This is a genomic window from Hymenobacter sp. FMD4, from assembly GCF_058932745.1.
The window spans coordinates 1-112,929 of sequence record NZ_JBZYWH010000011.1; the positions used below are offsets into that span (position 1 = coordinate 1).

The 112,929-nt window shown below is 58.2% G+C and carries 106 protein-coding genes, 1 tRNA gene and 1 pseudogene; 54 read left to right on the forward strand and 54 right to left on the reverse strand.

What is annotated here, in order from left to right; translation table 11 throughout:
- A pseudogene (locus AC5FXY_RS11800) lies at positions 1–716 on the reverse strand (hypothetical protein); the annotation flags it as partial.
- Positions 717–951: 235 nt separating this feature from the next.
- On the opposite strand from AC5FXY_RS11800, the gene AC5FXY_RS11805 reads away from it, so the two are divergent.
- The 3 genes from AC5FXY_RS11805 (at position 952) to AC5FXY_RS11815 (ending at position 4,721) form a co-directional block, all read left to right on the forward strand.
- Positions 952–1,752, forward strand: coding sequence for a universal stress protein (locus AC5FXY_RS11805; protein WP_493556880.1), 801 nt, complete (start codon positions 952–954; stop codon positions 1,750–1,752).
- A gap of 360 nt (positions 1,753–2,112) precedes the next feature.
- Entirely contained in the window at positions 2,113–2,994 is an 882-nt protein-coding gene (locus AC5FXY_RS11810; protein ID WP_493556881.1) for an aldo/keto reductase, read from the forward strand.
- The gene (locus AC5FXY_RS11815; RefSeq protein ID WP_493556882.1) at positions 2,991–4,721 is read left to right on the forward strand and encodes a GMC oxidoreductase; all 1,731 of its coding nucleotides are present in this window, start codon (positions 2,991–2,993) and stop codon (positions 4,719–4,721) included. Before AC5FXY_RS11810 ends, AC5FXY_RS11815 begins: the two co-directional genes overlap by 4 nt.
- 202 nt (positions 4,722–4,923) lie before the next feature.
- Here AC5FXY_RS11815 and AC5FXY_RS11820 read toward each other — a convergent pair whose 3' ends face one another.
- Positions 4,924–6,996, reverse strand: a complete 2,073-nt coding sequence (locus AC5FXY_RS11820) for a T9SS type B sorting domain-containing protein (RefSeq protein ID WP_493556883.1) — start codon at positions 6,994–6,996, stop codon at positions 4,924–4,926.
- Positions 6,997–7,728: 732 nt separating this feature from the next.
- Complete coding sequence (locus AC5FXY_RS11825) at positions 7,729–8,289, reverse strand: hypothetical protein (RefSeq protein ID WP_493556884.1); 561 nt, start codon at positions 8,287–8,289, stop codon at positions 7,729–7,731.
- A 696-nt stretch (positions 8,290–8,985) separates the two neighbouring features.
- Between AC5FXY_RS11825 and AC5FXY_RS11830 the strand changes: the two genes are divergently transcribed.
- A complete protein-coding gene (locus tag AC5FXY_RS11830; RefSeq protein ID WP_493556885.1) occupies positions 8,986–10,224 on the forward strand; it encodes a site-specific integrase in 1,239 nt (412 codons plus the stop codon).
- A 6-nt stretch (positions 10,225–10,230) separates the two neighbouring features.
- Here AC5FXY_RS11830 and AC5FXY_RS11835 read toward each other — a convergent pair whose 3' ends face one another.
- The 3 genes from AC5FXY_RS11835 to AC5FXY_RS11845 form a co-directional block, all read right to left on the reverse strand.
- On the reverse strand, positions 10,231–10,719 hold the full coding sequence (locus tag AC5FXY_RS11835; RefSeq protein WP_493556886.1) for a DUF4411 family protein: 489 nt from the start codon (positions 10,717–10,719) through the stop codon (positions 10,231–10,233).
- Positions 10,720–10,722: 3 nt separating this feature from the next.
- Complete coding sequence (locus AC5FXY_RS11840) at positions 10,723–11,901, reverse strand: ImmA/IrrE family metallo-endopeptidase (protein ID WP_493556887.1); 1,179 nt, start codon at positions 11,899–11,901, stop codon at positions 10,723–10,725.
- Positions 11,902–12,095: 194 nt separating this feature from the next.
- Positions 12,096–12,452 (reverse strand): helix-turn-helix domain-containing protein, encoded by a 357-nt coding sequence (locus AC5FXY_RS11845; RefSeq protein ID WP_493556888.1) that lies wholly within the window; start codon positions 12,450–12,452, stop codon positions 12,096–12,098.
- A gap of 399 nt (positions 12,453–12,851) precedes the next feature.
- On the opposite strand from AC5FXY_RS11845, the gene AC5FXY_RS11850 reads away from it, so the two are divergent.
- The 9 genes from AC5FXY_RS11850 to AC5FXY_RS11890 all read left to right on the forward strand — a co-directional run bounded on the left by AC5FXY_RS11850 (position 12,852) and on the right by AC5FXY_RS11890 (position 21,800).
- The gene (locus AC5FXY_RS11850) at positions 12,852–13,214 is read left to right on the forward strand and encodes a hypothetical protein (protein ID WP_493556889.1); all 363 of its coding nucleotides are present in this window, start codon (positions 12,852–12,854) and stop codon (positions 13,212–13,214) included.
- A 12-nt stretch (positions 13,215–13,226) separates the two neighbouring features.
- A complete protein-coding gene (locus tag AC5FXY_RS11855; protein ID WP_493556890.1) occupies positions 13,227–13,568 on the forward strand; it encodes a hypothetical protein in 342 nt (113 codons plus the stop codon).
- 231 nt (positions 13,569–13,799) lie between these two features.
- The gene (locus AC5FXY_RS11860) at positions 13,800–14,414 is read left to right on the forward strand and encodes a hypothetical protein (protein WP_493556891.1); all 615 of its coding nucleotides are present in this window, start codon (positions 13,800–13,802) and stop codon (positions 14,412–14,414) included.
- A gap of 113 nt (positions 14,415–14,527) precedes the next feature.
- Entirely contained in the window at positions 14,528–14,824 is a 297-nt protein-coding gene (locus AC5FXY_RS11865) for a helix-turn-helix domain-containing protein (protein WP_493557016.1), read from the forward strand.
- Positions 14,817–15,266 (forward strand): hypothetical protein, encoded by a 450-nt coding sequence (locus AC5FXY_RS11870; RefSeq protein ID WP_493556892.1) that lies wholly within the window; start codon positions 14,817–14,819, stop codon positions 15,264–15,266. Before AC5FXY_RS11865 ends, AC5FXY_RS11870 begins: the two co-directional genes overlap by 8 nt.
- Before the next feature lie 184 nt (positions 15,267–15,450).
- Positions 15,451–17,817 (forward strand): BT4734/BF3469 family protein, encoded by a 2,367-nt coding sequence (locus tag AC5FXY_RS11875; RefSeq protein WP_493556893.1) that lies wholly within the window; start codon positions 15,451–15,453, stop codon positions 17,815–17,817.
- A 397-nt stretch (positions 17,818–18,214) separates the two neighbouring features.
- Positions 18,215–18,910, forward strand: coding sequence for a hypothetical protein (locus AC5FXY_RS11880; RefSeq protein WP_493556894.1), 696 nt, complete (start codon positions 18,215–18,217; stop codon positions 18,908–18,910).
- Positions 18,911–18,912: 2 nt separating this feature from the next.
- Complete coding sequence (locus AC5FXY_RS11885; protein ID WP_493556895.1) at positions 18,913–21,264, forward strand: phage tail family protein; 2,352 nt, start codon at positions 18,913–18,915, stop codon at positions 21,262–21,264.
- Between the two features lie 11 nt (positions 21,265–21,275).
- On the forward strand, positions 21,276–21,800 hold the full coding sequence (locus AC5FXY_RS11890; protein ID WP_493556896.1) for a hypothetical protein: 525 nt from the start codon (positions 21,276–21,278) through the stop codon (positions 21,798–21,800).
- Positions 21,801–21,861: 61 nt separating this feature from the next.
- On the opposite strand, the gene AC5FXY_RS11895 is transcribed toward AC5FXY_RS11890, so the two are convergent.
- On the reverse strand, positions 21,862–22,422 hold the full coding sequence (locus AC5FXY_RS11895; RefSeq protein ID WP_493556897.1) for a hypothetical protein: 561 nt from the start codon (positions 22,420–22,422) through the stop codon (positions 21,862–21,864).
- Positions 22,423–22,677: 255 nt separating this feature from the next.
- Positions 22,678–23,415, reverse strand: coding sequence for a hypothetical protein (locus AC5FXY_RS11900; RefSeq protein ID WP_493556898.1), 738 nt, complete (start codon positions 23,413–23,415; stop codon positions 22,678–22,680).
- 136 nt (positions 23,416–23,551) lie between these two features.
- On the opposite strand from AC5FXY_RS11900, the gene AC5FXY_RS11905 reads away from it, so the two are divergent.
- Together AC5FXY_RS11905 and AC5FXY_RS11910 are read left to right on the forward strand one after the other, a co-directional pair.
- Positions 23,552–23,746, forward strand: coding sequence for a hypothetical protein (locus AC5FXY_RS11905; RefSeq protein WP_493556899.1), 195 nt, complete (start codon positions 23,552–23,554; stop codon positions 23,744–23,746).
- Positions 23,747–23,748: 2 nt separating this feature from the next.
- Entirely contained in the window at positions 23,749–24,003 is a 255-nt protein-coding gene (locus tag AC5FXY_RS11910; protein ID WP_493556900.1) for a hypothetical protein, read from the forward strand.
- A 6-nt stretch (positions 24,004–24,009) separates the two neighbouring features.
- Here the strand turns inward: AC5FXY_RS11910 and AC5FXY_RS11915 are convergent, their stop codons facing one another.
- Entirely contained in the window at positions 24,010–24,726 is a 717-nt protein-coding gene (locus AC5FXY_RS11915) for a phage tail-like protein (RefSeq protein ID WP_493556901.1), read from the reverse strand.
- 213 nt (positions 24,727–24,939) lie between these two features.
- The gene (locus AC5FXY_RS11920) at positions 24,940–25,164 is read right to left on the reverse strand and encodes a hypothetical protein (protein ID WP_493556902.1); all 225 of its coding nucleotides are present in this window, start codon (positions 25,162–25,164) and stop codon (positions 24,940–24,942) included.
- Between the two features lie 51 nt (positions 25,165–25,215).
- Here AC5FXY_RS11920 and AC5FXY_RS11925 point away from each other — a divergent pair, with 51 nt between their 5' ends.
- Positions 25,216–25,626, forward strand: a complete 411-nt coding sequence (locus tag AC5FXY_RS11925) for a hypothetical protein (protein WP_493556903.1) — start codon at positions 25,216–25,218, stop codon at positions 25,624–25,626.
- A 289-nt stretch (positions 25,627–25,915) separates the two neighbouring features.
- Here AC5FXY_RS11925 and AC5FXY_RS11930 read toward each other — a convergent pair.
- The 8 genes from AC5FXY_RS11930 to AC5FXY_RS11965 form a co-directional block, all read right to left on the reverse strand.
- Positions 25,916–26,003 (reverse strand) — tRNA-Ser (locus AC5FXY_RS11930).
- A gap of 36 nt (positions 26,004–26,039) precedes the next feature.
- Positions 26,040–27,161 carry an asparaginase gene (locus AC5FXY_RS11935; RefSeq protein ID WP_493556904.1) on the reverse strand — a complete coding sequence of 374 codons (1,122 nt, stop codon included), beginning with the start codon at positions 27,159–27,161 and terminating at the stop codon, positions 26,040–26,042.
- A gap of 4 nt (positions 27,162–27,165) precedes the next feature.
- A complete protein-coding gene (locus AC5FXY_RS11940; RefSeq protein ID WP_493556905.1) occupies positions 27,166–27,933 on the reverse strand; it encodes a TatD family hydrolase in 768 nt (255 codons plus the stop codon).
- 225 nt (positions 27,934–28,158) lie between these two features.
- Positions 28,159–29,265, reverse strand: coding sequence for a glycosyltransferase (locus tag AC5FXY_RS11945; RefSeq protein WP_493556906.1), 1,107 nt, complete (start codon positions 29,263–29,265; stop codon positions 28,159–28,161).
- Between the two features lie 33 nt (positions 29,266–29,298).
- Entirely contained in the window at positions 29,299–29,904 is a 606-nt protein-coding gene (locus tag AC5FXY_RS11950) for a polysaccharide deacetylase family protein (protein WP_493556907.1), read from the reverse strand.
- Positions 29,905–30,090: 186 nt separating this feature from the next.
- The gene (locus tag AC5FXY_RS11955) at positions 30,091–31,221 is read right to left on the reverse strand and encodes a glycosyltransferase family 4 protein (protein ID WP_493556908.1); all 1,131 of its coding nucleotides are present in this window, start codon (positions 31,219–31,221) and stop codon (positions 30,091–30,093) included.
- Positions 31,222–31,234: 13 nt separating this feature from the next.
- The gene (locus tag AC5FXY_RS11960) at positions 31,235–32,140 is read right to left on the reverse strand and encodes an FkbM family methyltransferase (protein WP_493556909.1); all 906 of its coding nucleotides are present in this window, start codon (positions 32,138–32,140) and stop codon (positions 31,235–31,237) included.
- 53 nt (positions 32,141–32,193) lie between these two features.
- Entirely contained in the window at positions 32,194–33,714 is a 1,521-nt protein-coding gene (locus AC5FXY_RS11965; RefSeq protein WP_493556910.1) for an oligosaccharide flippase family protein, read from the reverse strand.
- Positions 33,715–33,753: 39 nt separating this feature from the next.
- Here AC5FXY_RS11965 and AC5FXY_RS11970 point away from each other — a divergent pair, with 39 nt between their 5' ends.
- Positions 33,754–34,821, forward strand: a complete 1,068-nt coding sequence (locus AC5FXY_RS11970) for a GumC domain-containing protein (RefSeq protein WP_493556911.1) — start codon at positions 33,754–33,756, stop codon at positions 34,819–34,821.
- 11 nt (positions 34,822–34,832) lie between these two features.
- Positions 34,833–36,326 (forward strand): O-antigen ligase family protein, encoded by a 1,494-nt coding sequence (locus AC5FXY_RS11975; protein WP_493556912.1) that lies wholly within the window; start codon positions 34,833–34,835, stop codon positions 36,324–36,326.
- Between the two features lie 3 nt (positions 36,327–36,329).
- On the opposite strand, the gene AC5FXY_RS11980 is transcribed toward AC5FXY_RS11975, so the two are convergent.
- From AC5FXY_RS11980 to AC5FXY_RS12010, 7 genes are all read right to left on the reverse strand, one after another.
- Positions 36,330–36,908, reverse strand: a complete 579-nt coding sequence (locus AC5FXY_RS11980) for a DinB family protein (protein ID WP_493556913.1) — start codon at positions 36,906–36,908, stop codon at positions 36,330–36,332.
- Between the two features lie 5 nt (positions 36,909–36,913).
- Positions 36,914–38,182 carry a PP2C family protein-serine/threonine phosphatase gene (locus AC5FXY_RS11985; RefSeq protein ID WP_493556914.1) on the reverse strand — a complete coding sequence of 423 codons (1,269 nt, stop codon included), beginning with the start codon at positions 38,180–38,182 and terminating at the stop codon, positions 36,914–36,916.
- A gap of 97 nt (positions 38,183–38,279) precedes the next feature.
- A complete protein-coding gene (locus AC5FXY_RS11990; protein ID WP_493556915.1) occupies positions 38,280–39,449 on the reverse strand; it encodes an ABC transporter permease in 1,170 nt (389 codons plus the stop codon).
- On the reverse strand, positions 39,449–39,739 hold the full coding sequence (locus AC5FXY_RS11995) for a hypothetical protein (RefSeq protein WP_493556916.1): 291 nt from the start codon (positions 39,737–39,739) through the stop codon (positions 39,449–39,451). The genes AC5FXY_RS11990 and AC5FXY_RS11995 overlap by 1 nt, the downstream gene beginning before the upstream one ends.
- A gap of 52 nt (positions 39,740–39,791) precedes the next feature.
- On the reverse strand, positions 39,792–40,316 hold the full coding sequence (locus tag AC5FXY_RS12000; RefSeq protein ID WP_493556917.1) for a c-type cytochrome: 525 nt from the start codon (positions 40,314–40,316) through the stop codon (positions 39,792–39,794).
- Between the two features lie 57 nt (positions 40,317–40,373).
- Positions 40,374–41,585, reverse strand: coding sequence for a glycosyltransferase (locus AC5FXY_RS12005; protein WP_493556918.1), 1,212 nt, complete (start codon positions 41,583–41,585; stop codon positions 40,374–40,376).
- The gene (locus AC5FXY_RS12010) at positions 41,582–42,718 is read right to left on the reverse strand and encodes a lysylphosphatidylglycerol synthase transmembrane domain-containing protein (protein WP_493557017.1); all 1,137 of its coding nucleotides are present in this window, start codon (positions 42,716–42,718) and stop codon (positions 41,582–41,584) included. The genes AC5FXY_RS12005 and AC5FXY_RS12010 overlap by 4 nt, the downstream gene beginning before the upstream one ends.
- Between AC5FXY_RS12010 and ruvC the strand changes: the two genes are divergently transcribed.
- The gene (gene ruvC / locus AC5FXY_RS12015; RefSeq protein ID WP_493556919.1) at positions 42,611–43,240 is read left to right on the forward strand and encodes a crossover junction endodeoxyribonuclease RuvC; all 630 of its coding nucleotides are present in this window, start codon (positions 42,611–42,613) and stop codon (positions 43,238–43,240) included. The two genes, AC5FXY_RS12010 and ruvC, sit on opposite strands and share 108 nt — an antisense overlap.
- Before the next feature lie 55 nt (positions 43,241–43,295).
- Here ruvC and AC5FXY_RS12020 read toward each other — a convergent pair whose 3' ends face one another.
- A complete protein-coding gene (locus tag AC5FXY_RS12020; RefSeq protein WP_493556920.1) occupies positions 43,296–44,024 on the reverse strand; it encodes a LytR/AlgR family response regulator transcription factor in 729 nt (242 codons plus the stop codon).
- Positions 43,993–44,724, reverse strand: coding sequence for a sensor histidine kinase (locus tag AC5FXY_RS12025; RefSeq protein WP_493556921.1), 732 nt, complete (start codon positions 44,722–44,724; stop codon positions 43,993–43,995). Before AC5FXY_RS12025 ends, AC5FXY_RS12020 begins: the two co-directional genes overlap by 32 nt.
- Positions 44,725–45,281: 557 nt before the next feature.
- Here AC5FXY_RS12025 and AC5FXY_RS12030 point away from each other — a divergent pair.
- A complete protein-coding gene (locus AC5FXY_RS12030; protein ID WP_493556922.1) occupies positions 45,282–46,211 on the forward strand; it encodes an ABC transporter ATP-binding protein in 930 nt (309 codons plus the stop codon).
- Positions 46,208–49,825: an ABC transporter permease/M1 family aminopeptidase gene (locus AC5FXY_RS12035; protein ID WP_493556923.1), complete on the forward strand. Its 3,618-nt coding sequence runs from the start codon at positions 46,208–46,210 to the stop codon at positions 49,823–49,825. The genes AC5FXY_RS12030 and AC5FXY_RS12035 overlap by 4 nt, the downstream gene beginning before the upstream one ends.
- Before the next feature lie 77 nt (positions 49,826–49,902).
- Here the strand turns inward: AC5FXY_RS12035 and AC5FXY_RS12040 are convergent, their stop codons facing one another.
- Complete coding sequence (locus AC5FXY_RS12040) at positions 49,903–50,700, reverse strand: PhzF family phenazine biosynthesis protein (RefSeq protein ID WP_493556924.1); 798 nt, start codon at positions 50,698–50,700, stop codon at positions 49,903–49,905.
- A gap of 294 nt (positions 50,701–50,994) precedes the next feature.
- On the opposite strand from AC5FXY_RS12040, the gene AC5FXY_RS12045 reads away from it, so the two are divergent.
- The 4 genes from AC5FXY_RS12045 to AC5FXY_RS12060 all read left to right on the forward strand — a co-directional run bounded on the left by AC5FXY_RS12045 (position 50,995) and on the right by AC5FXY_RS12060 (position 56,139).
- The gene (locus tag AC5FXY_RS12045; RefSeq protein ID WP_493556925.1) at positions 50,995–52,617 is read left to right on the forward strand and encodes a T9SS type A sorting domain-containing protein; all 1,623 of its coding nucleotides are present in this window, start codon (positions 50,995–50,997) and stop codon (positions 52,615–52,617) included.
- Between the two features lie 159 nt (positions 52,618–52,776).
- A complete protein-coding gene (locus tag AC5FXY_RS12050) occupies positions 52,777–53,460 on the forward strand; it encodes an RNA polymerase sigma factor (protein WP_493556926.1) in 684 nt (227 codons plus the stop codon).
- A 971-nt stretch (positions 53,461–54,431) separates the two neighbouring features.
- Positions 54,432–55,181 carry an outer membrane beta-barrel protein gene (locus AC5FXY_RS12055; protein WP_493556927.1) on the forward strand — a complete coding sequence of 250 codons (750 nt, stop codon included), beginning with the start codon at positions 54,432–54,434 and terminating at the stop codon, positions 55,179–55,181.
- Positions 55,182–55,209: 28 nt separating this feature from the next.
- The gene (locus AC5FXY_RS12060) at positions 55,210–56,139 is read left to right on the forward strand and encodes a hypothetical protein (protein WP_493556928.1); all 930 of its coding nucleotides are present in this window, start codon (positions 55,210–55,212) and stop codon (positions 56,137–56,139) included.
- Positions 56,140–56,277: 138 nt separating this feature from the next.
- Here the strand turns inward: AC5FXY_RS12060 and hutI are convergent, their stop codons facing one another.
- Together hutI and AC5FXY_RS12070 are read right to left on the reverse strand one after the other, a co-directional pair.
- On the reverse strand, positions 56,278–57,540 hold the full coding sequence (hutI, locus tag AC5FXY_RS12065) for an imidazolonepropionase (RefSeq protein WP_493556929.1): 1,263 nt from the start codon (positions 57,538–57,540) through the stop codon (positions 56,278–56,280).
- A gap of 209 nt (positions 57,541–57,749) precedes the next feature.
- Entirely contained in the window at positions 57,750–58,199 is a 450-nt protein-coding gene (locus AC5FXY_RS12070; RefSeq protein ID WP_493556930.1) for an AAA family ATPase, read from the reverse strand.
- 134 nt (positions 58,200–58,333) lie between these two features.
- On the opposite strand from AC5FXY_RS12070, the gene AC5FXY_RS12075 reads away from it, so the two are divergent.
- Complete coding sequence (locus AC5FXY_RS12075; protein WP_493556931.1) at positions 58,334–58,612, forward strand: hypothetical protein; 279 nt, start codon at positions 58,334–58,336, stop codon at positions 58,610–58,612.
- 74 nt (positions 58,613–58,686) lie between these two features.
- Here the strand turns inward: AC5FXY_RS12075 and AC5FXY_RS12080 are convergent, their stop codons facing one another.
- Complete coding sequence (locus AC5FXY_RS12080) at positions 58,687–59,709, reverse strand: spore photoproduct lyase family protein (protein WP_493557018.1); 1,023 nt, start codon at positions 59,707–59,709, stop codon at positions 58,687–58,689.
- 407 nt (positions 59,710–60,116) lie between these two features.
- Between AC5FXY_RS12080 and AC5FXY_RS12085 the strand changes: the two genes are divergently transcribed.
- Both AC5FXY_RS12085 and pncA read left to right on the forward strand, forming a co-directional pair.
- Positions 60,117–60,638, forward strand: a complete 522-nt coding sequence (locus AC5FXY_RS12085) for a 2'-5' RNA ligase family protein (RefSeq protein WP_493556932.1) — start codon at positions 60,117–60,119, stop codon at positions 60,636–60,638.
- An 87-nt stretch (positions 60,639–60,725) separates the two neighbouring features.
- Positions 60,726–61,337: a bifunctional nicotinamidase/pyrazinamidase gene (pncA, locus tag AC5FXY_RS12090; protein ID WP_493556933.1), complete on the forward strand. Its 612-nt coding sequence runs from the start codon at positions 60,726–60,728 to the stop codon at positions 61,335–61,337.
- A gap of 26 nt (positions 61,338–61,363) precedes the next feature.
- On the opposite strand, the gene AC5FXY_RS12095 is transcribed toward pncA, so the two are convergent.
- Positions 61,364–61,939, reverse strand: coding sequence for a cupin domain-containing protein (locus AC5FXY_RS12095; protein ID WP_493556934.1), 576 nt, complete (start codon positions 61,937–61,939; stop codon positions 61,364–61,366).
- 317 nt (positions 61,940–62,256) lie between these two features.
- Between AC5FXY_RS12095 and AC5FXY_RS12100 the strand changes: the two genes are divergently transcribed.
- Entirely contained in the window at positions 62,257–63,360 is a 1,104-nt protein-coding gene (locus AC5FXY_RS12100) for a mechanosensitive ion channel family protein (RefSeq protein ID WP_493556935.1), read from the forward strand.
- Positions 63,361–63,397: 37 nt separating this feature from the next.
- On the opposite strand, the gene AC5FXY_RS12105 is transcribed toward AC5FXY_RS12100, so the two are convergent.
- Complete coding sequence (locus AC5FXY_RS12105; RefSeq protein ID WP_493556936.1) at positions 63,398–64,141, reverse strand: SDR family oxidoreductase; 744 nt, start codon at positions 64,139–64,141, stop codon at positions 63,398–63,400.
- 178 nt (positions 64,142–64,319) lie between these two features.
- On the opposite strand from AC5FXY_RS12105, the gene AC5FXY_RS12110 reads away from it, so the two are divergent.
- On the forward strand, positions 64,320–64,907 hold the full coding sequence (locus tag AC5FXY_RS12110) for a hypothetical protein (RefSeq protein WP_493556937.1): 588 nt from the start codon (positions 64,320–64,322) through the stop codon (positions 64,905–64,907).
- A gap of 201 nt (positions 64,908–65,108) precedes the next feature.
- On the forward strand, positions 65,109–66,626 hold the full coding sequence (locus tag AC5FXY_RS12115) for a malate:quinone oxidoreductase (protein ID WP_493556938.1): 1,518 nt from the start codon (positions 65,109–65,111) through the stop codon (positions 66,624–66,626).
- A 170-nt stretch (positions 66,627–66,796) separates the two neighbouring features.
- On the opposite strand, the gene AC5FXY_RS12120 is transcribed toward AC5FXY_RS12115, so the two are convergent.
- The 4 genes from AC5FXY_RS12120 to AC5FXY_RS12135 all read right to left on the reverse strand — a co-directional run bounded on the left by AC5FXY_RS12120 (position 66,797) and on the right by AC5FXY_RS12135 (position 69,915).
- The gene (locus AC5FXY_RS12120) at positions 66,797–67,225 is read right to left on the reverse strand and encodes a BLUF domain-containing protein (RefSeq protein WP_493556939.1); all 429 of its coding nucleotides are present in this window, start codon (positions 67,223–67,225) and stop codon (positions 66,797–66,799) included.
- Positions 67,226–67,370: 145 nt separating this feature from the next.
- Positions 67,371–68,291: a citrulline utilization hydrolase CtlX gene (gene ctlX / locus AC5FXY_RS12125; RefSeq protein WP_493556940.1), complete on the reverse strand. Its 921-nt coding sequence runs from the start codon at positions 68,289–68,291 to the stop codon at positions 67,371–67,373.
- 17 nt (positions 68,292–68,308) lie between these two features.
- Complete coding sequence (locus tag AC5FXY_RS12130) at positions 68,309–69,112, reverse strand: class I SAM-dependent methyltransferase (RefSeq protein ID WP_493556941.1); 804 nt, start codon at positions 69,110–69,112, stop codon at positions 68,309–68,311.
- A gap of 161 nt (positions 69,113–69,273) precedes the next feature.
- Positions 69,274–69,915, reverse strand: a complete 642-nt coding sequence (locus AC5FXY_RS12135; RefSeq protein WP_493556942.1) for a methyltransferase domain-containing protein — start codon at positions 69,913–69,915, stop codon at positions 69,274–69,276.
- A 245-nt stretch (positions 69,916–70,160) separates the two neighbouring features.
- On the opposite strand from AC5FXY_RS12135, the gene AC5FXY_RS12140 reads away from it, so the two are divergent.
- On the forward strand, positions 70,161–70,700 hold the full coding sequence (locus tag AC5FXY_RS12140) for a GNAT family N-acetyltransferase (RefSeq protein WP_493556943.1): 540 nt from the start codon (positions 70,161–70,163) through the stop codon (positions 70,698–70,700).
- A gap of 71 nt (positions 70,701–70,771) precedes the next feature.
- On the opposite strand, the gene AC5FXY_RS12145 is transcribed toward AC5FXY_RS12140, so the two are convergent.
- The 5 genes from AC5FXY_RS12145 to AC5FXY_RS12165 form a co-directional block, all read right to left on the reverse strand.
- Positions 70,772–71,293, reverse strand: a complete 522-nt coding sequence (locus AC5FXY_RS12145) for a GNAT family N-acetyltransferase (protein WP_493556944.1) — start codon at positions 71,291–71,293, stop codon at positions 70,772–70,774.
- Between the two features lie 234 nt (positions 71,294–71,527).
- A complete protein-coding gene (locus AC5FXY_RS12150; protein WP_493556945.1) occupies positions 71,528–72,181 on the reverse strand; it encodes an alpha/beta hydrolase in 654 nt (217 codons plus the stop codon).
- Between the two features lie 184 nt (positions 72,182–72,365).
- A complete protein-coding gene (locus AC5FXY_RS12155) occupies positions 72,366–74,918 on the reverse strand; it encodes an outer membrane protein assembly factor BamB family protein (RefSeq protein ID WP_493556946.1) in 2,553 nt (850 codons plus the stop codon).
- 440 nt (positions 74,919–75,358) lie between these two features.
- Positions 75,359–75,550: a cold-shock protein gene (locus tag AC5FXY_RS12160; RefSeq protein ID WP_493556947.1), complete on the reverse strand. Its 192-nt coding sequence runs from the start codon at positions 75,548–75,550 to the stop codon at positions 75,359–75,361.
- A gap of 300 nt (positions 75,551–75,850) precedes the next feature.
- Entirely contained in the window at positions 75,851–76,282 is a 432-nt protein-coding gene (locus AC5FXY_RS12165; protein ID WP_493556948.1) for a hypothetical protein, read from the reverse strand.
- 439 nt (positions 76,283–76,721) lie between these two features.
- Between AC5FXY_RS12165 and AC5FXY_RS12170 the strand changes: the two genes are divergently transcribed.
- Entirely contained in the window at positions 76,722–77,672 is a 951-nt protein-coding gene (locus AC5FXY_RS12170) for an NmrA family NAD(P)-binding protein (protein WP_493556949.1), read from the forward strand.
- A 288-nt stretch (positions 77,673–77,960) separates the two neighbouring features.
- Here the strand turns inward: AC5FXY_RS12170 and AC5FXY_RS12175 are convergent, their stop codons facing one another.
- Positions 77,961–78,734: an oxygen-binding di-iron domain-containing protein gene (locus AC5FXY_RS12175; protein ID WP_493556950.1), complete on the reverse strand. Its 774-nt coding sequence runs from the start codon at positions 78,732–78,734 to the stop codon at positions 77,961–77,963.
- Positions 78,735–79,138: 404 nt separating this feature from the next.
- Between AC5FXY_RS12175 and AC5FXY_RS12180 the strand changes: the two genes are divergently transcribed.
- The gene (locus AC5FXY_RS12180) at positions 79,139–79,711 is read left to right on the forward strand and encodes a hypothetical protein (RefSeq protein WP_493556951.1); all 573 of its coding nucleotides are present in this window, start codon (positions 79,139–79,141) and stop codon (positions 79,709–79,711) included.
- Between the two features lie 363 nt (positions 79,712–80,074).
- Here AC5FXY_RS12180 and AC5FXY_RS12185 read toward each other — a convergent pair whose 3' ends face one another.
- Together AC5FXY_RS12185 and AC5FXY_RS12190 are read right to left on the reverse strand one after the other, a co-directional pair.
- Positions 80,075–80,515, reverse strand: a complete 441-nt coding sequence (locus AC5FXY_RS12185) for a GNAT family N-acetyltransferase (RefSeq protein ID WP_493556952.1) — start codon at positions 80,513–80,515, stop codon at positions 80,075–80,077.
- Between the two features lie 444 nt (positions 80,516–80,959).
- Positions 80,960–81,586: a hypothetical protein gene (locus tag AC5FXY_RS12190; RefSeq protein ID WP_493556953.1), complete on the reverse strand. Its 627-nt coding sequence runs from the start codon at positions 81,584–81,586 to the stop codon at positions 80,960–80,962.
- A gap of 319 nt (positions 81,587–81,905) precedes the next feature.
- On the opposite strand from AC5FXY_RS12190, the gene AC5FXY_RS12195 reads away from it, so the two are divergent.
- On the forward strand, positions 81,906–83,354 hold the full coding sequence (locus AC5FXY_RS12195; RefSeq protein WP_493556954.1) for a pectate lyase: 1,449 nt from the start codon (positions 81,906–81,908) through the stop codon (positions 83,352–83,354).
- 163 nt (positions 83,355–83,517) lie between these two features.
- Here AC5FXY_RS12195 and AC5FXY_RS12200 read toward each other — a convergent pair whose 3' ends face one another.
- From AC5FXY_RS12200 to hutU, 3 genes are all read right to left on the reverse strand, one after another.
- Positions 83,518–84,267, reverse strand: a complete 750-nt coding sequence (locus AC5FXY_RS12200) for an NADPH-dependent F420 reductase (protein WP_493557019.1) — start codon at positions 84,265–84,267, stop codon at positions 83,518–83,520.
- A gap of 249 nt (positions 84,268–84,516) precedes the next feature.
- Complete coding sequence (locus AC5FXY_RS12205; protein ID WP_493556955.1) at positions 84,517–85,491, reverse strand: hypothetical protein; 975 nt, start codon at positions 85,489–85,491, stop codon at positions 84,517–84,519.
- Between the two features lie 57 nt (positions 85,492–85,548).
- A complete protein-coding gene (gene hutU / locus AC5FXY_RS12210; protein ID WP_493556956.1) occupies positions 85,549–87,312 on the reverse strand; it encodes a urocanate hydratase in 1,764 nt (587 codons plus the stop codon).
- 357 nt (positions 87,313–87,669) lie between these two features.
- Between hutU and AC5FXY_RS12215 the strand changes: the two genes are divergently transcribed.
- The 4 genes from AC5FXY_RS12215 to AC5FXY_RS12230 all read left to right on the forward strand — a co-directional run bounded on the left by AC5FXY_RS12215 (position 87,670) and on the right by AC5FXY_RS12230 (position 90,613).
- Positions 87,670–88,176, forward strand: coding sequence for a hypothetical protein (locus AC5FXY_RS12215; protein ID WP_493556957.1), 507 nt, complete (start codon positions 87,670–87,672; stop codon positions 88,174–88,176).
- Positions 88,177–88,484: 308 nt separating this feature from the next.
- Positions 88,485–88,820, forward strand: a complete 336-nt coding sequence (locus AC5FXY_RS12220) for a hypothetical protein (protein ID WP_493556958.1) — start codon at positions 88,485–88,487, stop codon at positions 88,818–88,820.
- Between the two features lie 305 nt (positions 88,821–89,125).
- Positions 89,126–89,389: a hypothetical protein gene (locus tag AC5FXY_RS12225; protein ID WP_493556959.1), complete on the forward strand. Its 264-nt coding sequence runs from the start codon at positions 89,126–89,128 to the stop codon at positions 89,387–89,389.
- A gap of 204 nt (positions 89,390–89,593) precedes the next feature.
- Entirely contained in the window at positions 89,594–90,613 is a 1,020-nt protein-coding gene (locus tag AC5FXY_RS12230; protein ID WP_493556960.1) for an MBL fold metallo-hydrolase, read from the forward strand.
- Positions 90,614–90,797: 184 nt separating this feature from the next.
- On the opposite strand, the gene AC5FXY_RS12235 is transcribed toward AC5FXY_RS12230, so the two are convergent.
- The 4 genes from AC5FXY_RS12235 to AC5FXY_RS12250 all read right to left on the reverse strand — a co-directional run bounded on the left by AC5FXY_RS12235 (position 90,798) and on the right by AC5FXY_RS12250 (position 95,218).
- Positions 90,798–91,631 (reverse strand): DUF4097 family beta strand repeat-containing protein, encoded by an 834-nt coding sequence (locus tag AC5FXY_RS12235; protein WP_493556961.1) that lies wholly within the window; start codon positions 91,629–91,631, stop codon positions 90,798–90,800.
- A 101-nt stretch (positions 91,632–91,732) separates the two neighbouring features.
- Positions 91,733–92,485, reverse strand: coding sequence for a LytR/AlgR family response regulator transcription factor (locus AC5FXY_RS12240; protein WP_493556962.1), 753 nt, complete (start codon positions 92,483–92,485; stop codon positions 91,733–91,735).
- Between the two features lie 229 nt (positions 92,486–92,714).
- Positions 92,715–93,899, reverse strand: coding sequence for a sensor histidine kinase (locus tag AC5FXY_RS12245; RefSeq protein WP_493556963.1), 1,185 nt, complete (start codon positions 93,897–93,899; stop codon positions 92,715–92,717).
- 410 nt (positions 93,900–94,309) lie between these two features.
- Complete coding sequence (locus AC5FXY_RS12250) at positions 94,310–95,218, reverse strand: arginase family protein (RefSeq protein ID WP_493556964.1); 909 nt, start codon at positions 95,216–95,218, stop codon at positions 94,310–94,312.
- Positions 95,219–95,339: 121 nt separating this feature from the next.
- Between AC5FXY_RS12250 and AC5FXY_RS12255 the strand changes: the two genes are divergently transcribed.
- From AC5FXY_RS12255 to AC5FXY_RS12320, 14 genes are all read left to right on the forward strand, one after another.
- The gene (locus tag AC5FXY_RS12255) at positions 95,340–95,834 is read left to right on the forward strand and encodes a hypothetical protein (protein ID WP_493556965.1); all 495 of its coding nucleotides are present in this window, start codon (positions 95,340–95,342) and stop codon (positions 95,832–95,834) included.
- Between the two features lie 218 nt (positions 95,835–96,052).
- Complete coding sequence (locus tag AC5FXY_RS12260; protein ID WP_493556966.1) at positions 96,053–96,934, forward strand: SDR family NAD(P)-dependent oxidoreductase; 882 nt, start codon at positions 96,053–96,055, stop codon at positions 96,932–96,934.
- A 158-nt stretch (positions 96,935–97,092) separates the two neighbouring features.
- Positions 97,093–97,827 (forward strand): YebC/PmpR family DNA-binding transcriptional regulator, encoded by a 735-nt coding sequence (locus AC5FXY_RS12265; RefSeq protein WP_493556967.1) that lies wholly within the window; start codon positions 97,093–97,095, stop codon positions 97,825–97,827.
- A gap of 128 nt (positions 97,828–97,955) precedes the next feature.
- Entirely contained in the window at positions 97,956–98,627 is a 672-nt protein-coding gene (locus tag AC5FXY_RS12270; protein ID WP_493556968.1) for a hypothetical protein, read from the forward strand.
- A gap of 48 nt (positions 98,628–98,675) precedes the next feature.
- Positions 98,676–99,740, forward strand: coding sequence for a serine hydrolase domain-containing protein (locus AC5FXY_RS12275; RefSeq protein ID WP_493556969.1), 1,065 nt, complete (start codon positions 98,676–98,678; stop codon positions 99,738–99,740).
- A 117-nt stretch (positions 99,741–99,857) separates the two neighbouring features.
- A complete protein-coding gene (locus tag AC5FXY_RS12280) occupies positions 99,858–100,922 on the forward strand; it encodes a proline iminopeptidase-family hydrolase (protein ID WP_493556970.1) in 1,065 nt (354 codons plus the stop codon).
- A 22-nt stretch (positions 100,923–100,944) separates the two neighbouring features.
- The gene (locus tag AC5FXY_RS12285; RefSeq protein WP_493556971.1) at positions 100,945–101,769 is read left to right on the forward strand and encodes a hypothetical protein; all 825 of its coding nucleotides are present in this window, start codon (positions 100,945–100,947) and stop codon (positions 101,767–101,769) included.
- A gap of 120 nt (positions 101,770–101,889) precedes the next feature.
- Complete coding sequence (rluF, locus tag AC5FXY_RS12290; RefSeq protein WP_493556972.1) at positions 101,890–102,864, forward strand: 23S rRNA pseudouridine(2604) synthase RluF; 975 nt, start codon at positions 101,890–101,892, stop codon at positions 102,862–102,864.
- 393 nt (positions 102,865–103,257) lie between these two features.
- Positions 103,258–104,259: a biotin synthase BioB gene (gene bioB, locus AC5FXY_RS12295; RefSeq protein ID WP_493556973.1), complete on the forward strand. Its 1,002-nt coding sequence runs from the start codon at positions 103,258–103,260 to the stop codon at positions 104,257–104,259.
- 77 nt (positions 104,260–104,336) lie between these two features.
- Positions 104,337–104,600, forward strand: coding sequence for a hypothetical protein (locus tag AC5FXY_RS12300; RefSeq protein ID WP_493556974.1), 264 nt, complete (start codon positions 104,337–104,339; stop codon positions 104,598–104,600).
- 17 nt (positions 104,601–104,617) lie between these two features.
- Positions 104,618–105,781 (forward strand): aminotransferase class I/II-fold pyridoxal phosphate-dependent enzyme, encoded by a 1,164-nt coding sequence (locus AC5FXY_RS12305; RefSeq protein ID WP_493556975.1) that lies wholly within the window; start codon positions 104,618–104,620, stop codon positions 105,779–105,781.
- Positions 105,750–106,400, forward strand: coding sequence for a dethiobiotin synthase (gene bioD, locus AC5FXY_RS12310; protein WP_493556976.1), 651 nt, complete (start codon positions 105,750–105,752; stop codon positions 106,398–106,400). The genes AC5FXY_RS12305 and bioD overlap by 32 nt, the downstream gene beginning before the upstream one ends.
- Positions 106,401–106,444: 44 nt before the next feature.
- Complete coding sequence (bioA, locus tag AC5FXY_RS12315; RefSeq protein ID WP_493556977.1) at positions 106,445–107,776, forward strand: adenosylmethionine--8-amino-7-oxononanoate transaminase; 1,332 nt, start codon at positions 106,445–106,447, stop codon at positions 107,774–107,776.
- Positions 107,769–108,986 carry a beta-ketoacyl synthase N-terminal-like domain-containing protein gene (locus tag AC5FXY_RS12320; RefSeq protein ID WP_493556978.1) on the forward strand — a complete coding sequence of 406 codons (1,218 nt, stop codon included), beginning with the start codon at positions 107,769–107,771 and terminating at the stop codon, positions 108,984–108,986. Before bioA ends, AC5FXY_RS12320 begins: the two co-directional genes overlap by 8 nt.
- Before the next feature lie 25 nt (positions 108,987–109,011).
- Here AC5FXY_RS12320 and AC5FXY_RS12325 read toward each other — a convergent pair whose 3' ends face one another.
- Positions 109,012–109,977 (reverse strand): phosphate/phosphite/phosphonate ABC transporter substrate-binding protein, encoded by a 966-nt coding sequence (locus tag AC5FXY_RS12325; protein ID WP_493556979.1) that lies wholly within the window; start codon positions 109,975–109,977, stop codon positions 109,012–109,014.
- An 86-nt stretch (positions 109,978–110,063) separates the two neighbouring features.
- Positions 110,064–110,933, reverse strand: a complete 870-nt coding sequence (locus tag AC5FXY_RS12330; protein ID WP_493556980.1) for a helix-turn-helix domain-containing protein — start codon at positions 110,931–110,933, stop codon at positions 110,064–110,066.
- Positions 110,934–111,022: 89 nt separating this feature from the next.
- Here AC5FXY_RS12330 and AC5FXY_RS12335 point away from each other — a divergent pair, with 89 nt between their 5' ends.
- Positions 111,023–112,405, forward strand: a complete 1,383-nt coding sequence (locus AC5FXY_RS12335; RefSeq protein ID WP_493556981.1) for a M28 family peptidase — start codon at positions 111,023–111,025, stop codon at positions 112,403–112,405.
- Positions 112,406–112,929: the final 524 nt, after the last annotated feature.

The following is a 112,929-nucleotide window of genomic DNA, read 5'->3' on the forward strand; positions in this document are numbered from 1 at the left end:
CAACGCCCTCGGTCTGACTGGTCGTCGGGACGGCGCCGGTCGCGACGGGGCTGCTCAAAGGGGTTGCGGCTATTCATCCCGATGTTCATACTGGAGCCATCCATGCGGTTTCGGCCGCCTTGGTCGGAATCGCCGCCGCCGTAGCCACCGCGGAAAGGGTTGCGGTCTACATCAAAGTTGCGGTCAGAGAAGTCTTCTCGCCCGCCACTGTTGCCCAAGCCGCCGCGGTAGCCGCTCTGGTCATAGCCCCGGTCTTCGTCGCCATTGTAGCCAGCGAAGCCCATGCCGTAGCCTTGCCCACCGCGACTGTAGTTTTCGCCACCATAAGGCGAGCCGCCCATGGCCGCGCCGCGGCCGTAATTGTCGTTGTATCCGCCTCGGTTGCGAGGTTCCTCATTCCGTTGCGGACCCCGGCGAAAGTCCTCGCGCTCGGGACGGCGGTTGGGCTGCGAGCGGTACCGGTCGTCGCGGTCGTAACCAGGCCCAAGGCCGCTGTACCGGCCCGAGGAGGCGCCCGAAGAAGTATCGGAACTACCGCCGCGCCGGCTCAGGCCACGGTCATAATAATCATCCTGATCAGAACCACCGGCCCCGGTTTGGCTGTCGCGCCCGAAGTCAGATTCGCCGTACCCCCGGCGTGCCCGGGGCTCTTGGTAGCGGCCGCGCTCCGAATTTCGGTCGCGGTCAGCTTCGTTATATCGATTGAAATCCGCCATGATAATAAGAGGTTTGGTCAGCCTTTATCTACCCTTCCAAGCAGCGGATTGTTGCCTTTATATAAGGTAACAATCGGATTAAACAGTTTAATGTATATCAATCATTTATCTTAAAATCAACTACTTATACCATAGGCAAATTAACAACAACACCTATCATGTATCTTAACTGACGTGCGTCAGTACATGGATAAAGCAGTCCTGTTTAGTTTGCTCATCTGCCACAGTCGCCGCCATGCCCTCTAACCTGCTAGTCCTCACCGATTTCTTCGCCGAATCGACCCATACCATCTCGTACGCCGCCAACTTGGCTGGCCCGTTGGGCGCCCGGCTGATTCTGTTGCGCTCCTTGCCCGACCGTTTGTTGCACCCAGTGAGCCGCACCGAGCCCAGCACTGAGCGCGATACACGCCGGGCTTTGCAGGAAATAGCCCGGCAGCAGCCAGTGCCTTCTATGGTTGACTGCTCGGATCAATACTGGCCCGAAACCATCCGCCACGCGGTGATGCAGCATCAGCCACTGATGATGGTACTGGGCCACCCCGGCAAGCAGTCCGATGCCTTAGCCGATCTGGCCATGGAAATCATGCGCCGCGTGCCGTGCCCGCTGCTCATTGTGCCAACCATGGGCCGGGTCAACAACGTGCCCCGACGTGTAGTGATGGCCGTCGATGGTGAGGAATTCGCTATGAGTGGCTACACAGGGCTGGTCCAACACCTGCTCGAAAGCTGCCAGGCATCTTTCACGTTGCTGCACGTGAGCCGCCCCAATGCCAACGTACCAGCCGACCGGGTGCTACGCGCCGTGCAAGCCAGCGGATTGAAAGCTCCCGTGCTACCGGCCAACTACAGCCCGCTGTGGGACGAAAATCCTGCCCAAGGCATCTTGCAAGGCATGGCCGACAACGATGCTGACCTATTGGTAATGATAGCCCGCAAGCGCAGCTTTTGGGGCAATGTATTTCACCGCAGCGTAACAGCCCGCGTGTTGGCCCATAGTCAGCAGCCCGTCCTGCTACTGCCCGCCGCCGACTGATTTCCCAAGCTCGGCAATAATTTTCTAGGCTCAGGCCCTTAAAGGTGCTTGGGCTTTTGCCGTTTATAGCCTTAAAATAAGATATTTATCAGCTTTAATTGTCATATACATTACTCTCACTTATATTCACTCGCAAAATATTTCAACATTAACCATAAATAGCCGTTTACCTGCCTTGGTCGTTCGCCACAACGGCCAGAAGCAGGCCGCTGCTTGGGTCAGGAAGGCTTTGGGCTTCCATTGGCCATGGCCTGTTCTGCTGCCTATTCCTTGCCCACTCTTCTTGAAAGACGGGCATAGAAGCAGCGGTATAAGCTACAAATGCATCAGCCAAGGTGCTTCATTCAACTCCTCCACCGCATGATTTCTTTAAACCAATGGTCACAGGTTGGGATAGGCACCAGCCGCGTTGCCTCGCTAGGCAGCCGCATGCCTACCGACACCTTTGCCGCTTTTTTGAGGCTGGCTAACGAACAGGGAATCAACCTCATCGACACTGCAGACTTTTACGGCTCCGGCGACGCAGAGCGCATGGTCGGCAAATGCCTCAAGCAGACCGGCCTACCGTTTTTTGTCGTGACTAAAGCCGGGCAGCCGTACGTGCACACCCCCGGCTGGCTTTCGCCGCTAAACCAGATCGGCAAGAAGATCAAGCAGCGGGCAGGCGCCAAAAACAACTACACGTCGGGCTACCTGATCGGCTGCGTTCAGAAAAGCAACAAACGCCTCGGCATGGAGGCGGCCGACGCCCTGCTGCTGCACGAGCCCAGCTGGGACGATATTGCCGGTGCCGACCCGTGGGAGGGCCTCGCCAAAATCCGTCAGCAAGGCCTGGCCCGCTATACCGGCGTCTCCACGAGTGACTATCGCGTGGTGGAAGAAGGCATCCGCAGCGGGCAGGTACAAATGGTACAAACGGCCGTGAACTGGCGCCACGACAACGGCATTGTGGCGCTATGCCGCGCGCATAATATTCCGGTGCTGGCCAACACGGTAATGCAGCCCTACAAGACGCTTCAGCAGCCTTTTGCTCAGCACTCAGCCGAAATCAAGCAACTCAACGGCTTGGCGGACATTACCTTACCCCAATTCCTGATAGCATCGGTACTAGCCGAAAAGAAGGCCGACTCCGTCTTGTTTGGCACCAGTAGCCTCTCGCATTTAGCGCACAACATCGAGTCGTTGCGCTACGTCTCCAGCCTACAGCCGGCCCTGCCGGTGCTTAACCAACTGCTCGCATGATTGTCAACCAGAACTCCTTTCAGCCCGGCCAGACCCTGAAGGCCGATGTTTGCATCATCGGTAGTGGCCCGGCTGCCGTTTCCATTGCTTTGAGCCTGAATAATTCGGACTTCAGCGTGATTATGCTGACGGGCGGCGGCTGGACCGAAACTCTCGCCAATCAAGATTTATACCGCGGCGGCTCCTCACCGGCTGGCTCCCACGAGCCGCTCGAAGAAAACCGCCGCCGGCAGTTTGGCGGCAGCTCGGCCGCTTGGGGCGGACGCTGCATTCCGTTTGAGCCTATCGATTTCAAGCACCGTAGCTGGGTGCCCGACAGCGGCTGGCCCGTCACGTTTGAAGAACTCCTGCCCTATTACCACAAGGCTGCCGACCTGTGCCAGATCGGCCGGTACGAGTTCGATGCTCATAAAGCGTTTCCCAAAGGCCCTCGGGAAATTCTGGAAGGTATGGACTCGGAAGAGCTGATTTCGACGCCGCTGGAGCGGTGGAGCCCGCCGGTGCACTTCGGCAAAACCTATCAATCGGTACTGGAAAGCAGCCCTAACATCCAGGTGCTAATGGATTCGCACGTGCTGTCGCTGCAAACGGCCGCCGACGGTAGCCGCATCAGCCACGTGGCCGTGACGATGGGTGGCTCGCCGCTTTCGGTGGAAGCCGGGCGGTTTGTGCTGGCCACGGGCGGCATTGAGAATGCGCGCCTGCTCCTAGCTTCGGCCAACGAGCATTTCCCCACTGGCATCGGCAACCAGAACGACAACGTGGGGCGCTACTACATGGCCCACTTCTGCGGCGTGTACGCCGATGTGAAGCTCAACGATCAGAGTAAGCTGCGCGCCGATTTCGAGCGGGACCACGGCGGCGTGTACTGCCGCCGCCGCTGGTGGATTCCGGAGCCGGTACAGGAAGCCAAACAGATGCTGAACGCCATCTTCTTCCTCTACCACGCCAAAGACGAAACTGGCCATCGCGACGTCTTATTTTCCTCGCGCTTTGTGGCGAAGTCGCTACTATTTATTCTCAGCCAAAAGTCGCCCAGCCGCATGGCTTCGCAGGCCAAGCAGCAGCTGCCGGCCATCCGCGAGCATTTGGTCAACATAGCCAAAAACGGCCTGGCCGAAATTCCGGATCTGATCAGCTTGGGCCTGAAGCGCATGGCCAAACGGCGGCTTCCGTACCTGCTGCCCTCCAAACGCAACCCCTATTGGGGGCTGTATTTCCAGGGCGAGCAGGCGCCAAACCGCGAAAGCCGGGTTTATCTGTCCAAGACAGAAAAGGACGCCTTTGGTATGCCGCGCGTGGAAATCAAGATGTCGTTCCTGGAGGCCGATATTGAATCGGTGGTGAAAGCCCACCAGCTTTTCGTCGACCGTTTCAATGCGCAAGGCTTAGGCGAAATCAGGTACGACGAAGCCGATTTGCGGCAGGCGCTGCGCAAGCAGATGGCCTCGTTCAACTCGGCGGCGCACCACATCGGTACCACCCGCATGTCGGATGACCCAAGCACCGGCGTGGTTGATAAGAACTGCAAGGTGTACGGCGTCGATAACCTGTACGTAGCCGGAGCCTCCGTATTCCCGACCGGCGGACACGCCAACCCCACACTCACCATCGTAGCGCAGTCGCTGCTGCTGGCCGACCAGTTGAAGCAAAAGACAACGGGTACAAATGAGAAGACCGCACAACTACACGTTGAACAGCTTAAGCAACCTGCCCTAACTATTTAAGCCTGATCAATTAAAACCCGCCCCTGTTTCTACTACGAAATAGGGGCGGGTTTTTTTAGAGCATTGTTAAACGGGGTATAATTAAGGGCTTGCACATTGTGTTTCTACCCAAGTTGAGGTAAGCATTTTCTGACCAGCCACACCTCTCGCAGTAAAAATCAAGGAGATAGTCATTAAGATCTTAGGTTCAACCCGGGCGTTCCTATTTGTCGCGTAGCACTTCTACCCAACCGCGGTAACGCTGACCGGTATAGGGATTCTGCAGCAGGTAGTAATAGACGCCGGCTGGCTGCCCCTCTGCCTTCCAGCTGTTGTTGTAGCTGACCTGCTCGTGCACCTGCCGGCCCCAGCGGTTGAAAACAGTGAGATGCCAGTCCATCACCGCCACGCCCTGTAGCACAAAGGCCTCATTCCGCGAGTCCCCATTGGGGGTGATGACGTTGGGAATAAGCACCGGGCAGCCTTGGTCCCGCGCCGTGCGGGAAGCCGTAACCGAGCAGCCACTTGGGTCGCGCACTTCCACCGAGTACGTTCCAGGGCCATGCGCCAGGTAAGTAGGAGCCGTGGATCCATCGGCCCAGCGGTAAGTGGTACCTGCTGGCTGCGGGCCGACGCGCACTATCCACCGTGCCGAGCTGCACACAGCCGTATCGGCCCCCATTTGCAGTGTGGGCGGTGCAATGAGCTGCACGCGGCTTTGAGCTACTGCGGCGCAGCCTTGAGGAGTCGTGACGGTCACGCTATAGGTACCGGGAACAGTTGCCTCGTAGAAGTTGCTGGTGCTGCCGTCCTGCCAGCGGAAGGTGCTGCCGGCTGGCCAGTTGCCGCGCGGCAGTAGCCGCACCGGTGGGCAGGCAAGCGTATCGGCCGGTAGCCGCAGGACAGGCAGAGGGTACACCGTCACTGCCTGGGTGAAGGTGAGCGGCGCGAACAGCGAAGGATGCGCAGCGCTGACCGTGACCAGGTAAGTGCCAGCCTGAGAGTAAATATGGGTGGGAGCAGGTCCGGTGCCCGCGCTGCCCCCGGCAGGGTCACCAAAGTTCCAACTGAAGGTGGCCCCGCTTAGGCTTGGACTTGTACTGACTGTGAAGTTCACGGCCGCTCCGGCGCAGGTTGCTGGCGCCGTAAAGGCCACGGGCGGTACCACGCGGCGGGTCCGCTGGTTTGGCAGCCCCACAATGCCCCGCTTACCGCCTAAGTATATCCCATTCTCTTGGTACGCGCAGCCTGTTCCCCGCACGTTGGGATTAACGATAACACCCAGGTACTCGCTGTCATCCATGCTGAGGTAGAGACGGCCGTCCGGCCCGGTCTGTAAGGCCCCGCCAAAGCGCGCGGGCACGGCAATCACCACGCCCGAGTTGGCAATGGCCGCCCCCGAACCAGCCAGCAGATCGTATTGGTAAAGACTCGACTGCACTAGGACCGTGGGGTTTAGGCGAGTCGCGTACAGCAAGCGACCATCGGGTGAGAAGGCCACTCCGTAGCCGTCGGCGGTGCCCGGCAGAATTACGTCGTGGGACAACCGTCCGGTGGCCGGGTCGAAGTCAAACAGTTCCAGGTCACCCCCACCTCTGCCCACGGCCAGGCGGGTACCGGCTGGCGAAACCTGCAGATAGCCGACGGCGTTGCGCAGGCCGCGGGCCGGGGGCACGTCGGTGTGTACCGCCCCAATGCTGGTAGTTACCGGGCCCCTCAAGCCCGTACGCGTGAGCAGGTAGGCGTAAAAGGTATTGCTGTCCCAGCCATGCACCAGTACCCAGGTATCAATGTCGTTGGCGTGGGGCACTAAGGCAATTCGTTCCGTTACCGGGCCGGTGGAGAGCCGCACTCTTTTGGTAGTTATTTCGCCTAGCCCCCCCTGCCGGCTCATATCCACGATGTTGTACTGCAAGCCGTTGGCTAAGTTGTTCTCTACCGCGTCGGCAGTGAACAAATAGTAGCGCTGGGGGTTGGCCGGGTCGCGCACCGCGGCCACCCCTTGGGTCGACGAGCGGCTGCCGCCCAGACCAGTTCCATTGGCCATGAGCTGGTTGTTACGATTCCAGACGTTCTCGCCGTTGCTGTAAAACTGTAGCCGGCCCGTGCTGTCGGAAATGCTGACACAGCCTTCGGCGGTCTGCATAGCGCTGGTGGTAATAACCACCGGCGGGCCGCTGGCCGGGAAGCGTAGCGCGGCGTTACTGCCGAAATACCAGTTGCTGTGCTCGTGCTGCCCGCAGGTGGGCTTGGTAAGTCCTAGCAGCAGGGCTAAGACCAGTAAAATTGTTCTCATTCAATTTTTAGATAGCTCGCCGCCAGTGGTCGATACCTTGCGGATAGGGTTTAATCAGTATCGTTGGGTTAGCCAGTCAACATAACGGGACTTCTTATTGAACGGCTTGGTCTGAGCAGATAAGACCCGGTGTAGCCTATCGGCACTTGGTGACCACCAATGTATCCTGTACCCGATACACCCACTCCTTTTGTTGGAGTCGGTACGTACCTCTGATTAGAACGTAAGCGCTGTCGCAGGCTCCAATTACTTGAACGCTAAAGGTAGCTGAGTCGCCCTCCTGCAGTTCTTGTTTGCTGAAGCTCAAGCTGTACCCGCCTTTCTCCCCAATAAGCCTCATCAGCTTAGCATTCTGTTCAATCCGCTCTCCTATGTCGAATAGGAACTTGGGGGTTACGAAGAAACCGTACAGCACCCATCCTCCGATGAAAACAAAACTGAGGGCAGCTAGTGAGTACGTAATAATTTTGTGGGCCCGGTTAAGGGTGGCCAAGAGCTTCTTCATGCGCTACCAAAGCTACAGACAAAGCGGCTTGTTCTGAGCGTGAATGGCTCAGGGCGACCTAGACTAATTAGTATTTTGCAAGTAAAGCAGCGAACAGACCCATAGCCCACACATTGGTTTTGTCGCTAAACATAACGTTTAGTCCTCGCGGGTTTCTTGCTACTGTTCAACTTTCCGCCGTTGTGCAGCAATTGAACTTTCAGTGGTAGGCAGAGCAAGAACCTTGTTCAAATCACACCCCAGCCAGGTTTGATGAAGGTCAACACGGCTCCCTTCAAAAACGTCTCCAAGTCGGTTGTGCCTGTTGCCCCCGGGTTGGTCAGTTCGAACAAGTACACTTCTGGGTTCACCGTGAACCGGTCGTAATGCCACAGGGTAAACCGTCTGCGTTGCGGAGAACCGGTGGGAAGCGGTAGCGGCTGGATATTGCAAACCTTATAGAACGGAGATTCCGACTGCCCTGGGTGGATTACCCCTTGGGCAAAGATGTCATAGTAGACCGGATCGGTGTTGAAGATCTGCAATGTATCGGCGCCGTTGTAGGTGACCAGCAATGCATTTGCTTGCCGGTTTACAGCGAGCGGACCGTCGTACCTGGGCTGCACGTGGTAGCGGTAATGTTGTTGAAAGAACACTTGAGCCCATGTCACCTCCTGGGTTTGCGGCTCTGGATTGGTGTTCGTCGACTGCGCGGGTTGGGTCGCGTAGGGGGAGTAGGTGATGATGGGGTTGGCTGGCCTGCAGGCTATGCAGAGGGGGAGCAGCAGGCAGCACAATTGGCGCTTCATGGCAGAAAGGGAGCAAACAGTACCTGAAATGTGCTCCTTAACAAGTTAAGGTTCTTCCCAGCAACTAGAGTGAGGGGTGCGACTACACGCCGTGCTGGCCTCTTTCCCGCAAGGTGGCGGTCCGTTAGATTTACAGCATTCTGCAGTTTCATTTTCCAAACGGTGGTTAGGAATATGAGATTGGGTCTACATTTCATCAGTATTGTAACAAAGCCTTTTTGGTTGGCCGATAAAGCATAGCAGTGCGCTACCAAACCAACAACCATGGAATCAGCAGCACAAAGAGCCGCCGCATCCAATGACGCAGTGGCCCTTGCCCAGAGGTAGAAGCTAGCAACTACTTTCCCGAGGAGTTGCTCAGGGGTAATGCTCCATCGCAAAAATGTGGTAGCAAACCTGCAACTATGAGCCCTTGCCCTTGGGTGTGTACACCTTCGCGTGTCCTCGGAAAGACAAAACCCCGTTTCTGAACTAGAAACGGGGTTTTCAGCAGAGAGGATGGGACTTACACCCCATCACTAAGGCATTACCAATACTCACTAAAAGACCCTACCTCTATGGCTGTATTGATGCTTTTTAAGTGAAAGCCGTGAGTATGGATGAGTATTGGTGTAGGATAAATGAGCTTATTTGTACCCCCAGCTGTACCCCGGGGGTACAAAAGCACTAGCTTTAGAGCGGCAACCTCCCTCTCCTATGGCTACTGTATCCTTTCACCTAAAGCGGCCGGATGCTGCTATACCCACGGCCATCATTGCGCTGGTCAACTGCAGTGGAAAACGAAACAAGGTTTACACTGGCCTCAGCATCTTGCCTAAGCAGTGGATAAAGGCAGAGCAGCGGGCCCAGGAGCGCGGCTATCAGCAGAACGGCCCGCTGAATGATCGGCTAGACCTGATCGAAAAGCAGTTGCTCAGCTACTGCGATGAACAAGTAGCACTAGGGCTGCTGCCGGCGCCGGAGGCGCTACGGAAGCTGATTGAACTGGAAGCTCCGGCGGCGCCCGTGGTCAAAGCAAAAGCCTTTGCCGACTACTTCAATGAATGGACGCAGCTAACCCGGTCCCGGGGCAAGGACCGCACCGCCACGGCCGGCGAAACGACCCTGCGCTATCTGCAGCGCTTTGAGCGGGAAGCCGGCTACGCGGTATCCTTTGATACAATCACCCTCTCCTTTGGCGACAAATTCACGGCCTATCTACTCGATAAGGCCAACCTTACGGACAACACCATAGCCAAGCATATAGACCGCTTGCGGCGCTTTATGCGCTATTCAGTTGACCGGGGGTACACCGAGGCCAGAGGCTGGGAGAAGTTAAACTGGAAGCGACGTGAGCCCGATATTATGACCCTCACGGCTGAAGAAGTTGAAGCACTTGAAGCGCTGGAGCTGCTAAAAGGCTCCTACCTCGATAACGCCCGCGCCCTGTTCCTACTTAGCTGCTATACAGGCCTGCGCTACTCTGACCTGGTGAGCATCCGCCCTGAGCACGTACGGGGCAATACGCTGCGCATCACCACGCAGAAAACAAGGGAGATAGTAACCGTGCCCCTGCAGGCCCGGGCCCTCATCATCGTTACTCGATACTTGGCTGGTGGCGTTCGGCTAATCAGCAACCAGAAGCTAAACGACTACCTCAAAGAACTAGGGCAGCTGGCTGGTATCACGGACCCGGTTGAAATCATTCGCTACCGGGGCGGCAACCGCTCCAGCCAGACGCTGCCGAAATGGGAGAAGCTAGGCTGCCATACCGGCCGCCGTACGTTCGTTACGCTCAGCTTAGAACGGGGCTTACGCCCTGAGCTGGTAATGAAGATTACCGGGCACAAGACGTGGAAGTCCTTTCAGCGCTACGTCAACATCACAGAGCAGGCGGTAGAGCGCGAGTTTGCCAAAGTGTACGAGATGCCCGAGTTGCTGAAAGTGGCAAAGTAGCTTATATCAGAATCTCCAACCTCGCTCACGGAAAAATTCGTGAAGCGATAAGCTTTTGACCCCAAAATGTTTGCAAACATTGGGGATTTTAGGAGCATTAGGCTTGAATTTCTCTTGCGTAATCAATGCACAGTTGTGCACTGATGCTTGAGCTATTACAAATGGATCTGCAGAAGGATCAACTGCTAGCGATATATCTTCTTGAACCAGATTGGGGAATTTCTTGAGTATTTCGGACACCATTACAAGCTCATCAGGGTGAGGCATGTGAAACATATCACGCCCTGCCTTTTTCGCCCACAGGCTAATATCATCATCTTTAGCAAATTTCTTTGTCAGCTCGTTATATACTTCCCTGCACGACCGAGCTTGTTTAGCGGCTATCATATCGTGCAGGTTCTTCCATAAAGAAGGAAATATATCCTCAGGATAATTTCTCAAAATTATTAAAGGCCCCGAATCAAAAACGTATCCTTGAGTAATTATTGAACCCATGCTTTAATACATTTTATCCTCAATCTTCGAAACTTGATTGACCTTAACCCCTAAGAAACTAGCAGCACGAACCACATCAAGCCTACCAGAGTGGTAGCTTTCGAGTACTTCTGACACATACTTTTTTCCTAGATGGCTAATTACAAGGGTTTGGTAGGGAGGGCCTCCATCCTTCTTTTTACGATTCTCTTTAGCTAATCGATATTGATCATTCCAACGCTTCACCATTTTTGAATAGTGATACTTATTGGTCAACTTCAAATCAAGAAGGCGCCTTAGAATTACTTCTTTACTTACTTTAAAGTAAGAAGCGACAGTACGAATTTCATCTTCTGTCCACTCAAAGCCCTCTGTTTGACGTGCCCGATTGATATAGACAGCCATTTCTGACGAGGGCACTAGCACTTCCGAGGCAAACTCATTACAGAAGCGTTCTACATGGTTTAGCTCAAGCAGCAACTCTTCAGTGACAAAATCCCTGAAAACGCCTCCAGTATTGAACAAAATATGACACAGCTCATGAAATAGCGTAAAGCTTTTAGCTGTAGGGGCATCTGAACTATTCACGACTATTACAGGAAATTCCTTATCCATTAAGGAAAACCCTCTAACTTCTTTGAGTGGATATTGAAAAACAAATATTCCTTTATCTTGGATTACCTTTCTATAAAAATCAAATGCATCGGCTGGACTAGGAAGAGCCCTTCTTGACTCACGATTGATATTAAGATATTGTATGGTTTGGCTGCTTGCTTGTTTAACGTCAAACTTCACAACATATGACAAGGTCTTATGTATAGGCTCTTCGGATGGATTACGCCCATCATGAAGCTCCCTGAGTACGACCTGATGATGTTTAGCCTTTCTGATAAAGAGTCTAAGTTGAGGCGATAAAGCAGAAATATCCTGATCAGGAATAGTCCTAAAGTCCTGCTTAACAGTTGTCTCTTGCGGAGGGCTGGGCAAGAAGAAAACCACTAAAGGTCTTTTATAGACTTCGTAGGCTAGTTTTTCGAGTTGCGAAAAAGTTGGAAGCAGTGATCCGCTTTCCCATTCGGCAACAACCTGTTCACTCTTCTTAAGCTTTTTGGCAACATCGGCATGGCTTAGCCCAATAGTTTCCCGAGCCCATGCTAGGACAACAGGAGAAACTTTAACGGGCTGGTTAGCTGCGGAAGCCATTGCTAAATTTGATAGTTATTAAACAGAGCATTATACGATGAATACCAGATAACGAAGCACTTAAGTGAACTGGGCTGTAAGTTAAAGTTCCAAGCGCCATCTCGCCGCGTGTTTTCAACTCAGCTTGGGCGCTTAAATCTATGCAATGTTCCTGGTCTTTTTGGCTAAATAAACTAGTTCCCTTGAACATTCGTTCAGCGGCGTAGATCCCCCAACCACTCTCTCACCGCCGTCTCACTTACAATATACTTTGAGCCGATGAGCTGACTGCGTATTAATCCAGCCCGCAGCAGTTCATAGGCTTTCGTTTTCCCGCACTTCAGGCGCTTACCCAGTTCAGCCACGGTATACACAGTGCTTAGCACGTCCTGCTCTGCCTTTTCTTTAGCGTAAGCCTGAGCTGCAGCCTGAATCATGCGATGCTCCTGGGGCTCGGTTAGGCTAATAAAAGCTTGACCGTTGATTAGGGTAAGGTTCATAGGTTGGCCTTTTTCCAGCAAGCTAAAACAACAAACGCCCCACTGGCTTTGCGGCTGGTGGGGCGTTTTCATTTACCTAGACTGGCCTACTCCTTGTCGAGCTCCAGTCGTTCAATTATGTACTCACTTACGCCACGGTTTGCCTCTTCAGCCAACCTGCTAAGCTTTGAGTACTCTGCATCAGTGAAAGACAGTGTACGCCCTCTCTTTAGTCGAGTCGGGTGCTTCGGCGGGCGCCCTTGCCGCTTAGGTTGGTTTTCCATAGCCAAACAAAGGTAATGATTACCTTTTAACCTACTTAATAAAATAATTAAGGAAATATTTTCTTACTTATTTTCTTAAGTAAGAAAAACATTTACCTTTGTCATGTCTTCAGAGACAAACAAAGAGGCCACCCGCGCTAACAAGTGGCCTCAAAGAACAAGAAACAGGAGCGCTAACTCCTATTCCTCACCATTCACCAACAAAGATATGAAAACTGCTACCGCCGCAACCGCGCTAACGGTTGCCGCCACCCTTCCCAAGTACCGCGGGCCGCTGGGCCGCTTCCTGCAGGAGCAGCAGCGCGTCAAAGACGACGAGGCCCGCGCCGTTATGGCCGTCGCTACGCTGCGCTCGATGCGCACGAACGTCCTAGCCTTGGTTGAAGACTCGCCGGTCTTCTCCCCTGCCGAGCGCCAGCGCGCGGCGCAGAGCATTGCCGAGTGCTCTTGCATTGTGCGACTGCAGCGCTGGTTCCGCAACGTGTACCGCGTCCGCAATGAGCGCGAAGACTCGCTGCAGCAGGCTTACGCAGAAGGCTCCTGCTCTTTCATATCTGCCCTTAACGCCTAATCAACTCCATCGATGAACTACGCCCACAAAGAACTGCGCGAAGCGGTTGAGTACTTGGACAAGGCCCGTGCCCATCAAGCTACCTTGCGCGACATTCAGCGTGCCTTTATGCTTGATGAGCCGGTAGAAGTAACATTCCGCACCGCCCGCGGCACCGTGTCGGCCCTGTGCCCCGAAAAGGCCAGCGCTAGGCTGATTGATAAGCTACTGGAGCGGGCTGATGCGCGGGTACTGGAGTTGGAACGGCAAGAGGTGCACTGGTGCAACGAAGTGATGCTGCTCGACAAAGAAGACCGGTTACGGTCTCAACTAGCCGACGCGGCCCGGGACACTGCAGAAGCAACAGCAGGCTAATTGAAACTTCTCTGCATGGTGGCCCGGTGGGATGAGCACTGCTGGGCTATCTTGTAACCTTTAACATCGCTAGCTGGCAAGCTGATGAGTAATACCAATCCCACAGGACTGTACCAGTGCCCCCCAGGTCCTAGTAATTTTGAGGACCCGATAGAACACGCGAGGCAGCACAGGAAATGGTTAGTAAAACTCTCTTATCAATTTTCACTAGAAGATTTTTGCCGACGCCATATGATGGCGACAGAGCGCGATTATATAGATATCCTCATAAGAGAGCAGGCTATACACATAAGTGAGCTGCAGGATAAGATCGGCTTAGGTTTTTACCATGATCAGGAGGGTGAAAAGATGACAGATGAAGATTACCAGATCAAGCTCCTAATAGATGAATACTGGTATTTCAAGACTTACCATGCTTTTCTAATTGAGCGGAGAGAGGATCTGCTCCAGTCCACGAGTGATACTTCGGGGAACTCAACACCCTCAGCTAAAAAGGCTTTAGCATCTACCAGGGTAACACCTCATACATTTTATGAGCTGCTAGCAGGCGGATTCACTCCACAGCGCCTTGATAAGGTGTTGGGTCAGGATGGATTAAAGCTGTTCAACTTTGAAACAAAGAAAGCACCAGCTACCCAAAAGACTGCTGAATGGGTTACTCTCTACTGGGCTTTAAAAAACAACGGCTACATAGTCGAAGGTACCCCTGCAATGCTTGCTGAGCGGCTTATCAAAAGCACATTTCCTGGCACAAATATCAGCAAGACTCGACTTAACGAGGACAACCCAGGGCTTAACCCGCCCAAAGGAAATTCCTACTATTATCACGTAATCTCTCTATTGTAGGGGTTGTTTTGGGCTTGTTTGGGCCGGCCCATTTGCGCCCATGCCATAGCCCCTACTTCGCCTTAGTTCTTCACTAAAGAAGGGCTTAAGGCACCATGAGCACTCAATTCTTTATGGCTGGCTTGACGCCAGCAGAATTATGTGAGCTGGTTGGGGCTGTGGTTCGGCGAGAACTGCAGCAAGCGGGTGTTAGCGCGCCCGCACCGCCAGCGGAATCAGACGACTTGCTAACTATTAAACAAGCAGCCGAACTGCTTGATGTTAGCGCGCACACCATTCACGACTGGAAGCGCAAAGGCCTGCTTCCATTCTCCAAAATGGGCGGACGGTCCTACATACGACGCGCCCAAGTACTGAGCAGTCTACAGAACCAGCAGCGCAGTCAGAAAGGAGGGCGTCGCCGTGGCTAATCCCTTTCGACTCGCCAACCGCACCACGCGCGTAATGCACAACGGCGCTATTCATCGCGTCGCAGAAGTAGAACAGGCTGATTGGGGCGTACTGCCTATTGGTCAGTTTGTCTTTATAGCCGTTTGCCGCACGCTTCCAAGCTACTCGACTGCTGATGGGGTTACCATTCCCCGCGCTTCGGGCCCGCTTTACGCTGGGCATATCGTGGGCAACGATATAGTAGAAGGCAAAAAAGGGAGGCGCGGTAACGGCTCACTTATCATAGAGCACAGCGTAGGCCCAATCACCGGCACACTGCCGGGCTGCCAGCCTGCCCAGTTGCAAACGCTTACCGATAAGATATTGGAGTTTCCACACGGCACTATCTACCGCGTGTACTTCCCGCTCCCTGCCCAGCAGCGCCAGCGCCGCCAACAGGCCGCTATGCTCGCCTCGAACTGAACTTGCATGAGCCCTTTAACCGGCTCGTCTCTCTCTCCACATGGTATCGTTTTATCCTAAACACAACCAACCCCATTCAGGCGAAGCCATGCCTTTGCTTGAAGTGCTTGACGGCATCCGTAGCGGGCGCTGGCGGTCTAATGTTGAAGCTGTGAGAGCAGCGCATACGAAGGAGTTGCGCGCCATGTTCAAGAACCGCTTAGCCGGCTTTACAGCCAGCGGCACGTTCTCACACCGTGAGAAGAAAGGCTTGCTTAAACACAGTGGGTTTGTTGCGCTAGATATCGATGCCAAAGACAACCCGAGTTTTCGGGTAGCTACCGACCGAGCTGCCATTGACGCGGATCCTTACACGTATGCTGGTTTTGTCAGTGCAAGCGGTTTGGGATACTGTGTTATAGTACGCATTCCGGACTACGACCACGAGGCCAGCTATCGGGCTCTGATTCGCTACTATGCCGAAAATTTCAGCATTAAACTTGACAGTTCGTGCAAGGACGTTTGCCGCTACCGTTTTGTAAGCGACGACCCACAGCTTTACTTAAACGAAGCCGCTGAGGTATTTGAAGAAGTCTTAGAGGAAGCGCAACGAGTTCCTGCTCCAGCTGCACCGGTTGCCCGGGCTACCTGGAATCAAAACCGGCAAGGGCAAGGCCACGGGCAAGCAGCTCTAGATATGGCTGTGGACCGTATCAACGGCGCGCCGGACGGTTCGAAGCATACTACCCTGGTTAAGTACGCCTACCTATGTGGCGGCTACGTGGCAAGCGGCTTTTTAACCGTGCACGAAGCCCGCGAAGCATTACGCGCTGCTATTGATTCTCGTCAAGTAGACGATCAAAAGGCCGCGTACAAGACCATTGAAGACGGGCTATCAGCTGGGCAGCAAAAACCCATCTTACCGGAAGCGCTGCAACATCACGTTAGGGGTAAGCTAACGAATGACCAGACCGCTACTAACGTGGCCAGCGTAGCCGGCCAAGTAGCCATGATGAGCGGCGTAGCCTATGACGTGCTTTTGCCGGCCGTGGAAGCGGTGGCGCATGACCTAGCCAACCCAGTTACACTGCTCACCTTTTGGACCGTTACTGACCCTGGCAAGGACAAAGACCTGCGCACGGCGCTAAACCTTCCCGACTACACGCGTTTCTTGGCAGACAATGGCTTTCGCAAGTATCGCGGCGGCAAAGACTACACCACTGCCAGAATCGAGTTGCAGCGCGTTTCGCTCTATGATCGTGGTCAAGTTATCGACTTCGTGAAGGGCTACGTTGACGAACTGCCGTTTTCTTTTGATGGCATTACCCGCCAGCATATTGCAGCGCTTATTCACGCTCAGGAGAAGAAGATTTTTGATAGCCAGTTTCTGCAACTGTTGCCCGGTCTGAAGGCAGAGCAATTCTTACGGGATACGCCCACTACGGCCCGACTATTCTATCGCAATGGCTGGGTAGAAGTAACGCCTGATAGTGTGCAGCTGCGACCCTATGAAGAGCTGCCAGGCCTTATATGGGCCTCGCAGGTTTGCCAACGCCCGCTGGTGTTGCTAGAGCCCGCGGCGGCTCAGCAGTGCGACTTCCATCGGTTCATGCAGAACATTACAGCGCATGACCCTGCGCGCCTTCTTCAGCTACAAGTAGCCATGGGCTACTTGCTACACGGCTACAAAAACGAAACGGAAGCCAAGGCCATTATCCTGGTTGATGAGGTCAGCCACGAAGGCAAAGCGGAAGGGCGTACCGGCAAAAGCCTGCTGATGAAAGCGGTTAGCCAAGTGGTGAAAACCACGAAGATTGATGGGGCTACGTTCAGCTTCGAAAACGACTTTCGTTGGTCGCTTATTCAGGAGGATACGCGGGTAACTTATTTCGATGAGTGGCCCGGGCGGCGGCTCTCGCTGAGCAAGATGTTTACGGAAATCACCAATGATCTGGTGATAAACCGTAAGTACGCACTACCGGTAGAAATACCCTTTTCTCGCAGTCCGAAGTTCTGCATTACGACCAACGATATGGTAGCGGGCCAAGGCTCCAGCTACGAAGCGCGCAAGGTCGAAATACCGCTGGCCCCGCACTACTCGGCAACCTATACCCCAATTGACGAGTTCGGCACCCACTTCTTTGGGCAGGGCTGGGACGGCGACGAGTTCAACCGTTTTGATAACCTGGTTATTGGCTGGCTACAGGCCTATATAAAGCAAGGCGGACTGATCAAACTTGAGTTAGCCGCTGTAAAGGGGCGTTTGCTTGAAACCGAAACGTCCGCTGAGTTCGTGGCATGGGCAAGGGCAGTAGCAAGTCAGCCGCTGGAGCCAGCCGACGAGGGCAAGCTGTGGGCATCGGACCTCTATGCGCAGTACTGCAACGTGGCTGGCGAAAACCAGCACCGCTTCACCATGCGAATCTTCCTGAAGTGGATGGAGCTGTTTGGGTTCAAAAAGCAGCGTTGGAACTCTAAAGGACTGCTAGGTGGTGTAGACCGGCGCAATCAGTGGTACTACTTCCCGCCGTTCCCTACAAGCGACTCAGATCGCCGCGAGTCAGGCAAATAGTTATTATACAGAACTTTACATGATTTGACTCACGAAATACCCTGTTACAAAACTCGCCGCCTAAGAATTGTTCGGGTATTGTACTTTATTTATTTATTATCCTATTCTAATACGCACAAGATTGTAAAAGTACAAATTATATAGCCAGAGTTTTTAAGCTGCCTTGAAAGTGAGTCAGCACAATAAACCCACACATTGACAGACACTTACAGACTCAGCTAACATCTGAGTCAGCCAAAGCTATGCCCAAACATAAAGCCCGCGCCCCCTGACAGCCCTATAAGGGGGCGCTACCAAACCTTCCACTTGTCACCAGTTGCCACGTCAACGCGCGTGTAGAAGGCAGCTACCTCAATTCCGCCAACGCACGCATTTCAATCAACCACTTACTCCACTAATGAAAACCCTAACCATTACCGCCAACGACGGCAGCCACCACACGGGCACGCTGCCTTCTAGCTGGGCTGACGTAACGCTGAAAGCCTACAGCCTGCTAGCGCTGGCGAAGACCGATAAAGAGCGCCAAGCCGGCGGCGCGGCCATTACGGGCCTGCCGGCTGCTGCTTTCGCTGAAGATGCTGAGCTGCTTGAAAAGCTGCTGCTTCACGCTCCCATCCTGCGCAGCAAGCTCCCCGAGGGGGACGCCCCGCGCCATTTTGAGCACGAGGGCACTGTGTATGAGTACGCAGGCGGCTTAGGGCGCGTCAGCGCCAGCCAATACGAAGCCATGGTAAACGCGCTCCCCCAAAAGGGGGACGCGCCGGAACTGTCCGCCGCGGGCGTGGCCCGAATGCTCTCGCTGCTGTACAAGCCCGCGGGTGCCAAGCTGACTGATGAGACCATAGCCGCCACCGCACAAGCCCTGCAAAGCCTGCCCATGTCGGTAGCGTGGCCCGCGTTGGGCGGCTTCGTAGCCGAGGCAGCGCCCTACGCTGTGGCAGCTCATACGTACCGGACGGTGCGCAACGGGGCTGAGCAGGTGCTGACCGTGCTAGAGCGGGCAATGACGGAAGGGCCACAGCCGAAAGGCTTGCGCCGCACCCAGCGTCGCTTTGCGCTGAAGCTAGTCAAGCGCCTTAAGCGTCAGCTGTAGCCATGGCGAATCTGACGCGCACCTATACCATTGAAGTCAACGGAGAAAAGGCGGCCGCATCGGTTGCCCAACTTCGCGACGAAGTCAAGCGCCTGGAAGCAGGGCTTGACTTCGTAGTGCTGGGCTCCGCGGAAGCAGACGCCGCTATCCAGAAGCTGGGCCGTGCCCGCTCCTATCTGAAGGAGTTAGAAGACAGCGTTGAAGCCATTGGCGACGTAAAGCAATACGCCGGCGCCTTCTCCGACTTCGCCAACGGCATTGTAGGCGGCTACTCCATCATGTCGGTAGCGGCACAGAACTTCGGCGGGCTCAGCAAGGAATCAGCCGAGCAATACGAAGCCAAGCTGCAAAGCTTGCTCGTAACCATGTCGGGCGTGGAGTCCATCAGCAAGGCGCTGAACTCCGAAACGCTGGGCATTGTGAAAAGCACCCTAACCGCCGCCAAAGGTTGGCTGGGCATGGGGCAAGCGGCTAGCACCAGCGGCAAGGTTACCCGGGTAGCGCTTGCTTCTACGGGCATCGGGCTGCTCGTGATTGGCATCGGCCTGCTGATTGCCAACTTTGACACGCTTACGGCGAATGTCAAAGGCATTACGCCCATTTTTGAAAAGGTAGGCGCCGTAGCGTCTGGCGTACTTGATGGCATTTTGGCCGGCTTCAAAGGCGTAGGCGACGCCGTGGGCGCGCTGCTTAGCGGGGACTTCAATAGCGCTGCTGCTAAGGCTGCGGCCATTGGGCGCAACATCGGCGCGGCCTATAACCAAGGCTTTAATGAGTCAATTGCCGAAGCGGCCAAAGAGCGGGCTGATAAGCTGCTGCAGCTGACCATCGACAGCAACAAGCGCCTGATTGCCGAGCAAGAGGCCGCTGGCAAAGACAGCTACAACCTGAAGCGCAAGACCCTCGCCGATGAACTGCAGTTGATGAAGCAGAACACCGAAGAGGAAAAGAAGGCTTACGCTGATAAGCAGTCGGAAATCCGGGTGCTGGAAATAGCCCACAACAAGAAGCTGGCCGACGAAGCCGAGCGCGCCCGCAAGGAACGGGAGCATAAGGATAAAGAGGCTGCTGACAAGGCCAAACAAGCCCGGGCAGAAGCGTTCGACCAGCGGCAGAAGGCCCGGCAGGAAAACGAACTGGAGCTGTTGGAGACGGCCGAAACCATCCGGAAGGCCCGCAAGCAATTAGCCGACGCTTTCGCCGAGCAGGCCGGCAAGTCGCTCAACGTTGCCCCGCTGGCAAAGGAGCTGCCGAAGCAACTGGAGAAGGTTACCACAGACGCCGCCGCGGCTGCCAAAGCTCAGTCGGTGCCCTTCGAAGACCTGCTGCTAGTAAGCCTATTCGGTTTGCGGGCTGATCAGGTTGACAAGGTTAAAGAAGTGCTGAGCCAAGCTATGGCCAGCATCAGCCAGAGCCTAAGCACGCTGGCTACGTCGCTGCTCTCGGCTAACATGGAGGCGGTAAACGCGCAAATCGACACCACGAAGGCCAAGCTAGACGAAATAGACCGGCAACTACAGGACCGCAGCAAGGCCGCTGAAGAAACCGAGAAGCAGCTCGAGACAGCCCGCGGCGCCCGTAAAGACTTCCTGATCGGCAAGCTGCGTCAGGAGCGCGCCGAAGAGCAGCGGCTACGGGCTGAGAAGGCCGCCGCCTCGAAGGAGCTTGCGGCACAGGAAAAGGAGCGGCACAAGCTCGAAAGGCAGAGCGCCCAACTTTCCGCAGCTTCGGCCGTGGCGTCTAACGTAGCGTCCGCTGCCAAAGCAACGGAGGCAGCCATTACGGCCGTTAAGAACAGCGCGGAGTTTCCGCCGCCCGCCTCGTTTGCCCTTATCGCGGCTTCAGTAGCCGCCATTGCCGGCGCCGTGCTCAGCGCCCGGCAACTGGGCAAAACGCTGAAGATGGAGAAGGGCGGCTTGCTTAGCGGACCGCTGCACAGCCAGGGCGGCATACCGGGCACGGGCCGTTTCGCTAATGTGGAAGTGGAAGGTGGTGAGTTTGTCGTTAACCGCCGCGCCACGGCCTTGTACCTGCCCGTGCTGGAGCAGATGAACCGCGCCGCTTCCGTGCGGGTGTTGCCCCCGCCGCGCCGCATGGCTGGCATGTACGCTGAAGGTGGGCAGCTACCCAGTAGCCTGGTGGGCTCCAGCGCAGCCGCGGCCAGTGAGGCCCGGCTATCAGCCATTGAACAACAGTTGAGCCAAACCAACGCCATTCTGAGGCAGGTTGCCCAACACACCGGCACCGTTGCCGCCTACGGGCCGCCCGTGCTGGAATACGGCTACGACGCAGAATTGAAACGGCAGGCGCTGCAGCAAGAAATGAACGAAGCCACGCGGGTCGCTACGCTTTAATTACTCACAACATGAATCACGAAACTACTCTCCCCCAGCCCGCCGAAGACCGGCCGCTGGCAACCTGGCGCAAGCCTTTTCTGGAAGCGCTGTCCAACACCCCGAACGTAAGCGCCGCCGCCCGCGCCGCCGGCATCAGCCGCCAATGGGCTAACCACTGCCGCAAAGCTGATCCAGAGTTTGCCGTTGAATGGGAAGAGGCGCTAGAGAAAGGAGTAGACAGCTTGGAAGAAGCTTGCTGGGCCCGGGCCAAAGGCGCAAACATCAGCTATCAGTTTACTAAAGACGGCAAGCCGATACTTCACCCCGAAACCGGTAAGCCCTACTACGAGCCAGTTTATAGCGATACGCTAGCCGTAACGCTGCTAAAGGCACACCGGCCCGATAAGTACAAAGATCGGTCGGCTGTTGATGTAAACGCTACGGTCAGTGCTCAACCGCAGTATGATCTAAGCATTCTGACTGACGAAGAGTTGGAGCAGTTAGAAGCCATACAGATGAAGCTGCAGGCGCATCAAAGCACGCTTCGTACATAATGAAAAGGACCATTCCTTTCGGAGTGGTCCTTTTTCGTGTTCAAGCGCTGGGTGGAGTGAGCTAATCTGCTTTGTTTACGGGTTCAATGTCTGTCCAATGGAGTTGCCACAGGAGTAGATCGAAACTTGCTTCATCACGAACTCTAACGGTTATGTCGTTTAGCGTTTTAAATCCGTGTGACCCATTAGATAATCGAATGTCCCCCTGTGTTCGCCACACAACTTCTTGCTCCCTCCCGCTTTCCTCATCGTATCGCTCCCACTTGCGCATGCCCTCACTTTGATAGCCAGGCTCAAAGCCAAGTGATGCCATCTTTTCAGTCGTTGGTTGATACCTATCAAGCGTTTGTTCCTGTTCGGCCCACCCCAACTGCCAAAGAAGGTTATCTAATTCAACCTCGGATCGCAAGCGAAAGAGGCCGCTTCGAAATAAGTTGTTGTTATCGTGGTCCAATACCAGTTCGACCTTGCATTCTTCCTCATGCAAACGCACGTATTGCACTTCCTGATCGCTGCAGTAAGGTATGCCACGATTCCAAAAATTGGGCTTTCCAGCAAATCCCAAGCCGCGTAATTTGTCTTCCGAGGGCGAATAAAATGCCTCCTGAGCGGATGATTTCATGAGTATACTTGGTCAATGGCAGTTGATCGTGAATTACGAAGGTATGGTTGTCTTGAAGCAGGACACTGGTAAACGCCAAAGTTGCCTACACCCTAACCAGCAATATTTCCGTCGGATTGTTGAGCTAAGCCGCAACTTGGGCGGGTCTGTTGTGATGCAATTGGTTCAGCGGCAATTCTTCGAATTCATTGTTCTAAAGTGCCTTCGCAGTGTTGCATTGCCTTTGCAAAAAACGTTCGGCATCTACTCTCATTATCAAGGCTTGCCGGTTCGGCTGGCTTGGGCCAACCGTGTCCGTTGGGTTTCCGCCCAAGCCAACCGGTGCGCCCTAGATTTGTTGACCAACTTTAGCTCAATCGAGTGTTCTCCTTTGTTTTCCCGGCTCACCTTTCCAGACGGCGTCACCGGCGCCAGTTCAATTTCGAACCCTCCCTCCGATGTCCTGGTCAAAGAGAAAGCAACTTTGACCGTCACATCGGAAAGGCCTATCTGGTCAATGTCTTTGATGCCTCGTGCTTGGAGAATCGCTGCCACCAAGTATTTCTGGTACATTTCGACATCCTTTTTAGGAAACGCAGCGGAGTCCGCTACCAAGGCTTGTTTAGCTGGGTCCGCTTTGGTAAACGAATACGTGACTTCCTGCCCGCGCTCCCACGCGCGGGCGTGTTTGGCATTGGCTACCCACAGTTTGATTCCTAGTTCTCCCGAGGTCGTTACCGTCGTGGCCAAGGACAAGTCAATGCTTTTGATATCAAGGGTGTCGCCTTTGCTACCCGTGCTAGCCGCCAGCTCATCGGCGGCCTTCAGCGCGTCCTGCGTGGCCTTGTAGACCTGCGGGAAGGCCTCGCTTACCTTGATCATGTCATCGCCGCGCTTCTTGCCCTTGCCGTCCGGACCGCTTCCGGACCCATAGGCCATTGCTTGCTCAGTCACGCCCCCAAGTAACACGCCACACACACTGCCCACCAAGAGCGTAGAGTAATACAGTTTCATAGCAACTGGTTTGTAGAGGTTGATTACTGCCTAAGATTAAAGAATATATTCGGCATCTAATTTATTACCCTTGCCATTCGCTTCTTTTTCAGTGGCACCACTTACTGCGTTCATTCAGAAGCGTTAGCGACCCAACATGAGCTACAACCCCGGCGGCTGGTCCGACAACAAACTAAAGGTGTATTTCTGGCTGCTTGTGGTAGCCGTCGCCGCGCTGTTCTTTGGCCGGAAGCTGGGCTGGGTTAACATGGATCCGCCGCGTACACCGGCGGAGGTTGAAGCCCTGAAACGCGCCGGGCGCGGTTCCTCTAAGGCTTACCAACCGCAGTAGCCATGCCCACCAGCCACTACGCCTTTCGCGCCTTGGCCTTGTCGGACCAGTGCCAAGCTATCTGGGACGAGGGCACGTTCTTGATGACGCGCTACGACGAAGAGGACGCCATCGGGCTCTACCACATGCCCGGCGGCTTTTTTGCGGAAGCGTACTACAACCAGCACCAATCCACGCTCTACCGCACCAACGCCTTTACCAGCACCGAGTACCTCGACGGGCACTACAGTTGTTACGTGCAGCTGCCGCCATTATAAGCAGGTTTAGTTCAGCGGCACCCATGATCCCGTGCGGTAGGCTATGTTGAAGCGCAGGTCGTAGGATGTGGGGTAGGAATATAAGTGGGGAGGAATCACAATACCATTACCCGACGCGTAGGGATTGAATTGACCCGCCTCTACTGTCACGTTGCCGACCGTGGTGAAGATATCGAAAGAATACTGTTGCCCGGCCAGTAACGGAATATCTGGCAGCGAGAAGGTTACGGCCGTGAAGTCACTTGTCAACGTGGCGTATTCAGAGGCGGTACCCAGTACCGTAATGTGGGGGTGCGCAAAGCGGAACACCCGCAGGATCAGGGTCTCGCCGACGCGACTAAAACCGCTATTAGCAACGTACACCGTAATAGATGATAAGCTCAGGTTTCCCAGCGGGAGAAAGCTTTGCCCTAGGCCATAGCCACCCATGGGGGAAGCGCTGGCACTGTACCCGCCGACGTCTTGCGTAAGGGATCCGGTGGTGGTCAATTGGTAGCCATAAAACTTCTGGGCCGTGGTATTGAAAACCAGCAAGCCAGGCACAGGGTTGGTCACGGACTGCATCTGCCCATCCGTCAACCGCGGCAACAGTACCCCCTTATGAATGCTCTGCACTTCCAGAGCAGCGCTGGGCGCGGGCGTGGCGGTTCCGATACCGACCGACTGAGCCATGGAAAGCGCTGGAATAAGAATGGCGACAACGAGCGCGTAGACTTTTTTCATTTACTAGGTAGTAGATATCGTAAGCTGATCAGTAGGCGCTATATAACAGTTTAATATCAAAATATTTAATTATTAAATGATCTACACCCGCACCACCAGCACTTCAGCCGGATTGCCCAGCGCTGCCACGGCCGTAGCCCAGGACTCCTGCACCGAGCCCACGCCACGCATGGGCTCATCAACGCGCTGGTAGTTTGTAAAGCCCGCACCGGTTTAGAAGCCCGCGCTGTTGCTGTGCTGCCCTACCCAGTTCACTAGTCGGTACAACTTGGCCCGGTGCGGCGCGTCACAAAACAGTACCTCCCTGCCCCTGGCTATTATCTCTCGCTTAGCCATCCATGCCGGCTCTTGCGGATGCGGAGCAATCAGATACAGCGAGCTGGAGGTAGCGCGGTAGAAGTGGTGGCTTAGTAGAATGTGCGGGCGGGAAGCAGGCATGCGAAAACCAGTGCTGCTGGCAAGTATATTTGAGAGTCAATCGATTTCTCTATGAGAAACACCTACAAGTTTTTACTTCTTGCCTTACTCTTTTGCACTGTAGCTTGCCACAAAGACGGAGTTCGGCCAAAAGAACTGTATCACAGATGGGCTTTTGTTTCTGGAACCTTTGACAGCCGTTGGAGCGACGGGCGTAGGGTGCAAGGCGACATTGCGCCATTAGGAGTTATAGCTGCTCTAGATATAAAGAAAGAGCACCTTCAGTTTTATGACGCTTCCTACCGATCTAGTGGGGAAATCACGTATAAACGTGATGGGAAAACAATCACTTACGATATGCCCCCTGGCTCGGGCACAGAGACCATGAAGATTCAGGAGCTGACCGAAGATAGATTAGTTGTTGATACGGAGTACCTAGATGGACCAGCGCGGTTCGCAAAACATTTAGTTTTTAAGCGGTAAGCCTGCTGTATTTTCAGCAGCTATTTGCAACAGCATTAACAAACCATGCAGCAAGTGTAGCTAATGCACGGTCAAAAACATCTTTTTTTCTGACCATGTAGCAGCACAAGAAAAGCCCCGCTCCTATCTACTAGGCGGCGGGGCTTTTTAGCCTTCCGGTGGCAAGCTGGCAACTGACCCCCGGCGGCTTATAAATATACGAAACTGGGCTGTTTTGTGCCACCTGTACCCCTAGCTGTACCCCCATAAAGACAAAACCCCGTTTCTAGTTTAGAAACGGGGTTTTCAGCAGAGAGGATGGGATTCGAACCCACGATGACCTTTTGGGCCATACACACTTTCCAGGCGTGCTCCTTCGACCACTCGGACACCTCTCTGGATGCGGAAAGCTGCGCAAAGTAACGCGGCTTTTCTCAGAAACGCAACCCGTGCGAGGTCGGTTGCCCCAAGGATATTTCGCCGCGCAGGTCCTGGGTAAGCAAATCACGGATTTTCGCGTCCGGCAAACCCAACCCCAGCACGAACATCAGCTTGGTAATAGCGGCCTCAGTAGTAATGTCTTCGCCGCCGATGATGCCCAGGTCGGTGAGGTGGGCACTGGTCTCGTAGCGGCCTTGTATCACACGGCCTTCTTCGCACTGGCTCACGTTGAGAATCTGCACGCCGCGGGCCTGGGCGTCACGCAGGCACTGCAGAAACCACGGCGACGTGGGTGCATTACCGGAGCCGTAGGTTTCGAGCACGCAACCGCGCAGGCCGTCGGATTCTAGGATGGCGCGCACCATGCGTTCGTTTATGCCGGGAAATAGCTTGAGCACGGCCACGCTGTCGTTCAGCGCCTGGTGCACGCGCAGCGGGCTGCTGGGCAGCAGGCGCACGAGGTTGTCGTTGAATTCCAGTTCGATGCCGGCACGGGCCAGCGGCGGGTAATTTTCGCTTTTAAAAGCCGAGTAAAGCTGGCTCTCGGCTTTCTTGGCGCGGTTGCCGCGAATGAGCAAGTCGTTGAAAAACACGCACACTTCTGGCACGCGCACCGTGCCGGCGCGCGGGTGGCGGGCAGCCGCTATTTCCAGCGCCGTCACGAGGTTGCGGCGGGCATCGGTGCGAATACGGCCCACCGGCACCTGCGCCCCGGTGAAAATGACCGGCTTACCGAGATTTTCGAGCAGGTAGCTCAATGCCGACGCCGAATAAGCCATGGTATCGGTGCCGTGCAGCACCACAAAGCCGTCGTAGTGGTGGTAATACTCCTGCAAAATACTGGCCAGCTGCAGCCACTCCGCGGGCGTCACGTTGCTGCTGTCGATGGGTTCGGGCAAGCTCAACACGGAGATGCGCATGCCCAGCTGCCGCAGTTCGGGCACCTTCTTGCGGATCTGGGCGAATTTCATCGGCACCAACTCGCCGCGCTTGTTCACGGACATGCCCACCGTACCACCGGTATACACCACCAGCACCGACGCCACGGGCTGCTGGCCGGCCGGCACGTCCTCCACCTCTACAATGCTAATGGGCTCCAGGGATTGTTCGGCCACGGCGCTACAGATTGAACAGTTCGCGGGCAACGCGGGTCGTGACTTCGGCCACCTCCTCCACATCTTTTTTCATCAGCTCGGCTACGCGGCGCGCCACCAGCGGCAGGTAGCTGGGCTCGTTGCGCTTGCCGCGGTGCGGCACCGGCGCCAGGTACGGACAGTCCGTTTCGAGCATGAGGTGCTCCAACTCCAGGTGCGGCAGTACTTGGTCCAGCCCGCCATTTTTAAATGTAGCTACTCCCCCAACTCCGAGCTTAAACCCCAGCTTAATAGCGCGTTCAGCCTCTTCGCGGGAGCCGGAGAAGCAGTGAAACACGCCGCGGAGCGTATCGTCCTGCGCCGCCTCTACCAGCTCCGCTGTTTCCTTGAACGCGTCGCGGGTGTGCAGCACAATGGGCAGCTGGTGTTTTTTGGCCAGTTCGAGCTGAATGCGCAAGGCTTCCTGTTGCTGCGCAAAAAAGGATTTGTCCCAGTACAGATCAATGCCGCACTCCCCCACCGCTGCAAACGGCCGCTTGCCCAGCCACTCTTCCACCTGATACAACTCCCGCTCAAAATGCTTGCCCACTGAAGTGGGGTGCAGCCCCATCATGGCGTGGCATTGCTTGGGGTGACGAGCTTCCGTTTCGAGCATGATGTCGATGCTCGTGTGGTCAATATTGGGCATCACGATGGTAGCGACGCCGGCGAGGTAAGCGCGTTCCAGGGCTGCGTCGCGGTCTTCTTTGAACTGCTCGGCGTAGATGTGGGCGTGGGAATCGGTCAGAATCACGGATTTGAGCGGATTTGTCGGATTGTACAGATTTCGAGGACGATTGCCGTGTTACAAAGAAACGGTTTGGCGGGCGTTGGTGCTTCCATGGTCCTCTAGGAAGACATACGCCACAGGGCCATCGTCGTGGTTACAGCGCGGATTTGTCGTGGCAGCCTTGCCATGCAATGGTACCCGCGCCGTGGCTCGGAATCACATGAATTTTAAAGCAAGCCAGTGACTTACCTACTCGTGGTATTGGCGGCCTTTCCAGTCGAAAGGGCGCCGCGTCAGGCGAAAGGCAACGAGGCCTGCGGTGACAGCTACGGTGTAAAACTCGAACATGGGCAGCAACCGTAACGGCGGAGCAAGACCTGCCTTTCGGAAGGCACTAATGGTCATCAGGCCTTGCTGGAGGACTTTCGCCGCGAGCAGGGCCAGCACCGCGGCTGCGCCCCACTGCCAGCCGGCTAGCAGCAGCGCCGGGTAAAACCCGGCGTACAGCCACAAGCCCGAACGAATGCTTAGTGGCAGCGCTTCCACCCCGCGCAGCCAACGGCGGCGCTGGTGCATGAGCTTGCCCCAGGTGGCAATGGGCAATGATTCGGCTAGTACTACGGGGTCGAACACATTGATCCAGCCGAAGCCGCGGCGCAGCACGGCCCGGAACAACTCATAATCCTCGGTGACAGAAAACGGCAGGTTCTCGTAGCCACCGGTAGCCTCGTAGGCTTCGCGGGTGATGAGCATGTTGTTGCCCATGGCCGTTACGGGCCTGCCGCGGTCAGATACCATTTGCACCAAGGCCAACGACACCAACCAATCAAGGCCTTGCAGCTGATCGAACAAGCGCGGGCCCTGCACCACCGTCAGACCGGTGACGGTGCCCATGCCGGGCCGCAAAAAGCCAAGCAGACCCTGCACCCAAGTGGTGGGCACAGCTATGTCAGCATCGGTGATGAGAAAATAATCGGTAGATGCCTGCCGCGCCAAGTGGGCCAGCACATTGGCTTTGCCACGAGCCGTGCCTAGCGTGTCGGTGATGGGAACAATGCGGAACGTGCCGGCAAAGCCTTGCATGGTGGCGGCCGCCACGGCTGCCGTAGCGTCGGTACTGCCGTCGTCGCCGAGCAGCACTTCCAGCTGCCCGGGCGGATAAGCCAGCCGACGAATGCTGCGCAGGCATCGGCCAATGGCAGCTTCTTCATTGCGGGCGGCAATAAGAATGCTTACCCGGGGCGGGCTGGCCAGCGGCTGAGCCCGCGGAGGATGGCGCCGCACAAACAACAGCCACGAACCCAGCATGACGCCAAACCAAACGATGAAATAGCTGATTAGAGTGGCGTGCAGCATCAAACCTTAATAATCTTATCAGTTAGCGACCATCTAGCTGCCTATCAGCTCGAACCGATATTCATCAGCGGCCAGCGCCGACAGGTAGCGCGGTAGTACATAGCGTAGGTTGGGGCTGGCTTTGAGGCTGTCGTGGAACACCACCACCGAGCCGGGGCGCGTCAGGCGCAAGGCGTCGCGCAGACAGCGGTCGGGGTCGTAGTGGCGGTCGTAGTCGCAGGTCAGCACATCCCACATGATGATCTGGTAGCAGGGCTGCAGCACCCGGTTCAGGGCGGGCGTAATGCGGCCGTAGGGCGGACGAAAAAGGTGCGGACCTGCGGGCTGCAGATCGGTGAGCAACTGCTGGCAGCGGGCTATGTCGTTGAAGTACTCACCGCGGGACGTCGACCAGCCGCTGAGGTGCCGGTGCGTGTGGTTGCCAAGCCGATGACCCGCGTCCACAACCTGCCGGGCAACGTCGGGGTGGCGCTCCAGGTTTTCACCGACGCAGAAAAACACGGCTTTGGCCTCGTGCGCGGCTAGTTGCTCCAGCACCCAAGGCGTTTCATCGGGAATCGGGCCGTCGTCGAAAGTCAGGTATACAGTACGCTCAGCAGCGGGCCCCTGCCAGACGGTGCCGGGCAGCCAGCGTTGCATAACTTCTGGCAATCGATGAAGACGCATCAAAGCGGAAACTGAGTATGGAGGGCAAAGGTAGGGCAGCTCCCGCCAACCAGCCTGCATCCGCAGTACTTAAACTGGCACCTATGTGAAACCACCGTGATTGGCCAAACAAAGGAAAATGACGCGTCCTTGCGGCGCTCAGACTACACGATGCAGGGGTTAGCCAAGAGCTTTTTGCACGCTTGCCCAGAGCCGGTGCGCACTTTCATCCCACGAGAAGCGCTGGGCATTTTTCAGCCCCTGCTGTATCAGCTGATTACGTAGGCCAGCATCGGTGTCGAGCCGGACGAGGGCGGCCGTCAGCTCTTCCACGGAAAATGGGTCGGCCAGTAAGGCTCCGCCCTCCCCGGCTACCTCGGGCATAGAACTGCGGTTCGAAGTCAGTACCGGACAGCCGCTTTGCTGCGCCTCTACGATGGGAATGCCAAAACCCTCAAAATATGGCACATAGGCACAAGCACGGGCCGCGCCGTAAAGCTGCACCAACTCGGCATCGGTCACGCGACCCGTCAGCTGCACCTCGGCTTGGTGCTGCATCTGTTGGTACACATCGAAAATGGGCCCGGCCTTCCAGGCTTTGCGGCCCACGATGAGCAGCTGCGTTTCGGAGCCGGTTTGTTGCTTGAACCGATCAAACGCGCGTAGCAGATTCACCAGGTTCTTGCGCGGCTGCAGAGCTCCTACAAACAAGATGTACGGGCGCCCGTTGCTGAACTGCTGCCGCACGGCTGGCTGTTCCGCTTCGGGAAGTGGCCGAAAATGCGCGTCGGCGGCATTGTAAACGATATCGATGCGCTCGGCGGGAATGCCGTAGGTTTTCACTACATCCTGCCGGGTGGCTTCTGACACGGCCACAAGGCGGCGCGAGGCCCGCACGAAGCGCGGGAAGAAGAAGTGGTAGTACTGTCGCACCAGCCAGCTTACGTCCTGCGGATAGTGTTCGAAGGCCAGGTCATGGACTACCGTTACGCGGGGCACGGCGGTACGCAGCGTGGTAAAGCCATCGGTACTCAGCAGCACAGCCGGCCGGTGCTTGCGCAGCCACGTCGCCACGGCGCCCTCAAACCAAGCCACGAACAGAAATGGGTGCCGGGCCGGCGGGCTGAGCACGTGCGGCACCACATTGGGGCCGAAAAGGTAGCGCTGATCGAAAGGCCGATCAAACAGCAAGTGGAAGGTGTGCTCCGGGTGCTGCTGCACCATGCGTCGCACCGTTTCGAAGGTAAAGCGGCCGATGCCTTCGAGTTGGTCGCCGGGCAGCAGGAAGCGGGTGTTGATGGCAATGTGCACGGCAACCGCAGTGTTAGACCTTCACAAACACGATGTTCTCCGAATCTAGGCGCTGCGCCAGCAGGTAGGCATCCACGTCGGGGCAGGCTTGCAGCTTGCCGGCGGGCGTGATGATGTGCGGCGCGTAACCGAGCTGCCCCAGCAGCTGCAGGGCCTGCCGGTGGGCAGCATTGTGGCGCTTGGGCTCCACGTATTCCATCACCACGTAGGGCTGGGCTGCAGCTAGCAGCTGGCGGGCCCCGTCGATTACGTGGTACTCGGCGCCTTCCACGTCGATTTTGATGATGGCCGGCGTGGGCAGCTCCTTGCTGGCTTCGTCCAGCGGAATAGCCGGAATGCGCACTTCTTTGGGCGGATTGGCCGCAAACCAGGGCTCCTGCTGAAACTGACTGACGTCAAACGAATTAAACTCGTTGTAGAGTGGCGGAAACTCGTAGAACACTAGCTCGTGGGGCGTGGCGGCGGCGGCGCGGTGCCGGGCAGTCACCTGGGGCAGGCCGGCTACATTGGCGGCCAGCACCTCATACGTACGCGGTGCAGCTTCCAAGGCCAGCACCCGCCCGGTGGGGCCCACGAGCCGGGCAGCCAACAGTGCAAAGAACCCAAAGTGCGCGCCCACGTCCAGAAACGAGTCGCCGGGCTGCAAGTGGCGAATCAGAAAGCGAGCCAACCGAATTTCGGAATCATGTGATTTGCCGCCCAGCAGGAAGATATCTGTGCCGGCGGGCAGCAGCACCTGCATGGGGGTGCCAAAGAACGTGTCCGCGGAGCGTCTCACCCCCTGGCGGGCGCGGCCAGTGGTCAGTCGCCGCATCAGCGTGGCGTAGAGGTAGCGGCCGGGTGCGTGCAGCAGTCGCCGAAGCTTAGAAGCAGATGCAAGGTTTTCTACGCGCTCGAGTGCGGCTAAAAGGTCATTCATGCAAAAGTAAAAATAGGTACGCCGGCCTTGCTGCCCGACAATGGCTAGGCTAGTTACGTGCCAAACCGCTGATTCTTCAGGTGTTTAATTTCTTGCCAGGGCACCACACGCAGCCCGATCAACAAGGCCACGAAGCTAATACCGGCCGCTATGCTTTCCAGCCACCAAGGCCAGGAAAGCCAAGTTTGCAGGGCCCACCACACCACGCAGAGCAGCGCAAAAGTCGCTGCCAGTTTGGCCAGTAGCAGCCACGGCACCGCCACGCCGCTGCGCCGGTGTACCAACCACAAGTAGCCGGCTGCTAGTCCTACGGCGCACAGCAGCGTATTAGCCGCCGCCGCCACGGCCCCGTATTCGGGCAGCAGCCAGAGGTTCATGCCGACGTTTACGACTACACTCACCCCTACCCACCAGCTAACGGTGCGCACAAAGTAGGTGCTGTTCAGCAAAGCGGCATACAGGGCAAAAAAGGCCTGCACCAATACATTGACGAAAAGTAGTTTCAGGCACAACGTCATGCGCGCCAGTTCCTCGGGGTAGCTGTTCTGGTACTGCCAGAACAACACTTCGCCCCGGAACAGCACGAAGGCGCACACCAGCAACATGGGCACTGTCACCATGCGTTGGCCAAACCATAGTAACTTCTGTTGCTCTTCGCGGTCCTGCATGGCGCGGGCAAACTTGGCGAAGAACAGCGGCATGATGGTCCAGACGTACATCATTACGGCATCTACCCAACGGTAAGCTCCCGCGTAATACCCGGCTTCCTTGGGCGAGGCGATGCGCTCCAGCATCACCATGTCGACGCGCTCGTTCAGTCCGTAGAGCAGCACAATGAAAGCAAACGGCAAGCTGCCCTTCAGCAACTCGCGGGCGTGGTCCCAGCGCACGTGAAAGCGGCTGCGGCCAAACAACCGCCATACCAGCCCTAGCACCAGCACAAAGGAAAAAGCGGCCGCGGCCGTGCGCACGCCCACATAACGGTCGAGCGTGACGCCGATGGGGAGTAGTACCAGGATCAGGCCCAGCAGCAGCACCTTTTCCAGCACCGATAGAAACGCATCGATGTTAAAATGCTCGTGAGCCTGCACAGCGCCACGCAAAAACTGCGCGTACTGCGTCAGCAGCAAGCCACTGCCAATCAGGGCCAGCAGCAATAAGGTGTGGCCCCGGTAGCCCAGCAGCCACCCGGCCCCTACCACCAGCGCCAGAAACAGTGCACTCAGGCCGCTGCGCAGCGGCAACAGCGTCGGGAAGTAATCGGCAATAAAGCCCTCCTCCGCGGCCGCGCGCTGGGTGCTGTGGTGCGTCAGGCCCAGGTCCGACACCATGGCCAGCACCGTGGCCAGGCTCAGCAACGATGTGAACGTACCGAACGCAGCGTGGCCGATGCGGTCCTGCACAACGTTCTCCACCACCACCCCTGCCGGCTTAACCAACAGGTTCAGCAGCACTACCAAACTGATATTTCCAAAAAGGCGTTTGATGGAGGTGGAATTGGGGAGTGGACCGACAAAGCTACAAAACCAAGCACCATCGCGGCTTTTTTGGTAGCTTTGCCCGTTCGCTGCCACCCCGCTCCCGGGTCTGCCAGCCGTTTTTGCACTAGTTCCATGTCTGCTCGCCCGTATTCGCTGCTGGGTCTCTGGCCAATCTTTAGTCGTTGGAAATCACTTGTACTAGGAGCTATGGCGCTGGCCGCCGTCGTGAGTACCATAGTGGCTTTGCTATTGCCCAACATCTACCGCTCAACGACGGTCTTTTACCCCACCAATCAGCAGACGTCTGATCCTGACCGGATTGTGGAAGGTGGTAAGGTGGAACTCAGCAACCGCGCTGAGGACTTGGACCGCATCATTACTATTGGCAACTCTCAGCCAGTGGCGGCGCATATTCTGCAGAAATTCAACTTAGTTCAGCATTACGACATCGACCCTGCCGACCCACTGGCGGGCGAAAAGGTGATGGACGAGTTTACTTCGAATCTGTCGCTCAACCGCACCAATCGCGACGCCATCGAACTGACGTTCCAGGATACCGATAAGGAGTTGGCAGCCCGGGTAGCCAACGAGATGGTGAGCGTGATTGACTCGTTTAACCAGCAGTTGACGATTGAAAACCGCCGCAACGTGGTTACGCTGTACCGCAACCGCTACGAGTTTCTGGATAAGGAGTATGACCACACCCGCCGGGCGCTGGTAGCTAGCCGCCGCCGCTACGGTATTTACGGCATGGACCGTGAATCCCGCTACCTGGCGAAGGAAATTATCGAAACCGAAAACGCCCTCCGCAAGGCGGAAGGCTCGGGCAATGCCGGCCAAGCCGCCAGCCTGCGCCGCGCCCTACGGGCCCTGACCACAGCCGATGGCGGCAACCTTCTAAATCTGGAAAGCTACGCCGCAGGCTCAGACTCCGTGTCGACACTGGTGGCCCGCTTTGAAGATGTGGAGAAGCGCTTGGTAGAAGCCCGGTCGGCCTACGAAACGGCCGAGTTGGCGCTGAAAGGCCGCATCTCGTCGCTGTACTTGGTGCAAAAGGCCTACCCGGCCGCTCGCAAATCCCAGCCGATCCGCTGGCTCATCGTTGCCTCGTCGGTCATCATCACTTTGGGCCTGTCCATCGTGTTCATCACGCTGCTGGAACTGTATCGCCGCTTGACGCGCACCGCCCAATACGCCTAACCGGCTTTGGTATGGAATCAGCCCGCCCCGCACGTGCATTGCTGACGCGGCTGCCGCAAGACCCGGCGCAGCGCTGGTTTATTGTTTTCATTGTATTGCTCATGGCCTGCGGTGCTACGGCTATGCTGTACCAAACGCCTCTGGCCTTGCTGCCTATAGGTTTGACCTTAGGCGTAGCTGTGGCGTTCATTGACTGGCGCTGGTATTATTACCTGCTGCTGAGCACCCTCGCCTTCTCCAGGGAAATCGGTTTACCGGGTGGCCTGAGCATGGACATACCCTCCGAGCCGCTGATGCTGGTGGTGCTGGCCTGCCTGATTCTGAACACGATTCTGGGCAATACCAAGCTCACGCGCCGTGAAGCCCTGCACCCGCTGGTAGCTCTACTGGGTCTGATGCTGCTTTGGTCTTCTATCTCGCTGCTTTTTTCAGTGGATAAGGTCAAGTCCATCAAATTTATCCTCGCCAAGCTGTGGTACATCGGGCCGTTTCTGTTTGTGACACTGCTGCTGGTGCGGCGCCCCGCCGACGTATGGCGCGTGGCCGGCTGCCACGCTTTGGGAGCATGCATTACGGTGGTTTGGGCGGGCCTGCGTCACGCCAGCCGCGGCTTCACGTTCTCTGATATCAACTGGTCGGTTCAGCCCTTCTACATCAACCACGTGAGTTACGCGACGGTGCTGGCGCTGCTACTGCCGTACGCATACTACGCTTCCAAGTCTCGGCTTTTATCCAGCCCCTGGCGAATGGTTTGGGGAGTAGCTGTAGGGCTACTGTTATTTGGGCTGGTTACTTCGTACACCCGAGCCTCCATGCTCTCCATTCCGATTGCGGCCATGTTTTACGTAGTCGTGCGGATGCGCCTTACGCGGTGGGTTATCGTTGCGACCATTGTGGGCGTAACTGCAGCTACCAGCTATTTCGTGCAGCAGAACAACTACATGCTGTATGCGCCGGACTTCGAGAAGACTATTTTCAACGGCGAGAACTTTGAGAAGCACCTCGAAGCTACCTATAAGCTGCAAGACGTTTCGGGGATGGAGCGGGTGTACCGCTGGGTGGCCGCCGCGCGCATGGTCAGCGATAAGCCCTTCACCGGAAGTGGCCCGTCGACCTTTTACCCGGAGTATAAGCGCTACACGGTTAAGAGCTTTCGGACCTACGTCAGCGATAATCCCGAAAAGTCTACCACGCACAACTATTTTCTGCTGCAGCTCGCAGAGCAAGGCGTACCGGGGTTTGCCTTGTTTGCCCTGCTGATTTGCTCTATTCTGCTGATGGGCGAGCGGCTGTATCACCGGGCCATCAACCAGCCACAAATCCGGATGGTGCTGCTAGCTACCCTTCTCTCGTTGGTAGTTATCATTTTCCACCTGACGCTGAACGAGCTAATCGAGGTCGATAAAATCGGCTCGTTCTTCTTCATCGGCATAGCGGTGCTGATCAAATGCCAAGGTTGGCTGGGCACGCCCGCTGCAGCAGCTACTGAAGAAACCGCCGCGTAGCGCTCAGGCCAGAGCGCGGTATTCGTCCTGGATGCGCCGGAGTTGGGTAAGATGGCGCTCGGCGTGCATAGCCAAGAAGTAGACGTACTGGTACACATCTGTTTTACCAAGCCCGTTGACGCTCATGGTGGTACGGTATAATATGCCTTCTCCGTTTGACAGCTGATCGAGCACTTCATGGCAGTGCCGCTGCTGCGTTTGTAGCTGCTGCCTTACTTCGGTTAAGGGCTTCTCACCGGTCGGTTCCATGTGTTCAGGCCGCATCCAATCAAAGGCTTTATGCAGGCCTATCTCCTCTAAGCGGACATCGGCAAACTGGTACTGAGCCAGTTCGGTAGCCAGATCAAGCCCCATTTGGTTCTTCAGGGCTTTCGCTTTGCCCTTATCTATGAGGATCAGCAGAAAATGATTGGTAAGAGCCACGTGCTCCAACACCTCGTTTACCGTCCAGCCTCCGCTACGGGGCCGTAAATTACGTTCAGCTGCAGGCAGTTCAAACCACTGATCCAGCCGGCTGAACGCGTCATCCAAAGCAAGCCGAATGCAGCTAATTACCTCCGAAATGGCAGGAGCTACTGTCATGACTTCTACCGAAACCGGCAGCTGAGGACGGTAATGTCGTCGGCGAAATGGGTGCCATTGGCATTGAACGCCTCAATTCGTCGCAGCAATTCGTCGTGAAGCTTGGGAAGCGGCAGGTAGCGGTTCTGGGTGAGCGTCTGCAATACGCCTTCCTCACCAAACTCCTCCTGTTCCTGGTCAAAAACCTCGGTCAGACCATCGGTATAGCTAAGCAGCAGGCAGTGCTGCGGCACTTGCAGGCGTCCCACTTTGAGCATGGGAAGCTCGTCCATCACGCCTAGCATAATGGTGCCGTCCTTAAGCAATTGCACGGGCCCATCGCCAAGGTCGGGGATTAGCATCGGGTCGTTGTGGCCAGCATTTACGTACTCCAGCTGACGCGTAGTGCGATTGTATACCCCGAAGAAAGCCGTAATAAACCGGTCGCCGCCGGAGTTGCGGAAGATAAGGTTGTTCAGCTCGCTTACCACGGTGGCCAAATCAGCCTGCTGCCGTAGCAGCGTGCGCAGCCCAGCCTGGAAGTTTGACATCAGCAACGACGCCCCTACTCCCTTACCCGATACGTCGGCCACGCAAAACAGAAAGCTTTCCTTGTTGATGGGCACCACATCGTAAAAGTCGCCGCCCACAGCCGTGTGCGGCACATAGGTGGCGTGTACGGCCACGCATGCGTCATTGGGCAGCGAACTGGGAAAAAGCATGGTCTGTACTTCCTGCGCAATTTCTATTTCCTTGCGCACGGCCGCAGCCTGCACTTGCTGGCGCACCAAGCGCCGCGACGATACGGCGCCGAGCAGAATCTGACTCAGCGACTCAATAAAGCTTACAGCTTCGCGGCGGGCTTCTAGGGTGGCAGTATAATTCTGGTGCAATGGCCCGATAAACACCAGCCCGAGCAATTGGTCGCTCTGCCGCACGGGCATTACCGTAGCGAATGGGGCCCACTGTGAACCAAGCTCCAGATCGGCAACGGCAACGGGGTGCTCGGGCGGAAAGCGCTGTAACTGCTCCGGCAACGCGATGCCGCGGTAATCTGGCAAGCCCGGGCCGAAGGCAACGGGGCAACGCCATTGCTCGTCCTCGACTACGTACACGGCCAACTGCCGCACGCCGAGTTGGCCTAGCAGTGTAAACTGGAAGATCTTGTATAGATTCTCGTCGCTGGGCTCACCGTTGATGGACTGGGTAATTTCCAACAGAGCCGCGAGTTCCCGCTCCTTGAGCTTGAGCAGCAAGTGCTCCTCTTTGGTAAGCGGACGTAAGGTATCGGGCATAATGAGTGAAAAGGTCAATTGGTGAATTGGTGTTTTCAGCAGGGTAAAGCACGAATTTGAAACATCAAACTCAGCGTTTTACCATGTCACCACCTCACTACAGGGGAGTTTTGGGGTCATAGGCATCGCGCAGACCATTGCCCAGCAGGTTAAAACTAAGCACCAGCAGACTGATTGCCATACCGGGCAGCAGCGTGAGCCACAAACCGGCCCGGGTGCCCAGCAGCTGAAAGCCTTCGTTTACCATCAGGCCCCACGAAGGAGCCGGCGGCTGCACCCCCAAGCCTAAAAAGCTCAGACCAGCTTCCAACAGAATGGCCGCCGCAAAATTGGAGGTGGCAATAACGATGAGCGGGCCGAGTAGATTAGGCAGTAAGTGTCGCACCAACAAACGACTAGTCGGCAAGCCTAATACGCGGCCTGCCTCCACGAAAGTTTTCTCACGTAGGCTAAGCATCTGTCCGCGCACCACGCGCGCCACATCCACCCACATCGTAAGGCCCACAGCCACAAAGGACGTCCAGACGCCTTTGGAGCCAAACGCAAGCGAAATAGCAATGACCAGCATAATGCCCGGTATGCTCCAAACCACCGTCATGACGCCGAGCAGCAGCGAATCGAGCCAGCCGCCGGCATAACCGGCAATGGCCCCTACGGCCACACCGATAACCAGCGAAATAAGCACCGCTACCAGACCAATACCTAGTGAAATGCGCGTGCCGAGCAAGAGGCGGCTCAGCTCATCACGGCCGGCTTTGTCGGTACCGAGCCAGTAGGTGCGCTGATGAATGTGCTCTTGCTCCACCACCTGCCGTAGTTCCGCAGCGGGGCCTTGCCGCCCGGTTACCCGGCTCAGCAAGTAGCGCCGTTCGGGTTCGGGCAGCGTGCCGGTGGCTTGGAAGGGCTGCGCCACGAGCGTATCGCCACTCACGCGCCAGCCACCAATAGGCACCTCCTCATAGCGAAGCGGAGTGCCAAACAGCCAGCTTCCTACTAACGACTGCTCCTCGGCAACGGAATCGGTGAGCGGCAGGCGCAGAATGGTAGCCCGGAAACCGGGCGCTTGCTTTTGCAGCTGCACGAGGCTGTTGTTGGCATTGGGGGTACTATCAGGCAGCACCAGGTAGCCCAGCAAGCCCACGAGCGTGCAGAGTGCAATGAACAACAAGCCTGCCATGGCGGGCTTATTGCGCAGCAGGCGCTGGCGCACGTAGTAGCCGGGCGTACGCACCGGCGCCACAGCAGGCGGGGCAGCAGGCGCCGACATTAGCGGGTGTTGTGTTTCAACAGACCTTCCTTCGAGGCCAGGAAAAAGCAATCCTGTCGCACAGCGCCAAACGAGGTAGGCTCATAGGCCAGCTCGGTATCGGGGTCGGGCCAGTAGCAACGGATAAGGCCCTGCTCCAGCAGGCCCCGCAGGTGTTGCTCCAGCTCAGCGGTGCTGAGGTTTGTACGCTGGCCCAGATCGGAAAAAGAAGTGACGAAATAGAGCTCGTCGAGGATATCGAATTCGGCGTCGGTCACGGTGGTGGGGCTGATGGGAAACAAAGGTATCATCAGCAAACAGGAAAGCGAAGCAAATGGGTTTAGCGGGACTGGCGCCGGGCGGCTAATCGATAGCGGCCAGGGCAACCGAAGCTGCCGAGACTGAGCGCCCGGACTCAAACTCGATATACTTAAGAATATGCTCTATCTCCGTGTCGGTCAGAGCGAAGCTGGGCATTTGCTGTTTCTGATACTGGTTAAAAACACCTACTGCATAAGCGTCGCCGCCGGCAACCATTTTACTGGAATTCTTCACCCACTTGATCAGCCAAGGTCCCGAACGGCGCTCTGTAACACCCGCCAGCGCGGGACCTACCACCACCTCGTTGATGGCGTGGCACTGAGCGCAGTTGCCTTTGAAAAGAGCGTCGCCGGCCGCAACGGCCTCGGCTTGCTCGGGGTCTAGTTGGATTACAGATGCCCGAGTAGAATCAGCGGCGCCTGCAGAGGTGTTGGATGGCAGCTGATTTTGAGCGGTTTCAGGTGAACCGGTCATCAGGCCAGTAGCGGTCAGAAACAGAACCACGAGGCTGCAAACAAGCAGAAATGCAGCGGCCGGAAATACCAGCTCCAGGGCAGAACGGGACATAGCGAAACGGGATTAGGTGGCACGTAAGGAATCGGCCAAAAGGTACCGCCCGACCTGTTAGCTCACTAGCTTTTTCTGGTTTTTTTGGGCCACGGTGCGCCCTTTCCACCGATAGCCACCGCGGAGGCCGAGAAGGCCTACGGCCAGCGCGTATGGTGGGTACACAAGCTGCAGCAGGGGCACTAAGCCAAGCCAGCGCCGCCGCTTAAAAAACGAGAGTACGGGTAATAGAAAAGCCACATCGGCACCTAGCTTCAGCGTCCATCCCGCTACGACCAAGGGCCAGGCTACGGGGTGCCAGTACACCAGCGCCAGCAGCAGCCACAAGCTTAGGTTGGCGCCGAGCACCAGCAGGGCCAGCCAGCGTGAGGCCTGGCTTTGGTAATGCTGCCACTTGCTGGCCCAGCGTACACGCTGCTGCAACAATTCCGGCAATGTGGGCTGCGCGGCGGTACGCACCACCGCGGCAGGGTCCTTTAAAAACCGAATGCCCTGCGGGTAGCGCTTACTGATTTTGTGGAGCAAAAATTCATCGTCGCCGCTGGGCACGTGGTCATTTCCGCGGAAGCCGTCCACGGCCTGAAAGGCTGCTCGACGATAGGCCAAGTTGGCGCCGTTGCACATAGTGGGGGCCTGCAGTGCAATGCCGGCAGCTCCCGTGGCTACCAGTGCCGCCAACTCCAAGCCCTGCAAGTCGGCCAGCAGCCCCGCTCCTTCCAGCAACACCGGCCCGCTCACAAACTGAACCTGAAGCTCCGCAAACCACTCAGCATAAGCCGCCAGCCACCCCGGCGATACCCGGCAATCGGCATCGGTGCAGAGCACCCATGGGGCTTGCGCTACCGCTAAAGCCGCTTCCACCGCTGCTTTTTTGCCGGTAGGCTGGTTTGGCAGTTCAGCTAGGGACAAAAGTCGAAGCGGAAACGGGCTAATGGCCGCCGCTGCCTGCACCACCTCGGACGTGGCGTCGGTGGAGTGGTCGTCGACAATGATTACCTCAAACCGAGTAGGCCAGCTGGATTGCAAGCAGTTTTGCGCCCGCAAATCGGCCAGCAGTGCGGGGAGCATGGCCGCTTCGTTGCGCGCCGCTATGATGACAGAAACCACCAACTCACTGCCGGTAGCCTCGGCCGTGAGCCCGTCAGCGGATTCTGATTCTTTCGGTTGGCCATTAATGCTTTGCCAGGCTCGGCGGTACTTCCAGTAGGTCAGGGCGTAAAGCGTCGCAGGCAGGCATCCCGCCACCCCCAGCCAGGCGGCCAGGCTCATGGGGCTTGCTGTGCTTTGCGCCGCTTGTGGCTACGCCGAATGACTTTCAGCCGAAGCACAAACAGCAAGCCGGCGGCGCTAGGCAGGGCAATATTGAGCACCCACAAACTCAGGCTGGCACTCAGCACGGGTAACATGGGCAGGCCTAATAAGCCAAATAGGTGGGTGGCCGACAGTTCCCGGGCTCCTACGTCGGTAAGGGCATTCAGCGAGGGAACCAGCGACTTCAGCAAAAACGTGCCGGCAATGGCGGCTAGTGCGGGCCCAACCGGAGCCGTAGCGCCGTACGCCCAAAGTAGCAAGCCGAATTGGGCGGTAAATACGCCGTAGCGCAGGGCCGAAATCAGCAACACCTGATGTAGCACGGTGGTCGGGTAATGCGGCAAATTGGCTACATACCGGCGAAAACGAGCCAGCAACCGCCATTGCAGAATAGCTTCCAGCAGGTAACGGCTGCGGTACAGCGGTAAAAGCAGCAGGGCGTTTCCCAGGATGGCCGTTACCACCAAGCCTAGCATCACGGCTGGATAAGCAGCATCAAAGTAGCGGGCCAGGAAATATAACGCCCCCACCGACCCGGCTAATACGGTAATGATTAACTGACAGTATCGCCCAAGAAATACGGCCCCCAGGGCCTCGGGACGGCGGTTTTTGAGCTCGAGCAAACGTCCGGCGTAGTCGCCCATGCGGTTAGGCGTTACAAAGCCCAGCGTGAGCCCCACCAATACTGCCCGAAAGCTCCGGGCATACGACACCGGCTCCAGATGCTGCGCCAGGCGCCACCACTTCCACGATTCCAGCGCCCAGTTCAGCGGCACCAGCAGCAGAGCCGCAATGGCCGGACCGCGCTGTGCGGCCGTAACTAGGCTGCGCCAGGCCGCCGAAGTAGCCGCATCGGCCACTACGGATTGCCAAAGCAGCCAGAGCGTGAGGGCAGTTACGGCAAGCTTGCCGATGATAACCCATGCCTTGAGGTTACGACGCCGGGAACCGGCTCCGGGTTTATGTGTGTAGCTTTGTATGACATGGCTACTTACCCCTCCCCGCTTCCCCTGGACTTGCCCAAGATTATCATGGGCATCGACCCCGGCACCCAGATCATGGGCTACGCCGTGATTGAGGTCACCGGCCAGCGGGTGGACGTGCTGCGGTACGACGTCATCAATCTCAAGGCGTTTGGCTCGAATCACGCAGTAAAATTAAAGAAGATCTTCGACCGGATGATTGAGCTCATTGAGGAGTACCTCCCCGATGAGTTAGCCATCGAGGCTCCCTTCTACGGCGCCAACGTGCAAAGTATGCTCAAATTGGGCCGGGCGCAGGGTGTGGCCATTGCCGCCTGCCTCTCCCGCGACATTCCCTTCGTGGAATATGCCCCCACCAAAGTTAAGCAGTCGGTAACGGGCTCCGGCGCTGCTAGCAAGGAGCAAGTGGCCCACATGCTGCGCCAGACGCTCACGCTGCCGGCCATTGAGGACGCCCCAAAGTTTCTGGACGCTACCGATGCCTTGGCCGTGGCGCTGTGCCATCATTACCAGAAAGGCAACAACGTGAAAGCCGGTGGCAAAAGCTGGGGGAAATTTCTGGCCGATAATCCCGATAAGCTGGTGCAGCCAACAAAGTCGGCTGCGAAGAAAAAGGTAGCGGCCAAATAATAATTCCAGCAGGAACTGTTGAGGAAGGCCAGAGAAAGTCAGCTACAAATCGACCCTACTCAAACCCCTTTAGCATTTTATAGAAGGCCTCGGCATAGGTATCACTGATGGGGATGATCTGATCGGCAATCCGAATCCTGTTTTTCTCGATGTGGTCAATTTTGTCAATAGCGACTAGAAACGACCGGTGCACGCGGGCAAAGTCCTGGGCCGGAAGCAACTCTTCCAGCTTGGCAAAGCTCAGCAGCGTCATAATCTTCTCGTCAGGGGTATGAATTCGCAGATAGTCTTTCATACCCTCTACAAAGAGAATATCGCGGGTAGCTACCTTCTGGATGCGGTGGCCCACCTTCAGGAAAATATAGCTCTGCTCATTCCTGACCTCTGCTTTTTCTTCTCTCTTTTCCAGGAGTTGTCGGGGGCTTTGTTCCTGGTACAGGCGCAGAACTGCTTTATAAAACCGCTCGAACGTGAAGGGTTTTAGCAGGTAATCCTTCACCTCCAACTCGTAAGCCTTCAGCGCATACTGATCATAAGCGGTGGTGAGGATAATCATCGGCTTGGGATTCAGCATCGGGATGAAGCTTAACCCATCCAGGCCCGGCATATTGATGTCCAGAAACAGCAGGTCTGGTTTGGCTTTCGCCAGATCAGAGGCGGCTTCCAGGGGACTCGCGTAAGCCCCCTTCAACTCCAGGAACGCGACTTTTTGGATGTACTCTTCCAGGATTTCCTGGGCCAGATGCTCGTCCTCAATGATACAGCAGGTGAGCTTCTCTTTCATGACCCTGTAAATGAAGACCGTGGATGGCAAGCATGACCGTAAACGTTTCGCCGGTGTTCTGAATGGACAGCGTGTGCTGGCCAGGATACAGCAAAGCCAGCCTTTTCCGGACATTGGGCAACCCGATGCCTCCGGGTTCTTCCAGCGCCGGAGCCGAACTTCTACCTGTCGGATTCTGCACGCTGAAGGTCAGGGCATCGTCCTTTATTTCCACCCGCACCTTTAGGTCGCCGGGCTCCAGCCGGGCGGGGCTATGCTTATAGGCGTTTTCCAGGAGGTGGATAAACAGCAACGGGGCAATGTAGCAGGAATCTGTCTCCCCCTCTATTTGGAGGTCTACCACCGGATTGTTCCGGTACCGGAGCTGCTGCAGGCTCACGTAGTCGCGCAGGTAGTCCATCTCCCGGGCCAGCGGAACCGTGGCTGCGTTGGACTCATAAATCATGTACCGCATCAGCGAGGCCAGGTGCATGACTGCCTCCGGGGCGGCGGGTGCCTGTTTGTACACCAGCGTGTGGATGTTGTTGAGGGTATTGAACAGAAAGTGCGGGTTGATCTGCGACTTCAGATAGTACAGCTCTGCCTCCACGGCCTGCTTTTCCAGCTGCTCTTTCCTGATGGTGTTGAGTACCAGATTCTCGGTGACCCGGGCCAGCCAGCTCAGGAAGAGAAAGATGGGTACCGAAGTGAGCAAGTGCATGAAATAATTTTCAAAATCCAGCGCCTTATGATGAAAAATCAGAAAAGGCAAAGGCCCGGTCAGCCCGATTGCCGCCAGTCGGAGCCAATAGCTCTTGTCTTTTCTTTTCCCTGTATACCAGGTCAATAGAAAGAAATGAACGTAAAAAACATATAGGCAGGTCGCTATAAATCCGGCCGTGGTGCTACGCCAGTGTACATCATTGTCATTATCCAGCTGCAGGCTTACCAACCAGGTGAATAAAAGCCAGACGAATAGGTGAGTTAGCCGGAAGATCTTTTTGACGCGCTCCATCTTACAAAGGTGGGTTTTCCAGCCGTTGTCCAGGCCACCGGCTCGACCAGCTCCGCAGGCTAATCTACGGGCAGGGAAAAGGAGCCTGCCAGTTGGTTGGCGGAAGCAAAGTCCCACTTGGTCGAGTGCTTTTCCGCATCAGCATATTGGGTTTCGCTTCTCGAGCCGGCAACAGTTGCTTCGTTCTGAAATAGAGCGAGCAAGCACCCGCCAAGGTGCCTAGCGTCTCTCTTTAAAAGATGAACCGACGCAACTCAGGGAAAATGGGAAATCAACCATGCGGCCTAACTATCCGCAACGTCTCGAAACGATATGCGAATGGCGTGCAGGCCTTGCACAATGTGTCGCTGGACATTCCACCGGGCATGTTTGGGCTGCTCGGCCCAAACGGCGCCGGCAAATCCACCCTAATGCGGACGCTGGCCACGCTGCAGGAACCCGACGAAGGGCATTTATTACTAGGCGACATCGACGTCGTGCATCAAAAGGAGGTGGTGCGCCAGACGCTGGGCTACCTGCCCCAGGAGTTCGGCGTGTACCCCAAAGCCAGTGCAGAGGAACTGCTCGATTACTTCGCGGTGCTGAAAGGCCTTACCAACCGGGCAGAGCGGAAAGCAACCACCGAAGCCTTGCTCCGACAAACCAACCTCTGGGACAAGCGCAAGCAGAAGCTGGGCGGCTTTTCGGGCGGCATGAAGCAGCGCTTTGGCGTGGCGGTGGCCTTGCTGGGAAACCCGCGGCTGCTCATTGTAGACGAGCCCACCGCAGGCCTTGACCCCGCCGAACGGGTGCGCTTCCTGAACCTGCTGAGTGAGCTGGGTGAAAACAGCGTGGTTATTCTCTCCACGCACATTGTGGCGGATGTGGCGGAACTGTGCACGAACATGGCCATCATTAACAAGGGGCAGATTCTGCTGGAAGCCCAGCCACTGGAAGCAGTAGCCTCTCTAAAAGGCCTCATCTGGCGCAAGCTCATCGACAAGCAGGCACTGCCGGCGTTGAAGCAGGAGCACCAGATCATCTCGGCCAAGCTCTTGAGCGGGCGCACCATGGTGCACGTGTACAGCCATGACATGCCCGGTAACGGGTTTGAGCTGGTAGAACCGGACCTGGAAGATGTCTATTTCAGTGCCATGACGGGCTGCTTCGACGCAGTTATTCAGCAGCCAAAAGCGGAGGAAATAACGCTATGAAGTTCCAACGGATTTTTGCGCTGGAATTCAGCTACCAGCTTCGCCGAGCCACCACCTGGCTCTACTTCGGGGTACTCCTGGCCATTGCTTTTCTAATTGTCATTGCCAATTATGCCCCCGACGCGCGGGATGGGTACATCATACTGAATGCGCCCATCGTCATGGCAGCCGTCACGGTTATCTGCTGTGTGTTTTGGCTGGTAATAGGTGCCTCCGTGGCGGGCGAGGCGGCGGCCCGCGATGTGCAGACCCGCATGCATTTGCTCACCTACGCGGCCCCCGCCAGCAAAGCCGCCTACCTGGGCGGGCGGTACCTGGCCGCCTTTGCCCTGAGTGCGCTTCAGTTGCTCGCCATCCCGGCGGGTATGCTGCTGGCCATGCACTTTGCCGGGGTAGAAGCCGAGATTCTGGGTCCGTTCCGGGTGGCGCCCTACCTGACTACCTTTTTCTTTATCGCGCTGCCCAACGCTTTTTTCGCGACAGCCATGCAATTTTCGGCGGCGTCGCTCAGCCGCCGGGCCCTAGCAAGTTATCTGGTCGGAGCGGCCCTGTTCGCGGCGGCCCATACGATATGGCCGCTGCTGGAAAAAGGGGGAGAATGGGGGAATCTGGCAGACCCGATGAGTTTCGGCCCGGTGCTGGGGCATCTGTCCAATGACTGGAGCCCGTTGGAGAAAAACACGCGTTTTCTGTTGCTGGAGGGCTCATTTCTCGCCAACCGCCTCCTGTGGTTCGGCATTTCGCTGTGCCTGCTAGCGTTTACCTACTTCCGGTTTCAGTTTGTGTTACCCGGAACAAGCAAAAAGCAGCAGTCGGGTGAACAGTTACCTTCCGCGGTGGCGGCCTGGGAAAAGCTAAAATGGGGCACTGGGAAAGTGCTGCCGCGGGCCAGGGGAACGTATGGATGGGCCACCCAACTGCGCCAATTGCGCCTCATCACTTGGCAATCATTCCGGCAACTCGCCAAAAGCAAGGCCGGTCTTCCCTTGTTGGCCCTGTTGGCCCTGTTGATAGGAATGACCATACCCGGGAACCTGAAGGGCCGCGGCGTGCCCTTGCTGCCCCGCACCGACTTTGTTGTGGAGTACCTGACCGCTCCCCTGGCGGGGCCGGCAGCTTTCTGGGTCCTCATTGTGTTGCTCATTATTTTCTATGCCGGCGAGCTGGTGTGGCGGGAGCAGGAAACCAGGCTGAGTGAGGTTGCCAACGCAGCGCCAGTGCCCGAATGGGTGCTTTTCCTAAGCCGGTACTTGGCGCTGACCCTAGTGTTGGTTGTGTGGCTGGCCTTTCTGATGACGGCTGGCCTGGTGGCACAGGCGGCCATAGGTGGTGCTTCACCCGAAATTGGACTGTACGTGCTGGCCTTATTTGGACTGCAACTAGTCGATTGCCTGCTCTTTGCCCTGCTGGCCCTTGCCGTGCACGTATTGGTGAATCAGAAGTTTTTGGGGCATCTGGTGGCGCTGCTGGTCTACGGGTACATGGTCTTTGCGCCCACGCTGGGCATAGAGCACAAGCTGCTCATCTTTGGCGCCAGCCCGCAATGGACATATACCGATATGGCCCGCTTTGGGCCGACGCTGGCGCCCTGGCTGTGGTTTAAGGGGTACTGGGCAGCTTGGACGCTGCTGCTGGCCGTGGTGGCGGTGCTGTTCTGGGTACGGGGCCGGGAAGGCAGTGTGGCCTCACGGCTGCAGTTGGCCCGTCGGCGCTTTACGGGTTCTTTGCCTAGGGTCGCAGCGGCAGCAACCGGAGCCGTTGCGGTATTTGGCGGATTTATTTTCTACAACACCAACGTGCTGCATGACTATACCAACTCCTCTGCCACCACGGCGCAGCGCGCTGCCTACGAGCAGCGCTACCGGCGCTACCTAAACGTACCCCAGCCTGTGCTGACCGGCGTAAACCTACAGGTAGAAATGTACCCTAGGCAGCGAAAAGTGGAAATACAGGGCACTTACCTGCTGGTGAACAAGAGCCGAGTTGCTATTGACTCAGTGCATCTAGCTACGGGCGCGGGAGTTGAAACAACCGCGGTCAACTTCAACCAGCCCGCCAAAGCAGTGCTTGTGGACACGGAGCATGGGCACCGCATTTATGCGCTGGCGCAGCCTCTTCTCCCCGGCGATACGCTGCGCCTCCGTTTTCAGGTAACGTACCAAGCGCAGGGATTTTACAACAACGGAGCCGATGCGCAAGTGATGGAACACGCCAGTAGCTTCCGGAATATGGAGTGGCTTCCCGTCATCGGGTACGAGCCGTACCGGGAACTGGACGAGGCCGGCGCCCGCAAAACGCATGGCCTGGCACCTAGGCCCGCTACTTATTCGCTCTACGATACAGTCGCTCGTCGGTACGCCCCATTTCCCGAGCAAATCCGCTTGGAGGCCATCGTAGGTACGGATGCCGACCAGCAGGTGGTAGCGCCGGGCACCTTGCGACGAACCTGGACGAAGGCAGGCCGCCGCTACTTCCACTACGTCACGGATGCGCTTATTCGCAATGAATATTCCTTTTTCTCGGCCAACTACGCGGTGCAGGAAGGCAAATGGCGAAGCCCAGCGGCCAGCCCGAAGCAGGAAGTTGCCATCCAGATTTACTATCCCCCGGGGCTGACGGAGAACCCAGCGCGGATGGTCCAGAGCGCTCAGGCTTCGCTGGATTATTACACCAGTCAGTTCGGGCCCTACCCACACCAGCAGCTCCGCTTCGTGGCCCATGCCAGTTATGCCTTCGGCAACCACGCCGCGCCCATCAACATCACGGCGGAGGAAGGCTTTTTCCTCTTGAACCCGAGGGCTGACGAGCGGGGCTTTGACCTGGTGACGGCCGTGGTGGCGCACGAGGTGGCGCACCAGTGGTGGGGCAACCAGCTCAAGCAGGCTTATGTAGAGGGAGCCGGCCTGATTACCGAAAGCCTGGCCTGGTACTCGGCCATGGGCGTGATGGAGGACGAATACGGCCCTGAGCACCTCCAGCGGCTGCTAAGCTTCCTGCGGGAAGAAAACGAGACCCCGCGCACCCGGGCCGCCAAGCCGCTGCTGCAGGCCGACGACTTTTACCAGAATTACCGCAAGGGGCCCCTAGCGCTGTACGCGCTGAGCCAATATGTGGGCCGGGACCGGGTAAACGGGGCACTCCGCAATCTGCTGGCGCACCACCGCCCCGGCACGCTTCCCCATCCCACTTCGCTGGACCTCTACCGGGAGCTGCAGGCAGTAACGCCGGACTCGCTCCAACCGCTGCTGCACGACTTGTTCAGGGTCAACACCTTTTGGGAGCTGGAGGCGGAAACAGCATCCGCCCGCCAGATAAAAGGAGGCTCGTGGCAGGTGACGCTCACCCTGCAGGCCCGCAAGCTGGTAGTGGACAGCGCCGGCACCGAAACGAAGCTACCGATGCAGGAGTGGGTGGAAATTGGGCTCTTCGCACCCGCCAGGGAGGGAAAGGAAGTTGGCAGGCAGCTCTATCGGCAAAAGCACCTGATCAAATCCGGTAAGCAAACAATCTTGTTGACCCTGCCTGACAAACCTGCTAAAGCTGGCGTTGACCCACGCAATTTGTTGATCGACTGGAACCTGACAGATAATTACAAAGTGGTGAAGTCAAAATAACCAAGACTCATGGACTTTGTGCACCTTAATGTTGGCTTCCCTTCACTGGTATCCACCACAAGGCGGCAAGTTTCACGCTACCATTCAATCTCGCCCCGCAGATACGTCACGGCGTAACCACTGATCAGCACCCGCTCGCCGCGCAGCTCGCACCACAGGTCGCCGCCGCGGGCCGATACCTGCCGGGCGTGAAACTCGGTTTTACCGAGGCGCTCGGCCCAGTAAGGTACCAGTTGCGTGTGGCCCGAGCCGGTGACCGGGTCTTCGGGCACGCCCACGCGAGGCCCAAACCAGCGCGACACAAAATCAACGCCGTTGGCGCCAGGTGCGGTGGCAATTACCCCGCGGTATTCCACCTTGCCCAGGTGCGTCATGCTGGGACGCAGGGCGCGCACTTCGGCTTCGGTATCGAACACGGCTATCAGATCGGGGCCGGCGAGGATGCTTAGGGGCGTGGCGCGCAGGCCATCGAGCAGGCCGTCGGGGTGCTGGCTGAGCGGGTGCGGCGGCTGGGCGGGAAAGTCCAGGGTGAGGCGTCCGTCGGGCTGCTGCCGCACGCGCAAGGGGCCGCTTTTGGAATGGAACGTCAGCTCGTCAGCCGTGGCTCCGAGGTGGCGAAACAGTACGTGGGCCGAAGCCAGCGTGGCATGGCCGCAGAGGTCTACTTCTACGGCCGGGGTAAACCAGCGCAGTTCGTATTCGGCTTCCGAGCCCGCGCGGGGCACAAAGAAGGCCGTTTCGGCCAAGTTGTTTTCGGCAGCAATGGCCTGCATGGTTTGGGCGGGCAGCCACTCGGTGAGCGGGCACACGGCGGCGGGGTTGCCGGCAAATACTTTATCGGTGAAGGCGTCGACCTGGTAGATGGGAAGCGTCATGGCTGAGCTACGATGAAGGAACGGGGGCCGGCAGTTGCAGCCGCAGTGGCGAAGCTAGATATTGTTGGGGAATCTGCGTGAAAATCAAAATGCAGGTTTTGCGCCTTGATCGACTGCATTGACTGGCCTGTAAATTATTTTTTCCATCCATTCCAACCCCGGCAATAAAGCTTGGGTCATGCCTATGAAAACGTCCTGCTGCTACGTGCTGGCTGGCTTATTCCTTTTGAGCCAGTTTCACCGGCCGCGCTGCGGTTTCTCCTTCCACTCTCGCTCTTCTCCAACAGCCAGCTTATGAAACACTTTTTACCCGCTGCAGCCCTCACCGTCACCACCCTATTGGGCCTAGGTGCCCAGGAAGCCCGCGCCACGCACGCCCAGGGCGGCGACCTACGCTACGAATCCTTGGGTGGCAACCAGTACCGCGTGACGCTCCGCTACTTCCGCGACTGTTCCGGCATTTCGGCAGAAACGAACATGACGCTGAACTGCCGGGTAGGCACACCAGCCACTTCCTGCAATACCCAGAACTCGCTTAACCAGACGGCTACCCTGGTTCGCCAGGGCCAGCCGGTATTCGGCAACCAATACTGCGCTACCGTAACCGGCGTGTGTACTGCCGGCGGCCCCGACAATTACGAAGAAAACACCTACGTAGGCACCGTGACGCTGCCCTCGCAGCAATGGACACTGAGCGTAGAAATCAACGCCCGTCCAAGCCTTGCAAACCTTTCGACGGCTGCCAGCAGCAGCAATCTGCGCTTCGAAGCCATGCTCGATAACCGCAACGGGCTGCTGAATAACTCACCGAATTTTGGCTCGTCGCCGGCAGTGTATGTGGGATGGCAGCAGAATATCCTGCTGAACTCCGGGGCTTTCGATATCGATGGCGACTCCCTGGCGTTTTCGCTGGTCAGCCCACTGACGGGGTGCAATCAGACGGCACCGTACGCCGCAGGCACGTTGCCCGCTACTTATCAGCTGGGCCCCACGTGCATGGTTCAGGCTTCGCCAGCTCAGCCATCGTTCTCCCCTACCTACCCTATTCCCTCCTTGCGGAATACGGGCTCCTGCCCTTTGCTGAGCGGCACGCCTTACTTCAGCTTCAACTCCGGCAACGGCAACATGGCTTTTTCCCCCATGGCCTATACCGCCAATTCCCCTTCAGCCAGCGGGGCCAACAAATACGCCGTGGCGGTGAAAGTGGATGAGTACCGCCGCATCAACCGGGCCTTTACTCTGATCGGCAGCGCCCGCCGCGAAATGCTGTTCACAGTGTACGACTGCGGCCAAAACCAGAACCCGCGCTTTGCCAATACGGTGCGCGTGTACGGCCAACCGGCGCCTACCCCGCTCACGCAGCCCATTCCAGTGCGCTCCGGCACGGCCACTTCGCTGGTACTCACGGCTTCCGATGCCAACGCTGGCCAGGCCGTTACCTTTTCGGCTAATCACCTGAACGTGCCGGGCGTGTACACGCAACAAACCGACCCCAACACGCTGATCATGGAGTTTACGCCTCCGCCCAGCCTGCCCGACGGCACGTACTACGTCACGGTAAAGGCCGAAGACAACAACTGCCCGGTAAAGGGCTTTGAAATGCAGACGGTGGCCTTCCGCGTATTCGGCCGCGTGCTCCCCAATCGGCAACAAACCACCCGATTGGTAAGCACCGCTTTCCCGAACCCCTTCTCCGATCAGGTAAGCTTTACGCTGGCCCGCCCCCATGGCTCGGCGCAAACGGTGGAAATCGTGAATCAGCTTGGTCAGGTAATCGACCGCCTACCGGTGCCCGCCAGCACCATGCCGGAAAGTCAGCTTACCTGGCGGCCGGCCCCCAGCGTGCCCGCCGGCGTGTACCTGGCCCGCTTTCCCAACGGAATGCAGACAGTTCGACTGCTGCACATCAGCCACTAACAACCCGATGCTTTTTGCTCTAGCCCCGTTTCCGTTGTCAGCCTAGCGCTGCGGCGGAGGCGGGGCCTCGCGGCTAGCAACGGGAGCCTATTATTAAGCTAGCTTAGTAGCCCAGTTGATGTCCTTCCGGATAACGTTTTTCAGCTTCGCACCGGCGAAATGCGGAATTACCTAAGACGCACTTCGCCGCCTACGGCCTCCACCGGCCCTTTCGTACAGCCCGCCGCGACCGATGCGGCATTGGGGCTGGCCGCAGGCGTGTCCGCGGGCCAGCCTCCGCTGCGCGTATCCGCTTCGGCGCCTAGTATCGAGGCGCTGCTGGAGGAATGCCGCAAGGGCCGGGCGGCTGCGCAGCAGGCTTTGTACGAGCGACTAGGCGGTCGGCTATTCGGGGTGTGCCTGCGCTACAGCGCCAGCCGTGAAGAAGCCGAGGAGGTGCTTCAGAATACCTTCGTTAAAATCTTTGCCCGCTTGCATCAATTCACTGGCCAGGGCCCCTTTGAGGCATGGGCCCGCCGCATTGCCGTGAATACTGCCCTCCACACCTGGCGCCAGCGGCAGGCACCGGGCCTGCATGTATCGTGGGACGACGCGCCCCCGGTAGCCGAAACCAACGGCAATGCGCTTGACCAGCTTTCGATGGCGGAACTGCTGGAACTTGTGGGCACCCTGCCCGAAGGATGCCGCATGGTACTGAATCTGTATGCTGTGGAAGGATATGCCCACGCCGAGATAGCCGAGCTGCTGGGCGTTTCGGAAGGCACATCCAAATCCCAACTCTCGCGGGCCCGCAAGCTGCTGGAAGCACGGCTGGCGGCCCGTCAACACCCCTATTACCGATGAATTTGCCCGATACCGATCCGTTTTACGACGCCCTGCGTAATCGCCTGCACGATTACGAGGAGCCGCTCCCAGCCGGGGGGTGGGCGGGTATTGCGCCTAAGCTCCCGCCCGCAGCCCCGCCACCGCCGGTATGGTGGCGCCGACCAGCACGCCGGAGAGTAGCGCTGGCCTTGGTGCTGCTTCTGCTGATTCCAACCACCGTGTTATTCTGGCGCTGGACATTGCCCATTCAGAACTCAGGCCGGGCTGTGGTTTCCACAAACCCTGGGGTTTCTAGGCAACACATGAAACCCGTTTCACCGGCCACTAGCCCGGTGCCGTCGCCATTGGCTTCTGATATAGATGACCTGACTGGCAGCTCTAGCCGTCGACCGACTTCTGCCGCTGGCCAAGGTGCTGGCACCTCTGGCTACGCCGCCCGAATGCAGCCATTCGCACCGTACGCCGGGCTTGGCGGCTCAGCGCATGCCGGCCGACGGAAGCGCCGGTTCGCATCCGGCAACCCGTTGCCCGTTGCTGGCCTTGCGGCCGACACCTTCAAATCGGCAACAAATCATCAACTGATTATCGGCTCCAATAAGGCCTTTACGAAACCAGCCAAACGGCAGCGGCAGGCGGTTGCATTGGCAGTCGGTGTCTCACCCAAGCGAGTTGCAAAACCGTCCAGTATTAGCGAAGTGGCCCAGGACCCGCCTGCTATTGCGCAGTCGTCATCCGGTGCTCCTGCCGCAGTTCTGACGCCCTCTACCTTTACTCCAGGAACCCAATCCAATTCAGGAAATCAATTGGCGGCTGCTAATTCGGCGCGGCCTCAGTTCGGCGGCAGTTTGCCCACCGAGGCAGCTACGGAGGCTTCGCATGCCGCGCCCAGCATTGCTAGAGCGGCTTCTGCTTCCTCAGGTCACGAACTAAACCAGCTTGCGGGCGTGCTTACGCCGTTGGCAATGGCCAGCAACCCACTTCCTGCGCCCTTGCCCCTCACGTCTCCGGCCGACTCACTAACGCAGCCGCGCTGGGCGCGCTTTAGCATGGGGCTGCTTGTGGGCCTGACGCCGGCCCGCCGTGGTGCCGGCAGCGTACCGGCCGCATTCCAGCAGTTGGAACAGCCAGGCCTGAGCAGTTCGGCCGAAGTGGCAGCCCGCTACCGGCTAAGCCGTTCGCTGCTGGTTCGCTCGGGCGTCGGGTACTCTGTTCACCGTCAGCAGGTGGTCTTGACACAAGAAAAACGCCAGTCGTATTGGTTGCCTTCCGTGCAGATCATTGTGCGCACCAATGCCAGTGGCCGCGTGGATACCCTACGGGTACTCAGCTACTCGCTGCGCGACTCCGTGCTCAGCCGCCAGCGCCAGGAGTACCGCCTGGCTCAGCAATACCTAAGTGTGCCGCTGGCCGGAGAGTACAGATTCCCAACGCCATTCCGCTGGCAGCCGGTGCTAAGTCTGGGGGCCAATATCAACTGGCTGCTGAGCGGCAGCTACCTCACCCAGACCGACGAATGCAACTGCCAAGTTCAAACCCAACGTAGCTCGGCCGGGCCGTTCCGTCCCACCAGCGTAGCGCTTACGGCCGGTATCGGACTGGATTACGCCTTGGGCGTACGCTCTACCCTACTGCTGCGCCCCACGGGCACATATTGGCTGAGTTCCACGGGCCGCGTAGGCGGAACACGGGCCGTAGCCTTCGGGCTGCAAGTGGGGTTGTTGTTTGATACTCGTCGCTAATTCAATGCTTTTCCCATCACGCCTCGCCATGAAACTCAGATCCTTGGTCACGTTATTGCTCGGCTGCGCTGCTTTCTTCGGCTGCGATAAGCCTGAGGAAGGGCTGGTAATCTGCGAAACAGAAGCAACGGTAACATCGGTGGCAGCTTTTCACCGGCTGTTTTCACCACCCACGCAGGTATATCGCATCGGCACAAGCCAGGACCAGAGTGTGACGCTGCTCGACAGCACCCTCATATATGTCCCGGCCGGGGCATTTGTGCTTCCCTCTGGAGCGTTGGCATCGGGCACGGTGGAGCTACGGGTGCAGTTGCTCACCAAACCCGTAGAAATGGTTTTGAGCGGTCTGCCTACCATGAGTTTCTGGCGGCCCATCGAAACGGGCGGGCAGTGCCATATCAGCGCTTGGCAGAATGGCACCCGACTACGTCTGCGGCGCGGGTATCGGCTCACCCTGAGTGTGCCCAAAGCCACCACGGCTTCGGCTACTGGCATGACGCTTTGGACCGGCATTCCGGTTACGGGCAGCACCCTTACCTGGATCCAGGACACCAGCCGGGTTTACTTGGGTAGAACACCGGGTGGGAGGCCGTTTTACCAAGCCTCCATACGCACCGACAGCCTCGGCTGGCACAACATCGGCCGCCTCTGGACCAGCAATCCTTCCGACACTACCCTGCTGCGCGCCGATGTAGCCGGTGACCCCGCCGCCCGTGTGTACTTGCTGCCCACGCAGCGCAGCGGCGCTTTTATGATGAAGTGGAACGCCCAGACCCGCCTGATGGAGCTGTACGGCGTGCCTGCTGGCACAGAGGTTAAGGTAGTGGTACTGCGCATGGGCACCGGGCAGCTGCTCGTCGGCAGGGAGCAAACCACGGTGCGACGCGGGGCCGTTTTTCGGCCAGCCCTGCGGCCCATGGAAGTACAGGAAGCTGCTGACTTCATCCGCCAGTTTTAGTGCGCAGCTTCCTTTTGTTTAAGTGTGTGCTTGAAAAAGCCGCCCGTGATTCGGGCGGCTTTTTTAATCCGGACTGGCTCCGTTAAGGCTTACGGGAGTTGGAGCGAACAGGGAGATTTTCACGCTACGGTTTATACACTAGCTCACCTGCCCGCCAATGACCAGCTGCTCCACTGGGTTTTCGCCCAGCCAGTACGGCAGCTCGCGGTAATCGGGTACGCCGAGTACCAGCACATCGGCGCGCTTGCCAGGCTCCAGAGAGCCGCAATCCTGCTGTCGGTCGATGGCCCAGGCAGCGTTTAGCGTCACGGCGGCCAGGGCTTCCAGCGGCGTGAGGCCCATCTTCAGGCAAGCTATCTGCACGGCCAGCCAGAGGTTTTTGCTCGGGCACGAGCCGGGGTTGAAATCGGTGCTAAGCGCTACGGGTACGCCAGCCGCGATGAACTGCCGCCCCGGCGCATACTTTTCCAGCCGCAGGTACAGCGGCACCAGCGGCAGCAGCACCGCCACCGTCTGCCTTTGGCCCGCTCCGGCAACTTCGGCCGCGCCTTCGGGCGTGAGATAGTCGCAGTGGTCGACGCTGGTGGCACCCAGTTCAGCGGCCATCTGGCAGCCGCCGAGGTCGTGCAGCTGCTCAGCGTGAATTTTCAGCTTGAAGCCCATATCCTGCGCAGCCCGCAAGTAGCGGCGCGAATCGGGCACGGAGAAAGCGCCTTCCTCGCAAAAAATGTCCACGAACTCGGCGTGGCCGCGCACCTCCGGCAGCACTTCCTGGGTAAGGTAATCCAGGTATTCGGCCGGGCGGCCCTTGTATTCGGGACCGGGCACGTGGGCGCCCAGAAAGGTGTGCACCAAGCGTACCGGCTGCCGGCGGCCGGCTTCCTGGGCCACACGCAGCAGGCGCAGTTCGGTTTCCTTGTCGAGGCCGTAGCCGGTTTTGGCTTCGAGGGTTGTAATGCCGTAGCGGCGGAAGCCCTCCAGGTGGTGCAAGGCACTCTGCAGCAATTCTTCCTCGGTGGCAGCGCGCGTTTTGCGCACGGTGCTCAGAATGCCGCCGCCCGAGGCCAGAATATCCAGGTACGATTCGCCCTGCAACTTGCGCTGAAACTCATCGGCTCGGTTGCCGCCGAACACGAGGTGCGTGTGGCACTCCACCAGGCCCGGCATTACCACGCGGCCGGTGGCGTCGATGACTTGCGTGTCGAGGTCAACGAGCCGTTCGTCCAGCTCGGCCATGGAGCCCACGGCGGCTATTTCGTGGCCGTGACAGGCTACGTAGCCGTGCTCGATAATGCGCCAGTTCGCCATGTCAGCGCCTGTCAAAGGGCTATTCGTGGGGCCGCCGGCCAGGGTAAGCACTTGAGCGGCGTTGCGAATGAGCAGGCTGTAGGGTCGGGACATAGGGAGATACGCTTGATGACGGGTTTAGCCCACAAGTTTAGTCTTTCCGGCGGCAGACAGCACGCATGACCCGCCTGCTTCAGTTGCTTGCTGTATTCGGCCCGCCGAAACCGCAGCGCAAAGAATCGTCATCAACCCAAGTTGCCGCACGGCCGCAAATCCATGCTGGCTGAGCACTTTCCAGCCGAGACCGAAGGCTCGCGCGGCTGCTACGCCCCTTCCTGCCATGGCTCAACAACGAAGTTACCGTCGGCGGCGATGCGAACGTAATACAGTTGATCGAAGCCCTCGGCAAAGCTCGGTAACTCCAACCGGCTGCTGGTTCCAAAGATGCCTCGCTCGGGCACTTGCTCGGCAGTAGCCCGCTGCAGATTGCGCACCAGGGCGTCACGGGGCACCGATTGAAAATAATACCCCACGACCTCGTAGCCAGCTAGCTTAGCCGGCCCGAGGTAGCGTTGCCGGTCGGCGGCTGAAGGGTTGGTATTGTCGACCACAAACCGAGCTTGGGTTTCCAGGCACAGTTGCAGCAGGCGCTGCTCGCGGTGGCGCGTCCGGAGCAAATCCAGGCTAATGCGAATGTGAGAGTTGAAGAAGCGCTGCTTGTAAAACGTGCTTTTGCCTGTGGCCTGAATGCCACTGAAAATTACCGCTTGCATACTGTAGCCTTGTGAAAAACCAATTGGCACACCCTTAGGGTTATCTAATCTCAAAATATTCTTATCAGCTGTTGCTCAACTCGTTATTTTGTAGTATCATCATAGCGAAGTTGAATAGTGAGGCCCCTTTGCTTATGCGTGCCCCCCCGCAAGCCGTACCCATCCTTACGGTATCTGACGCGCCTGCGCAGCAGGATACGCACCATTTACCTATACCCAAACCTGCTGAGCCTGCCCCCGAGCAGCTGCAGCTGAATGCCTCACCCGTCACACGTAAATCCGGGCCAACATCGGGCGGCCTCATGGCGGTGACGCCCCCCGAAGATCCGCCGCCGCTGCAAGCAGCCAGTAAGCAGCTGCACAAGTACGATGAATTCGTCAATTTTTACTTGAATTGCCTAGGCCGCGCCTGAGGTGGCCCCGCTGCCTTGCTCCTTTACAGCAACGGGGCCGCTGTGTAAATAGCGGCCCCGTTGCTGTAGTTAGGTTAGGTCCAGTACTGCACCGGCGCCTGCGGAAAGCGGCGGCGCCATTCAGAGTAGAAAAAGTTCTTGAGCTGCCGCATGTCGTCGGGCTGATACACGTATTTCAAGCCCCCAAACTTGTTGCGCTTCACGGCCCGGTCGGCTTCGTCCAGGTCCAGCGAGGTATTGGGATACCACTGCAGCAGCACGTCCTTGGAACCAGGGGTGAAGCGGTGGCTGATAAACTCGGCCGTCAGGTCGCACGGGAAATCCAGCGTGGCCTGCAGGCGGTCGAGCAGGTGCGTATACTCCTGCTCCCAGTCCGGAATAGGCATGATGGGTGCTAACACCACCCCTACCGGGTAGCCTCCGCCACCCTGCTCCACGGGCAGCGCCAGCCGCCGCAGGGCCTGCAAGCGCGCTTCGATGGAAGCCGTACCGCCTTCCAGCCGCCGCGCCACCGACTCCGCATTGAGGCTGACGCGGGCGCGGGTGTGGCCGTGGTGCGGCAGGGCCAGCAGCGGCTCTACCTGATCATATTTTGACACAAAGCGCAGCCGGGCGCCTTCCCGCGAGCCGTAATGCCGGATGCACTCGGCCAGGCTGCCCGTAAGGTGCTCGATGCCGAGCACATCGGTATAGCAGCTGACTTCAAAACTAGTGAGTTTACCGGCCTGTTCGTAGCTGGCAGTATTTTGCAGCAGCTGGGGCAAATTGGCAAACACGCGTACTACCGGCGGCCCCGACAACGAGCCAGCCAGATAGCAGTACTGGCAATGGGCCGGGCAGCCCTCGGCCAAGTTCATCTGCCAATCGGCGGAAGGTGGCGTAGGCTGCAGCCGCAATGCACTAGGGGGTGCCTTCACCACGGCCAGGGTACTCTTGGCGCGGCGGTAGGTTTCGCGCTCATCGGCACCGCGCAAGCCAGTGAGGCGGTTGCTCTTGAGCACTTCTACCTCCAAGTCATGCGCTAGCACACGCTGGTAGATCTGTTGGCCAAACTCTTCATCCAGCGCGTCGGGTGTGAAAAGCACCCGCTTGGGCAGCCAGATCTTGGCCGAATGAGACCGAAGTGGGGTTTCTGCCAGGGCAGGTTGCGGAGCGTTGAGTACAGGCAATATCAGCTGATCCATCATCGGTTATACAACACCAAAGCGGCTTACTAAGCTCCTTACCAAGAACCAAAATTTTAATTTTACATCATTGATATTCAGAGCTTTACGCAATCAATCCTACAACTTACATTTAAATGATAATGCATTGATTCTAAGTCTTCTGCATGACTATGTAAGCGTGACGATAAAACATAAAAACTGCTTGCTGCTTTTTTTCTGCACACAGACCAACGCCTCCCTAATAGCCAACCAAGTCCCTCTTCACGCAACCGCACAGGCCCGCGCTGCCGTAGCTACGGCCGGGTGCTACGCGGTGTAGCCCGCCCGCATTCGCAGCTATGGCCCCCCCTCCCGACGACGTCCCGCTTATCTTGACGCTTACCTTGGATGCAGCATCATTTCAGTACTTCAACGCGCTGCGGCAACAACACTTTCCACCCGAGCGCAACTACCTCTCAGCGCATCTTACGCTATTTCACCACTTGCCTGGTTCGGAGCTGATCAGCATCTGCGCCGAACTGGAAACGCGGTGCCGAGTACTGCCTTCCATAGCTCTGCGGGTATCGGGGCTGCAATTTTTGGGGCGGGGCGTAGCTTTTGCCATCGATAGCCCGGCGGTGGAAGCACTGCACCGTGAGTTGCAAACGCAGTGGCGGCCTTACCTTACGCCGCAGGATCAGCAGCGACGCCGTCCCCACGTCACTGTTCAGAACAAAGTAGCGCCCGATGTAGCTCGCGCCCTGCACCAGCAGCTCAGCATTGACTTTCAGCCCTTTGAGGCCACCGGCACGGGGCTTCAGCTCTGGGCATACCGGGGCGGGCCCTGGGAGTTGCTGCGCAGCTTCCCCTTTGAGGGCTAGCTGCTCCCGCCAGCGCCGCGTACTTTGCAGCCGGAAGCCGGCGTGGCTTCCGTTTCACCGCCTGATCTTGAATACTAGCTCAGTCTTATGAAAGCGTTGCTGCTAATCGATATCCAGAATGATTTTGTGCCCGGAGGCGCGCTGGCCGTGCCAGAAGGCGACCAAATTATTCCACTCGTCAACCAGCTCCAACCGCATTTTGATCTGGTAGTGGCTACGCAGGACTGGCATCCCGTCGCACACAAAAGCTTTGCGGCCAATCACGCCGGCAAGCAGGTATTCGAGACCACCGAGTTGCACGGGCTGAAACAGGTGCTTTGGCCGGTGCATTGCGTGCAGGGTAGCGACGGGGCGGCGCTTCACCCGCAGCTCGATACAAGTCGGGTGGAAGCTATTTTCCGCAAAGGCACCAATCCCGAAATCGACAGTTATAGCGGCTTCTATGACAACGGCCACCAAAAATCTACCGGATTGGCTGACTACCTGCGTGGCAAAGGCGTACGCGAGGTATACGTAGCAGGGCTTGCGGGCGACTATTGCGTGTACTTTTCGGCCAAGGACGCACTGCAGGAGGGTTTCGCCACTTACCTCATCGATGACGCGGCCCGGCCCATTTCGGCTGAAGGCTTCGAGAAGGCCAAGGTCGACATCAAGCAGCTGGGCGGCCACATTGTGCCGAGCAGTGACTTACTCCGCTAGATACTCCACCCGGTTCGGGTGGGTCGTTATGCGGTGGCGGCGACTCGCTGCGGCTTGACTCTCGGCGCGTACACGGCTTTGAGCCCTATGGCTATGGCAATGGGTCGCAGCAGCCCAAAGGCGACGTGCTGCAACCAGCGCGGTGGCTTGGCCAGCCGAAATTCTTGGGCAAACTCACGTGTCAGCAAAGATGTCTGCAACAGCCCGGGCACGCCCTCGCTGTTGACCAGGCCAGCCTGAGCCAGCGTAAATACCGTTTCCAAGAATTCCTCGGTGCGCAGTGCTGGCCGCGTGGTCCAGCGTACCAGCGCCCGCGCCTCGCCGGCGTTCCACATGGCGTGCACCTGCCCCGGCTCGATGCGCAGCTGCTGGCCCCGGCCGATGGTCAGCAGCTCACCCATAAGGCGCACCGTCAGCTCGCCCTGCAGCACCTCAAACACCTCTTCCTGCTGCGGATGGAAGTGTGGCAGCGGCTCGGTGCTGTGACGGCGGAAGCTCGACTCCACGACCAGCTCCCGCCCACCCGACTGCTGGGTGGTAGTGAGAAAATGCAGCGTTTGGCCGGTGATGGGGTTTTCGACGGTTTGCCCTGGGTAAGCCATAGTAGATTTGGTTAGCAAATGCAGTGAATAGTAGGCGCGGCTAGCGTCGGCGGGGCTTGCAAGGGAAACGCTGATTCCCGGGTGAGACTAGGCTTTGAGCCTATTTGACCGCCTGACCTCACGGTGCAGCGGCAACGGAACAAAGGTACTTTCCGCTAGCAGGGCCCTGTTTCACATGATGATGTGAACCCCGGCATGGCAGGCTCGCATGCTCATGTAGCTGGGAGAAAAGGCTGCTCGGTGGTATCGGCTCATAACCTTTGCGCCGGGCCGCGGGTACAGCATGAGGCCAATGAGCCCTTTAAGCCTGTTTTATCATGGATGACCTTGGCTTAGACCTGCCGTACGCCCTCGACAACGCCCTCCGCACCTTGGCAGTGATTCTTGGCGGCTTGGCCACCGGCCTGCTGGTTAAGACCGGTGCCTTCGGCCTCCTGCGCCTGTACCTGCGCCGGCCCGATCCATCGACCCTGCTAAAAGCGGTGCAACGCCGCCTCAACCACGCGGCTACTTATTTTTTGCCGGTACTGGTTTTGTCCTTTATGCTACCGCTGGCCCCGTTGGACCCGAAGCCCTTCGAAGTCATGCGCCGCATTGTGGAGGCCACGCTCATCACCACGTTTGCCTGGTGCTTGATTGGGGTTGTCAACGTGATAGAGGACTTGGTCCAACAGCAGTTTAAGCTCGACGATGGCAACAACCTGCGGGTGCGTAAGCTGTTCACGCAGCTGCAGTTTGTGCGCAAGTTTGTAGTGTCGCTGATCGTGTTTGTGGCCGTGGCTCTGATACTGATGAGCTTTGCCACGGTTCGCAAAATCGGCACTGGCTTGCTGACCTCGGCAGGTATTGCCTCGGTTATCGTGGGTTTTGCAGCGCAGCGCTCCATCAGCAATTTGCTGGCGGGCTTCCAGATAGCCTTTACCCAACCCATCCGCCTCGACGACGTGCTAGTGGTGGAAGGCGAATGGGGACGCGTGGAGGAAATCACCTTTACTTACGTAGTGCTGCGCATCTGGGACGACCGGCGCTTGGTGCTGCCGCTGAACTACTTTATCGAAAAGCCCTTTCAGAACTGGACACGCAGCTCTTCGCACCTGCTAGGTGCGGTGCACCTGCACGTCGATTACACCATTCCGGTAGAGGCCGTGCGTCAGGAGCTGCAGCGCATCGTGAACAACACCCCGCTCTGGGATGGCCGCGTGTGCGTGATGCACGTCACCGATGCCAAAGAGCGCACCCTGGAGCTGCGGGCCCTGGTGAGTGCTGCCAGCTCAGGCGACACGTGGGAGCTGCGCTGCGCAGTACGTGAAAAGCTAATCGCCTTTGTGCAGCAGCAGTACCCGCAGTGCCTGCCCAAGACGCGGGCCGTCTCCGACGACGCGGCCTTAGCTTCGCGCTTTGCGCCTGCTACGGAAGCATAGCTGAGCCGCCAACACCGGGGTGCTGCCATCACTCTGTTTACTTAGAAAACCGCGCGTTCATAGCCGCGAATATGGCATCGAGTTCTTGCCGCGAAGCCAGCCGATTTTTCTCCGAAGTACCATAGCCCACTTCCTCTTCTCCGGCGCCGAGGCGCTGCATCACCGAATCGGCAAACTCATCGACGGGCACTCCGAAAGTGTGCAAGCCAGCGCCACCCAAGTCAGTATTGACGGCCGGCGGCACAATTTCCAGCACTTGGATGCCGGTCTGGGCCAGCTGATGCCGCAACGACAGCGTGAAGGAGTGCAGCGCCGCTTTGGTGGCGCTGTAGATCGGGGCAAACGCTCCCGGCGCAAACGCCAGGCCAGAGGTAACGTTGATGATGGCGGCCTGCGGCTGCGCCTGCAGGTGCGGAATAAACAGCGTGGTCAGGTGCACGGGCGCCTCAAAGTTGATGGCTATTTCCTGCTGCCGCTCAGCCCAGGCTTCCTCCTCGATGAGCTGCAGGCGGCGCTGAATGCCTGCATTGTTCACCAGCACGTTGGTGAGGGGAAACTCCTGCTGTACCCATTGAAGCAGCGCCTCCCGTTCAGCGGCTTGGGCTACGTCGCACACGCGGGTATGCAGGCCCGGCAGTTGCTGTTGGGCCTCGTGCAGCTTGTCTTCGCGCCGCCCGCACACGATTACGGTGCTGCCGGCCCGTTGGAACCGTTCGGCCAAGGCCAGACCAATGCCCGACGCACCACCGGTGATGAGGACCGTATTGCCTGAGATATTCATGGCGATGAACTACTAGTAACTGAAGCGGTAATACTCAGCTACCAGGCGCTTTGTTCACGGACTGTCCTGATTCGACTTGGTTTCCAGTAACCGGCAGCCCCGTGGGCACTAAGCCTTATGTCGCGGCGTTCCGTATCTTGTGGAAGCCAACTGGCTCAGCCACCTTCACTGCTGACTTATGAATTTTCGCTTCACCGCCGCTTTTGGGGCCTTGCTGCTGACGGCCGGCACCGTGCTGGCGCAACAGACGCCCGCTGCCGCTCCGCCGGCCCTTGGCTTGCGCCCGGCGCCGCTGTCGTACCAACTGAACGCCGGGGCTATGTTTGCGGGCCGCTTCGGCTCCGCCACCTACATCAGCCCACAGGCCACGTACCAACTCACCAACCGCCTTCGGCTGTTTGGGGGCGTTACGTATTTGCGTAGCATGCCGGGCAGCGCTTTCGTAGGCGCGCCCACGGGTGAAGGAGCCCCGCGGGCAGGCCTGATGAACGGCACCAATCATTACCTTATCCAAGGCGGTGGCACCTATGCCGTGAGCCCACGCCTGGCCCTTACGGGCAGTGCCTGGAAGGACCTTACGCCCTCCTTACCGGGCCAGACGGTAAATCCTTACGCTGGTTTCGGCAACCTGGGCAGCGGCGTAAATCTGCGGGCCGACTACCACATCACCGAGAACTTCTCGGTATCGGGAGGGCTGCGCGTGATGCAGGGCGGATCGTATTACCCGGGGTACAATCCCCTCATGGCTACGCCGCTGGGCTACTAAGCTTTCTTGCGTTCAAATTTACCAGCCCGAACCAATGGTTCGGGCTTTTTTTATCGATGTCGCTAACCCAACAGCCAGCCGGCTGAGCGCCAACGGCCTGAATAGGACCGAAGCCAAACGCACCGGCTGCTCGTCGTCGGGGTATCGAACCAACGACCTTTTTCTGCGTTGCACGTATTCTCTAGGCCTTTCCCTGATCTTATGAATTCTATTGATAACTCTTCGGACTACACCACCGACGTAGTGCTCATCGGCGCCGGCATTATGAGCGCCACGCTGGGCATGATGCTCAAAGAGCTGCAGCCAGATCTGTCTATCACCGTCATCGAACGCCTGGATGTGGCCGCGGCCGAAAGCTCCGATGCTTGGAACAACGCCGGCACCGGCCACTCAGCTTTCTGCGAGCTGAACTACACGCCGGAGCTACCCGATGGCTCCATTGATATCAGCAAGGCCATTAAAATTGCGGAGCAGTTCGAACAATCGAAGCAGTTCTGGGCATTTCTGGCGCAGAAGTACGAGGTAAATGAGCTAAGCCGTTTCGTCAATCACATTCCTCACCTGAGCTTCGTGTGGGGCAAGGACAATGTGAACTTCCTGCGCAAGCGCCACGCAGCCATGACCCAGTCGCCCCTGTTTCAGGGCATGAGCTACAGCGAAGATCCGCAGCAGCTGCAGAAATGGATGCCGCTGGTGATGGAAGGCCGCGACGCCTCGCAGCCCGTTGCCGGCACCTGCATGAACATCGGCACCGATGTCAACTTTGGCTCCTTGACCCGCGGCATGTTCTATTTGCTGAAGGACAAGCCAGGCGTCACATTTAACTTCAACGAAGAGGTAATGAAGCTCCGCCAAAAGCCCGATGGCCTGTGGCGGGTAAGGTTCCGCAACCGCGCTTCCGGCGAAGAGCGAAAAGTACGCGCCCGGTTTGTGTTTATTGGGGCCGGCGGTGGCTCACTGCCACTGCTTATCAGCTCCGGCATTCCGGAGGGCCAGGGCTTTGGCGGCTTTCCGGTGAGTGGCCAGTGGCTGCGCTGCGTCAACCCTGAAGTCATTGAGCGCCACGATGCTAAGGTGTATGGCAAGGCCGAAGTAGGTTCACCGCCCATGTCGGTACCGCACCTGGATACGCGCCTCATCAATGGCAAGCGAGAACTGCTTTTTGGGCCGTATGCGGGCTTCACCACCAAATTCCTGAAGCAAGGCTCCTACATGGACTTGCCCTTTTCCATCAAGCTCGGCAACATGCGCCCCATGCTGATTGCCGGCATCAAGAACATTCCGCTTACGCGCTACCTCGTGAATCAAGTGCGTCAGTCGCCGCAAGACCGATTCCGGGCTCTGCAGCAGTACCTACCCAATGCCCGCTTCGAGGACTGGGAACTGGAAATTGCCGGGCAGCGCGTGCAGGTTATCAAAAAAGATCCTAAAAAGGGCGGCGTGTTAGAATTTGGCACCGAAGTCGTAAGTGCCGCCGACGGCTCCATTGCGGCGCTGCTTGGTGCTTCGCCAGGCGCTTCTACGGCCGTCAGCATCATGGTAGGACTGATTCATAAGTGCTTTCCGCAGCAAGCCAACACGCCGGAGTGGCAAGCCAAGTTTAAAGAAATGATTCCAACCCACGGCGTGTCACTGAACGATGATCCGCGCTTGGTGGAAGAAATCCGCGAGTTTACGGGCCGGGTGCTGGGGCTACCCACGCCCGAACCCATGCACTAGGGAGTAAGCTACCCAAGTTAACCCAACTGAAATGTTCCGCCCCGCTTGGCTACTGCGCCGCGCGGGGCGGTTCGTTAAGGGTCAGTGCCTGGCCAGTTTCCCACATGTCGAAAGAAGCTCCTCGCACTCCCAAAGGCTCTTTTGCTTGACTATAATGCAGGCCTAAGTAACTAAATAGGTGGATGCTCCATCATCACAAAATCCTTCAGCAGGTGCAGCAAGGCCTCGTCCATGTGGGGTAGGTGCGCGTCCAAAAAGCCCGACCGGAAGGGGTCTATGTAGCCGGCGACGCGGGCGAAATCGGCCCCAGATAAAGCTTGAAAGCCCATTGACCAATTGGTAAACACCCGCTCCTTAATAGGCCCATCGGCCAGCTTTACGACGTGGCTGTGCCGAAAATCAACTTCAATTTTCTCGAACAAGGCCTGTACCGCTTCCTGCTCACCCTCCAGTACCTGTAGGATTTGGCCTTCGCTGTAAAGCAACAGCCCGGTTATCCCGACGCGTTCATTCTTGAGGCGCGATTTTGCCAGCATCTCCAAGAGCTCGGGCATAGAGAGGCCGGCTACGGTCGTGCTTTGATAAACGATATGGTGCATGCTCACAAGCAATTACGGAGTGGCTTCACCCCACCAGTCAGCCCTTATACCTCAAAATGCACAGCCATCAGTAGCCCATTGGTCGCTTTTAAATATGATTAAAATGCAACCAGAAAGCAAGCTCAAGGCACCACTTGCGGGGCCTCTACAAGGGAGGCAAGAACACCTCGGCTAGCATGCAGCGGGCACTCCCGCCCCCGATCGTCTCGATGGTGGGAATGGGCAGCGGCACCAGCTCGCAATAGTGCTCCAACGTCTGCCGCTGATCAGTCGTCAGCACTTCGTAGGCCTGCTGCGACATTACCAGCAGCTCGGCGCCGTGCGCGGCTTGCAGCGCGAGCATGTTGCCGGCAAAGCCTGCTACCTGCGTCAGGCTGATTTCGATCAGCTCGTGTCCGGTACTGCGCAAGGCGTTGGCCACCAAGTCCCGTTCTGCATCGGAGGCTATGCTTTCCAGACATATTACCGCAAACTGGCCCGCCACGCACATCATCACGTTGGTGTGATAGATGGCATGGCCGTGCTGATCGTGGGCGTGAAAAGCTACGGGCTGATAGCCCAACAAATCTGCCGCTTCGGCCAGCAAGCCGGCATCGGTGCGGGGCGAAAGGCAGGCGTAGGCTACGCGGTGCCGATGGTCGAACACAATACTGCCCGTGCCTTCCAGGTAACGCCCAGCCGTTTCGTGCGCCGAGAGGTCCACTACTTCGCGTAGCGCAAACTGCTGGCTTAGCGCTGCCAGAATATCGGTCCGGCGTTCGGTGCGGCGGTTGGGCGTGCACATGGGGTAGAGCAGTGCCCGGCCGTCGGGGTGCAAGGAAAGCCAGTTGTTAGGAAACACCGCGTCGGGCTTGGCCGGCTTTGGGGTATCTTCAAACACGAGTACCGTCACGCCCTTGCGGCGCAGGGTGGCCACGGCGGCATCAAACTCCGCAAAGGCTAGTTGCTGAATCTGCTCCTCCCCCAGCCCAGTAGCGGCCTGCTGGAAGTAATTTGAGGCGGCGGTTTGGGCGTTAAAACCGAATCGGGCCGGGCGAACGAGCAATACGGTGCTGGCAGCTTGCATATGCGGCCAAAGTTAGCTTACGGCTTGGTGGCTACCACAGCGTATACCAGCGGCGCCTTGTCGCCCAGCGGCCCGATGCGGTACGTTCCATCACCCACAGGCACAGTGTGCGAAAAGCAGTTGTAGGGTGAATAGTCGTATTCGGATAAATGCGTGAGCTGCAAGCCGGCCCGCAGCAAGCTGCCGATGACTTCGCTCAAGCTGTGGTTCCAGGTGATGGATTGGTGCATAATGGGCGCGTCGCGGTCGGCATAGGTACCGACCTCCGTTTCCTCTATCGGGCCGGCGTTGAAGTAGCTGTACTGCACGCGGGTAAAGTCATTATCGAACATCCATACCACCGGGTGAAACTCCACCAGCACCAGCCGCCCGCCGGGACGCAGGTAGCGAGCCACCAAGGCAGCCCAGCGCGCCATGTCTGGCAGCCAGCCCAGCACGCCGTAACTGGTGTACACCACATCAAACTGCGCCTCGGGCAGGTGCTGCGGCAACTCGTACACATCGGAGCAGATGAACTCGGCCGGCAAGGCCAACTCGGTGCTGAGGCGGCGCGCGGCGGCAATGGCTTCGTCCGAAAGGTCGACTCCGGTGGCCTGGGCGCCGAGCCGTACCAGCGAAAGCGTGTCCTGCCCGAAATGGCACTGCAAATGCAGCACCCGCTGCCCAGCCACGTCGCCCAACAAGCCCAACTCGATGCCGTTCAAAGAAGACTTGCCTGCCTTGAAAGCATCAAGTGCGTAGAAATCGGACTCCAGATGCGTGCCGGTACGCGCATTCCACAGGTCCCGGTTCAGGTCGAGGTAAGTTGTTGCTGCTTCCATGATGGCAACGATACTGAATGGGAGGTGATTAAACAACCAGGGCCAGTTGGTAAGCTACCCGCATACTACTGGACTTGGTGCCAGCAAAAGACACCGCCAATCGGTAAAAGCCTGGCCTGTGATTGGCTCATCAGAGGACTCTTCGTAACCTTATCCCAGCCCTATGTTGCTCGCCGCCCGACCACCGCAAACAGCGGATCGGATGCGCGACGTGGCCCGGGGCTACGGTCGAGTAGTTCGATAGCGTGCCAGTTGCCGGCCGCCCGCAGGTACTGGGCCACGAGCTGCAGGTGGCCTTGGTCGTCGAGGTGGTGCCACGCGGCAATGGCTTTCGAGGGAAAGCAGCGGTTGGAAAAGGTGATAATCAGTGGCGCTTCGGGGCGCAGCACGCGCGCCAGCTCACGCATGACCTCTACCGGGCGCGTAAGGTAATCAACCGATACACAGATAGCCGCGCCGTCAAACTCTTCTTTGGCAAAAGGCAAAGTGGGCTGCTGGTTCAGGTCCTGCACCACGTATGCATCGAGGCGCGGGTTGGCTTGCAGCTCTGCCTCGTTCATGCCCAGGCCCACCACGCGGCGGTAGCGCACCTCCGGCGGCAAATGGCTTACCCAGCTGCTCATCAAGTCCAGCACGGCACCATCGGCAATGAAATATTCCCGGTACAGTTGCGTAACGGCTGCTATAGCCTGGTCGTCGATGTGGGTGACAAACCGGGGCTGCCGATAAAATTCGGCGTCCGGCGTCTCGTCCATGCGGCGAAAAGCATGGTCAGCAAAAGGTTGGTCGGCGCTTGGGTTCATGGACCGCGTGAGAGTGAGTGAGTAGGCCTTTAACGCGCTCTTAACCACCCTTCAGCAAGACTCTATCGACCCAATTATAGGTCGTTTTCTGTGTAAGTGCCGAGGGCATGGCAGCGTATCAGAGTTTTACGTAGAGAAGTTACCATCGGCTTCCGAAACGGAAACGTCGACACTCACAACTACAGCATTTCCCGCTGGTTCAAGCCCGGTAGTTTGAGCATAATCACCTTACTCCGCATTGCTCCATGATTGTACTGGCGCCTTTCACCGAAGCCGACTTTGGCCAACTTATAGCGTGGATCGACAATGAGCGGCTCCTTAAGGAGTGGTCGGGCGACCTTTTCTCTTTTCCGCTGACGGAAGAGAAATTACGCTGGTACACCCAAGGCATCAACGACCCACAAAACTCCGACGCCTACGTGTACAAAGCAGTGGATACTGACTCCAACCAAACAATTGGGCACATTTCCCTAGGAGGTATTAGTAGGCACAACAAAGCGGCCCGCATTACTCGCGTACTGGTCGGCAACACGAATGCACGTGGCCGGGGGTACTGCCAGGCCATGCTGCAGGCTATTATTCGGGTTGGTTTTGAAGAGTTAGGCTTGCACCGCATCAGCCTGGGCGTATACGATTTCAACCACGCTGCCATCCGCTGCTACCTGCGGTGTGGGCTTCAGACCGAGGGAACCATGCGCGACGTGGTGCGCTACGGGGATGACTATTGGTCGCTAGTAGAAATGAGCATACTGGAGCACGAGTGGCGTGCACAACAAGGTCAGTAAGCAATGCGCGCACCTAAAAAGGAGGCCGTTGTATATCAATAAAATAGCTTTAAAGCCGCTTAAGCGTTATGCTAGGACAAATCTTTCGTCAACACCAGCAAGGTCAGTTCCTGCTTGGGCAGGCCGAAGCGTGTATCCTGCGGAAAGGGCTCTACCTCGCCCGTCGGCCGGAAGCCGTGGCGCTGATACCAGGCCAGCAGTTCCAGTCGCGCCGATAACACCGTAATCATAATTTCCCGGCATTGCAGCTGCCGGGCAACCACTTCGGCCTCCTGCATGAGGGCACGCCCAACACCCAGGGCTTGCGCTTGCGGTGCCACGGCCAGCATCCCCAGATACAAGCGCGGCCCTTTTGGCGCTACGTACACGCAGCCGACCAACTTACCAGCGGCATTGCGTGCAGTCAGAATACGGGCTTCGGGAGTCAGCAGCATTTCTGCCAGGGCAGCGGCATCCGTACGGGGGCCGTCAAGCAAATGCGCTTCACTGGTCCAGCTTCGGGCGGTATGGGTACGGTAAGCGCTGTTTACCAGGGTGACCAAGTCGGGGATGGTGTCAGCGCTGGCCACGCCGAAATGGAGAGCGGGAATCATGCTGCAAACTTAGTATTTGCCTGCAGTGTGAAGAGCAGAAATAGGATTGGTCGTTGGTCACAAAGGGTTATCGGCTGAAGTCGTCGAGACGTCTGACCAGCTAGTACTCTTCTGAATAAGGCTGCACCTTGCGCGTCAGCACGCGGGATGCCGCGCCATGCTCGAAATAACGTTCCGGTTCTGACGTACGCACAACTAACCAGCTCCCCTCTCACTATTTCGTAACTGAGCTAGCTACCTAAGAAACTCCGAAATGAAAGCTGCTATTTCTTGCTTCTGCGCTTCGGTGGCTCCGTCCCACATGTCGTTGTGTAGGGTGGCGGGCAGCCGAACGATTTTTGTACCGATGGCTCGTTGTTCGGCCTCGGTTGGCAATACACCTTCGTCGGCTACTTGGTCAGAAGAACGAATCGTTAGTATCTGCGGCTTAGGAGTACGGGGCAACGGCATGCGGCGGTTGTCCAGTGAAACGACCTTTTCCACCAGCTTTGGGTGCAGCGCAGCCATCAGCATCGCCATATCGCCTCCGTTGGAATGCCCCACCAGTAGCAAGTGGTCAGTATCAAGGTCTGGCCGCAGCACCCGCAGCTTTTGGCGCACAAACAGCATGTTTTGCACACCCCGCTCCCAGTTGGGTCGACGAACTTCGCGCGGGTTGCCGGTCGTGGGCATTGGCTCGTCGTTGGGTAATTCGTGCTGAATACTGGCTACCGCGTAGCCATGCGCTACCAGCGTGTGGGCAATAAACGAGTAAGCGGTGTTGCTGCCGCCGTAGCCGTGGCTAAGCAAAGCCAACCGGGTCTTGTTACGCTGCCCAGGTACGGCCGAGTACAGGGTTACCGGTACGGGTCGCTTGCGGGTTTCATCAAAGAAAGACAGCTGCTCCACCCGGACTTCGGCCCGGGGTTGTACTGTTTTTGAGGCTAGTCCAAGAGGTGCCGCAGGTTGGTAAGCAGAAGAACACGCCGTTACGGCCAGGCTAACACCCAGCGCGGCCCCAAACCACAAGCTACTTCGCCGCTTCACGAACAAGAAACCTCAGACTAAACCTGTTTTCACGATCTGCGTCAAGCTAGATTTTATAGGCCTTAACCGCGTCCACATCGAAGAGGTACACCACACTATCTATCGGGTCAAAAATGTAGTCGGGTGTGCGGTTCTCCACTTCCACCTGACCTTCCACTTTACCTGTAGCCTTATTGATCTTCAGCAGCTTGAAGCGCCCGGCTTCTTCGCGGTCGGCCTTGGCCAACACGATGTGGTGTTTGAGCACCGTTACGGGTGCGCCGGTTCGTGGCCGGCTGGCGCCCGCCTGCCCCGCCGTTTCAAAGTCACGCTGGTTGGCTATCCACGAGCGTTTCGCGGCGGGCATGGAGCTGGTTTTATCCGCGGCGGCATCGGCAGCCTTCGCGGTGGCGTGACCCACGATAGCACCAGCCACCACTGTGGGAGGCGCGAAATACAGGTTGTAGACGATATTGCCTTTGAAGTCAACTTTTGCCACCGACTGCGCCGTCACCACGGCTAAGCCATCCTCGAGCAGTTCCAGCTGGGGAACCTCGCCATCTAGCAGCTTTACCGGCAGCTTATCCTTAAGCAGTAAAGCCTCTTCGCCCTTCCGCAGGTTTACGCGGCCCAGGTAGCCATTGGCCCAGAAGTAGGTATCGTCGCCGGCTTTTAGCTTTGCACGACCGGCCGGGTCGAAATACTTGGTCTTGCCAATAGCCGCGTAACCTTTCGGGTTGAAGTACTCCACAAACGACGCACTCAGCAGGCCAATACTATTGTCGTTACTGAACAGCTGCACGTTGTCGCCGCTGGTCTTGAAGGTTTTCTCGGCCTTCAGCGCCAGGGTGTTCAAGTCCACCAGCTTTATTGCCGATCCGCTCCCCACCACAAACAAATCGGAACCGTACGCTTCCATCGCGCCGGCGCTGTTGATGTCCACAGTGGCTGAGCGCAGCTGCTGGCAACTGGCTTTGTCGTACAGCGCCAGCGTCAAGTCTTTGTCTTTCTTACCCGATTTACCGATGACTACTTGGTCTTTGCCCACTTCCCGGTACGTCACGAAAGCGCCCGGCAACTCCTTCTCACCCGTAATCTGCCCGCTTTGCAGGTTGATGCCGGTTAGGTAACCATCCTTGAGCACACACACCTGGCTTGGCGCACCAGTCTCGAATACCGCTACCGAAGGCTCGGTAGGCGGTAACAGCTCACTGACTTTGGCTGAACGCTTAAGCGGCACGTTGTACAGCAGTTTCCCCGAGCTAGGCTCGATAGCCGTAAGTCCGTAGCCCGACAGCACCGCAATTCGTCCTCCCGACATGGTCCAGGTCTTGGCTGTACGGGCCTGCCCCCCGGCAATTTTCAATTCGGCAAGCCGGGCACCGGTGCTATGGTCCAGCACCAGGGCTTTGGTGCCCGCTTCGGAAGCTTCCCACACCACAATGTTTTCGGCATCGATTACCCGGTTTTCGAGCTGCTTGGCGGCGGGGGGCGGGCTGTACACCACGCGGCCGGTCTCGGAGTTCAGAATCACCGATTGCGGATAATCCGACACCGACGAAGCGGCTACCACGTGAATCAGCGGCCCATTGCCCAGCAGGTGCGCCGACTTTGTCTGCTCCACCTTCGTTAGCCATTGCTGCTTGCCGGTATTCTTGGCCAAGCTCAGCACAAAGTTGGCTTTCAGAATCAGAATGCTGCCGTCGGTATTGATGTACTTCACCGGCGCGGGGCCGTTGCCTAGCTTGGTCCACACCACTTGGCCGGGTTCGGCCTCCACGGCGGGCTCGCGCGGCCGCGTTATGGGTTTAGCCATGGCCTCGGGTGCGGCTACCGGAGTCGGTGCGGCAGCTGGTGCTTCGGCAGTTGGCGTAGTCACCGGGGCTTGCGTGGGGGCAGCCGCGGCCGGCGTGGCGGCCGTAGGCTGCTCCTCTCCTAGCGCTGCGGGCGTTCCCGCGGGTGCCGAACTACTCATCGGCTCAGCAGCCGGAACTGGCGTAGCAGCGGGCACCGTCGAAACCGGCGCTGCGCTTGGGGCAGCCTCTTGGGCGGGCTGCGCGGTGCTAGCAGGTGCTTCTGCCGCAGCGGCCCGCACAGCAGTTGGTTGGGGTACCACCGCAGCAGGTTCGGCCGGGGTTTGCAGCACGGCCAATTGAGAGGCGGGTGCAGCTTCCGGGGTTACCGGCGCGGCGGGAGTTTCACTGGGTGTAGGGGTAGCCGATGGTGCAGCAGGTGCCTGGGTGGCTGCTGTTGGCGTGCTGGCCGGACTTGAGGCTACTGCTGCCGGTTCGGTTATGTTAAATTTTTCACGGCGACCCTTCTCGTAGATGATCATCCATACATCGGCCTTTCGGACGTTGTAAAGCGGGCCATCCAAAAAATCAAACAGGCGGTACTTTACGTGCTCTTCGGTAATCTCAATGACCTTAGAACTGATTTCAGACTTATCATTCTTAATGATAACATCTTGTGCCTGTACACTAGTACCGGCCATCACGCCGAGAGCTACAGCCGCCGCTTTAGCTACCTTCAGGTGGTTGCTCCAAGGCCGAGCATTGGAGCACGTAGCTGTACCAATAAAGCCAACACAAAAAAAAGGTCGGGTAAAGTTGAAGGCCATAGACAGCAATAGGATGCAAAAGAGGCGGGGCGTAGGTAGCAAGAAGGGCCTCTGCTCACCGAAATGTGCAATAACCCATCTTTACATAATACAAAGATAGCCCGATACCACAATCTTAACAAAAGCCGAGAGTGGGTAATGCCCAGGGCGTAACGCCTTCAAACCTATAATACTGCTTTTCACAACTTCCTGAATGTTAGGGCACCTCTCCTATTTCCAAACAAGACTTAACTAGTCAGATTCTTAAATCAGCAGCAACAGCCCACTCAAGAGCTATTCCGAGGTACATCAGATGTTAAGTTTTGACGCTTGCCCTGCCTTACACTTATATCGATGAAAACGCACTATACCACTACTCTCTCCGATTCTTATCTCAGTAGGGTAAACAAAAAAGGAGCATGCCGGGTGGCATGCTCCTTTTTAATCGAGGGTAAGCGGAATTAAGCGCGACGCACCTTTACAGCGTTCAGACCCTTACGGCCCTGCTCTACTTCGAACTCAACCGTATCGTTGTCGCGGATTTCGTCGATGAGACCCGTAACGTGTACGAAAATGTCCTGGCCGGTAGCGGCGTCGTTGATAAAACCAAACCCTTTGGTTTCATTGAAGAATTTTACGGTTCCTGTTGACATGATGCTTTAGGAAAAGGATGAAGAAATAGCAACTGGCAACGGAACTCTACTATTATTCAGCAAGCGAATGGATGGTAGGTGACACGAGGCAATTTGCCTTAAACAATGTAAACGTACGCTTTTTTTTCTAAGCAGCTCCTTTAGGGCCGGATGGATAGTCAGCGTCAGCTTACTTTGGCCTAACGGGGGACCTGCATATAAGGTTCACGCAAGTGTTAATTTTTGACGATATACTGATTAGAGTGGATGCAAGAGCCCGCGCATACCTCCCCTACTCCATAAGCAAAGCGGTGCCGTTGGTTAGGCTTGGGTGGCCACAGGCGCGGCCGAGGTCGGCTTACGGCCAATGGCCAGACGGAGGAAAAACAGAGCCAGCACCAGGGTCACCGGCGTAAACGCAGCTCGCTCAAACGCATTGACAGCAAACAGATTACCGATAGTATTCAGTACCAGCAGGACGAAAAGCAGCCACAGAATAGCACGCAGCGCTGTGTCGTTGAAGCGCACTCTCCACAAGCCTATGCGAATAGCTACCACGGCGCAGATTACGACGTTGAGCGCAATGGCAATGGACTCGAAAATTAGCAGTTGGCTTCGGCTGCTGATTCTACCACCCCACACGATGTCGGCAGGAAAAACGCCAAGCATCACCAGAAGCTGAAACATAATGGCCAGCGCAGAAATGGTCATGATGCCATAAGCTGCGAACCGTTCGGACAGGAGACGTTTCATGAGGTTGGCAACTGTGGGCCTGGGTTATGCTTTTGATGGAGTACTGGTATGAGCTTTCCGCAATCAAAGTAAACAATCATATCGCCAAGGTCTAATATAAAATTCACGCTTAGTGCAGCCGACTGGTGCAACCTTTTTGCCAAACCTGGACCGTACGAGAAGACTGCTGCGGCTCTCCGCTGAATGAGTTGTAGGGCTAAACCCATTGTGCTTCGATGGTCCAAATACTTTGCGAACAGCTGTTCCAACGACTTCTGCATCTTGACCAAGATACCCTCAAACTGCTACGCACAACCGATGCTCAAAAAGCTTGTATGGCTTGGGTTTCGATAACATTTGGCTCGGCGTGCCGGTATTGGTATACCCGGTGGAAAGCTTTTGAGCAGGTGCGGACCGGTCCACACCCCATTCAGCCCCCTGGGTTCATCCACGCCGCTTCATGCACCTAACCTTGGCAGATCAAAGCACAGATCATCCGGACACTCAAGACACTACAGCGGCCACTATTGTACTGGCTGGTGCTACCGGCGCCCTTGGCTTGCTGATTGCGCACCACCTTCGCCTACGGGGCGCCTCCGTACGGGCGCTGGTGCGGCCTGAAACCATACCCAAACCAGAGGCCGAGTCGCTGCGCCTGCAAGGAGTTTCGGTGGTGGCCGTTAACTACGACAACCTCGAGGAACTTACGAAAGCTTGCCAAGGAGCTACCTGTGTAGTGTCGGCACTTTCGGGGCTGCGAGCGGTGATAGTGGACGCACAGACGCGGTTGCTGGAAGCAGCCGTAGCCGCCGGCGTACCGCGCTTTATTCCGTCGGATTATTCCATCGACTTCACGAAGCTCCCGGAGGGCTCAAACCGCAATCTGGATCTGCGGCGGGAGTTTAGCCGCCGTCTCGATACTGCTCCCATTTGGGCCACATCCATTTTGAACGGCATGTTTACCGACCTGCTGAAGGGAACCGCGCCGGTGGTGCTGCCAGGCCTGCGCCGGGTAGTCTACTGGGGTGATGCCGACCAACCCATGGACTTCACAACCATGGTGGATACGGCCGCTTTCACAGCTGCCGCCGCCCTCGATGACACCACCCCCCGCTACCTGCGCGTAGCCGGCGAGGTAGCTAGCATCCGGGAACTTCAAAAGGCCGCCTGCGCCGCCACGGGTCAGGATTTTAAGCTATTTCGGGTGGGCAGCCTAGGTGCTTTCGGTACCATGACCAAAGTAACCAAGGCCCTGATGCCGGCCCACAACGAGGTGTTCCCGCCATGGCAAGGCATGCAGTATCTGCACAACATGTTCACCGGATTACCCAAGCTGCAACCTTTGGACAACGCCCGCTACCCGGATATACACTGGACTTCCGTGCAGGAAGCACTGGCTACGCAGCAGTAACCCTCGCAAGGCTACGACTAGATGGTGTATGGTGTGGGAAGAGTTTGCCCCAGTGGCAAAATGGTAGCCCTGCTGAGCCTATTGGCTATACATCCTAACCAACTGTCTTTTGGACAACGCTAAGCGACTTTCTCAGAAGAAGAAAAACGTCCTTCGGTATTCTAAGCCCTTCTCTCCATGAGGAGGGCGCTGAGGCAAATGTCAGGGCAACTTAGTTTCGCTCGCCAGGCACGCGAAAGCCGGATGAACCTGGACCCACGCTTTCATATTACTGACGACTTGCTTTCATCACAGCCTGCCAGCTGCTCCGACGGGTCCGTGGCCCAACGTACTATATGTAGGCTGGCCCCACAATTCCTTCATTACACCATTAAGGTCACTTAGCACTTGGGCGCAGTCGCCGGCAAAGGAGGCTCCGTGCATCACGGCCAGGGTTTTGGGTTGTAAGTCGGCCAGGGCTTGCAGCAGTTTGCCGGTGTTGGGCGTGTAGGGTGTGTACTCCATTAGCGGACCTTTTTCCAATTCCAGCATGGATTGCCGGTGTGCGCCCAAGATGTCTTGGCTAGTCAGGGCTTCGGTTTTTCCGTTTTGGTGTAGCAGATCCGAGCACAACAACGTGCAGTTGGTTTCTTCAAACAGCACGCTGGCATCCCAGCCATGCGGCAGGTGCGGCGTGGCAATCAGGCGAAACGAATGCTGACCGGTATGCAGCCGCTCATCGGGCGCCAGCATGTGCACCGGCCTGATGGCATAATCCGCCATGTTCAGCAGCGCGCCGATGTCACTGCACACGGCCTGGGCATGGGGCGCCACTTGCAGCCATTCGTTAAGGGCACCGCACTCGTCCACTTCGAAATGGCTGAAGCCAATCCAGCGCAGTTTTGTGGGTTGAACGAGCTGGCTTACGGCTTCCAGCAGCACCGGAAACATCAGCCGCATGCCGGCGTGATACAGCAGCGGCTCCTCGTCGAGGATCAGGAAATGATTGAACTGCAAGCTATACTCCGGCACGTACAGCGAAATGCGATACACGCTGGGGGCTATTTCGTCGATTTTATACATCAGGGTGGGGCTTAGGCGTGGGCACCTTTCTTCCCTACTCGGTGCTGGCCCGAGGCCTACTGGTCTAGCTCCTGGCCAGCCATATCGGCTGATTAAGCTACCGAAACGGTTAGATAAATACTAGTGCGCCAGCTCAGGTCGGCTCAAATAACCGGACCCCAGAATAACATCTGCTTCAGAAAACAGCCACCAGTGAGGCGTGATGAAAAACGACTTCTTGAATGGCTTCGGCGAACGGCCGAAATCTGCATCAACAAAAATTTACTTTGAAATGCAAAGTTCTTTATTTTAATTCGTACAACTTCAATGCCCTTTGATCTACCTACCGCTTGTGGGCAAGCATCAATGGCTGAGCAGTCTGCTCTGATAGCTTTTTCATTTGTCCACAATCAACGAGTACCGCCATGACTTTGCGCCTCAAAAACCTTGTTCGTCTTGCGGTTATAACCGCGGCCATCTTGATGGTGCCCTTAGTAGCCAACCAGTTCTCAGATGGTGAAGGCTGGGACCTGTTCGATTTCATTGTTGCCGGCACCCTCATCTTCGGCACCGGCCTTCTGTACGAACTGATAGTCAGTCAGCGAAGCACCGTGTTATACCGGTTGGCTGCGGGTGCAGCGCTGGCAGCTGGCCTCCTTTCCCTGTGGGTCAATCTGGCTGTTGGCATCATCGGTAGCGGGCCCAACTTGGCCAACCTGATGTTTATCGGGGTCTATCTCACGGCAATCATCGGTTCCTTCAGGGCGCAATTACGGCCGCGGGGCATGGCCACCACGATGCTGGCGTCAGCCATGGTACAGTTCCTAGCACCTCTGATCGGGATACTGATCTGGCAGCCTGCGTTTACCCCGGATGTAACGCGCGGAATAGCAGGCAACATGATCTTTGTTGCGATGTGGGCCGGCTCAGCTCTGCTCTTTCGTCGCGCCGACGGCGCCGAAATGAAAGCAGAGGCAACAGCTTCGCCGGCGGTTTAATTGGTCGAATACCAGTGCCCTATCCTCTTCGGCGCCCTGCTAAGTGCAGTTAAATCGAGAAAAGGCGCAAGCCAAGCTGCCAAGCCATCAGACCAAGACCCCAAGGACCGCTACGGGATACTCCATGTCCTGCAGCGGGACAAATCCCCCCAGCTGCCCGCGACTGAGCGGCTTATTTGGCCTACCCGGCAGCCTATGCTGCTAACCGTTGTCCCTACCGTTTCGCCTGCTCAGATGGTTTTTTGGAGCTATGAAGTGCCGCTCATGTTGTCTGAAGCAGCAACTAATTATTGCTATGCCCTCGGTTAGGGGGAAGCCTTTACCCTCCTGAAAGCGCAGCTTGCTCAGGATTACCGTCAGATGCTATCGACTGACACGCTCCATAAATTCTTCGGGTTTGTCGAGCAGTTCAAACCCAAACTGACGGTACACCCCCTGAGCGTCGCGGGTATGCAGCAGCCAACGGCGAATGGCTTGCAATTCGGGATGATCCTTTACCGCTTGCATCAGCCACTTCGATAGGCCCTGACCGCGGTATGCCTCCAGCACAAACACGTTGCCCAAGTAAGCAAAGGTTACGAAGTTGGTCAATACCTGTGTGAAGCCGATTTGCTGTTCCTTGTGGTAAAGCCCAAAATTGTAGGTAGTGGCCTCGATCTGCTTTTGCAGCCGCTCCCGGGTCATGTTCTCGCCCCAATAGGACTCGTTGACGATGAAGTCGTAAATCACTTCGAAATCAAGGGCCGTTGGATCTGTTGAGATGGTATAGTCACCCTTCCGTAGGATGTAATCTGTCTGTTTCATGTCAGGCAAGAGGTGCTACGTGGTTGCCCTCGACACAGGCGAAGGACAAGCGGCTTTCGGTACAAAGCAAGCCGAAGAACGTAACTGCGGCAAGTCGTGGCGTAAACTAGGCCTGTGCCCACGCACATAAGCAAAACCATCAATCAGGCGCAGCTTCAGGGGCCTATTGATGAGTAGATCCACCGCGACAACGGCCCCCACCGCTGTCTTGCCGCCTACCCTGTCATCCTCAAAGGAGAACGGAGTTGGACTGAACTTCGATGTGGTGCAACTGACAGCCATCGTCCTGAGCGCACTAACTTATCAGTGGTTGATGGACGTTGGCTTCCACCTACCCAACTCTCACCTGCTAGTTCGCAACAGGTAAGCAGAGGCACGAATAAATGAACCGCACAAATGCGCCTTAGTGGGAGCGGTAGGTTCGGGCCAATACGGGGTGTAGGCCTATTGCCCCAAGGCCCGCATGTAGTGCGCAGGGATGGGTAGCCCTTGCAGGCGGTTGGTCATGGCCAACAGGATAAGCATCGCCACCACCAGCCCCGCGCCGCCGATAGCCACGGCCTGACGCCGGGCGCTGGATTCGCCCCAGAGGCGGGCGCCCTTTTGGTAGTGCAGGCTGGCTACGTGCAGAAAGATGGCCGCTACCGATAAAAAGTAGTACGGAATGAAAAACAGGCTGAAGGGAAAGGTGTTAATGCCCGCCGCCGCGAAGTACAGGTTGGTATCGAGTCCAAACCAAGCCCGTCCCGTGAGGACCGCGCTGGTGTGCACCATCAGAAAAAACGCGAGGTACAAGCCGGAGAAAATCTGAACCCGCTCCGCCAGCGGCCGCAGCGGCTGCTTTCGGCTCGCCCAATACAGGTGCAGGCCCGTGAATATCTGTCCCACAACGGCCAGCAACAAAGCTGTTTCGACCACAGGGTGCCGATATACTTTACGCAGTGCGGCCATTGTAGTCAGGTGCGCCGGCACGCTCCAAAACGCCACCAAATGATTGGCTAAGTGAACGAAGATGAATACGGATAATAGGATGCCTGTCCAGTAATGGTACGTTTTGGCAGGTAGGCGCATGGGTCAAGGAGGAGATTTTCGAATCAATATTAGCCTGTTATTATATAACTGTTAGATTCCGCCTCAGGGTAAACTTCTCGTTACTGCCGCGAACAACTGCCCATACAGCCTAGGAGTTGCAGGGTAGTAAAAGGAACGGTAGCAAGGTAGCAGCAGCTGCGCACAGCGTGTACTGCAATCGTTCCCGACAACGATTGCGCGAATAAAGTCGGGGGTAGCGTGCTGCTTATCGGGTTTATTTTAAAAACTCAACAGCTAGTAACTTCTTTTTCACGCTGGTTGCGGCTCTGCTCAGGGCTGCGCCATCTAGCTTCTGCTTATGAAAGTACCTTCCCTCCTGCTCAGCTGCCTCGTGGCTGGCGTATCAGTCGCCGGCTGCGGTAAAAAAAGCGAGACACCACCCGTCGACAACACCGGCCCAGAGCCCGTCGCGGAAACGGCCCTGGCTTTTCCGGGCGTGGAGGGAGGTGGCAAGGCTACCACGGGTGGCCGGGGCGGGCGCGTCATCAAGGTGACGAACCTGAACGACTCGGGACCGGGCAGCCTGCGCGAGGCGCTCAACGCTTCGGGGGCGCGCATCATCGTGTTTGAGGTATCCGGCAACATCGTGCTGCAGAGCCGTCTGCACCTGCGCAACGGCAACGTAACCATTGCCGGCCAGACGGCCCCCGGCGACGGCATCTGCATTCAGAACTACGAGCTGAACGTGGCGGCCAACAACGTGATTATCCGCTTTATGCGCTTCCGTATGGGCGACCTTACCCAGAACGAGCAGGATGCGCTCTGGGGCCGCTACATGCAAAACGTGGTCATCGACCACTGCTCCATGAGCTGGTCGATTGATGAGTGCAGCTCCTTTTACGCCAACAAGGACTTCACCATGCAGTACTGCCTGCTGGCTGAAAGCCTCAATCAATCGTTCCACGGCAAGGACGACCACGGCTACGGAGCTATCTGGGGCGGCTCGAACGCGACCTTTCACCACAACCTGCTGGCGCACCACCTGAGCCGCAACCCGCGCTTCGACGGCGGCAACCGCCCCGGCACCGGCGCCAGCCCCCACGGCATCGATAAGGTAGACTACCGCAACAACGTCATCTACAACTGGGGCGCCAACAGCGCCTACGGAGGCGAAAACGGGCAGTACAACATCGTGGGCAACTACTACAAGCCCGGCCCCGGCACCGAAACGAGCAAACGGCGCCGCATCATGCAAATCTCACGCGAGAGCGACGCCGCCTACGCGCCCGGCTACGGCCGCTTCTACATCAGCGGCAACTACGTGCACGACAACGCCACCGTCACGGCCGATAATTGGAACGGCGGCGTGGACCTGAGTTCGGGCGTGGTGCTGGCTAATGCCAAAGCCACGACGCCGTTTGCCAGTGAAGCCATTCGTGCTGAGTCGGCTACGGCGGCGTACGAGAAGGTGCTGACCTACGCCGGCGCCAGCCTGCGCCGCGACGCGGTGGATACGCGCGTGGTGAACGAGGTGCACAACGGCACCGCCACCTACAACGGCTCCCAGACCGGCAAGCGCGGCATCATCGACTCGCAGACCGACGTGGGCGGCTGGCCCACCCTGGCCCAGCTGCCCGCTCCCACCGACACCGACGGCGACGGCATGCCCGACGCCTGGGAAACCGCCAATGGCCTCGACCCGAACCGCGCCAACGCCAACGGCCGCAACCTGAGCACGGGCTACGACAACGTGGAGGTGTACATCAACAGCCTGGTGAAGACCATCACCGACGCGCAGGCGCAATAAACTCCGCTCTGCAAACGCAAACCCGCCAGCACTGGACTGCCCTGAGTCCGACGCTGGCGGGTTTTGTGTTGGTGCTTGGGCGGGCCGCACCGCGCAAGGCTGCGGGCTGTGCCGGGATGCGCTTTTCAGTTGGTGCTTCCGACGGCCAACCACCCGGCGGCTACTACAGCTTGATGCCCTGCGCAGCCATAGCCTGCTCCTGCTGGGCGTGGTTGGCCTTGTACTCGGCGTGCTGCTCCGCTGTGCGCTCGGTGCCGAGGCTCTGCAGGTTCTCGCGCAGCTGGTCGGCCGGCATATCGGCGCCGTACGCGGGGGTGCCGGGCTGCTGCCGCCACGACTGGTGCAGGGTGCCGGCGTCCACGGCGTCGAAGCCCAGCTCCTCCACCAAGGCCATTACTTTCTGCTTGGCGGCGGCATCGTCGGAGGCTACGGGCAGGCTGATGCGGCCGGGGGTGCCGGCGGGCTGTCCCTTCTCCACGATGTGGTGGGCGTAGATGTTGTTGAACACCTTCACCACCGGGCGGCCCAGGTGCTGCTGCACCCACTCGCTCTCGGTCAGGCTGCCCGTTTCCAGCTCCTCGATCTTGCCGTCGCGCAGCATGGGGTAGTAATTGCTGGTGTCGATGACGGGCACCTCGCGGGGCACGCTGGCCAGCAGGTCCTTGGGCAGGTCGGGAATGTTCTTGAGCGGGATGGTCACCACGACCAGGTCGGTGCCGCGCTGGGCGGCTTCCTCGGCTGTGACGGGTGTAGCGCCCGTTTTCTGCTCCACGTCTTTGAGGGTTTCGGGCCCGCGAGAGTTGGCAATGTATACTTGGTGACCGAGGCCCGTCAGCCGCACCGCCAAGGCGCTGCCGATGTGGCCCGCGCCAATGATTCCGATGTTCATGGGTTGTCTGAGGTTGGGCGCCAGCCGGGGGCCGGCGCAGGTTCAGGCAGGTAGACAGCGGAGGCGGAGCGTTTGTTTGGCGGGGCTGAGTGGGACGTGGGAAACTGCTGGAATGAGCACCGCCGCCGGAGCTGGGCTCGGGCGGCGGTGGTGCGGTTTGCTGATGATGCGGCAATTGATGTGAGACTTCCCCTCAAGGCCCGAGCGCCCATGCCGGTTGAAGCCATGCTTCAAACGTGCTAGTGTGGTGCGCTTCAATCCCGCTAAATGGCTTTACGGGATACTTCTTTGTAAGAAGTGTAGGGGATTTATTGGCAGAGGTCCAACGCTTAAGTTCCGGCTGCCATTGGGCTGATACAGGCAGCTTCCCTCCCACCAGTATTCGCAGTGCTCTTCGTCTTTACCGTAAGCTGCCATGCTGAAATTGCTCTTGCTGCCAGCCAGCACGTACTTGCCGTAGTGCCGGCCGTCCCGGGTTCTGATGAAGAAACCCTGCTCTTTTCCAGTCAACGAATAACGACGTTGGTAGCCGCTGAGCGGGGCCTGATCAAAGTCTAGCAGGATGGAGCGAGCATACTGGTCGTTGAAGATGGGAATAAGGCCGCCTTGCCCACCTGCTACCAACACGCCCGGTTTACCATTGGGAGGTGCCGGCTCCAACCAAAAGTCGCAAGCCGTAGTATCCCGGCTTGAGCGGAGCGCGCCAAGGATTACGCCGTAGGTGTCGGGCACCTTCACGTCCCGGCGCGCATAGCAGTAATCCACCTTCACCTCGACGGCCTTGCCGATGCTGCCCCGCAGCGAATCGCCACGATCCATCTCACGGAAGGCGTCGTCACCTGTAAATACCAGATCAAAATAGAGCTGGCTGACAAGCGTAGGATTGGGCCTTGCCCGACGCAGCGGGATGGTCAGTGCCACCGCCTTTTGCTCCACATTCGTTTTCCGCCGTCCCGGCACGTAGCCCGGCGCTTGAGCAACGGCCGCCAGACGAAAGGCTTGTGCAAAGGACGAACGCACAGTTCCTGCAGCTCCCGTAGCTGAGCGGACAACTGAATCACCGTTTGCTGTGCCCATCCCAGGTCGGTCATATACCGCTGCGGTCAATACTTCGGCCCCTCTAATTGGTCGACCGGTTTCCGCATCCACTACTTTGACCTCGGCCGATACCCGTTCGATGTTTTTTGGCTCACAGCTGAATAGCATACACCCAGCCAGCAGGACCCAGGCCATTTTTACTAACGGCATAGAAAAAGCGCATTGAAGTTTCCTTCAATGCGCTTTTAGCGGATAAAGTAACCTGATCTACTTCCGCCCCGGAATCTTCACCCCGCGCTCCTCGGCTACCTGCTGGGCCAACTTGTAGCCCGCGTCGGCATGGCGGAAGACGCCCATCCCGGGGTCGGTGGTGAGCACGCGGCGCAGGCGCTCGGCCTTTTCGGGAGTGCCGGTGGCTACTATCACCATGCCGGAGTGGGTGCTGTTGCCGATGCCCACGCCGCCGCCGTTGTGCAGGCTCACCCAGTCGGCGCCGGAGGCGGTGTTGGCCAGGGCGTTGAGCAGGGGCCAATCGGCCACGGCGTCGGAGCCGTCCTTCATACCCTCGGTTTCGCGGTTGGGCGAGGCCACGGAGCCGCAGTCGAGGTGGTCGCGGCCGATGACGATGGGGGCCGAGACTTCGCCGCGGGCCACCAGGTCGTTAATAACCAAGCCGAACTTTTCCCGCTCGCCGTAGCCCAGCCAGCACACGCGGGCCGGTAGGCCGATGAAGGGCACCTTGGCTTGGGCCTTCTCAATCCAGCGGGCCAGCATCTTGTTGTCGGGGAAGGTTTCGAGCAGGGCGCGGTCGATGCGCAGGATGTCCTGCGGGTCGCCGCTGAGGGCCGCCCAGCGGAAGGGGCCTTTGCCCTCGCAGAACAGCGGGCGGATGTAGCCGGGCACGAAGCCGGGGTAGAGAAACTGCCCGTTTTCGTCGCGCACCTGCAGGCCGCCTTTCTCGGCCTGGCCGCGTAGGTTATTGCCGTAGTCGAGGGCCACGGCCCCGCCGGCCTGCATGTCGATGATGGCCTGGCAGTGCTTCACGATGGAAGCCAGGGCCTGGCGCTTGAACTCCTCGGGGTTGTTTTTGCGCAGCTCCAGCACCTCCGTGATGTCGCCCTCGGGAATGTAGTCCATCAGGTCGTGGGCCGAGGTCTGGTCGGTGACGATGTCGGCCTTGTAGCCCCGCGTCAGCAGCTCGGGCAGCACGGTGGCGGCGTTGCCCGTGAGGCCGATGCTCCAGCCTTGGCGCGCCTGCTTGTACTGCGCCATCAGCTCCAGGGCGTGGTCTAGGTCGCGGGCCTGCTCGTCGAGGTAGCCTTCCTGCACCTTCTGCTTCACGCGGGCGTCGATGGGCTCGATGACGAGGCACACGCCGTCGTTCATGGTCACGGCCAGCGGCTGCGCGCCCGACATGCCGCCAAGGCCAGCTGTAATGGTGACGGTGCCGGCCAGCGTGCCGCCGAAGTGCTTGTCGGCCACGGCGGCGAAGGTTTCGTAGGTACCCTGCAGGATGCCCTGCGTGGCAATGTAGATCCAGGAGCCGGCCGTCATCTGCCCGTACATCATCAGGCCCAGGCGGTCCAACTCATCGAAGTACTCCTGGGTGCTCCAGGCGGGCACGATGTTGCTATTGGCAATGAGCACGCGCGGGGCGTGGGCCCAGGTGCGAATCACGCCCACGGCCTTGCCCGACTGCACCAGCATGGTTTCGTCGGCTTCCAGGTTCTTTAAAGTCTTGACGATCGTCTGGTACTCCTTCCAGTTGCGGGCCGCGCGGCCGGCGCCGCCGTACACAATCAGCTCGTCGTACACCAGGCTCACCGCGGGGTCGAGGTTGTTTTCGAGCATGCGCAGGGCCGCTTCGGCTTCCCAGGTTTTGCAGCGCAGCTCGGAGCCGTGCTTGGCCTTGATGGTTTCCTCGGGCTTGAACTCGTAGTACATCGGGCGCTGGGCGTTCTTGCCGGTGGCCGAGGATTTGGAGGTGGCTTCGAGGTTGAGTTCGGGAGTTTCGAGAGCGGAGTGCGACATGATCGGGCGGGAGAATTTGCAGGTTGGGTGGAGCGGCGAATATAGTGTTTTCGGCGCGGCCCAAAGCCTCTTTTCAGGCCCCAGATGCAGACTTTTACCTTCGTGCGCTGCTGATGAGGCCTAAGCAGACCCCATGTTGGCAATGCTCCTTTTCATCTAAGAAACAGCCAATTTTTGAGGCAAGCTCGACATTAGTTTAATCCTAACGAAAAGGGCTTATTGTCGAGTTTAGTTACATTTTATCAAATTTTTATTATAAAAACAGGTTACCATTTTACAAACTCAGTATAAAGCTTTCAGAGAACGGTCAGCAAGCCGTTCGTCATCCATTCCAATCATTACTTACCAACCAAAACAATGAAAAAAGTATTGTTCTTCGCCCTGGCTGCGGCCTCGCTCACTTTTGCTTCGTGCGGCGGCAACCAACAGGAAGGTGGTACTGGCGGCGCTTCTACCAGCGGCACCGATGCTTCCGGCGGCTCAGGCACCACGGACGCCACCAGTGAAGGCGGCATGGGCAGCGATAATGAAACGGGTGGAACCGGTGCAGCTGGCTCGACCGGCAGCGATATGAGTGGCGGCTCCACAGCCGGAGGCGGTACTATGGGCAGCACAGCTGGTACTGGCACTACAGCCGGCACCACTGCAGGTGGCTCTACGGCTGGCGGCACCACTGCCGGCGGTTCGACAGCGGGCGGCTCCACTGCCGGTGGCTCGACGGCTGGCGGCACAATGACTGGCGGCAGCACTGCGGGTGGCACCACTGCCGGCGGCTCTACTACTACTGGCTCCACCACTACAGGAGGTGGCTCTACAGCTGGTGGCACCGGCTCGACGGGTTCGGGTGGCACCACGGGCCGCTAACGCAGGCTCCCCATTCTTATTGGTTTGAAAAGCTCCTCGCCAGTCGGGGAGCTTTTCTATTTATAGTCCGCCTGTAGGGCTTTAGCAAATCGTCTACTAGCCATAGGCGTGAGCTTCAAAGGCACATAGAACCTATTGAACGAAGCTGCTACCCATCAACAAACCCTTGCTGGAATGGTTAAATCCACGTTTCTAAAAAATATTTCATAAAACGGGTTACCTATTGGTGGCTTACTTATTAACGAGCAGGATCAGGCGGCCATCGGGCGCTTGTCCGAAGTTTGAACATCATCTTACTTTCCACAACCATGAAAAAAGTATTGTTTTTCGCCCTGGCCGCGGCCTCGTTCACTTTCGCTTCGTGCGGCAGCAACCAACAGGAAACTACTGGTACTGAGAACACCACCACTACCGACGCTTCCATGGATACCATGTCGGATACTACCATGACCGACGCTGGCGCTGGCATGGGCACCGAAGGCGGTACCACTACTGCTACAGGCACAGCCACCACCGGCACCACCGCTGCCGGCACTACTGCTGCCGGTGCCGTTACGGGAAGCACTACGGGTACTACTGGAACCACTGGTACTACCGGCACCACGGGTACTACTGGCGGAACCGGCACGACCACGGGTCAATAAGCTCGGTTCACACTTGCTTTACCAAAGCCTCTCCTTCGGGAGAGGCTTTTTTTGTGTCCAAAGGGCTGGAACCTGTTTGTGCCATTGACCTTTTTCTAGTTCCAGCGCAACTTTTTTATAGCTGATATACACTTATAATTCAAACAGTTATTCACCTATCCTATCAAAACAAGGTGAACCACTGAAAAAATTCTACAGTTTTTTTTCAGCCGCCGGGTTACCTGGAAAGCCATTTCGGATAAACGCCAGAATTTGCTGCCAGCTGGCAGCAAAACAACCTGAACAACCCTTCACTAACCCTTACCATGAAAAAAGTTCTGTTCCTCGCTCTGGCTGCTGCTTCGTTCTCGTTCGCTTCTTGCGGCGATGCCAACAAAGAAGGTGCTACCACCGAGACTACGGAAACCACCACCACCGAGGCTACGACTGAAGTAGCTGGCGACTCGACGGCTGCTGCTGATGCTACGGCTGCTCCGGCTGCTGAAGGCACCACCACGGCTCCGGCTGCTGAAGGTGCTACTACGGCTCCCGCCACCGAAGGTGCTACCACTGGCACGACGGCTCACTAATCTGACTTCCTTGTCAAATTGTGAAAAGCCCCTCCCACCGGAGGGGCTTTTTTTGTGCCTTAGTACAGGCCTCATAATTGGTTTAACTGGCATGGCGGCAGCGTCTAAACCAGCAGTTAGCGCTGGCTACGTTGCCAGATTGGTTGTTACCCTAACCGCGCGGATTTGCGTAGTGGCTGTGTATCATCAATATCATATGCCGCTATGGAACAGGTAGCCGCTGGCGTGACCCAGCTTCAGATTCAGCGTTTTGTCAATGTGTATTTTGTGGAAGTCGGCTTGGCGGGCGAGTGGGTGCTTGTCGACACCGGCCTTCCTGGCTCGGCAAAGTCGATTATTGCGGCGGCTGATAAGCTGTTTTACCCCGGTACCCATCCGCAGGCCATCCTACTGACCCACGGGCACATGGATCATGCCGGTTCGGCCCAGGAGCTGGCCGAACATTGGCATGTACCGGTGCTGGCGCACCCACTGGAAATGCCTTTCCTGACCGGCCGTGCCGTATACCCTCCCGCCGACCCCACCGTGGAAGGCGGTGGCTCCTTGGCTTTCGTCAGTCGCTTTTTTCCGCCGCAGTCGTTTCAACTGCGCGACGTGGTGCAGGCCCTATCCCTCGACGACAACACCGTACCTTACCTTCCGGACTGGCGCTGGCTGCACGTGCCCGGTCACGCACCCGGTCAGCTGGCCCTGTTTCGGGAGGCCGACCGCACGCTGCTTGGCGCCGATGCTTTTGCCACGGCCAACCACGAATCAGTACCGGCACTGCTGATGCAGCAGCCCCGCATCAGCGTGGCCGGCGCCCCGTTCAATTACGACTGGCAACAAGTGCATGAGTCGGTACAGCGGTTGGCCGCGCTGCAGCCGGAAGCTATCGGCTGCGGCCACGGGCCTGTAATCAAAGGCCCGGAAGCAGCGGCAGGCCTGCAGGCACTAGCCGACAACTTCCCCATGCCCACCCGCGGCCGCTACGCCACCGTGCCTGTGCGCATGGATGCTGGCGGCGTGCAGTACCTCCCCCCTGCCCCCGCCGACAACTTCGCAGCCAAAGTGGCGATTGTAGGGGCCGGAGCAGCACTGGCTTTGGGGGCACTGGTAATGCTGGGCCGTCGCAAGAAAGGCCGTTCCTACGACAAACGTCGGGACCGGTACCGCTACAATGCCTTTGTGGATATTCCGGAACTGAACTCGACCTCATACCCATACAAGGAAGTGCGGTACTGAGCACAAAAGGGTGGCCGCACGCAACTGCCGCGACACCGAATCCGGCGGCTGGCCCGGCGCAGCAGGCAGTGGTGCGCTTAAACCACGATCCAGATGCCGTAGCCTTCCTACTGCGGCAAAAATCACACGGGCCGCTCCTACTGCAGGAGCGGCCCGTACTTGTTTATGTGACGTAGTAAGAAGTTTACTTGCTGGCGCGACTTACGGTTACACCGCCGTTGGTAGTTACGGCCTTTACCGGAGCGCCACCCTTGCCGAGGTTCACAGCTACTTCCCGCCCGATACTGCCTTGTACTTTGGTGGGAAAATCGGTGCTGATGGGGCCGCGCTGGGTGCTGGTGATGAGCTGTACCGAGTAATCGGCAGGGACTTTCCAGCTAATGCCGCCGTTGGTAGTAGTCACATCCAAGCCCTTACCTTCCCATTTTTTTCCGGTGAGCGTGATGCTCAGGCCGCCGTTGGTGGTGCTCCCCTTTACGTCGCCGCCCGAGCCGGCGATGCTCACACCACCGTTCTGGGCCTGAAAGGTAACGGGCCCTTCCAGTTCCTGCAGGCTAATGCCGCCGTTGTGGGTAATCAGGGCCAGGGCTTGCTTGCGCGGCACAAAAATCTCGTAGCTCACGGCATACCCGCCGTCACTCATGGCATAGCCATCGTTGTTACCCGAACCATCGGGGCCAGCTCCGCGCAAGGTATTGCCCTCGGTGCTGATTTTGACCTGCTCCACCGTGGCCTTGGCCGTAGCCTCGTCGCGGCCCCAGGCCTGCACTTTGGCCCGCACCCGAATTTCCGTGCCGTCGTAGCCCTTTACCGAAATGCCACCGTTGCGCAGCCCGTCCACCGTCAGCGTCTGGCCCTTGGCAGCTGGCAGGGTTAGGTCGCGGGTTTCACAGTAGCGCTTTTGGTCGTTGCTGCCCCACCGACCTTCTTCACAGGTGGAGGTAAAAGCGGGAGCTGACTGGGCAGCGGCGGAAAAGGCAGTAGAGCTGAGTAGTAGGATGACGAACAGGCTTTTCATGGCGCAGCGGCAGTGTTTTGTGTGGATGATCTGCCCCACTGACAGAACCCGAATATCGAGGGCTGCACATACCACGAAATATTTCGTACTTCTCTCATGCATCAACCAAGCAGTGGCCGGAAAGCATCAGCATGTGAGCGACTTACACGCACTACTTTACCCCCTTCCAGCGTGGCGTAGTAGCCGCCGCTACCGTCGCGTTCCAGCTCGCGCACGGCATCCAAGGCAACCATTACGGAGCGGTGAATGCGTAAAAAGCGTTGCGGATCGAGGCGCTCCTGCAAAGCCGTGATGCCCAAATTACTTAAGTGCTGCCCCGTGCTGGTATGCAGGGTAGCATAGTCGCCGGCGGCTTCTACCCACCGGATGGTTTCCACGGGCACAGCCACCAGCCGCGGCCCTTGCGGCACGAATAGCCGGGGCGGAAAGGCCACGGGCGCTGCAACTCCTTGGGTTTCTTCCAGGCGCTGTAGCAGGCGTTGCAGCGCTGCATCGGGGGTAGCTTCGGTGCGCTGCAGCACGCGCTCCACGGCCTGACGGAAACGGGTGCGGTCGTAGGGCTTTAGCAAGTAGTCCACGGCGCCAGCGGCGAAAGCGCTGAGAGCGTACTGATCGTAGGCTGTGGAGAAGATAATGCGGGGCACCTGCGGCAAGCGAGCCAGCACTTCAAAACCCGTCAGACCCGGCATCTGGATATCAAGGAACACCAACTCCGGCTGCAGTTGCTGGATGCTGTCCACCGCCGACAAGCCATCGGCACATTCGCCCACGATATGCAACCTCGGAAAATCGGCTAGGTACTGGCGCACGATGGTACGGGCCGGAGCTTCGTCATCAATGATGAGTGTGGTCATGGGCTGAGATTGGATGCGGGATTCTTAAGTAACCAGGTCTGTTGAGTGCTTGTCTGAAGAATGCAGAATGGTTATGCTCTGCTTGTCGAACCGAACGTCGACGTAGTCAAGCATTTTTATTGCTTATCCTGAAGGCTTACAACGAACCAACATACATACTTGGCTACGTTCTCCTTCGGCTTGTCTTCATTCAGCACAACGCTCTTTCCAACTTTGTACTGCTGGGCCCTTAAGCCAGCGGAAGCAGGAACGACACCTTCAGACCTTGAGGAGAATTAGGCTCAAGCAGCAAACCAGTTTGATTCAAAGCCAGCAACCGGTCATGGGTGTTCCGCAGCCCGATGCCGCCAGTCGTGTGCAGTAAGGATTCCGGCTCGTCGGATACGCTACGCCCAATCCCCACGCCCGTATCGGTTACCATCACCTGCATGTGCGCGTTGCCGTGGCGCTGCACCGACACGATAATGGTGCCGCCTTGCACCAAGGGCGCCAACCCGTGCCGCACGGCGTTTTCCACCAGTGGCTGCACCAGCATGGGAGGCACGAGCACGTCCAGCAGAGTTTCATCGATGGCAAACGTCACCTGCAGCCGGCTGCCAAACCGGGCCTGCTCCAGCTCCAGGTAGCTCTGCAAAAACGCCAGCTCCTCCCCTAGCGGCAGCCGCTCATGCCGCGACGCATCCAAGGCAAAGCGGAAGGTGTGCGCCAGACGGGCAATTAGCTCGCGGGTGCTTTCCAGCTCGGGCGGCACCGAGGCACTGATGGAGTTTAAGGTGTTAAATAGAAAGTGAGGGTTGATTTGGGCTTTGAGCGCCGAAAGCTGGCTTTCGTGGGCCTGCGCCTGGAGCTGCCGCGTAAGCGCATTGCGGTGCCGGAGCTGCTGCGTGAAGTGCACTACATGCAGCATCCCAAATTGCACGCAGTAGAACAAGGTCGGAATGTACACATCCCAGGCCCGCCCGTTGCCACTGAGGCCGTTTTTGCCCAGCACATGCAGCAGGCCATAGTAACTCACAAACCACGCCACGACCCACATCAGCCCCAGCACCAAGTGAGCCAGCAACTTCATGGTCCAGGAAGCTCGCTCCAATGGACTGCGAAACAGCAGCCACCACACCGGCAGCGTCCACAGGGCTTTCAGCGGATAGTCGAGCAGCAGCACCCGGCGCAGGTAAGTGGGATAAGCATCGGGCTGAAAATCTTGCGCAGTATAGGCAATAGTGACGGCGTACAGCACCGCAAATACCACGTAAAAACCGGCCAGCGCCCGAAGCCCGCGCCAGGTGATGCGGGCAGGTTGCTCTCCTGGCAACTCCGCTTTGGTAGCCGCCACGCATGGGGGAGCTACTGCCGCGGGCGGCACAGTTTCAACCTGCCGGGCAGGGGGCGGCGGAGAAAGTACGCTGGGCGGCATCGGGACTTTGGGCTAGTAAGCAAGATAACCGTGAACACGCGAACATTGGCGCCCTTGGAAACGCAGCAGCAAGCCCTGAAAGCTTTGCAGCAGTGGCCGCACTTGTATCTCGTACCGGATAAGTACTCCTAGCGTGGTGGCCGGAGCAGCAGCACGCTGGCCAGCGGCAGCCAGAATCAACCAAGAGCCTGCTGCGAGCAGGCGGCTAAGACCAGCTGCTGAACTGCTAGAAAACCGTGGTGTACTGGCGACAGGCATAGCGACGGGAGCTGATAAAGCACCATCAAACCTAATCTACCCGAATCAGCCGCTCCAACACCCTTCGACTAGCAGCATCAGGGGGCGATAAGCCGCAGTGCGCGCCGACGAACTGCGGCCGGCATGCGCTACTAAGCGGGTGGGCTGAGTGCCTACTGCTTTGCTACTCCCGTCAGGAAGGCTGTGATGATGGTAGCGGCGAGGCGCGCCGTTTGAAAGTCACGGTCGAGTACCGGGTTGAATTCTACTACTTCAAACAAGCGCACCTGCTCCTGCCGGCCCGCCGCGAAGGCTGCTTCCACGCTCTGACGGGGCGTGAGGCCATCGGAACTTGGGGCTGATACGGCCGGCGCGAAAGCCTGGGCTACCGCATCGATATCAAACGACACAAAGGCAGCTCCCTCGGCCGTGGCACGGCGCACGGCGCGTTCCATAAAGAGCGGCATGCCATCCTGCTGCACATGGGCCAGCGGCACGATGGTGGCCTGCTGCTGATGCAGAAATTCAATGTCCTCGAAGGTGTTCAGATTGGAATGCAGGCCGATTTCGGTGAAGCGGGAACCGCTTACAAAGCCTTGGCGCAAAAGCTTGCCGTAAGGTGTGCCACTGCCCAGATCGGCGCGGTCCTTCACGTCGGCATGCGCGTCAATATTGACGCCGCCCACGGGCTGGCCGCCAGTGGCATCGAATAGGCCGCGCACGGTGCTGAAGGTGCCATCGTGTGAGCCGCCGAGCACTACCACGCGCGGGTACTGGCTCAGCAGCTCGGCTACCCGCTCCCGTATGCGCTGGTGGTGCGCGGCGTGGTCGTAGGGCGTGCCGGGGGCGGTGATGTCGCCGGCGTCGGCAATGCGCAGCTCGTCGAGGCGGACGTTGTGTTCCAGGTTGTAGGTTTTGTGGTAACGCCGCAGCTCGCGGCGAATGGCAGCCGGTGCACCCACTGCCCCGGCGCGGCCGCCTTCCAGCACGGTGCCGTGGTCAAGAGGCAACCCCACGAGGCAGACGTCGGCTTCGGGCAGTTCGCTGGCAGGGCGGATTAGTTCGCGCAGAAAAGTGGGCATGGCGGGTGGGTTCGGGAACGGAATGCCAAAGCAAGGGAACGAGACGCGTTGTGCCAAACGTATTGGGGCGTACTTTCGGGCGGAGGCGGTGCCTGAGCCAGCCTCCTTTTACCTTATCGGCATGCTTCTTCGCTTTCGGGCTTCCCTAGCCCTCTTGATTTTGCTGAGTGCTGCACTCGCGGCTCCTGCCTGGGCGCAGCAAACCACTCCGCGCAAAGCGGCTCCGGCCGTCCCTCGCCCCGCCACTGCCAATGCAACGGCACCAGCCTCGTTTTATACTACTTACACGTACCGCTCTTACACCATTCAGTCGGCGGGCGAAGCGCCGGTGCAGGCCGATGGCGTAGGCGGCACGCTCACGCTTTACCCGGCGGGCACCTTTCAAAAAAGCATGCAGCTTACCGGCCCGAACGGCCCCGTGACGTTCAACCAGAAAGGCCGTTTTACGGTAACCGGCGACAAGATCAGCTTTCTGTACCTCAGCAGCCAGGGCGACCCCAAGGCCGACAACGGCAGCTTTCGCTTCGACCCCAAAAAACAAACTTTGGAACTGATCATAGAGGGCTTTCCGGCCGGTAGCCGGGGCACCTATCAGCTAGTGGCGCAAGGCAAGTAGAGTAGGGAGTTGCTAACGCCCTTTGGTGTAAAACGCAACCATGGGAGAAAGCATTTAGACGTCTGTCATCCTGATGCAGGAAGGACCTTACTACGAGTGAACGGCATGTTCGAGCGTGGCAGGGTCCTTCCTGCGTCAGGATGACAGATAGCAAAGCAACGGTATTGCTATTGAAGAGCCCCGACCGCCTTTAGTGCAACTTCGGTTAGCTTGCATGCATGAGCAGCCCGAAATCCATCCTGATAACCGGTGTCTCGAGTGGCGTAGGCCGAGCCACCGCCCATGCGTTCCTACAGCGCGGCTACCGCGTCTTCGGCAGCGTGCGCCGGCCGGCCGATGCCGAGGCGCTGGAGCAGGAACTAGGGCCCCAGTTCGTGCCTTTGCTGTTCGACGTAACCGATGCCGCCGCTATTCAGGCGGCCGTGGCAATAGTGACTGAGCAACTTGGTGGCGCGCCGCTTACGGCTCTGTTCAACAATGCTGGCGTGGCCTTTGGCGGCCCTTTGCAGCACCAACCGATTGAGGTAGTGCGGCAGCATTTTGAGGTGAATGTACTTGGCCTCGTGCAAGTGACGCAGGCTTTTCTGCCGCTGCTTGGCGCTGTGCCGGGCTTCCGGGGTACGCCCGGGCGCATCATCAATATCGGTTCGGTAAGCGGACAGGTAGCGGCACCCTTTATTGGGGCTTATGTGGGTACCAAACATGCCTTGGAAGGCCTCTCGACCAGTTGGCGCCGGGAGCTGCAGCTGTTCGGGGTCGATGTAATTTTGATTGGGCTCGGCGTCACCCAAACGCCCATCTGGGACAAAGGCATTTCGCTTGATGCCTACCAGGATACCCCGTACCACGGCCCGGCGCAGCGTTTTGTGAAATATGTGCAGCGCGCCCGCGCCAACGGCCTGACGCCGGAGTACGTGGCGGGCCGCATGGTAGCCATTCTGGAGGCCCGGCGGCCTAGCGCCCGCTATACCATCATGCCCAACCGCCTGCGCGACTCGGTGCTGCCGCGGTTGCTCCCCGCCCGCTGGCTCGACCGCCTGCTGGGCCGCGGCATTGGGCTAGTGAAGCCGCGCCCCGGAACAGCACCGGGCCCGGCCTGAGTGCACGTCCCGGCTGGGTTATAGTATGGGGCAGTTACTCCGGTCCGGGGTTGCCCTTGGTTGGGCTTTCGGCTAACTTGCGGCCCCTTTGAAGCGGCGTCACTCTGCTTCCACCCGGGCTAAACTCACAAATTCACCATTTCACAATCTCACCATAGATGGGACGCGCGTTTGAATTCCGTAAAGGCCGCAAAATGAAGCGCTGGGACCGGATGTCGAAAGACTTTACCCGTATCGGTCGCGAAATCGTAATTGCCGTGAAGGAAGGCGGCGCCAACCCCGACACGAACTCGCGCCTGCGCACCGCCATCCAGAATGCCAAGGGCGTAAACATGCCCAAGGACCGCGTGGAAGCGGCCATCAAGCGCGCCAGCTCCAAGGACGAAGGCAACTACACCGAGGTAGTATACGAGGGCTACGCGCCTCACGGCGTGGCCATCGTGGTGGAAACCGCCACCGACAACCCCACCCGCACCGTGGCCAACGTGCGCATGTACTTCAACCGCGGCAACGGCGCGCTGGGCACCGCCGGTTCGTCGGACTTCACCTTCACCCGCAAGGGCGTGTTCAAGCTGGCCGCCGAAGGCCTCGACCGCGACGAGCTGGAGCTGGAGCTGATTGACTTCGGCGCCGACGACATCTACGAGGACTCGGAAGAAGACGAGCAGGGCAACGTGAAGAACTTCATCGTGGTGGAAACCGCTTTCAGCGACTTCGGCCAGATGCAGAAGGCCCTCGAGCAGAAGCAGCTGAACGTCATCAGCGCCCAGCTGCAGCGCATCCCGAACACCACGGTTCATTTGGAAGGCGAAGAACTGGAAGAGGTAATGAACCTTATTGAGAAGTTCGAAGAGGACGACGACGTACAGGCTGTGTACCACACGCTAGGCTAAGCCCGTCGGGCGGCCCTGCTTCTGGGGCTACCATTGCCGGCTGGGCTGGCGGCGGTAGCCCCAACTGCGTTCAGCCATGCTGGCCGCGCTGCTATCTTGAGCCGCAGCTACAACTATTCAGCAATGCTATGCGCAGAATAACTTGGTTAGCCGCGGCGCTGCTTTTGCACGGCTGCCAGCGCCAGCCCGATCCGCAGCTAAGCCGCCTGCAAAGCCAGGTGCAGGCCCAACAAGACACGATGCGGCAGCTGCGCCGGGCACTAGCCAGCGGGCAGGACTCCCTGCAGCAAGCGCAGCTGCAGCTGGCCTCGACGCAAGAGCGGCTGGAATACGTGGCCCAACTGGCCAATTACCACGAGTTTGGCGCGCCGGGAGCAGCCCGTCCCCGCCCCCGAAACCGGGTCTTTCCGGCGGGTACGCTCTACGGCCCGCCGGCCATCGTGACGCTGCCCAACGAGGAAATGGCCGAGGTGCTGAGCCTGGCCGACACGACCAGCGCCGGCGCCGGCGCCGACTATGACATTAAGGCCTACCGCGTGTGCAACGGCCCGGCCGACGCCACCCAGGACGCCTGCACCTGCTCGCACTACGTGTACCTGGCCCTGGGTACCGGGGCCGACCTACCCTATACCTATAAGCTCTACCGCCTCGGTCCCTTTTATGAAGCGCAGCTGGCGGGCTGGACACTGGCCCAAGGTGAGGGCGAAGGTCACGCCGTGCTGCGCATCCGCCACGAGGTGATGGGGCGCCACAAAACCGACGCCTTCCGCATCAGCTGGCAGGGCGTGCGGCGGATGTAAGCACGCTGTCATTGCCCAATGCTTCCCTTGCTCTGATCTTCCCAATCTATGAAAGCCTGCTTAGTTGCCTTACTGCTGTTATGGAGCTTCCCTATGCTGGCTCAGCGGGCTGAATTAACAGACCTGCTCAAGAAGTATAACGTTCCGGGCCTGCAGCTCACTTTCAGCCGCAAAGGCGAAACCCAGCAGTATAGTTTAGGCCTGAAGCAAGCTGGCACAACCCAAGCTCTAACGGCCAGCACCACCATGCAGGCGGCTTCCTTGAGCAAGGTGGTGCTGGCATACACCACCCTGCGCCTGCACGACCGCGGCGTAATCGACCTCGACAAGCCGCTGCTAAGCTACTACCGCTACCCTCGGCTGAGCACCCAGCCCCGCGCGGCTACCATCACCGCCCGCATGGTGCTCACGCACACCACCGGCCTGCCCAACTGGGCCGAAAACCCGCTGGACGCCGCGTGGAAAACCTCGACGCTGCGGTTGAAATACGCGCCCGATAGCTGCTGGAATTACTCTGGTGAGGGCTTCGTGTTCCTGCAGAAAACCCTAGAGCACATCACGAGCAAGTCGCTGCAAGTGCTGGCGCAGGAAGAGGTGTTTAAGCCCCTGCGAATGACGAACAGCAGCTTCGTATGGCGGGAAACATTCGGGCGCAATGCCAGCTTCGGCCATGAGCAGGGCGGCAAGCCTACTGAGATTCGCCACTTTAAAGAACCCAGTGCCGGTTATAGCCTGCTTACTACTGCTGCCGATTACAGCCGATTTGTGCAAGCCCTGATGCTGGGCCAGGGCCTGAAGCCTGCCACGGCGCAGCTGCTCACCACGGCTGCCAGCCCTGCCGACCGCTGCGGCCTGGGCCCCACTCCTACCGACCCATACATCGCATGGGCTTACGGCGTGGGCCTGGCCACCACCAGCGCCGGCCCGGCCCTGTGGCACTGGGGCGACAACGGCGACTTCAAGGCCTTCTTTATAGCCTTTCCAGCGCAGAAAACGAGACTGGTGTTTTTCACCAACAGCGCCAACGGCCTCAAGCTTACCGATGAGGTGCTGCGCCTGTTTGTTGGCCCCGGTGAGTACCGCGCCATGCAGTGGCTGGCAGAGGAGCAATAGGCTAGCTTAGGCTGCTATAGCACAACAAGGCAGCGTTGGGGCACGGTTGAATTATCAGTAGGTTTAGCCGCCAGCTACTCGTCCTGGCTTGCCTTCCCACGCTATTCTAGTTTCTCCATGAAGCTCACTTCTACCCTGCTTTCCACCGCCATGCTGCTCAGCCTTGGCAGCACCTCCTGCACGCAGCAAACCAACGAAAACACTGCGGGCTCTACCACCCCGGACACTTACTTCGCCGGCGACACGGCCCGCATCAAGGACGGCGGGGTGCAGATGGTTCCGATAACAACGCCCAAGGGCACGTTCAACGTCTGGACCAAGCGCTTCGGCAACAACCCGCGCATTCGGCTGCTGCTGCTCAACGGCGGCCCCGGTGCCACGCACGAGTACTTCGAGTGCATGGAAAGCTTCCTGCCGCGGGAAGGCATCGAGTTTATCTACTACGACCAGCTCGGTTGCGGCAACTCCGACGACCCCAAGGATACGGCCATGTGGAGCCTACCGCGCTATGTGGAAGAAGTAGAGCAGCTGCGCCAGGCGCTAAACCTCGGCAAGGACAATTTCTACCTGCTGGGCCACAGCTGGGGCGGCATTCTGGCGGCCGAGTACGCGCTGAAGTACCAGCAGAACATGAAGGGGCTGATCATTTCCAACATGATGATGAGCTGCCCCGCCTATGGCAAGTACGCCGAGAATGTGCTGGCCAAGCAGATGAAGCCCGAGGTGCTGGCCGAAATTCGGCAGATCGAAGCCCGGAAAGACTTCCAGAATCCGCGCTACATGGAGCTGCTGATGCCGAACTTCTACACCGAGCACGTACTGCGCCTGCCCCTGAACCAGTGGCCCGAGCCGGTAAACCGCTCCTTCGCCAAAATGAACCAGTCGCTGTACGTGACCATGCAAGGGCCCAGCGAATTCGGCATTGCCGGTAAGCTGGCCCAGTGGGACCGAACCAAAGACCTGCCCACGCTCACGGTGCCGGTGCTCAGCATCGGCGGCAAGTACGATACCATGGACCCGGAGCACATGCGCTGGGTAGCCACGCAAGTGCAGCACGGCACGGCGCTTATTTGCCCGCAAGGCTCGCACATGAGCTTCTACGACGATCAGCAGACCTACATGCGCGGCCTGACAAAGTGGATGCTGGGCGTGGATAAGGGCGAAAAGAATGTGGCGCTGTAAGCTCGGATTTTGGGATTTCTTCGTGGGTACTTTTCTGCCACTTTCATTAAGTGGAAGGCTTCTCTTTGACTTAAAAGCGCGCTACAGTATGTGGCCCAAATATTCTGGAGCAGTATTCCTGTCATACTTATTCATTCTGCCTACGACTGCTCAGCACCTTGACGTGGAACAGGAGCGGTTTCCGGGTGTAAAGTCACTTAAAGTCAACTTCTATGGCGCCGGCCCGGCAGGATACTGGCAACTATATCAGTTTGATGATGCAGGCCGGGCTGTATCTTCCAAACAATTCCGAGGCAAGAAACTTCTAGCCACCACAGAATACACATATACCAATCAAAACCGTCGTCAAAGAGCAGCCCTGCGTGATTCGGATAGCCCTGGCAAGGTTTCTTACACATACTACAGCTACCTCTACAACGCTGATTCCTCCCAGGTGCTGCAAGAGGTGTGTCACTCACCGCAAGACACCATTTACGTCATTAAGTACTTAGCGTACAGCTCTGATAACCTACCTACGCAATATCGTTTTGTGGCCTACACCAGAAAACGGTCGACGCACGAGGCAAACCTCACTTACGAAGCGGGCAAGCTGAAGACTTTTCGGCTAACGAGGTTAAAGGATGACGGACCGGAAGAATCGGATGTGTACTGGTACGACGAGCAAAGAGCGGTTATTCGCGACAGTCGGACGACCTCGACTTTTAAATCTAACGGCGCATTGTATGGAGGAACAACCGTAATGAAAGAATACGCTTATGATTATTCCAAACAAGGCCGATGGGTTAGACGGTACTTGCTAGCTGAGGGCGGCAAGATGCTGATCGAGAAAAGAACGTACCGATACTAAGGCGTCGAGTTTGCAGCCTGCTTACGTGGGTGCCCCATCTAAATAGGCCGCCGCGCGTACTTTTGTAGTTCGGCGTTTTTCAAATCTTGCTGACTTTACCATTTTTTCCTGTTGCCTACCATGTCTACCCGCCTCAACAAATACATCAGCGAAAGCGGCATCTGCTCCCGCCGCGAAGCCGACCGGTTCATTGAGCAGGGCGTGGTGTTCGTCAACGGCAAGCGCGCCGGCGTGGGCGACCAGGTCACGAGCAAGGACCGCGTGGTGGTCAACGGTAACCTCATCGAGCCCCGAGCCGAAGAAGATGCCATCTACATTGCTTTCAACAAGCCGCCGGGCATCACCTCCACCACCGAACGGAGCGTGAAGGACAACATCATTCGCTACATAAAGCACAGCGAACGGATTTTTCCCATCGGCCGGCTCGACAAGGAGTCGCAGGGCCTGATCCTGCTGACCTCAAACGGTGACATCGTCAACAAGATCCTGCGCGCCGGCAACAAGCACGAGAAGGAGTACATCGTGATGGTGGACAAGCCCATTACGGAAGCTTTCCTGGAAGGCATGCGCAACGGCGTGCCCATGCTCGGCACCGTCACGAAGCAGTGCGAGGTGCAGAAGGAAACCAACTACATCTTCCGCATCACGCTGGTGCAGGGCCTGAACCGCCAGATCCGGCGCATGTGCGAGTTTTTCGGCTACGAGGTGGTGCAGCTGGAGCGCTGGCGCGTGATGAACATTACCCTAAAAGGTCTGGGCGTGGGCGACTGGCGCGAGCTGACCGACAAGGAATTAGCGGGCTTGTTTGAGGCCATCGAGCATTCCAGCGGCGACGCGCCCAAGCGCCGCTCGCGCACCAAAACGCCCCAGCAAATAGCCAGCGAAGAGTGGCTGAGCGTGGCCCCGCAAAAAGCCGCCGCCCCGACGAAGGCGCCCAGCTACGGCGCGGAGGCCAAGGCCAAGGGCCGCCACCGGCCGGGCACAGGCAAAACCAAGCCCACAGCGGGAGCCCGAAAAGCTAGCAGCCCTGCTCGCCCAAGCAAACCCAACGCCCCAAGTAAGAGCAAGCCGCGGGGCCGGCACTCTGGCCGGTAACCGGTTGGCGTTATTACATTGGTCCTGTCGTTTAGCGAAGCCGGGACCAGTCGATTTTCGCCAGTGGGTTTGCGCTACAGATGCTCGAATGGCTACAGGCTTGCTTGGTGGCTTATCCCGGTAGTCCTGTCGAACAGGCGTTGGCTTTCGACTGCTGGCTGACTGCGCCGGCCTCATTTTCGGCACTTGCCGCCGTTAGCGCCATGCAGCGTGGCTGGCTGATTCTAGGCTAGTTGGCGTGTTCCGACGTTTGGTCTGCGCTTCAGTTCATCAACCAAACCGTGCTTCTGCTTTACCTTCGGCCCGCCAAAGCAGCTTCCCCGCTGCGGCGGGCCGTCTGTGTTGTTGCAAACGGCTCCTTTATTTGTCCGACCACAACCATTCCCACCGTTTATGCTCCGCACCGACTGGACGCTTGACGAAGTAAATGCTATCTACCACCAGCCTGTACTGGAATTGGTAGCCCAGGCCAGCGAAATTCACCGCCAGCACCAAGCCACCGGCGAGGTGCAGGTATGCACGCTGCTGAGCGTAAAAACCGGCGGCTGCCCCGAAGACTGTGCTTACTGCCCACAGGCTGCTCGCTACCACACGGGTGTGCAAGCCCACAAGCTGCTGCCCGATGCCGAGGTAATTGCGGCCGCGCAGCGCGCCAAGGAAGCCGGCTCCACCCGCTTTTGCATGGGCGCTGCCTGGCGCGAAGTGCGCGACAACCGCGACTTTGACCGCGTGTTGAACATGGTATCCGAGGTGAACAACCTTGGCCTGGAAGTGTGCTGCACCTTGGGCATGGTAAACGAGTATCAGGCCGAGCGCCTAAAGGAAGCCGGCCTCTACGCCTACAACCACAACCTCGACACGAGCGAGGAAAACTACTCCAACATCATCACCACCCGCACTTACGACGACCGCCTCGATACGCTGGAAAACGTGCGCAAGGCGGGCCTGTCGGTGTGCTCGGGCGGCATCATCGGCCTGGGTGAAACCGACGAAGACCGCGTGAAGATGCTGCACACGCTAGCCACGCTGCCGGCCCACCCCGAGTCAGTGCCGGTGAATGCGCTGGTGCCGGTGCAGGGTACGCCGCTGGCCGAGCAGCCCCGCGTGAGCGTGTGGGAAATGCTGCGCATGATTGCCACAGCACGCATTCTGATGCCCAAAACGATGGTGCGTCTATCGGCTGGCCGACAGGAAATGCCCGTAACGGAGCAAGCGCTATGCTTCCTGGCCGGCGCCAACTCCATCTTCTCCGGCGAAAAGCTGCTGACCACGCCCAACCCCGACTTCGACGCCGACAAGGAAATGTTTGCCCTGCTGGGCCTCAAGCCGCGGCAGGCATTCAAGAACCGGGTGCCGGTAGGCGCTACCGTACTTTCCAAACCGGAGCTCGTTTAACGAACTGATAGGGCCCGACGGCGTATGCGGCCACATGGCCTGCTTACGTCGTCGGCTTGATCATCTACCCCATTGCTATGCATATTTCTTTCGACCTCAACCTAGACCATGTCTACGCCGAGACGCTGCGCGAGCGGCACGGTTCCCTAGAAGCGCAGGAGCTGATTACAGATCTGGAAGACAAAATCGGGGCAGCCGTCAATCTGGTAGTGGAGCGCCACGGCGTGCTGCCCGGCATCGGCGACCGGCTGGAAGTGGATTCGGAATGGATGGAAATCCGCGCCCGCACCTTCGGCCAGGAAGGCAGCGTTTGGCTGTCGGTAGGCCCGTTTGAGCTTTAGCAGGTTTTCGCTTACCGATGCACGCTGACTCGGCCTTGCTGCAACGCCTTGCGCAGCACCTACAGCAGCGCGAGGCCGAAGGTACCCGCCGACGCCTTACGCTCCCGGCACCGGGCCTGGTGGATTTTGCGTCCAATGATTATCTCGGTCTGGCCCGTTCGCCGCAGCTGGCCGCCGCCACCCGGCAGGCAGCAGCTGAACGGAGCTTGCTCGGCAGCACCGGCGCCCGCCTGCTCACCGGCAACTCCTTAGCTGCCGAGGCATTGGAGCAGCGCATTGCGGCCTTTCACGGCGCCGAAGCGGCCTTGCTGTTCACCTCCGGCTACGCCGCCAATCACGGCTTCTTCGCCGCCGTACCGCGCCGTGCCGACGTAATTCTATACGACGAGGCCTCGCATGCTTCAGTGAAAGACGGCATCCGCAGCTCTTTTGCCACGGCCTACAGCTTTCGGCACAACGATGTGGCCGACCTCACGCGCCGCCTCCAGCGCCTCACGCTGCCCGAGGGCGCGGCCGTATTCGTGGCCGTGGAAGCGGTGTACTCCATGGGCGGCGACCAGGCCCCGCTAGCCGAGCTTGCAGCTACTTGCACCGTCCACGGCGCCCACCTAGTAGTGGACGAAGCGCATAGCCTGGGGCTTTACGGGCCGCAGGGCGAAGGTCTGGTAAGTGCGCTCGGGCTAGAAGAGCAGGTATTGGCGCGCGTCGTCACGTTCGGAAAAGCACTGGGCAGCCAGGGCGCGGCTGTGGTGGGCCCGGCTGTGCTGCGGGACTACCTGCTTAACTTCAGCCGGCCCTTCATCTACACCACGGCCCTGCCGCCGCTCACGGTAGCCGGCCTCAGTGTCGCCTACGAGCTGTTGCCCTCGTTGCATGCCGAGCGAAGGCAACTATTCTCCCTATCGGAATACCTGCGTGCAGGCTTGGCCGAGGTAGCGGAGCTGCCTGCCCCGGCCGCCAGCCACGTCATTCACCCGATTCGGCTACCCGCGGCCACGCCTGCGCAGGTGCGTGCCGTGGCCGCGGCAATACAGCAGGCCGGCTTTGATGTGCGCGCCATTGTGCCGCCCACAGTACCAACTGGCCAACAATGCCTGCGCGTAATTGTGCATGCTTTCAATACCGTTCCTGAAATAGATGCTTTCCTCGATGCGCTCCGCGCCGCTCTCACCCGGCTCTGATCCAGTTCAGCCGGAACGCCTTTTTGTTACCGGTATTGGGACTGATGTGGGCAAAACCGTAGCGGCCGCCGTGCTGGTACAAGCCCTCGGCGCCGACTACTGGAAGCCCGTACAAGCCGGCGGCCTCGATCATACCGACTCTGATGAAGTGCGACGCCTCGTGTCGCATTCCCGCTCCCGCTTTCATCCGGAGCGCCACCGTTTGCAGATGCCGGCCTCGCCGCACCGCGCCGCCGCAGCCGAGGGCCTCACCATCGACCCCGCTGATTTTGAGTTGCCCGAAACCGCCAATCACTTAATCGTGGAAGGAGCCGGTGGCTTGCTCGTGCCACTGGCGCCAGGCTTTTTGGTTGCTGATCTGGTTCAGCAATTGGGCTTGGCGGTGGTGGTCGTCAGCCGCCACTACTTGGGCAGCATCAACCATACGTTACTCACCTTGGAGGCACTACGGCAGCGAGGGATTACAGTGCGAGGTCTGGTGTTCAACGGCGACGAAGACAAGCCCACTGAAGAAGCCATTTTGCATCATACGCCTGCGCCAGTACTCTTCCGGCTGAAGGCTGAATCGAAACTAGATGCCGCGGTGGTAGCTCGCTACGCCGGGCAGGTTCAGTTCTAGCACTGGGTGCCTTTTCAGCGCTACCCTCACTTTCCTTCATTCGCATGCCTTCCTTAGCCGAACGCGACGCCGCCGTACTCTGGCACCCGTACACCCAGATGCAAACCGCTCCGCTGCCCATTCCGGTGGTGCGCGGCGAGGGCGCTTGGTTGATTGCCGAAGACGGCCGCCGTTACCTCGATGCCATTGCCTCGTGGTGGGTGAATTTGCACGGCCATGCCCACCCGCATATTACGCGTCGCGTGAGCGAACAGCTGGCCATGCTGGAGCACGTGCTGTTTGCCGGCTTCACGCACCCGGCCGCGGTAGAGCTGGCCGAAGGCCTGCTGCAGGTATTGCCGCAGAATCAGAAACGCGTGTTCTACTCCGACAATGGCGCCACCTCCATTGAGGTAGCCCTGAAAATGGCGCTGCAGTACTTCCACAACCAAGGCCAGCCGGAGCGCCGCACCGTGGTAGCCTTCCGCGGCTCCTACCACGGCGACACCTTCGGGGCCATGTCGGTGAGTGCGCGCTCGGCCTTCACAGCGCCGTTTGCCCCGCTCCTGTTCGACGTACAATTTATTGACGTGCCGGTGCCTGGGCGCGAGGCCGACGTGCTGGCGCAGCTGGATGCTATTCTGGAAACCCACGCCGCGGCTGCATTCATCTTCGAGCCACTGGTGCTGGGCACGGCGGGCATGGTGATGTACGAGCCGGCAGCACTGGACGCGCTCATCAGACGCTGCCACAAACACGGCGTGCTGGCCATCGCCGATGAAGTCATGACCGGCTTCGGGCGCACCGGGCGCTTGTTCGCGTCGGATTATTTGCGCGAGCAGCCTGATATCGTATGCTTATCGAAGGGGCTCACCGGCGGCACCATGGCCCTGGGTGCTACCACCTGCACCGCACCCATTTACGAAGCCTTCCTCAGCGACGACCGCACCCGCACGTTTTTCCACGGCCACTCCTACACGGCCAATCCGATAGCCTGTACTGCCGGTTTGGCCAGCCTGGAATTGCTGCTGACTTCGGAATCGACGGCCGACCGCGCCCGCGTCGAAGCCAGCCATGCCGACTTTGCGCAACAGCTAGCAGACCTGCCCGGCATTCGGCAAGTGCGCCACTTAGGCACCATTCTGGCCGTCGAGTTTGCGGCCGATGAGGCTACGTCTTACTTCAGCCGCCTGCGCGACCAGTTCTACGCCCTGGGCTTAGAGCGCGGCGTATTGTTACGTCCGCTCGGCAACATCGTGTACGTGCTGCCCCCTTACTGCATCACCGACGCTGAATTGCGCCACGTGTACGACACGTTGCTAGCCATGCGCGAACTGGTGCTAAACCCCGAAGCCGTATCAGCGTCAGCTTCCCTGCCCGAATACCCTCATGATTGAGCAGCCCGTCATTGTTATTCGCGGCTGGGGCTGCGTTTCGGCGCTGGGCACCACCACTGCCCCACCGTCGAATCTTGAGCCCGCTCCTTTCTCCACGCGCCGGGTCGGCTCAGCAGAGCTGCCGGTAGCGGCACTGCCGCCCGATGTGGAAGCCCAGTTGCAAGCTTTGCGGCGTCAGCAACCAGCATTTCGCCAGCTCGACCGCGCCGTCCTGCTGGCCCTACTTGCCAGTCGACAAGCTCGTGCACAGGCTGGCTGGCCGGTGGATGACTTTACCAACCTATCGGCACCGGCGGCAGAGCTGGAAGAGCTAGCCGTCAGCATTGGCTCTTCCCGCGGTGCTACGGGGCGACTGGAAGAATTTCACGCCGCGTTTCTCTCCGAAGGTGCAGTGCCGACCGCGGCTTCACCACTCACCACGCTGGGCAACGTGGCTAGCTGGGTAGCCTACGACGCGGGCAGCACTGGCGCAGCCTTGAGCCACTCCAGCACCTGCAGCACCGCTTTGCAGGCGCTGGGCAACGCCGTGGCTTGGTTACGCGCTGGCATGGCACGCCGCTTTCTGGCTGGGGGCGCTGAGGCACCGCTTACAGATTTCACCTTGGCGCAGATGCAAGCCCTGGGCATCTATTCCACCCTGCCTGCCGACACTTTCCCGTGCCGCCCCGGCACCGGCGGTGCTTCCACTTTCGTGTTGGGCGAAGGCGCAGCCGTGTTTGCCCTAGAAGCAGTACCGACCTCAGACCTTCGCCCCGGCGAGCTGTTGCTTGAAGGCGTGGGCTTCGGCTTCGAAGCCATCGGCTCCAAGACCGGCCTTTCGCCCGACGGCCAGCACTTCCAGCAAGCGAGTCGCCAAGCCCTGGCTATGGCTGGCCACCTTCCTACAGACGTTGACCTGGTGGTGATGCACAGCCCAGGCACCCGCGCTGGCGACGCTGCCGAACGGCGTGCCATGGAGCAGGTATTTGGTGCAACACTGCCAGCGTGCACGTCCAACAAATGGCTGCTGGGGCACACGCTCGGAGCTTCCGGCGCACTCAGCGTAGACTATGCATTACGGCTGTTGCGGAGCGAGCTAAACCCAGTGCCTCTACCCTTTGAGTCATGGCTAAGCCAGCGCAACGCCCCGCCCCAGTTGCGCCGTGTGCTCGTCAACGCAGCCGGCTTCGGCGGCAACGCGGCCAGTGTACTGGTGTCGATAGTCCAGTAAACGCAGCGTATGAGTTTGCCCCGCACTAGTGCGCTAGCCGCTGCAGCAGCCGGCGCAAGTGGTCGGCGTGCCCCGGCAGGTTGTGCGTGCGCTGATCTACATCGTCGGCACTTTGATACAACGCCTGATACGCCTGCTCGGCCACCGGCACGAAACGATCGGCACTCCGGGCTTCTACCCAGCCGGCCCGTACGGCGACCAGTGCAGCTGGGAATTGCTGGTGCGCGGTCAGTAGCAGTTGCTGAAGGCGTTCTTGCTCGGCCCGCGGCAGGCTGCGGCTAGCCACCACTGGCCCCAATGGAATGTCGTCGGAAGCCCATAGCACCTGCAAATCGGCGGCCAAGCCTTGTGCCTTTAGGCGCTGGTATTCATCGAAGCCGCAGGCACCTACATCGGCCCGGCCCCGCAACACATCCTGCAGCACTGCGGCGTGGGTGCCAGCGTAGCGTACCTCACGGGCTTGGCCTTCCAGATCGGTAAGGCCCATGGCCGCCAGGTGCAGGCGCGGTACCGCATGTCCCGACGTGGAGTATTCATTTGCGAAGCTCAGGCGTAGCTCGCTGATACGCGCGGCGGCATCTGAGAGGGAAGTAATTCTTGCTTGGCGGCGAGCTACCAGGCAGGCTTGATAGGCCGTCGGGGCTGCGTTGGGGCCAGAGCGCTGCAATACTGCTAAGGGAACTGCGTCGGCTGGTGCTTCGGCCTGCAGGAGCAGGTAGCCCAGCGTGTTCAGAAAAGCTACGTCTACCTCATTAGCACGCACTGCCGCCAGCAGGGCTTGTACTGTGGGAAAGCTCCGCACCTCGGCTTCGCGGCCCAGGCTAGCGGCCAGTTGCTCGGCCAGCGGCTGCAGGTTGCTGATGCGGTCATTACCGGCGTACGCGTAGGTAGCTACTACCAGCGGTGCCTTGGATGCGGTTCGGCGGGTGAGCTGGGAATGTGCCGATAGCACCGGCAGCAGCAGGGCGGCAATAACAAGTAAGTATTTCATAGCCAGGCCGATTTCATTTCGGCAAAGCTAGGAGCAAGGCTAAGGCAGCAGGTAGCGCCAGTGGGCCAAAGAATGTTCTAATCGGCTCAGGCCAGTACCTGGCCCGGTGTGTGCTGAAAGCGCTGTTTGTAAGCCTGCACAAAGTGTGAGGTACTGATAAAGCCCACTTCATCGCCGACCTGCCCCACGCTGAGCGAGGTGGTGCGCAGCAGAAACCGAGCCTGTTCTAGCCGACGGGCCTTCAGCCACTGCGCTGGCGGCTCGCCAAAGGTGGCTTGGAAGTCGCGCTTGAACGATGACAAGCTGCGACCGGCCAGAAACGCAAATTCCTGCAAGCTGAAGGACCGGTGAAAGTTCTGCTCCATCAGTAGGCGCAAGTTGTAGGTGGCAGCGTGGTTGATGCGTAGCAGAAATTCCCGGAACCGTTGGCCGTCGGGGGCCAGCACAAAGTGCAGCAATAGCTCCTGAAACTTCAGTTGCAGCAGGGGCTGAGGAGCTGCCGTTGGCTCGGCAAAGTAGGGCTGCACCGAGCCCACGTAACCGGCCAGCACGGGCGTGATGGGGAAGCGCAGCGCGGCTGGCCCCGCTGCATCCGATGGTACCGCATCGGCCGCAAACTGCCCGGCGTATTGCTGGATAAATTGTCGCACTGGCTCTTCGTGCAGGAAAAACAGCACGCTCTCGTAGGGCTGCTCATCAGCGCAGAGCGAGGACATCAGGTAAAGACCTTTGCGGATGAAGGCCCCGTGCCCGGCTGGCACGACAACATCTGGCTCACCGGCGACGCGCACGATTTTCTGCCCGCTCAGCACCAGCAGCAAGAGGTTTTCGCTCAGGTGCACCCGGTTGTTGCGCGAATTTTCGGCGCGACGGTAAGAGGCCAACGTCGTGGCCGACAACTCGATGGTTCGGTAGATAGGGTCCTGCCGAAAATCCTGGGGCAGTTTGACTTGCATAGCACCAAGATACTGGCCAGTTTCGTAAGGAACCAAGCCGACCATTTGCGGTTATCCGACACCGGTTCCCCTTACCCTTCAGCCCTTCCATGTTCCCCTTGCGCCCTTCTCTCCTCCTCGCCGCTGCCCTGTTGGCCTTTGCCCAGCCGCTGCGCGCCCAGAACGCCCCTACCACAGCCCTCACATCGCCTATCGACCCGGAAATCCAGAAGATGGTGGGCGAAATTTCGGCCGACCGCCTCAAGGACGACATCTACAAGATGGTGTCCTTTGGCACGCGCCATACACTGTCAGATACCAAGAGCAAGAAGCGCGGCATCGGCGCGGCGCGGCGCTGGGTAGAGGATGAATTTAAGAAGTATAGCAAGGCCAGCGGCGGCCGCCTGAAGGTGGAGCAGGACACGTTCACGGTGAAACCCGACGGCCGCCGCGTGGATGTGAAAACGGTGATGGCCAATGTGATGGCCACCCTGCCCGGCACCGACCCCAACGACAACCGCGTCATCATCGTGAGCGGGCACCTCGACTCGCGCGTGACCGATGTGATGAACCGCACCGCCGATGCTCCCGGCGCCAACGACGACGCCTCGGGCGTGGCCATTGTGATGGAAATGGCCCGCGTGATGAGCACCCGCAAGTTTCCGTGCACGCTCGTATTTGTGGCCGTGCAGGGCGAAGAGCAAAGCCTGATCGGCTCGGGCTACCTAGCCCGCAAGGCTAAGGCCCAGAACTGGAACATCATCGGCATGCTCAACAACGACATCGTGGGCAACTCGCACGGCCACGACCCGGAAATTCATGCGCCCAACCAGGTGCGCGTGTTCAGCGAAGGCGTGCCCGCCAACGAAACACCTGAGCAAGCCCAGCTGCGCCGCCAGCTGTCGTCTGAAAACGACTCGCCCTCCCGCCAGTTGGCCCGCTACGCCAAACGCGCCGGCGAGCAGTACGTCACCGGCCACACCGTGGAGCTGGAGTACCGCCCCGACCGTTTCCTGCGCGGCGGCGACCACACGCCCTTTAATCAGCAGGGCTACGCGGCCGTGCGCTTTTCCGAGATGAACGAGGACTTCACGCACCAGCACCAGGACCTGCGCACCGAAAACGGCCGCCAATACGGCGACCTGCCCGAGTTTGTGGATTACGAGTACCTGCGCAAAAACACCGGCGTGAATCTCGCCACTATGGCTAGCCTGGCCTTGGCTCCCGCCGCTCCCGCCAACGTGGGTGTACTCACCGCCAACCTCACCAACCGCACCGAGCTGAAGTGGGACGCCCCCACCACCGGCCGCAAGCCCGCCGGCTACGTGGTGCTGATGCGCGAAACGTCGTCGCCAGTGTGGCAGCAGCGCTTCCCGGTGCAAGGCCAAACCGCCGATCTGCCGCATAGCAAGGATAACTACATTTTCGGCGTGGCCTCGGTGGATGAGCAAGGCCACGAGAGCGTGCCGGTATTGCCAAAGCCGGTGCGGTAATTTTGAACCCGCCTATTCCATCTTCGGGCGCCGCTATCAAGAGCGGCGCCCGAAGTTTTTTATCCTATCTGCTACTGCTGCTTTCAGAGTTTTCAGCTTATTGAATGCAGCAAATTCTAAGTTCGCGGCTAGTGAAGCTAATAAATCACTAAAGCAGAGACACTCACGCATGCTCCGTCAATTAGCACTATTGGCTTTATCTGCCCTGGTCTGTACTACCTGCAGCAGCGCTGATGATCGGAGCAGTTTTATTTCGGAAGACGTAGCCACTTACAACGCACGAATACTCAAGGCAATTGATCAGGATGAAGCGTGGACCAATCACCCTCTGACAATCACAACTAACCTATTTATGGGACTACCTAGTCCGCCCCCTTTACCCCGAAGCACCATATCAGTGGAAGCTCAGTCACGAGACACAGCCGTGATAGTGCTGACGAGCGACATAACGGATGATGACGCTGTAGTTGGTGAAAAAAGAATTCTCACGTTTGCTCGTCAAGGCAGTAGCTGGCGTCTTGTTC

Bases quoted from the DNA above. Each gene is read 5' to 3' on its own strand.
- AC5FXY_RS11825 (WP_493556884.1), bottom strand. From the start codon at position 8,289: ATGAAGCGCCAATTGTGCTGCCTGCTGCTCCCCCTCTGCATAGCCTGC.
- AC5FXY_RS12245 (WP_493556963.1), bottom strand. From the start codon at position 93,899: ATGCCGCCCAGCGTACTTTCTCCGCCGCCCCCTGCCCGGCAGGTTGAA.
- bioD (WP_493556976.1), top strand. From the start codon at position 105,750: ATGCGCTCCGCGCCGCTCTCACCCGGCTCTGATCCAGTTCAGCCGGAA.
- AC5FXY_RS12265 (WP_493556967.1), top strand. From the start codon at position 97,093: ATGGGACGCGCGTTTGAATTCCGTAAAGGCCGCAAAATGAAGCGCTGG.
- AC5FXY_RS12215 (WP_493556957.1), top strand. From the start codon at position 87,670: ATGAAAAAAGTATTGTTCTTCGCCCTGGCTGCGGCCTCGCTCACTTTT.
- AC5FXY_RS12235 (WP_493556961.1), bottom strand. From the start codon at position 91,631: ATGAAAAGCCTGTTCGTCATCCTACTACTCAGCTCTACTGCCTTTTCC.
- AC5FXY_RS12165 (WP_493556948.1), bottom strand. From the start codon at position 76,282: ATGAAACGTCTCCTGTCCGAACGGTTCGCAGCTTATGGCATCATGACC.
- AC5FXY_RS11865 (WP_493557016.1), top strand. From the start codon at position 14,528: ATGGCTGGCTTGACGCCAGCAGAATTATGTGAGCTGGTTGGGGCTGTG.
- AC5FXY_RS12140 (WP_493556943.1), top strand. From the start codon at position 70,161: ATGATTGTACTGGCGCCTTTCACCGAAGCCGACTTTGGCCAACTTATA.
- AC5FXY_RS11910 (WP_493556900.1), top strand. From the start codon at position 23,749: ATGCCCACCAGCCACTACGCCTTTCGCGCCTTGGCCTTGTCGGACCAG.
- AC5FXY_RS12130 (WP_493556941.1), bottom strand. From the start codon at position 69,112: ATGGAAGCAGCAACAACTTACCTCGACCTGAACCGGGACCTGTGGAAT.
- AC5FXY_RS12325 (WP_493556979.1), bottom strand. From the start codon at position 109,977: ATGAAATACTTACTTGTTATTGCCGCCCTGCTGCTGCCGGTGCTATCG.
- AC5FXY_RS12195 (WP_493556954.1), top strand. From the start codon at position 81,906: ATGAAAGTACCTTCCCTCCTGCTCAGCTGCCTCGTGGCTGGCGTATCA.
- AC5FXY_RS11855 (WP_493556890.1), top strand. From the start codon at position 13,227: ATGAACTACGCCCACAAAGAACTGCGCGAAGCGGTTGAGTACTTGGAC.
- AC5FXY_RS11985 (WP_493556914.1), bottom strand. From the start codon at position 38,182: ATGCCCGATACCTTACGTCCGCTTACCAAAGAGGAGCACTTGCTGCTC.
- AC5FXY_RS12300 (WP_493556974.1), top strand. From the start codon at position 104,337: ATGCATATTTCTTTCGACCTCAACCTAGACCATGTCTACGCCGAGACG.
- AC5FXY_RS11880 (WP_493556894.1), top strand. From the start codon at position 18,215: ATGAAAACCCTAACCATTACCGCCAACGACGGCAGCCACCACACGGGC.
- AC5FXY_RS11805 (WP_493556880.1), top strand. From the start codon at position 952: ATGCCCTCTAACCTGCTAGTCCTCACCGATTTCTTCGCCGAATCGACC.
- AC5FXY_RS11850 (WP_493556889.1), top strand. From the start codon at position 12,852: ATGAAAACTGCTACCGCCGCAACCGCGCTAACGGTTGCCGCCACCCTT.
- AC5FXY_RS11950 (WP_493556907.1), bottom strand. From the start codon at position 29,904: ATGCAACGCTGGCTGCCCGGCACCGTCTGGCAGGGGCCCGCTGCTGAG.
- AC5FXY_RS11840 (WP_493556887.1), bottom strand. From the start codon at position 11,901: ATGGCTTCCGCAGCTAACCAGCCCGTTAAAGTTTCTCCTGTTGTCCTA.
- AC5FXY_RS12185 (WP_493556952.1), bottom strand. From the start codon at position 80,515: ATGAAACAGACAGATTACATCCTACGGAAGGGTGACTATACCATCTCA.
- AC5FXY_RS11845 (WP_493556888.1), bottom strand. From the start codon at position 12,452: ATGAAAACGCCCCACCAGCCGCAAAGCCAGTGGGGCGTTTGTTGTTTT.
- AC5FXY_RS12035 (WP_493556923.1), top strand. From the start codon at position 46,208: ATGAAGTTCCAACGGATTTTTGCGCTGGAATTCAGCTACCAGCTTCGC.
- AC5FXY_RS12270 (WP_493556968.1), top strand. From the start codon at position 97,956: ATGCGCAGAATAACTTGGTTAGCCGCGGCGCTGCTTTTGCACGGCTGC.
- AC5FXY_RS12060 (WP_493556928.1), top strand. From the start codon at position 55,210: ATGAAACTCAGATCCTTGGTCACGTTATTGCTCGGCTGCGCTGCTTTC.
- AC5FXY_RS12145 (WP_493556944.1), bottom strand. From the start codon at position 71,293: ATGATTCCCGCTCTCCATTTCGGCGTGGCCAGCGCTGACACCATCCCC.
- bioB (WP_493556973.1), top strand. From the start codon at position 103,258: ATGCTCCGCACCGACTGGACGCTTGACGAAGTAAATGCTATCTACCAC.
- AC5FXY_RS12100 (WP_493556935.1), top strand. From the start codon at position 62,257: ATGGATGACCTTGGCTTAGACCTGCCGTACGCCCTCGACAACGCCCTC.
- AC5FXY_RS12320 (WP_493556978.1), top strand. From the start codon at position 107,769: ATGATTGAGCAGCCCGTCATTGTTATTCGCGGCTGGGGCTGCGTTTCG.
- AC5FXY_RS11975 (WP_493556912.1), top strand. From the start codon at position 34,833: ATGGAATCAGCCCGCCCCGCACGTGCATTGCTGACGCGGCTGCCGCAA.
- hutU (WP_493556956.1), bottom strand. From the start codon at position 87,312: ATGTCGCACTCCGCTCTCGAAACTCCCGAACTCAACCTCGAAGCCACC.
- AC5FXY_RS12025 (WP_493556921.1), bottom strand. From the start codon at position 44,724: ATGCACTTGCTCACTTCGGTACCCATCTTTCTCTTCCTGAGCTGGCTG.
- AC5FXY_RS11970 (WP_493556911.1), top strand. From the start codon at position 33,754: ATGTCTGCTCGCCCGTATTCGCTGCTGGGTCTCTGGCCAATCTTTAGT.
- AC5FXY_RS12120 (WP_493556939.1), bottom strand. From the start codon at position 67,225: ATGCACCATATCGTTTATCAAAGCACGACCGTAGCCGGCCTCTCTATG.
- AC5FXY_RS11860 (WP_493556891.1), top strand. From the start codon at position 13,800: ATGATGGCGACAGAGCGCGATTATATAGATATCCTCATAAGAGAGCAG.
- AC5FXY_RS12175 (WP_493556950.1), bottom strand. From the start codon at position 78,734: ATGTATAAAATCGACGAAATAGCCCCCAGCGTGTATCGCATTTCGCTG.
- AC5FXY_RS11990 (WP_493556915.1), bottom strand. From the start codon at position 39,449: ATGTCGGCGCCTGCTGCCCCGCCTGCTGTGGCGCCGGTGCGTACGCCC.
- AC5FXY_RS11900 (WP_493556898.1), bottom strand. From the start codon at position 23,415: ATGAAACTGTATTACTCTACGCTCTTGGTGGGCAGTGTGTGTGGCGTG.
- AC5FXY_RS12230 (WP_493556960.1), top strand. From the start codon at position 89,594: ATGGAACAGGTAGCCGCTGGCGTGACCCAGCTTCAGATTCAGCGTTTT.
- AC5FXY_RS12335 (WP_493556981.1), top strand. From the start codon at position 111,023: ATGTTCCCCTTGCGCCCTTCTCTCCTCCTCGCCGCTGCCCTGTTGGCC.
- AC5FXY_RS11820 (WP_493556883.1), bottom strand. From the start codon at position 6,996: ATGAGAACAATTTTACTGGTCTTAGCCCTGCTGCTAGGACTTACCAAG.
- AC5FXY_RS12330 (WP_493556980.1), bottom strand. From the start codon at position 110,933: ATGCAAGTCAAACTGCCCCAGGATTTTCGGCAGGACCCTATCTACCGA.
- AC5FXY_RS12190 (WP_493556953.1), bottom strand. From the start codon at position 81,586: ATGCGCCTACCTGCCAAAACGTACCATTACTGGACAGGCATCCTATTA.
- AC5FXY_RS11915 (WP_493556901.1), bottom strand. From the start codon at position 24,726: ATGAAAAAAGTCTACGCGCTCGTTGTCGCCATTCTTATTCCAGCGCTT.
- AC5FXY_RS12020 (WP_493556920.1), bottom strand. From the start codon at position 44,024: ATGAAAGAGAAGCTCACCTGCTGTATCATTGAGGACGAGCATCTGGCC.
- hutI (WP_493556929.1), bottom strand. From the start codon at position 57,540: ATGTCCCGACCCTACAGCCTGCTCATTCGCAACGCCGCTCAAGTGCTT.
- AC5FXY_RS12040 (WP_493556924.1), bottom strand. From the start codon at position 50,700: ATGACGCTTCCCATCTACCAGGTCGACGCCTTCACCGATAAAGTATTT.
- AC5FXY_RS12260 (WP_493556966.1), top strand. From the start codon at position 96,053: ATGAGCAGCCCGAAATCCATCCTGATAACCGGTGTCTCGAGTGGCGTA.
- pncA (WP_493556933.1), top strand. From the start codon at position 60,726: ATGAAAGCGTTGCTGCTAATCGATATCCAGAATGATTTTGTGCCCGGA.
- AC5FXY_RS11960 (WP_493556909.1), bottom strand. From the start codon at position 32,140: ATGAATGACCTTTTAGCCGCACTCGAGCGCGTAGAAAACCTTGCATCT.
- ruvC (WP_493556919.1), top strand. From the start codon at position 42,611: ATGGCTACTTACCCCTCCCCGCTTCCCCTGGACTTGCCCAAGATTATC.
- bioA (WP_493556977.1), top strand. From the start codon at position 106,445: ATGCCTTCCTTAGCCGAACGCGACGCCGCCGTACTCTGGCACCCGTAC.
- AC5FXY_RS12220 (WP_493556958.1), top strand. From the start codon at position 88,485: ATGAAAAAAGTATTGTTTTTCGCCCTGGCCGCGGCCTCGTTCACTTTC.
- AC5FXY_RS11920 (WP_493556902.1), bottom strand. From the start codon at position 25,164: ATGCCTGCTTCCCGCCCGCACATTCTACTAAGCCACCACTTCTACCGC.
- AC5FXY_RS11885 (WP_493556895.1), top strand. From the start codon at position 18,913: ATGGCGAATCTGACGCGCACCTATACCATTGAAGTCAACGGAGAAAAG.
- AC5FXY_RS11875 (WP_493556893.1), top strand. From the start codon at position 15,451: ATGTTCAAGAACCGCTTAGCCGGCTTTACAGCCAGCGGCACGTTCTCA.
- AC5FXY_RS12105 (WP_493556936.1), bottom strand. From the start codon at position 64,141: ATGAATATCTCAGGCAATACGGTCCTCATCACCGGTGGTGCGTCGGGC.
- AC5FXY_RS12085 (WP_493556932.1), top strand. From the start codon at position 60,117: ATGGCCCCCCCTCCCGACGACGTCCCGCTTATCTTGACGCTTACCTTG.
- ctlX (WP_493556940.1), bottom strand. From the start codon at position 68,291: ATGCAAGCTGCCAGCACCGTATTGCTCGTTCGCCCGGCCCGATTCGGT.
- AC5FXY_RS12005 (WP_493556918.1), bottom strand. From the start codon at position 41,585: ATGAGCCTGGCCGCCTGGCTGGGGGTGGCGGGATGCCTGCCTGCGACG.
- AC5FXY_RS12045 (WP_493556925.1), top strand. From the start codon at position 50,995: ATGAAACACTTTTTACCCGCTGCAGCCCTCACCGTCACCACCCTATTG.
- AC5FXY_RS11815 (WP_493556882.1), top strand. From the start codon at position 2,991: ATGATTGTCAACCAGAACTCCTTTCAGCCCGGCCAGACCCTGAAGGCC.
- AC5FXY_RS11830 (WP_493556885.1), top strand. From the start codon at position 8,986: ATGGCTACTGTATCCTTTCACCTAAAGCGGCCGGATGCTGCTATACCC.
- AC5FXY_RS12115 (WP_493556938.1), top strand. From the start codon at position 65,109: ATGAATTCTATTGATAACTCTTCGGACTACACCACCGACGTAGTGCTC.
- AC5FXY_RS11945 (WP_493556906.1), bottom strand. From the start codon at position 29,265: ATGCTGCACGCCACTCTAATCAGCTATTTCATCGTTTGGTTTGGCGTC.
- AC5FXY_RS12030 (WP_493556922.1), top strand. From the start codon at position 45,282: ATGGGAAATCAACCATGCGGCCTAACTATCCGCAACGTCTCGAAACGA.
- AC5FXY_RS12110 (WP_493556937.1), top strand. From the start codon at position 64,320: ATGAATTTTCGCTTCACCGCCGCTTTTGGGGCCTTGCTGCTGACGGCC.
- AC5FXY_RS12250 (WP_493556964.1), bottom strand. From the start codon at position 95,218: ATGCCCACTTTTCTGCGCGAACTAATCCGCCCTGCCAGCGAACTGCCC.
- AC5FXY_RS12050 (WP_493556926.1), top strand. From the start codon at position 52,777: ATGCGGAATTACCTAAGACGCACTTCGCCGCCTACGGCCTCCACCGGC.
- AC5FXY_RS12135 (WP_493556942.1), bottom strand. From the start codon at position 69,915: ATGAACCCAAGCGCCGACCAACCTTTTGCTGACCATGCTTTTCGCCGC.
- AC5FXY_RS11905 (WP_493556899.1), top strand. From the start codon at position 23,552: ATGAGCTACAACCCCGGCGGCTGGTCCGACAACAAACTAAAGGTGTAT.
- AC5FXY_RS12095 (WP_493556934.1), bottom strand. From the start codon at position 61,939: ATGGCTTACCCAGGGCAAACCGTCGAAAACCCCATCACCGGCCAAACG.
- AC5FXY_RS11925 (WP_493556903.1), top strand. From the start codon at position 25,216: ATGAGAAACACCTACAAGTTTTTACTTCTTGCCTTACTCTTTTGCACT.
- AC5FXY_RS12255 (WP_493556965.1), top strand. From the start codon at position 95,340: ATGCTTCTTCGCTTTCGGGCTTCCCTAGCCCTCTTGATTTTGCTGAGT.
- AC5FXY_RS12205 (WP_493556955.1), bottom strand. From the start codon at position 85,491: ATGCCGTTAGTAAAAATGGCCTGGGTCCTGCTGGCTGGGTGTATGCTA.
- AC5FXY_RS12280 (WP_493556970.1), top strand. From the start codon at position 99,858: ATGAAGCTCACTTCTACCCTGCTTTCCACCGCCATGCTGCTCAGCCTT.
- AC5FXY_RS12000 (WP_493556917.1), bottom strand. From the start codon at position 40,316: ATGTCCCGTTCTGCCCTGGAGCTGGTATTTCCGGCCGCTGCATTTCTG.
- AC5FXY_RS12275 (WP_493556969.1), top strand. From the start codon at position 98,676: ATGAAAGCCTGCTTAGTTGCCTTACTGCTGTTATGGAGCTTCCCTATG.
- AC5FXY_RS12180 (WP_493556951.1), top strand. From the start codon at position 79,139: ATGACTTTGCGCCTCAAAAACCTTGTTCGTCTTGCGGTTATAACCGCG.
- AC5FXY_RS11890 (WP_493556896.1), top strand. From the start codon at position 21,276: ATGAATCACGAAACTACTCTCCCCCAGCCCGCCGAAGACCGGCCGCTG.
- AC5FXY_RS12155 (WP_493556946.1), bottom strand. From the start codon at position 74,918: ATGGCCTTCAACTTTACCCGACCTTTTTTTTGTGTTGGCTTTATTGGT.
- AC5FXY_RS12170 (WP_493556949.1), top strand. From the start codon at position 76,722: ATGCACCTAACCTTGGCAGATCAAAGCACAGATCATCCGGACACTCAA.
- AC5FXY_RS11995 (WP_493556916.1), bottom strand. From the start codon at position 39,739: ATGATACCTTTGTTTCCCATCAGCCCCACCACCGTGACCGACGCCGAA.
- AC5FXY_RS12240 (WP_493556962.1), bottom strand. From the start codon at position 92,485: ATGACCACACTCATCATTGATGACGAAGCTCCGGCCCGTACCATCGTG.
- AC5FXY_RS12305 (WP_493556975.1), top strand. From the start codon at position 104,618: ATGCACGCTGACTCGGCCTTGCTGCAACGCCTTGCGCAGCACCTACAG.
- AC5FXY_RS12070 (WP_493556930.1), bottom strand. From the start codon at position 58,199: ATGCAAGCGGTAATTTTCAGTGGCATTCAGGCCACAGGCAAAAGCACG.
- rluF (WP_493556972.1), top strand. From the start codon at position 101,890: ATGTCTACCCGCCTCAACAAATACATCAGCGAAAGCGGCATCTGCTCC.
- AC5FXY_RS12160 (WP_493556947.1), bottom strand. From the start codon at position 75,550: ATGTCAACAGGAACCGTAAAATTCTTCAATGAAACCAAAGGGTTTGGT.
- AC5FXY_RS11980 (WP_493556913.1), bottom strand. From the start codon at position 36,908: ATGACAGTAGCTCCTGCCATTTCGGAGGTAATTAGCTGCATTCGGCTT.
- AC5FXY_RS12225 (WP_493556959.1), top strand. From the start codon at position 89,126: ATGAAAAAAGTTCTGTTCCTCGCTCTGGCTGCTGCTTCGTTCTCGTTC.
- AC5FXY_RS11810 (WP_493556881.1), top strand. From the start codon at position 2,113: ATGATTTCTTTAAACCAATGGTCACAGGTTGGGATAGGCACCAGCCGC.
- AC5FXY_RS11895 (WP_493556897.1), bottom strand. From the start codon at position 22,422: ATGAAATCATCCGCTCAGGAGGCATTTTATTCGCCCTCGGAAGACAAA.
- AC5FXY_RS12075 (WP_493556931.1), top strand. From the start codon at position 58,334: ATGCGTGCCCCCCCGCAAGCCGTACCCATCCTTACGGTATCTGACGCG.
- AC5FXY_RS11835 (WP_493556886.1), bottom strand. From the start codon at position 10,719: ATGGGTTCAATAATTACTCAAGGATACGTTTTTGATTCGGGGCCTTTA.